Source organism: Candidatus Saccharibacteria bacterium (assembly GCA_016789455.1).
Lineage (GTDB): Bacteria > Patescibacteriota > Saccharimonadia > Saccharimonadales > Saccharimonadaceae > CAIJKY01.
Genome location: JAEUQU010000002.1, coordinates 1 through 109,535, shown reverse-complemented (window position 1 = coordinate 109,535; position 109,535 = coordinate 1). Strand labels below are relative to the sequence as shown.

The 109,535-nt window shown below is 59.0% G+C and carries 133 protein-coding genes, 5 tRNA genes and 1 pseudogene (1 of these 139 running past the window's edge); 57 read left to right on the top strand and 82 right to left on the bottom strand.

Annotated features, from left to right (window positions below):
* Together JNJ66_01530 and JNJ66_01525 are read right to left on the bottom strand one after the other, a co-directional pair.
* Positions 1-696 carry the 5' end (the start) of a putative DNA binding domain-containing protein gene (locus tag JNJ66_01530; protein ID MBL8159115.1) on the bottom strand. The gene continues 738 nt to the left of window position 1, outside the view, so the window shows 696 of its 1,434 coding nt (coding positions 1-696); the start codon lies at positions 694-696; its stop codon lies beyond the left edge, outside the window.
* Positions 697-1,219: 523 nt separating this feature from the next.
* On the bottom strand, positions 1,220-1,810 hold the full coding sequence (locus tag JNJ66_01525) for a hypothetical protein (protein ID MBL8159114.1): 591 nt from the start codon (positions 1,808-1,810) through the stop codon (positions 1,220-1,222).
* Between the two features lie 257 nt (positions 1,811-2,067).
* On the opposite strand from JNJ66_01525, the gene JNJ66_01520 reads away from it, so the two are divergent.
* Entirely contained in the window at positions 2,068-2,322 is a 255-nt protein-coding gene (locus JNJ66_01520) for a hypothetical protein (protein MBL8159113.1), read from the top strand.
* A gap of 507 nt (positions 2,323-2,829) precedes the next feature.
* Here the strand turns inward: JNJ66_01520 and JNJ66_01515 are convergent.
* Positions 2,830-2,904, bottom strand: a tRNA-Glu gene (locus tag JNJ66_01515).
* A gap of 302 nt (positions 2,905-3,206) precedes the next feature.
* Here JNJ66_01515 and JNJ66_01510 point away from each other — a divergent pair.
* From JNJ66_01510 to JNJ66_01500, 3 genes are all read left to right on the top strand, one after another.
* Positions 3,207-4,361, top strand: a complete 1,155-nt coding sequence (locus JNJ66_01510; GenBank protein MBL8159112.1) for a DegT/DnrJ/EryC1/StrS family aminotransferase — start codon at positions 3,207-3,209, stop codon at positions 4,359-4,361.
* A 455-nt stretch (positions 4,362-4,816) separates the two neighbouring features.
* Complete coding sequence (locus JNJ66_01505) at positions 4,817-6,016, top strand: hypothetical protein (GenBank protein MBL8159111.1); 1,200 nt, start codon at positions 4,817-4,819, stop codon at positions 6,014-6,016.
* Positions 6,017-6,315: 299 nt separating this feature from the next.
* A complete protein-coding gene (locus tag JNJ66_01500) occupies positions 6,316-7,971 on the top strand; it encodes a DUF11 domain-containing protein (protein ID MBL8159110.1) in 1,656 nt (551 codons plus the stop codon).
* Between the two features lie 59 nt (positions 7,972-8,030).
* Here the strand turns inward: JNJ66_01500 and JNJ66_01495 are convergent, their stop codons facing one another.
* Positions 8,031-8,882: a hypothetical protein gene (locus JNJ66_01495; GenBank protein ID MBL8159109.1), complete on the bottom strand. Its 852-nt coding sequence runs from the start codon at positions 8,880-8,882 to the stop codon at positions 8,031-8,033.
* Between the two features lie 50 nt (positions 8,883-8,932).
* Between JNJ66_01495 and JNJ66_01490 the strand changes: the two genes are divergently transcribed.
* Positions 8,933-9,148: a hypothetical protein gene (locus tag JNJ66_01490; protein MBL8159108.1), complete on the top strand. Its 216-nt coding sequence runs from the start codon at positions 8,933-8,935 to the stop codon at positions 9,146-9,148.
* On the opposite strand, the gene JNJ66_01485 is transcribed toward JNJ66_01490, so the two are convergent.
* From JNJ66_01485 to JNJ66_01475, 3 genes are all read right to left on the bottom strand, one after another.
* Positions 9,138-11,342, bottom strand: a complete 2,205-nt coding sequence (locus tag JNJ66_01485; protein ID MBL8159107.1) for a hypothetical protein — start codon at positions 11,340-11,342, stop codon at positions 9,138-9,140. The two genes, JNJ66_01490 and JNJ66_01485, sit on opposite strands and share 11 nt — an antisense overlap.
* Before the next feature lie 113 nt (positions 11,343-11,455).
* Positions 11,456-11,857 carry a hypothetical protein gene (locus tag JNJ66_01480; protein ID MBL8159106.1) on the bottom strand — a complete coding sequence of 134 codons (402 nt, stop codon included), beginning with the start codon at positions 11,855-11,857 and terminating at the stop codon, positions 11,456-11,458.
* Positions 11,858-11,952: 95 nt separating this feature from the next.
* Complete coding sequence (locus JNJ66_01475) at positions 11,953-12,750, bottom strand: hypothetical protein (protein ID MBL8159105.1); 798 nt, start codon at positions 12,748-12,750, stop codon at positions 11,953-11,955.
* Between the two features lie 113 nt (positions 12,751-12,863).
* Here JNJ66_01475 and JNJ66_01470 point away from each other — a divergent pair, with 113 nt between their 5' ends.
* Complete coding sequence (locus tag JNJ66_01470) at positions 12,864-13,241, top strand: response regulator (GenBank protein ID MBL8159104.1); 378 nt, start codon at positions 12,864-12,866, stop codon at positions 13,239-13,241.
* Between the two features lie 56 nt (positions 13,242-13,297).
* Here the strand turns inward: JNJ66_01470 and JNJ66_01465 are convergent, their stop codons facing one another.
* Together JNJ66_01465 and JNJ66_01460 are read right to left on the bottom strand one after the other, a co-directional pair.
* Entirely contained in the window at positions 13,298-14,122 is an 825-nt protein-coding gene (locus JNJ66_01465; GenBank protein MBL8159103.1) for a bifunctional 5,10-methylenetetrahydrofolate dehydrogenase/5,10-methenyltetrahydrofolate cyclohydrolase, read from the bottom strand.
* A 54-nt stretch (positions 14,123-14,176) separates the two neighbouring features.
* Entirely contained in the window at positions 14,177-14,845 is a 669-nt protein-coding gene (locus tag JNJ66_01460) for a Crp/Fnr family transcriptional regulator (protein ID MBL8159102.1), read from the bottom strand.
* A 197-nt stretch (positions 14,846-15,042) separates the two neighbouring features.
* On the opposite strand from JNJ66_01460, the gene JNJ66_01455 reads away from it, so the two are divergent.
* The 5 genes from JNJ66_01455 (at position 15,043) to JNJ66_01435 (ending at position 19,093) form a co-directional block, all read left to right on the top strand.
* Positions 15,043-15,216 carry a hypothetical protein gene (locus tag JNJ66_01455; protein ID MBL8159101.1) on the top strand — a complete coding sequence of 58 codons (174 nt, stop codon included), beginning with the start codon at positions 15,043-15,045 and terminating at the stop codon, positions 15,214-15,216.
* Positions 15,217-15,293: 77 nt separating this feature from the next.
* Positions 15,294-16,670: a ricin-type beta-trefoil lectin domain protein gene (locus JNJ66_01450; protein MBL8159100.1), complete on the top strand. Its 1,377-nt coding sequence runs from the start codon at positions 15,294-15,296 to the stop codon at positions 16,668-16,670.
* An 83-nt stretch (positions 16,671-16,753) separates the two neighbouring features.
* Positions 16,754-17,944, top strand: a complete 1,191-nt coding sequence (locus tag JNJ66_01445) for a PAS domain S-box protein (GenBank protein MBL8159099.1) — start codon at positions 16,754-16,756, stop codon at positions 17,942-17,944.
* A complete protein-coding gene (locus tag JNJ66_01440; protein ID MBL8159098.1) occupies positions 17,941-18,309 on the top strand; it encodes a response regulator transcription factor in 369 nt (122 codons plus the stop codon). The genes JNJ66_01445 and JNJ66_01440 overlap by 4 nt, the downstream gene beginning before the upstream one ends.
* Positions 18,310-18,442: 133 nt before the next feature.
* Positions 18,443-19,093, top strand: coding sequence for a hypothetical protein (locus JNJ66_01435; protein MBL8159097.1), 651 nt, complete (start codon positions 18,443-18,445; stop codon positions 19,091-19,093).
* A 6-nt stretch (positions 19,094-19,099) separates the two neighbouring features.
* On the opposite strand, the gene JNJ66_01430 is transcribed toward JNJ66_01435, so the two are convergent.
* On the bottom strand, positions 19,100-19,825 hold the full coding sequence (locus JNJ66_01430) for a hypothetical protein (protein MBL8159096.1): 726 nt from the start codon (positions 19,823-19,825) through the stop codon (positions 19,100-19,102).
* Positions 19,826-19,885: 60 nt separating this feature from the next.
* A complete protein-coding gene (locus JNJ66_01425; protein MBL8159095.1) occupies positions 19,886-20,461 on the bottom strand; it encodes a hypothetical protein in 576 nt (191 codons plus the stop codon).
* Between the two features lie 178 nt (positions 20,462-20,639).
* Between JNJ66_01425 and JNJ66_01420 the strand changes: the two genes are divergently transcribed.
* The 4 genes from JNJ66_01420 to JNJ66_01405 all read left to right on the top strand — a co-directional run bounded on the left by JNJ66_01420 (position 20,640) and on the right by JNJ66_01405 (position 23,335).
* Positions 20,640-20,861: a stress-induced protein gene (locus tag JNJ66_01420; GenBank protein MBL8159094.1), complete on the top strand. Its 222-nt coding sequence runs from the start codon at positions 20,640-20,642 to the stop codon at positions 20,859-20,861.
* Between the two features lie 178 nt (positions 20,862-21,039).
* A complete protein-coding gene (locus JNJ66_01415) occupies positions 21,040-22,068 on the top strand; it encodes a hypothetical protein (protein ID MBL8159093.1) in 1,029 nt (342 codons plus the stop codon).
* 16 nt (positions 22,069-22,084) lie between these two features.
* Positions 22,085-23,143, top strand: a complete 1,059-nt coding sequence (locus JNJ66_01410) for an SDR family NAD(P)-dependent oxidoreductase (protein MBL8159092.1) — start codon at positions 22,085-22,087, stop codon at positions 23,141-23,143.
* Positions 23,144-23,164: 21 nt separating this feature from the next.
* On the top strand, positions 23,165-23,335 hold the full coding sequence (locus JNJ66_01405; GenBank protein MBL8159091.1) for a hypothetical protein: 171 nt from the start codon (positions 23,165-23,167) through the stop codon (positions 23,333-23,335).
* Between the two features lie 306 nt (positions 23,336-23,641).
* Here JNJ66_01405 and JNJ66_01400 read toward each other — a convergent pair whose 3' ends face one another.
* The 4 genes from JNJ66_01400 to JNJ66_01385 form a co-directional block, all read right to left on the bottom strand.
* Positions 23,642-24,673 (bottom strand): hypothetical protein, encoded by a 1,032-nt coding sequence (locus JNJ66_01400; protein MBL8159090.1) that lies wholly within the window; start codon positions 24,671-24,673, stop codon positions 23,642-23,644.
* A 38-nt stretch (positions 24,674-24,711) separates the two neighbouring features.
* Positions 24,712-25,047: a hypothetical protein gene (locus tag JNJ66_01395; GenBank protein ID MBL8159089.1), complete on the bottom strand. Its 336-nt coding sequence runs from the start codon at positions 25,045-25,047 to the stop codon at positions 24,712-24,714.
* Between the two features lie 66 nt (positions 25,048-25,113).
* Entirely contained in the window at positions 25,114-26,088 is a 975-nt protein-coding gene (locus JNJ66_01390; GenBank protein ID MBL8159088.1) for a cation diffusion facilitator family transporter, read from the bottom strand.
* A complete protein-coding gene (locus JNJ66_01385; protein ID MBL8159087.1) occupies positions 26,040-26,978 on the bottom strand; it encodes a carbohydrate binding domain-containing protein in 939 nt (312 codons plus the stop codon). The genes JNJ66_01390 and JNJ66_01385 overlap by 49 nt, the downstream gene beginning before the upstream one ends.
* A gap of 103 nt (positions 26,979-27,081) precedes the next feature.
* Between JNJ66_01385 and JNJ66_01380 the strand changes: the two genes are divergently transcribed.
* Positions 27,082-27,225: a hypothetical protein gene (locus JNJ66_01380; protein ID MBL8159086.1), complete on the top strand. Its 144-nt coding sequence runs from the start codon at positions 27,082-27,084 to the stop codon at positions 27,223-27,225.
* 35 nt (positions 27,226-27,260) lie between these two features.
* On the opposite strand, the gene JNJ66_01375 is transcribed toward JNJ66_01380, so the two are convergent.
* Positions 27,261-27,818 (bottom strand): hypothetical protein, encoded by a 558-nt coding sequence (locus tag JNJ66_01375; protein MBL8159085.1) that lies wholly within the window; start codon positions 27,816-27,818, stop codon positions 27,261-27,263.
* A gap of 87 nt (positions 27,819-27,905) precedes the next feature.
* Between JNJ66_01375 and JNJ66_01370 the strand changes: the two genes are divergently transcribed.
* Both JNJ66_01370 and JNJ66_01365 read left to right on the top strand, forming a co-directional pair.
* The gene (locus JNJ66_01370; protein MBL8159084.1) at positions 27,906-28,511 is read left to right on the top strand and encodes a DedA family protein; all 606 of its coding nucleotides are present in this window, start codon (positions 27,906-27,908) and stop codon (positions 28,509-28,511) included.
* Positions 28,512-28,574: 63 nt separating this feature from the next.
* Positions 28,575-29,408, top strand: a complete 834-nt coding sequence (locus JNJ66_01365; GenBank protein MBL8159083.1) for a neutral zinc metallopeptidase — start codon at positions 28,575-28,577, stop codon at positions 29,406-29,408.
* Positions 29,409-29,466: 58 nt separating this feature from the next.
* On the opposite strand, the gene JNJ66_01360 is transcribed toward JNJ66_01365, so the two are convergent.
* Together JNJ66_01360 and JNJ66_01355 are read right to left on the bottom strand one after the other, a co-directional pair.
* Positions 29,467-30,591, bottom strand: coding sequence for a hypothetical protein (locus JNJ66_01360; protein MBL8159082.1), 1,125 nt, complete (start codon positions 30,589-30,591; stop codon positions 29,467-29,469).
* 81 nt (positions 30,592-30,672) lie between these two features.
* Positions 30,673-31,152 carry a prolyl-tRNA synthetase associated domain-containing protein gene (locus JNJ66_01355; protein ID MBL8159081.1) on the bottom strand — a complete coding sequence of 160 codons (480 nt, stop codon included), beginning with the start codon at positions 31,150-31,152 and terminating at the stop codon, positions 30,673-30,675.
* An 85-nt stretch (positions 31,153-31,237) separates the two neighbouring features.
* Between JNJ66_01355 and JNJ66_01350 the strand changes: the two genes are divergently transcribed.
* Positions 31,238-32,893, top strand: a complete 1,656-nt coding sequence (locus JNJ66_01350) for a 2,3-bisphosphoglycerate-dependent phosphoglycerate mutase (protein ID MBL8159080.1) — start codon at positions 31,238-31,240, stop codon at positions 32,891-32,893.
* A 2-nt stretch (positions 32,894-32,895) separates the two neighbouring features.
* On the opposite strand, the gene JNJ66_01345 is transcribed toward JNJ66_01350, so the two are convergent.
* Complete coding sequence (locus tag JNJ66_01345) at positions 32,896-33,615, bottom strand: hypothetical protein (GenBank protein MBL8159079.1); 720 nt, start codon at positions 33,613-33,615, stop codon at positions 32,896-32,898.
* A 79-nt stretch (positions 33,616-33,694) separates the two neighbouring features.
* On the opposite strand from JNJ66_01345, the gene JNJ66_01340 reads away from it, so the two are divergent.
* Complete coding sequence (locus tag JNJ66_01340) at positions 33,695-34,432, top strand: hypothetical protein (protein MBL8159078.1); 738 nt, start codon at positions 33,695-33,697, stop codon at positions 34,430-34,432.
* Between the two features lie 78 nt (positions 34,433-34,510).
* Here the strand turns inward: JNJ66_01340 and JNJ66_01335 are convergent, their stop codons facing one another.
* Positions 34,511-35,749: a hypothetical protein gene (locus JNJ66_01335; GenBank protein MBL8159077.1), complete on the bottom strand. Its 1,239-nt coding sequence runs from the start codon at positions 35,747-35,749 to the stop codon at positions 34,511-34,513.
* A 162-nt stretch (positions 35,750-35,911) separates the two neighbouring features.
* On the opposite strand from JNJ66_01335, the gene nhaA reads away from it, so the two are divergent.
* The gene (gene nhaA / locus JNJ66_01330) at positions 35,912-37,111 is read left to right on the top strand and encodes a Na+/H+ antiporter NhaA (protein ID MBL8159076.1); all 1,200 of its coding nucleotides are present in this window, start codon (positions 35,912-35,914) and stop codon (positions 37,109-37,111) included.
* A 39-nt stretch (positions 37,112-37,150) separates the two neighbouring features.
* Positions 37,151-37,753 (top strand): dihydrofolate reductase, encoded by a 603-nt coding sequence (locus tag JNJ66_01325; GenBank protein MBL8159075.1) that lies wholly within the window; start codon positions 37,151-37,153, stop codon positions 37,751-37,753.
* Here the strand turns inward: JNJ66_01325 and JNJ66_01320 are convergent.
* Together JNJ66_01320 and JNJ66_01315 are read right to left on the bottom strand one after the other, a co-directional pair.
* Positions 37,746-38,351: a class I SAM-dependent methyltransferase gene (locus tag JNJ66_01320; protein ID MBL8159074.1), complete on the bottom strand. Its 606-nt coding sequence runs from the start codon at positions 38,349-38,351 to the stop codon at positions 37,746-37,748. The genes JNJ66_01325 and JNJ66_01320 overlap by 8 nt on opposite strands.
* A gap of 21 nt (positions 38,352-38,372) precedes the next feature.
* Complete coding sequence (locus JNJ66_01315; protein MBL8159073.1) at positions 38,373-39,218, bottom strand: hypothetical protein; 846 nt, start codon at positions 39,216-39,218, stop codon at positions 38,373-38,375.
* Positions 39,219-39,306: 88 nt separating this feature from the next.
* Here JNJ66_01315 and JNJ66_01310 point away from each other — a divergent pair, with 88 nt between their 5' ends.
* Together JNJ66_01310 and JNJ66_01305 are read left to right on the top strand one after the other, a co-directional pair.
* Positions 39,307-39,633: a hypothetical protein gene (locus JNJ66_01310; GenBank protein MBL8159072.1), complete on the top strand. Its 327-nt coding sequence runs from the start codon at positions 39,307-39,309 to the stop codon at positions 39,631-39,633.
* A gap of 128 nt (positions 39,634-39,761) precedes the next feature.
* A complete protein-coding gene (locus tag JNJ66_01305; GenBank protein MBL8159071.1) occupies positions 39,762-39,995 on the top strand; it encodes a hypothetical protein in 234 nt (77 codons plus the stop codon).
* Here JNJ66_01305 and JNJ66_01300 read toward each other — a convergent pair.
* From JNJ66_01300 to JNJ66_01240, 13 genes are all read right to left on the bottom strand, one after another.
* Positions 39,982-40,338, bottom strand: coding sequence for a hypothetical protein (locus tag JNJ66_01300; protein ID MBL8159070.1), 357 nt, complete (start codon positions 40,336-40,338; stop codon positions 39,982-39,984). The genes JNJ66_01305 and JNJ66_01300 overlap by 14 nt on opposite strands.
* 14 nt (positions 40,339-40,352) lie before the next feature.
* A complete protein-coding gene (locus JNJ66_01295; protein MBL8159069.1) occupies positions 40,353-41,603 on the bottom strand; it encodes a hypothetical protein in 1,251 nt (416 codons plus the stop codon).
* A 40-nt stretch (positions 41,604-41,643) separates the two neighbouring features.
* Positions 41,644-42,183, bottom strand: a complete 540-nt coding sequence (locus tag JNJ66_01290; protein MBL8159068.1) for an AAA family ATPase — start codon at positions 42,181-42,183, stop codon at positions 41,644-41,646.
* 7 nt (positions 42,184-42,190) lie between these two features.
* Positions 42,191-42,613, bottom strand: coding sequence for a hypothetical protein (locus JNJ66_01285; GenBank protein ID MBL8159067.1), 423 nt, complete (start codon positions 42,611-42,613; stop codon positions 42,191-42,193).
* Positions 42,606-43,250: a hypothetical protein gene (locus JNJ66_01280; GenBank protein MBL8159066.1), complete on the bottom strand. Its 645-nt coding sequence runs from the start codon at positions 43,248-43,250 to the stop codon at positions 42,606-42,608. The genes JNJ66_01285 and JNJ66_01280 overlap by 8 nt, the downstream gene beginning before the upstream one ends.
* Before the next feature lie 20 nt (positions 43,251-43,270).
* Positions 43,271-43,987: a flavodoxin family protein gene (locus JNJ66_01275; GenBank protein ID MBL8159065.1), complete on the bottom strand. Its 717-nt coding sequence runs from the start codon at positions 43,985-43,987 to the stop codon at positions 43,271-43,273.
* Positions 43,988-44,042: 55 nt separating this feature from the next.
* Positions 44,043-44,531 carry a hypothetical protein gene (locus tag JNJ66_01270; protein MBL8159064.1) on the bottom strand — a complete coding sequence of 163 codons (489 nt, stop codon included), beginning with the start codon at positions 44,529-44,531 and terminating at the stop codon, positions 44,043-44,045.
* Positions 44,528-45,085: an ATP-binding protein gene (locus tag JNJ66_01265; protein ID MBL8159063.1), complete on the bottom strand. Its 558-nt coding sequence runs from the start codon at positions 45,083-45,085 to the stop codon at positions 44,528-44,530. The genes JNJ66_01270 and JNJ66_01265 overlap by 4 nt, the downstream gene beginning before the upstream one ends.
* Positions 45,086-45,102: 17 nt before the next feature.
* The gene (locus JNJ66_01260) at positions 45,103-45,651 is read right to left on the bottom strand and encodes an alpha/beta hydrolase (GenBank protein MBL8159062.1); all 549 of its coding nucleotides are present in this window, start codon (positions 45,649-45,651) and stop codon (positions 45,103-45,105) included.
* Entirely contained in the window at positions 45,648-45,932 is a 285-nt protein-coding gene (locus JNJ66_01255; GenBank protein ID MBL8159061.1) for a DUF4287 domain-containing protein, read from the bottom strand. Before JNJ66_01255 ends, JNJ66_01260 begins: the two co-directional genes overlap by 4 nt.
* A gap of 96 nt (positions 45,933-46,028) precedes the next feature.
* Positions 46,029-46,105 (bottom strand) — tRNA-Lys (locus JNJ66_01250).
* 75 nt (positions 46,106-46,180) lie between these two features.
* Positions 46,181-46,495, bottom strand: a complete 315-nt coding sequence (locus tag JNJ66_01245) for a DUF2752 domain-containing protein (protein MBL8159060.1) — start codon at positions 46,493-46,495, stop codon at positions 46,181-46,183.
* Between the two features lie 63 nt (positions 46,496-46,558).
* Entirely contained in the window at positions 46,559-46,924 is a 366-nt protein-coding gene (locus JNJ66_01240; protein MBL8159059.1) for a TM2 domain-containing protein, read from the bottom strand.
* Positions 46,925-47,227: 303 nt separating this feature from the next.
* Here JNJ66_01240 and JNJ66_01235 point away from each other — a divergent pair, with 303 nt between their 5' ends.
* Positions 47,228-47,821 (top strand): hypothetical protein, encoded by a 594-nt coding sequence (locus JNJ66_01235; GenBank protein MBL8159058.1) that lies wholly within the window; start codon positions 47,228-47,230, stop codon positions 47,819-47,821.
* Between the two features lie 46 nt (positions 47,822-47,867).
* Here the strand turns inward: JNJ66_01235 and JNJ66_01230 are convergent, their stop codons facing one another.
* From JNJ66_01230 to JNJ66_01215, 4 genes are all read right to left on the bottom strand, one after another.
* Positions 47,868-48,767, bottom strand: a complete 900-nt coding sequence (locus JNJ66_01230) for a mechanosensitive ion channel family protein (protein ID MBL8159057.1) — start codon at positions 48,765-48,767, stop codon at positions 47,868-47,870.
* A gap of 12 nt (positions 48,768-48,779) precedes the next feature.
* Positions 48,780-48,855: transfer RNA gene (locus JNJ66_01225), tRNA-Arg, on the bottom strand.
* A 66-nt stretch (positions 48,856-48,921) separates the two neighbouring features.
* Positions 48,922-49,416 (bottom strand): GtrA family protein, encoded by a 495-nt coding sequence (locus tag JNJ66_01220; protein ID MBL8159056.1) that lies wholly within the window; start codon positions 49,414-49,416, stop codon positions 48,922-48,924.
* 3 nt (positions 49,417-49,419) lie between these two features.
* A complete protein-coding gene (locus JNJ66_01215; protein MBL8159055.1) occupies positions 49,420-50,271 on the bottom strand; it encodes a glycosyltransferase in 852 nt (283 codons plus the stop codon).
* Positions 50,272-50,453: 182 nt separating this feature from the next.
* Between JNJ66_01215 and JNJ66_01210 the strand changes: the two genes are divergently transcribed.
* A complete protein-coding gene (locus tag JNJ66_01210; protein MBL8159054.1) occupies positions 50,454-51,743 on the top strand; it encodes a hypothetical protein in 1,290 nt (429 codons plus the stop codon).
* A 64-nt stretch (positions 51,744-51,807) separates the two neighbouring features.
* Here the strand turns inward: JNJ66_01210 and JNJ66_01205 are convergent, their stop codons facing one another.
* From JNJ66_01205 to JNJ66_01190, 4 genes are all read right to left on the bottom strand, one after another.
* The gene (locus JNJ66_01205; protein ID MBL8159053.1) at positions 51,808-53,067 is read right to left on the bottom strand and encodes a glycoside hydrolase family 6 protein; all 1,260 of its coding nucleotides are present in this window, start codon (positions 53,065-53,067) and stop codon (positions 51,808-51,810) included.
* A gap of 257 nt (positions 53,068-53,324) precedes the next feature.
* Entirely contained in the window at positions 53,325-54,050 is a 726-nt protein-coding gene (locus tag JNJ66_01200) for a hypothetical protein (protein ID MBL8159052.1), read from the bottom strand.
* A 42-nt stretch (positions 54,051-54,092) separates the two neighbouring features.
* A complete protein-coding gene (locus JNJ66_01195) occupies positions 54,093-54,827 on the bottom strand; it encodes a glycosyltransferase family 2 protein (protein ID MBL8159051.1) in 735 nt (244 codons plus the stop codon).
* A gap of 6 nt (positions 54,828-54,833) precedes the next feature.
* A complete protein-coding gene (locus tag JNJ66_01190) occupies positions 54,834-55,307 on the bottom strand; it encodes a hypothetical protein (GenBank protein ID MBL8159050.1) in 474 nt (157 codons plus the stop codon).
* Between the two features lie 79 nt (positions 55,308-55,386).
* Here JNJ66_01190 and JNJ66_01185 point away from each other — a divergent pair, with 79 nt between their 5' ends.
* Positions 55,387-56,298, top strand: a complete 912-nt coding sequence (locus JNJ66_01185; protein ID MBL8159049.1) for a diacylglycerol kinase — start codon at positions 55,387-55,389, stop codon at positions 56,296-56,298.
* A 3-nt stretch (positions 56,299-56,301) separates the two neighbouring features.
* On the opposite strand, the gene JNJ66_01180 is transcribed toward JNJ66_01185, so the two are convergent.
* The 15 genes from JNJ66_01180 to JNJ66_01110 form a co-directional block, all read right to left on the bottom strand.
* Positions 56,302-56,898 (bottom strand): hypothetical protein, encoded by a 597-nt coding sequence (locus tag JNJ66_01180; GenBank protein MBL8159048.1) that lies wholly within the window; start codon positions 56,896-56,898, stop codon positions 56,302-56,304.
* A gap of 106 nt (positions 56,899-57,004) precedes the next feature.
* Positions 57,005-57,580 carry a hypothetical protein gene (locus JNJ66_01175; protein MBL8159047.1) on the bottom strand — a complete coding sequence of 192 codons (576 nt, stop codon included), beginning with the start codon at positions 57,578-57,580 and terminating at the stop codon, positions 57,005-57,007.
* A 76-nt stretch (positions 57,581-57,656) separates the two neighbouring features.
* Positions 57,657-58,472 carry an ABC transporter permease subunit gene (locus JNJ66_01170; GenBank protein MBL8159046.1) on the bottom strand — a complete coding sequence of 272 codons (816 nt, stop codon included), beginning with the start codon at positions 58,470-58,472 and terminating at the stop codon, positions 57,657-57,659.
* Positions 58,473-58,474: 2 nt separating this feature from the next.
* Positions 58,475-59,374, bottom strand: coding sequence for an ABC transporter ATP-binding protein (locus JNJ66_01165; protein MBL8159045.1), 900 nt, complete (start codon positions 59,372-59,374; stop codon positions 58,475-58,477).
* 17 nt (positions 59,375-59,391) lie between these two features.
* Positions 59,392-60,318 (bottom strand): prepilin-type N-terminal cleavage/methylation domain-containing protein, encoded by a 927-nt coding sequence (locus JNJ66_01160; GenBank protein MBL8159044.1) that lies wholly within the window; start codon positions 60,316-60,318, stop codon positions 59,392-59,394.
* A gap of 36 nt (positions 60,319-60,354) precedes the next feature.
* On the bottom strand, positions 60,355-60,984 hold the full coding sequence (locus JNJ66_01155) for an NAD(P)H-binding protein (GenBank protein MBL8159043.1): 630 nt from the start codon (positions 60,982-60,984) through the stop codon (positions 60,355-60,357).
* 2 nt (positions 60,985-60,986) lie between these two features.
* A complete protein-coding gene (locus JNJ66_01150; GenBank protein MBL8159042.1) occupies positions 60,987-61,928 on the bottom strand; it encodes a prepilin-type N-terminal cleavage/methylation domain-containing protein in 942 nt (313 codons plus the stop codon).
* Positions 61,929-61,937: 9 nt separating this feature from the next.
* On the bottom strand, positions 61,938-62,543 hold the full coding sequence (locus tag JNJ66_01145; GenBank protein MBL8159041.1) for a hypothetical protein: 606 nt from the start codon (positions 62,541-62,543) through the stop codon (positions 61,938-61,940).
* A gap of 1,001 nt (positions 62,544-63,544) precedes the next feature.
* Positions 63,545-63,907 carry a prepilin-type N-terminal cleavage/methylation domain-containing protein gene (locus tag JNJ66_01140; GenBank protein ID MBL8159040.1) on the bottom strand — a complete coding sequence of 121 codons (363 nt, stop codon included), beginning with the start codon at positions 63,905-63,907 and terminating at the stop codon, positions 63,545-63,547.
* Between the two features lie 36 nt (positions 63,908-63,943).
* Entirely contained in the window at positions 63,944-64,918 is a 975-nt protein-coding gene (galE, locus tag JNJ66_01135) for a UDP-glucose 4-epimerase GalE (protein MBL8159039.1), read from the bottom strand.
* A 1-nt stretch (position 64,919) separates the two neighbouring features.
* Positions 64,920-66,413, bottom strand: a complete 1,494-nt coding sequence (locus tag JNJ66_01130; protein ID MBL8159038.1) for a fused MFS/spermidine synthase — start codon at positions 66,411-66,413, stop codon at positions 64,920-64,922.
* Positions 66,403-66,930 carry a DUF1905 domain-containing protein gene (locus JNJ66_01125; protein MBL8159037.1) on the bottom strand — a complete coding sequence of 176 codons (528 nt, stop codon included), beginning with the start codon at positions 66,928-66,930 and terminating at the stop codon, positions 66,403-66,405. Before JNJ66_01125 ends, JNJ66_01130 begins: the two co-directional genes overlap by 11 nt.
* A 30-nt stretch (positions 66,931-66,960) precedes the next feature.
* Positions 66,961-67,641, bottom strand: coding sequence for a hypothetical protein (locus JNJ66_01120; GenBank protein ID MBL8159036.1), 681 nt, complete (start codon positions 67,639-67,641; stop codon positions 66,961-66,963).
* Between the two features lie 133 nt (positions 67,642-67,774).
* Positions 67,775-67,851 (bottom strand) — tRNA-Arg (locus JNJ66_01115).
* An 80-nt stretch (positions 67,852-67,931) separates the two neighbouring features.
* Positions 67,932-68,777: a hypothetical protein gene (locus tag JNJ66_01110; GenBank protein ID MBL8159035.1), complete on the bottom strand. Its 846-nt coding sequence runs from the start codon at positions 68,775-68,777 to the stop codon at positions 67,932-67,934.
* A gap of 85 nt (positions 68,778-68,862) precedes the next feature.
* On the opposite strand from JNJ66_01110, the gene murB reads away from it, so the two are divergent.
* Positions 68,863-69,918 carry a UDP-N-acetylmuramate dehydrogenase gene (gene murB, locus JNJ66_01105; GenBank protein ID MBL8159034.1) on the top strand — a complete coding sequence of 352 codons (1,056 nt, stop codon included), beginning with the start codon at positions 68,863-68,865 and terminating at the stop codon, positions 69,916-69,918.
* Between the two features lie 61 nt (positions 69,919-69,979).
* Here murB and JNJ66_01100 read toward each other — a convergent pair whose 3' ends face one another.
* The 9 genes from JNJ66_01100 to JNJ66_01060 form a co-directional block, all read right to left on the bottom strand.
* On the bottom strand, positions 69,980-70,387 hold the full coding sequence (locus tag JNJ66_01100; protein MBL8159033.1) for a hypothetical protein: 408 nt from the start codon (positions 70,385-70,387) through the stop codon (positions 69,980-69,982).
* 130 nt (positions 70,388-70,517) lie between these two features.
* A complete protein-coding gene (locus JNJ66_01095) occupies positions 70,518-71,093 on the bottom strand; it encodes a hypothetical protein (GenBank protein ID MBL8159032.1) in 576 nt (191 codons plus the stop codon).
* Between the two features lie 122 nt (positions 71,094-71,215).
* The gene (locus JNJ66_01090; GenBank protein ID MBL8159031.1) at positions 71,216-71,857 is read right to left on the bottom strand and encodes a hypothetical protein; all 642 of its coding nucleotides are present in this window, start codon (positions 71,855-71,857) and stop codon (positions 71,216-71,218) included.
* A 169-nt stretch (positions 71,858-72,026) separates the two neighbouring features.
* On the bottom strand, positions 72,027-72,680 hold the full coding sequence (locus JNJ66_01085; protein MBL8159030.1) for a hypothetical protein: 654 nt from the start codon (positions 72,678-72,680) through the stop codon (positions 72,027-72,029).
* A 113-nt stretch (positions 72,681-72,793) separates the two neighbouring features.
* The gene (locus tag JNJ66_01080) at positions 72,794-73,486 is read right to left on the bottom strand and encodes a hypothetical protein (GenBank protein MBL8159029.1); all 693 of its coding nucleotides are present in this window, start codon (positions 73,484-73,486) and stop codon (positions 72,794-72,796) included.
* Between the two features lie 140 nt (positions 73,487-73,626).
* A complete protein-coding gene (locus JNJ66_01075; GenBank protein ID MBL8159028.1) occupies positions 73,627-74,313 on the bottom strand; it encodes a hypothetical protein in 687 nt (228 codons plus the stop codon).
* Between the two features lie 66 nt (positions 74,314-74,379).
* Positions 74,380-75,663: a serine hydroxymethyltransferase gene (locus tag JNJ66_01070; GenBank protein MBL8159027.1), complete on the bottom strand. Its 1,284-nt coding sequence runs from the start codon at positions 75,661-75,663 to the stop codon at positions 74,380-74,382.
* Positions 75,664-75,670: 7 nt separating this feature from the next.
* On the bottom strand, positions 75,671-76,528 hold the full coding sequence (locus JNJ66_01065; GenBank protein MBL8159026.1) for a hypothetical protein: 858 nt from the start codon (positions 76,526-76,528) through the stop codon (positions 75,671-75,673).
* Positions 76,515-76,790: a helix-turn-helix transcriptional regulator gene (locus tag JNJ66_01060; GenBank protein MBL8159025.1), complete on the bottom strand. Its 276-nt coding sequence runs from the start codon at positions 76,788-76,790 to the stop codon at positions 76,515-76,517. Before JNJ66_01060 ends, JNJ66_01065 begins: the two co-directional genes overlap by 14 nt.
* Positions 76,791-77,014: 224 nt before the next feature.
* Between JNJ66_01060 and JNJ66_01055 the strand changes: the two genes are divergently transcribed.
* From JNJ66_01055 to JNJ66_01040, 4 genes are all read left to right on the top strand, one after another.
* Positions 77,015-78,544, top strand: a complete 1,530-nt coding sequence (locus JNJ66_01055) for a UDP-N-acetylglucosamine 1-carboxyvinyltransferase (protein MBL8159024.1) — start codon at positions 77,015-77,017, stop codon at positions 78,542-78,544.
* A 119-nt stretch (positions 78,545-78,663) separates the two neighbouring features.
* Positions 78,664-79,320: a hypothetical protein gene (locus tag JNJ66_01050; GenBank protein MBL8159023.1), complete on the top strand. Its 657-nt coding sequence runs from the start codon at positions 78,664-78,666 to the stop codon at positions 79,318-79,320.
* Positions 79,321-79,697: 377 nt separating this feature from the next.
* Entirely contained in the window at positions 79,698-80,270 is a 573-nt protein-coding gene (locus JNJ66_01045) for a hypothetical protein (protein MBL8159022.1), read from the top strand.
* A gap of 165 nt (positions 80,271-80,435) precedes the next feature.
* Positions 80,436-80,981 (top strand): hypothetical protein, encoded by a 546-nt coding sequence (locus tag JNJ66_01040; protein MBL8159021.1) that lies wholly within the window; start codon positions 80,436-80,438, stop codon positions 80,979-80,981.
* A gap of 107 nt (positions 80,982-81,088) precedes the next feature.
* Here JNJ66_01040 and JNJ66_01035 read toward each other — a convergent pair.
* A pseudogene (locus tag JNJ66_01035) lies at positions 81,089-82,276 on the bottom strand (glutathione-dependent formaldehyde dehydrogenase).
* Between the two features lie 278 nt (positions 82,277-82,554).
* Between JNJ66_01035 and JNJ66_01030 the strand changes: the two are divergent.
* A complete protein-coding gene (locus tag JNJ66_01030) occupies positions 82,555-83,109 on the top strand; it encodes a hypothetical protein (GenBank protein MBL8159020.1) in 555 nt (184 codons plus the stop codon).
* A 186-nt stretch (positions 83,110-83,295) separates the two neighbouring features.
* Complete coding sequence (locus JNJ66_01025) at positions 83,296-83,994, top strand: hypothetical protein (protein MBL8159019.1); 699 nt, start codon at positions 83,296-83,298, stop codon at positions 83,992-83,994.
* Positions 83,995-84,051: 57 nt separating this feature from the next.
* On the opposite strand, the gene JNJ66_01020 is transcribed toward JNJ66_01025, so the two are convergent.
* Positions 84,052-84,714 (bottom strand): class E sortase, encoded by a 663-nt coding sequence (locus tag JNJ66_01020; protein ID MBL8159018.1) that lies wholly within the window; start codon positions 84,712-84,714, stop codon positions 84,052-84,054.
* Positions 84,715-84,817: 103 nt separating this feature from the next.
* Between JNJ66_01020 and JNJ66_01015 the strand changes: the two genes are divergently transcribed.
* The 5 genes from JNJ66_01015 (at position 84,818) to JNJ66_00995 (ending at position 87,616) form a co-directional block, all read left to right on the top strand.
* On the top strand, positions 84,818-85,843 hold the full coding sequence (locus JNJ66_01015; protein MBL8159017.1) for a prepilin-type N-terminal cleavage/methylation domain-containing protein: 1,026 nt from the start codon (positions 84,818-84,820) through the stop codon (positions 85,841-85,843).
* A gap of 65 nt (positions 85,844-85,908) precedes the next feature.
* Positions 85,909-85,985 (top strand) — tRNA-His (locus tag JNJ66_01010).
* 86 nt (positions 85,986-86,071) lie between these two features.
* Entirely contained in the window at positions 86,072-86,539 is a 468-nt protein-coding gene (locus JNJ66_01005) for a hypothetical protein (protein ID MBL8159016.1), read from the top strand.
* Positions 86,539-86,907 (top strand): hypothetical protein, encoded by a 369-nt coding sequence (locus JNJ66_01000; protein ID MBL8159015.1) that lies wholly within the window; start codon positions 86,539-86,541, stop codon positions 86,905-86,907. The genes JNJ66_01005 and JNJ66_01000 overlap by 1 nt, the downstream gene beginning before the upstream one ends.
* 100 nt (positions 86,908-87,007) lie before the next feature.
* Entirely contained in the window at positions 87,008-87,616 is a 609-nt protein-coding gene (locus JNJ66_00995) for a hypothetical protein (protein ID MBL8159014.1), read from the top strand.
* A 72-nt stretch (positions 87,617-87,688) separates the two neighbouring features.
* Here JNJ66_00995 and JNJ66_00990 read toward each other — a convergent pair whose 3' ends face one another.
* Together JNJ66_00990 and JNJ66_00985 are read right to left on the bottom strand one after the other, a co-directional pair.
* Positions 87,689-88,597 (bottom strand): hypothetical protein, encoded by a 909-nt coding sequence (locus tag JNJ66_00990; protein MBL8159013.1) that lies wholly within the window; start codon positions 88,595-88,597, stop codon positions 87,689-87,691.
* On the bottom strand, positions 88,598-89,497 hold the full coding sequence (locus tag JNJ66_00985) for a hypothetical protein (GenBank protein MBL8159012.1): 900 nt from the start codon (positions 89,495-89,497) through the stop codon (positions 88,598-88,600). It abuts the gene before it with no gap.
* Between the two features lie 97 nt (positions 89,498-89,594).
* Between JNJ66_00985 and JNJ66_00980 the strand changes: the two genes are divergently transcribed.
* Positions 89,595-90,242 carry an AAA family ATPase gene (locus JNJ66_00980; GenBank protein ID MBL8159011.1) on the top strand — a complete coding sequence of 216 codons (648 nt, stop codon included), beginning with the start codon at positions 89,595-89,597 and terminating at the stop codon, positions 90,240-90,242.
* 1 nt (position 90,243) lies between these two features.
* On the opposite strand, the gene JNJ66_00975 is transcribed toward JNJ66_00980, so the two are convergent.
* Positions 90,244-91,182: an NADP-dependent oxidoreductase gene (locus JNJ66_00975; GenBank protein MBL8159010.1), complete on the bottom strand. Its 939-nt coding sequence runs from the start codon at positions 91,180-91,182 to the stop codon at positions 90,244-90,246.
* Positions 91,183-91,320: 138 nt separating this feature from the next.
* Here JNJ66_00975 and JNJ66_00970 point away from each other — a divergent pair, with 138 nt between their 5' ends.
* The 9 genes from JNJ66_00970 to JNJ66_00930 all read left to right on the top strand — a co-directional run bounded on the left by JNJ66_00970 (position 91,321) and on the right by JNJ66_00930 (position 95,900).
* A complete protein-coding gene (locus tag JNJ66_00970; GenBank protein ID MBL8159009.1) occupies positions 91,321-91,797 on the top strand; it encodes a DUF4396 domain-containing protein in 477 nt (158 codons plus the stop codon).
* Positions 91,794-92,075, top strand: coding sequence for a metal-sensitive transcriptional regulator (locus JNJ66_00965; GenBank protein ID MBL8159008.1), 282 nt, complete (start codon positions 91,794-91,796; stop codon positions 92,073-92,075). Before JNJ66_00970 ends, JNJ66_00965 begins: the two co-directional genes overlap by 4 nt.
* 30 nt (positions 92,076-92,105) lie before the next feature.
* Positions 92,106-92,546, top strand: coding sequence for a DUF305 domain-containing protein (locus JNJ66_00960; GenBank protein MBL8159007.1), 441 nt, complete (start codon positions 92,106-92,108; stop codon positions 92,544-92,546).
* A gap of 21 nt (positions 92,547-92,567) precedes the next feature.
* On the top strand, positions 92,568-92,978 hold the full coding sequence (locus JNJ66_00955; protein MBL8159006.1) for a hypothetical protein: 411 nt from the start codon (positions 92,568-92,570) through the stop codon (positions 92,976-92,978).
* 13 nt (positions 92,979-92,991) lie between these two features.
* The gene (locus JNJ66_00950; GenBank protein MBL8159005.1) at positions 92,992-93,564 is read left to right on the top strand and encodes an MFS transporter; all 573 of its coding nucleotides are present in this window, start codon (positions 92,992-92,994) and stop codon (positions 93,562-93,564) included.
* Positions 93,565-93,655: 91 nt separating this feature from the next.
* On the top strand, positions 93,656-94,054 hold the full coding sequence (locus JNJ66_00945) for a hypothetical protein (protein ID MBL8159004.1): 399 nt from the start codon (positions 93,656-93,658) through the stop codon (positions 94,052-94,054).
* A 29-nt stretch (positions 94,055-94,083) separates the two neighbouring features.
* Entirely contained in the window at positions 94,084-94,446 is a 363-nt protein-coding gene (locus JNJ66_00940) for a hypothetical protein (GenBank protein MBL8159003.1), read from the top strand.
* Positions 94,447-94,595: 149 nt separating this feature from the next.
* A complete protein-coding gene (locus JNJ66_00935; protein ID MBL8159002.1) occupies positions 94,596-95,243 on the top strand; it encodes a hypothetical protein in 648 nt (215 codons plus the stop codon).
* Between the two features lie 18 nt (positions 95,244-95,261).
* On the top strand, positions 95,262-95,900 hold the full coding sequence (locus JNJ66_00930) for a hypothetical protein (protein ID MBL8159001.1): 639 nt from the start codon (positions 95,262-95,264) through the stop codon (positions 95,898-95,900).
* Between the two features lie 154 nt (positions 95,901-96,054).
* Here JNJ66_00930 and JNJ66_00925 read toward each other — a convergent pair whose 3' ends face one another.
* Positions 96,055-96,450 (bottom strand): hypothetical protein, encoded by a 396-nt coding sequence (locus JNJ66_00925; protein ID MBL8159000.1) that lies wholly within the window; start codon positions 96,448-96,450, stop codon positions 96,055-96,057.
* Positions 96,451-96,920: 470 nt separating this feature from the next.
* Here JNJ66_00925 and JNJ66_00920 point away from each other — a divergent pair, with 470 nt between their 5' ends.
* Both JNJ66_00920 and JNJ66_00915 read left to right on the top strand, forming a co-directional pair.
* Positions 96,921-97,568: a hypothetical protein gene (locus tag JNJ66_00920; protein MBL8158999.1), complete on the top strand. Its 648-nt coding sequence runs from the start codon at positions 96,921-96,923 to the stop codon at positions 97,566-97,568.
* Positions 97,569-97,696: 128 nt separating this feature from the next.
* A complete protein-coding gene (locus JNJ66_00915; protein ID MBL8158998.1) occupies positions 97,697-98,197 on the top strand; it encodes a hypothetical protein in 501 nt (166 codons plus the stop codon).
* Between the two features lie 57 nt (positions 98,198-98,254).
* Here JNJ66_00915 and JNJ66_00910 read toward each other — a convergent pair whose 3' ends face one another.
* The 5 genes from JNJ66_00910 to JNJ66_00890 form a co-directional block, all read right to left on the bottom strand.
* Positions 98,255-99,052, bottom strand: coding sequence for a matrixin family metalloprotease (locus JNJ66_00910; GenBank protein ID MBL8158997.1), 798 nt, complete (start codon positions 99,050-99,052; stop codon positions 98,255-98,257).
* Between the two features lie 4 nt (positions 99,053-99,056).
* The gene (locus JNJ66_00905) at positions 99,057-99,863 is read right to left on the bottom strand and encodes a matrixin family metalloprotease (GenBank protein MBL8158996.1); all 807 of its coding nucleotides are present in this window, start codon (positions 99,861-99,863) and stop codon (positions 99,057-99,059) included.
* 16 nt (positions 99,864-99,879) lie between these two features.
* Positions 99,880-100,038 (bottom strand): hypothetical protein, encoded by a 159-nt coding sequence (locus tag JNJ66_00900; GenBank protein MBL8158995.1) that lies wholly within the window; start codon positions 100,036-100,038, stop codon positions 99,880-99,882.
* A 69-nt stretch (positions 100,039-100,107) separates the two neighbouring features.
* Positions 100,108-101,454 carry a HAMP domain-containing histidine kinase gene (locus JNJ66_00895; protein ID MBL8158994.1) on the bottom strand — a complete coding sequence of 449 codons (1,347 nt, stop codon included), beginning with the start codon at positions 101,452-101,454 and terminating at the stop codon, positions 100,108-100,110.
* A gap of 10 nt (positions 101,455-101,464) precedes the next feature.
* Positions 101,465-102,205: a response regulator transcription factor gene (locus JNJ66_00890; protein MBL8158993.1), complete on the bottom strand. Its 741-nt coding sequence runs from the start codon at positions 102,203-102,205 to the stop codon at positions 101,465-101,467.
* A 167-nt stretch (positions 102,206-102,372) separates the two neighbouring features.
* Between JNJ66_00890 and JNJ66_00885 the strand changes: the two genes are divergently transcribed.
* The 3 genes from JNJ66_00885 (at position 102,373) to JNJ66_00875 (ending at position 104,426) form a co-directional block, all read left to right on the top strand.
* The gene (locus tag JNJ66_00885; GenBank protein MBL8158992.1) at positions 102,373-102,966 is read left to right on the top strand and encodes a hypothetical protein; all 594 of its coding nucleotides are present in this window, start codon (positions 102,373-102,375) and stop codon (positions 102,964-102,966) included.
* Between the two features lie 613 nt (positions 102,967-103,579).
* The gene (locus JNJ66_00880; GenBank protein ID MBL8158991.1) at positions 103,580-103,939 is read left to right on the top strand and encodes a hypothetical protein; all 360 of its coding nucleotides are present in this window, start codon (positions 103,580-103,582) and stop codon (positions 103,937-103,939) included.
* A gap of 100 nt (positions 103,940-104,039) precedes the next feature.
* Positions 104,040-104,426 carry a hypothetical protein gene (locus tag JNJ66_00875; GenBank protein ID MBL8158990.1) on the top strand — a complete coding sequence of 129 codons (387 nt, stop codon included), beginning with the start codon at positions 104,040-104,042 and terminating at the stop codon, positions 104,424-104,426.
* 11 nt (positions 104,427-104,437) lie between these two features.
* Here JNJ66_00875 and JNJ66_00870 read toward each other — a convergent pair whose 3' ends face one another.
* The 4 genes from JNJ66_00870 to JNJ66_00855 all read right to left on the bottom strand — a co-directional run bounded on the left by JNJ66_00870 (position 104,438) and on the right by JNJ66_00855 (position 107,205).
* Positions 104,438-105,151 carry a hypothetical protein gene (locus JNJ66_00870; protein ID MBL8158989.1) on the bottom strand — a complete coding sequence of 238 codons (714 nt, stop codon included), beginning with the start codon at positions 105,149-105,151 and terminating at the stop codon, positions 104,438-104,440.
* A gap of 138 nt (positions 105,152-105,289) precedes the next feature.
* Entirely contained in the window at positions 105,290-105,829 is a 540-nt protein-coding gene (locus JNJ66_00865; protein ID MBL8158988.1) for a hypothetical protein, read from the bottom strand.
* A complete protein-coding gene (locus tag JNJ66_00860; GenBank protein ID MBL8158987.1) occupies positions 105,822-106,388 on the bottom strand; it encodes a hypothetical protein in 567 nt (188 codons plus the stop codon). Before JNJ66_00860 ends, JNJ66_00865 begins: the two co-directional genes overlap by 8 nt.
* Positions 106,389-106,503: 115 nt before the next feature.
* A complete protein-coding gene (locus JNJ66_00855; protein ID MBL8158986.1) occupies positions 106,504-107,205 on the bottom strand; it encodes a hypothetical protein in 702 nt (233 codons plus the stop codon).
* Positions 107,206-107,272: 67 nt separating this feature from the next.
* Here JNJ66_00855 and JNJ66_00850 point away from each other — a divergent pair, with 67 nt between their 5' ends.
* The 3 genes from JNJ66_00850 to JNJ66_00840 all read left to right on the top strand — a co-directional run.
* Positions 107,273-107,866, top strand: a complete 594-nt coding sequence (locus JNJ66_00850) for a hypothetical protein (GenBank protein MBL8158985.1) — start codon at positions 107,273-107,275, stop codon at positions 107,864-107,866.
* 388 nt (positions 107,867-108,254) lie between these two features.
* Positions 108,255-109,103 (top strand): hypothetical protein, encoded by an 849-nt coding sequence (locus JNJ66_00845; protein ID MBL8158984.1) that lies wholly within the window; start codon positions 108,255-108,257, stop codon positions 109,101-109,103.
* 245 nt (positions 109,104-109,348) lie between these two features.
* A partial coding sequence (locus tag JNJ66_00840; GenBank protein ID MBL8158983.1) for a hypothetical protein occupies positions 109,349-109,535 on the top strand: 187 nt, incomplete at its 3' end.

Sequence of the window (109,535 nt, the reverse complement as noted above, 5' to 3'; positions counted from 1 at the left end):
CACTCTTAGGGTCGCCTGTGGCAAAAACATATGAGGGTTTTTGCCCAATGTAAGCATGCCAGCGATTGTAGGTTTTACCTCACCTCCAACTTCCTTGGCAAGTCCGCGTGCTTTTAAGACAGTGGTTGCATGTTTTTCATCGGCTCCCACATTTTTGATGTAAAGTTTTATCAGTTCGCCGTCCAAATCATCTAGGGCGGCGTCTTTAATTGGCGTACCATCGTAGGTCGATTCGCCTTTGTCATACATAAGCTCAAGGGCTTCCCGCGGGTTCAGCTTGCGATTTTCATCCCCCACACGCAAAAAGGTTTCGCCACGCTGATTAGTGTGCACCCTCTCGCCTGCCTCTACTTCAATGATTGCGATTTCATCCTTTTCACCAGCCTCATTGATACATTCTATATATTCAAACTTATGTCGCACGGGAGGTATTGTAAAATCCAGGGATGCTTGTCGCCAATCGTTGCCCTTGCCAGCGCTTTTAATCCCCTCGATCTTGCCATCATGTATCCCAATTACGATAATTCCGCCTTCTGCATTTGCAAAGCCCACCATGGCATTAGCAATTTTTAGAGCCGATACCTTTGCACTCTTCCGGTCCAGCCACTGATCTTCTTTTTGATCGCGCAAGAAAGTAATGCGCCTCTTTTCAGAAAGTAGTTTCAGTTCTTGCACATCGATATCTCGGGTATTCATATGTGGAGCTTATCATTAGCTTGAAAATTTTTCAAGCTTTTTTTATAATAATTTACGACTGAACTATATGTCGGGTGACCCTCGTTGGAATAACCAAGAAAATAGCCCCAGCGCGAACACTGAGGCTATTTTCTTGGTGACCTATCGTATTCTAAATTGGAACCAGCTCAAATCCGAGCTGTTGCGCTGGGGCAAACTGTTTAACGACAAATCCTTATCATCCCCTGTTATATAGGCAGCTACTAACCACATTGCATCGAACCTCAACTGATTACTTGCCAGGCTTACATATATTCTATTATAAAACATATATTTGTATTTTAATATATTTTATGTTAAAATAATTATTGTGTCAAAGCCGAGGAGGTGATGAGAATGACACTCCTGCAAAGGATGCCGAGCTTATTCTGCTCATGTGGCTGTGATCGGTGCGCTAGATACGATCACTGCCACGGCCGTCGCTGCCTCCAGTAGCGATCGACACTCCCACCTCCCGTGCGAACATGCGCGGGAGGTGGGCCTTCTACTTCTTATAGTCTTCTTCCGCTTCTTTTATAAGCTCTGGGGCAAGTTGCCGCAGATAACCCCAAATCTTTTCAGCATACTCAACTTCACGTTCATAGTATGCCTCTGAGTTGACACCGCTTAAGAATGCATTTGCAACGCTCTTCTTATCTTCACGCCGCGCTGGAATTACGCCCGCATACGCAAGTGTTGAGGATACAGGGTAGCCATAGACAGCGCCCTGTTCAACAACAGTAAAAGGATTTTCTTTGTCCATGAACATATCGAGCATAGAAGCGTTGATTGCAAATTGTATCCAGGAAAAATATCGTCCTGGTCGCTCTATCCAGTCAAATTGATACGCTAGTCCCATATTATTCAAAAGTTGACAGGCAAGTTCTTGTTCCTGGGTTGCAGCGTTGGGCTTGCTAGAACTAATAACATGCGCTGCTTCACCAACCCATTTATAACCAGCCATGGCTTGCAGTATCTCTATCCTGGAGTCAATGTCGACACGTTTCTCAGTAGAAAGTTTCGCAATCCTTGCGGGGGTCAAATCGGGAACCGTTTCAGTAACTTTTGTGAATCTTAATTCGCTGGTTCTATACATTACTTCATCATAGCTACCTCATTAGCCTTTAACAAGGTGTCCTGTCAGAGCATGGAATAACGCCTCAATAACAGCCTTTTACGCTTATTCCTATGTGCCTACGGGACAGGCTATGTGATATTGGCCCACCAGTTACAGTGGCTGAAATCAGGCATTGAGAAACTACTGGCAGTGGCATCCAACACAAACAAGCATTTATATTTAAGCCCACCTTCTTAGTCTTGAAAAAAAGTAATTCTCAAAATTAAAATGAGGCCATGGACTATAACCTTTGCCGTTTTCCAGCTTGTAACCGGCCATGGACGATTGAAGCCGAAGCAGAAGATGGTTTTTGCGCTTTTGTCTGTGATGAACATTTTCAAATTTTGCCTGAAAACGACCCGATACATGGCCAGGCAGTACGGGTCAGCTCAATGACAGTAGACTTTCCGGATGTTAATAAAGCGGCGACAGCCAGTGGAAAAATTTCTACTACTAAGTCAAAGCACATCAGCAATTTGAAGAGCTACTGAAGAAAGTTGAGCCGGCCGGATGGGTGCCGGACGTTTTCAAACAAGTAGTTCTGCGCCGTTGGAATGAAGATTATCTCAATACTCAAGAAGAACGTAGGAGAATTGACCAAAAGCTGAAGGACGCAGAGGATATGAAAAATCGGCTTATGGACAAATTTTTAAAGGATCTTATCACCAATGAAACATATCAGGAACAAGAAGGTCGTCTGGCTATTCAGCGGGTAGAGCTAGAGTTGGCACGAAATGATTTGAAGGATACGGAATCAAGGAATGAACAAGTAATCGATCAGGCTGTTAACTTTTTAGTCAATTTGTCAGGCGCATGGCGTCATGCGGAGCTCAGTGACCAACAGCGGTTCCAAAATGCCATTTGCGAAGCCGGAATTGTCGTAAACCCAGATAAAACATTTGGAACCGTCAAACTCAGTCCAATTTTGAAACAAACAACAGATATGGAACGCCGAGACGAAGACAACAAAAAAGACCTTTCCGAAGAAAAGTCTCTTATGGTGACCCCAAGGAGAGTCGAACTCCTCTTGCCGGGATGAAAACCCGGTGTCCTAACCGATAGACGATGGGGCCATGAGCGAGGAATGTACGTGACATGCTTGCATGTCTAAGTATATTCCGAGCGATTGGTTCCATATTGTAAATATGGGGCCATGAGCGAGGAGAATGCGTGACGTGCTTGCACGTCTAAGCTTTTTCCGAGCGATTGGCTACAAATCATTGATTTGCAGTACCCTTTGGCTGCCACCCGGCACAAAGCCACGCAGCAACAGCGCCGATTATATCAGAAAACTCCCCATAATCAAATCCATTATCTGCTATACTATGCTTATGTTTACAATTCTCGTATTGACCCGCGAAAGCCAGGGCACCTCATGACCCGCTCTATCATCACCCCAATCCCTGCCGAGGCCGCCCAGCGTCGCCTGATGAATATCGAGGAAGAGATCATCGGGGCCCTGCGCGACACCATCCATTCCGGCCAGTATTTGCTTGGCGACCAGGTAGAAGCCCTCGAGCAGCACATAAGCGAACGCTGGTCGTCGCCGCTTGCCGTCGCCACCAGCTCGGGCACCACCGCGCTGCAGCTGGCCCTGGCGGCCGCCAAAGTGGGTGCCGGCGCCGAGGTCATCGTGCCTGCCCTGACCTTCCCTTCCACCTCCTTCGCCGTCAATGCGGTCGGTGCGACGCCGGTATTCGCCGATATCGATCCCGTCACGCTGACGCTCAGCCCGGCGGCCGTCGAAAAAGCCATCACCGACAAGACTGCTGCTATCATGCCCGTCCACCTCTACGGCCAGGTAGCCGATATGGACAGCCTGCTGCAGATTGCCAAGGCGCACAACCTGAAAGTAATAGAAGACTGCGCCCAGGCGCACGGCGCCAGGTTGGGAGACCGGTTCGCAGGAGCCATGGGTGATTTTGGCAGCTTCTCGTTCTGGGTCGGCAAGATTGCCGGCGGGCTGGAAGACGCCGGTTTCGTGCTGGCCCGCCAGCCCGAAAGCCGCTTCGTCCTGCAACAGCTCCGTGACATCGGCCGGCTGCCGGGCGACCGCTACACGCATATCTCCTGGGGCCTGCGTGGCCGCATGGGCGAATTTACCGCCCGTGTCATCCAGCTGGAGATGGACCGGCTTGATGAATGGCTGGAGCAGCGCCGCGCCATCGCCGCCCGCTACACCGAAAGCTTCGCGGACCTGCCGCTTCAGCTTCCCCGTCCGGCGCACCCCGAGAACCATGTGTATTATAAGTACACCGTCCTCACCAAGTCGCCAGAGCATCGCCAGGCCATAGAGCAGGTGATGTACGAGGCGAACATCCAGCCCGAGCGCATCTATCCCGAACTGGTCTGTTCCCAGCCGGCCTACACCCGCTCGGGCCTGCCTCACCGCCTGACAGACCTCACAGTGGCAGAGGATACCGTCCACCGGCTGCTGTGTCTGCCAATCTACCCTGAGTTGACCCCTCAGGAAGTCGACCGGGTACTCGGCGCAGTCCGGGCAGGCTGCGGCGCTGTCAAAACTGCGTAAATAGCCCGCCTACCCTGTCATTATGCTTAAGACTATTGACTTTTTTTCAAGTTTGTGCTATTATTAAAGTATCATCGTTTTGCGGCGATTCTCAACAACGTGTATCCTAATACCTTGTGATTAAAGCCGCCAAAACGCATGGTGAGGCACGTTAATAAACCGGTTTATGCAAGGAAGCATAGGCCTGCACCTTCAGTGTGGCCATGCGCCCGTCCCTCCTGCCTTCACGCCTGCCGCAAAACATAGCGTGAACGCGGGATGCGGGTGCCTGGCTGCACTGATGTGCAGTGTCATGTGTCACTATCAAGCAATCTCCGTTCTATCTCCCGAGGAGCAGCCCGCCAGCTGTGAAAACCACCTGTTTTCACGCTTGGCGCGCTGCCCCTCTCCCGGAGGGCAGCCGCGCCGGATCGTCCGGTGCGAACTGATCCCTTCGGGGAAAGGAGAAAAGGAACATGGCTGGACCTCGTCCCATCGGGGACTACACGAGCCCCTCATCGCGTACGCGGGGGTTCCCGGCACTGGGAGCCACCATCGGTGTGGTCGTCGTCGCGATCTTCGCGATCTTCGGCCTCATCATCAGCAGCGCCATGGGCCCCGGCGACCCCGCCAGCTACAGCGGTTCGTCTCCGGACGAGCCGCCGGCACCCAGCGACAACGTCCAACTGGCCTCGCTGCGGATCATCGGCGACTCCACCAAGCACGTGGAGCCCGTCGTCTCGACCGCCAAGACAGACCCCAGTGAATGGGCGACCACCTGGGCCGAGCAGGTCCGGAAGGTCAACGCCCTGCCTCGTGCGCAGCGTGATCACTACATCCGTGAAGTGATCAACGCCAACGCCAAGGATACGGGCTTCACCTGGGACGACGTCCTGGAATGGGCCAAACTGGGCAACGTCGACGCCCGCACGATTCAGGCGTTCAACACCCTGGAGGACGCCAGCTTCGACGAGATCCGCGACAAGCTCCGTGGCGTCATCGGCGACGACGTCGATGACCTCCCGGTGTGCTCGGACAAGGGCGACTTCAACAACACCATGGGCCTCAAGGAGGGAACCGCCAAGGTCTTCCTCGACACTGAGGCCCAGCTGCGCGTCTCGCTGTCCCCCCTCATCAAGGTGGACGGCGAGTGGAAGGTCACCTGCAAGGACCGCCGCAGCAGCAGGTCCGGCGTCTTCGTCGACTGCTGGAACCTGTGGTGGTACGGTGTGCCGCCGGTCAAGGAGACGACTCCGGTCACCACTCCGGCACCGACGACCACCCCCAGCACGGGCAAGTCCACGACCGCCACCAACCCGTCGGGCGTGGAGCGCCCGTCGTCCAGCACCACCACCAGTACGACCACGACCACCACGTCGCTGGAGTCCAAGAACACGGGCGTCACGAACCCTCCGGGGGTCGAGCGTCCGGCCGGCAACGGCAACACGGTCGTCACCACGGCCGAGACACGGCCGGGTGCCAAGGCCAACGCCCTGGTGCCCAACCCGGTCACGACCACCACGACGACGACTACGTCCGCCGTGGTGCGTTCCAACACCAGTGCCGGTACATCCGGCAGCGATGCCGGTCGGTCTGGTGCCGGCGCCCCCGAGGCGGTCGGCGCCCAGAACGGCAGCGTCAGCGGCTGTGTGCCCGCTCCGGGCAGCAGCTGCTGAGGCAGTACGCCCCGCCCGGCCCGCACGACGCGGCGCCGGGCGGGGCGGCCCATCCACAATAGATGACACATGACGAGAGGAGTCCATCCACGTCGAGCCAGCCGAGAGGCTGGAACCGAGGTTGAGGCTCCTCTCAATCTCCAGGTTCATATTTCTTTGCACAAACCGGTTTATTGTCAGTGCACCAGATGGCATGGTGGCTATAAGAAATCACATTGCCAGAACGTCACAAAAATTATATAGTTACACGATACAGTCATTTAAGATTTTTCCAAGAGAGTAAAGGAGAGGAACAGTATATGATTACCAATGTACGCAATATGCTGCAGTACGTCCCGAAACGGTTCATCCCGGTTCTGGCCGTCCTGCTGGCCGTCGCCGTCCCGTCAGCCCTGATGGCCTGGGGTCCGGAACGGACCACTTACACCATGGCGAACCCCGCCCCGCACGTCACGTTCAACTCCATCACCGACAACCCCAACTACGGTGATGAGCGTGAATTTGTGACCATCAAGGATCTGACCGCCGGCGGCGGCCTGACCAACAGCGCCAACCTGGTGCCTGGCCACGAATATCAGGTACAGATGTACATCCACAACGACGCGGCTGCCAACCTGAACGCCAGCGGCGCTGGTGTTGCAAAGGACGTCACCGTCCGCGCCCAGCTGCCTTCCAGCGTCAACGGCCAGGACACAGTTGACGGTTTCATCACTGCCAGCAATGCCAAGCCCCAGGAAGTCTTTGACACCGCAGCCCTGACCAGCACCGGCAACGTCGAACTCGAGTTCGTCAACGGCTCTGCCATGCTGCACACCCACGCCCAGCAGACCAAGCTGGCCGACAGCGTCATCACCACCGGTGCCCGTGTCGGCGACGCCGACCTGAGCGGCAACTGGCGCGGCTGTATCGAGTATGCCGGTGCCGTCAGCTTCAAAATCAAGGTAAAGGACAATGCCGCTCCTAGCTTCACCTTCGAAAAGCGCGTCAGCAAGCAAGGTGCCGACCAGTGGACCAAGAACTACACCGCCCAGCCCGGCGAAACCGTCGATTACCTGCTGGAGTACAAGAACACCGGTAACACCCTGCAGGATGACGTCACCCTGACTGACGACCTGCCGAGCGGCATGACCTACGTTGCCGGCAGCAGCGTCCTGGGCAACGCCACCAACCCGGGTGGCGTCAAGACCAACGACGGCGTCACCACCAGCGGCCTGAACGTCGGCGACTACCAGCCGGGCAGCAACGCCTGGATGATCATCAGCGCCAAGGTACCGGCTGCCAGCAGCCTGACCTGCGGCACCAATACCCTGACCAACAAAGCCAGCGTCGAGACCGGCGATGGCCAGAAGGACAGCAGCGCTACGGTCACCGTTGAGAAGAAGTGTGAGCAGCCGACCCCAACCCCGACTCCAACTCCTACCCCCACCCCGACACCGACCCCTGTTCCTACACCTACACCAACACCGACTCCAACTCCGGTTCCTACCCCCGTCCCGACCCCTACCCCCGCACCGGCCCCGGCCTACAGCTGTGACTACCTGCGCATCGTCGAGACGCCTTCCCGCGACAGCGTCGTCCTGGAAGCCCGCGGCCTGGCCAGCAATGGCGCCACCATCAAGGAGTATCGCTTTGACTTCGGCGACGGCAAGAGCATGATCGCCGGTGTCGGCAGCGAGCGCCAGCCGCACACCTACACCCAGCCGGGTACCTACACCGCCCGCGTCAACGTAACGGTTGCCGCCGAAGGCCGCACCGTTACCAACGTCACCAGCAACGCCTGCGCCGTGACCATCAAGGTCAACGAGCCGACCAAGGCGACACCTGTCACCACCCTGCCAAGCACCGGCCCTGCCGAAATGGCCATGAGCGGCCTGTTCGGCACTGGTGTCATCGGCTACGGCCTGCACGCGTACCGCCGCAGCCGCCAGCAGCTGGTGAGCGCTCTGCGCAAGTAAGCGCTGAATCGCAATTAAAAAACCGCTTCACTCACGAAGCGGTTTTTTAATTCCCAACCTTAGGCCCGTGCGATAGCAACCGCACGTTTCAGTACACGTTCTCCGCCCCGTATGGCCAGGGACACATGTGGCGCGTCCACCATCTCTACGGCTATGGTATTGATTGCCGCTTCTTCTAGAGACCGGCGAACCTCTGACTCTGGGAAGATCTTGTCCCTTTCACCAAGCAACAATGTAAGTTTCTTGCCTCGACGACCGATTGCCCCGGCAAGCTGACGGCACTCCGGCCTCAAGTCCCTGGAGACACCGTATGCATACTTCTGGCCCGACAGCCTCCAGTGCGAGTCGATGAGCAATGCATGTGCGGCAAGGAATGTCAGATGGAGTGTCCGTCGGTCCAGTGCAGGAGTCTGCAGGGCCTGGAGCGCCGAGAGGAAGGCGCGCCACTTTAACGTACGGAGCCGCCGCCTGGGCGTATCTCCCAAGGCATCGGCCGTGAACCCCAGCGGCATTGCCAATATGACATTACCGATCAGCTCCGGACTCTCCAATGCCGCGAACACCACGCCAGGTACGGCCTGCGACTCAGCCACGATGTTCAGTTCTTTAGACTTGTACGTACGGCGCACTGCTTGTAGTGCAGTCCGGGTGAAACTGGACGCAAAATCCTCCAAGTTACGAGCACTGCGATCCGCTTCCCTATGCGGCAGACCCTCGACGACAACTGTGCCTGCGGGCGCGCTTTCAGCAACCCATCGGACAACTTTTCCTCGCTGAGCTGAGCCAAGAAAGATGACCGTATCGATAGCCCTTACCATATCGGTAGTACACGACCAGAACTGGAAGGGCATATCTTTGGTGTCATAACGGAAACGGCCTTCATGCCGGGTAATGGTCGGTTGCATGTTCATACTATACTACTCTCAGCAAGTTACACCTCAATATGTGTTATAATAAGTTTATGAGCCAAAAGAAGAAGCGCACCAAAGCCTACACCGGCGCCGACGCCAAAGCCTCGGCCAAACCTACCGTCCACCGATATACCGCCGTCGACCGCGGCCGCGCCGGCCAGTGGATCCATGAGCGGCGCACCATGCTGCGACGCATTCTTCTCTATGGCGTCGGTGGCGCCGTAGCCGTCTGGCTACTGATTGATGCCATTATCTCTATTTTGTAGACGTATCAGGCTTGACTGGCAGCGGCAGGCTGAAGCCAAACGTGCTGCCCTTACCCTCGACTGACGAGAAGATGATACTGCCGCCATGCGCCGTCACCACTTTCTTGATCATATACAGGCCGATACCCGTACCGTCTGGCCGCGTCTTGCGGGCATTGCTGGCCCTAAAGAACTTTTCGAACAGGTCATGCTGCTCGGCGACAGGCACGCCGATACCCTTGTCCTTGACTTTGAACACCAGCTGCCCGGACCGCACATACAGTTCCACCGTCACCGTGGTACCCGGCCGCGAGTAATAAATGGCGTTGTCCGTCAGGTTCATGATGACCTGCCGCATCTTCGTCTCATCCAGCCGCAACCGCGGGATGTGCGCTGGCGGCTCGTACTGCAGCTTCAGCCCACGGCCCTGGGCCACGGTGCGCAGCTGCTGTATCTCCTGGGCGACCACGGCCGCCATATCGACTTCACCATATTCCAGCATGAACTTGCCGGTCTTGAGGCGCGAGACGTTCAGGAAGTCGGCAATCAGGTACACCATGCGCTGCGAGCTGTTGAAAGCCTCGGTCAGCATCTTGTGCTGCGTCTCGTTGATCGGGCCGGCATCCCCCTCCAGCACCAGGCTCAGATATCCCTTGACACTGGTCAACGGCGTCCGTAGCTGATGTGACGCCATACTGACGAACTCATCCTTGGCCTCATCCAGCTGCCGCAGCTTGGCGTTGGAGCGGCGGAGGCGGGCGGTGGCCTCGTCGACTTTTTGCTGCAGCGTCACGTTGAACTGTCTGATTTCCTCGAAGCGCATGGCGTTTTGGAAGCCGAGGGCCAATTCATCGGCAGCGGTCGAAAGTAACTGCATATCTTTCTGGGTGTAGATTGAGCCGTTCTGCTTGAGGCCGGAAAGAATATAGCCCTTCAGATCGTTCGTTGCCTTCAGCGCCACTACTACATCTATATCAAGTTTGCTCATGAGCCGGCGCAACTCGCTCGTTGCCGGCAGTTCCTCACGGCTCAGTGCCATGGAGCTGCGTTGCGCTCCTGATTTAGTGTGCCGCTCAAGCTGACTGACCAGTTTGGGCATGAATGGCAGCTGCATTCCCCCTTCCGCTGCCAACAGACGAGGCGTACTTTCGCCTGGCCTCATGATTAAAAAGCTCATCCGCTCAGGCCTGATGGCCTCCATCAGAATGACGCGCGCCCGTAACGCCAGCGTATCAATGGCCGTCTCATTGATCGCAACGTCACCGAGCCGGCTGATAATATCAGGCATATTGTAATCGTGACGGAAAAACAGCTTGTCGGTCACCTTGTCGAAGAACCGCTTAAGCGGGCCGTACGTCACCGCCAGTGCTATTGCCAGACCGATATAGACAGCATTCTGCAACAGCGAAACCCGTTCGTCTTTAAAGAAATACTGGATGATACCGAAAGTCGCCAAGCCGTAGAGCACGGCGAACGTCAACAGAACAAATACATAGGCGACCGAACGTGCTACTACCAGCCTAAGATCGAATAATTTATGCTTTAAGATGACATACGTGAACGCTGCTACCGAAATATAGCCCGCCAAAAAAGCATAGCCCGCCGGCTCGGAGTTGCCGATCAGGCTGGGTAATACCGAGCCGACCACCAGCCCGACCGCCAAGGTCAACAACAGCCCATAGAACATAATCAGCAACTGCTGACCAATCTGGCCCTTGATATGCCGGGCAGTATTCACCATCACCGACAGCGATAAGATGCCGACGGCTACCAGTATAGCCATATAGGCTATGTAGCCCGGTCCGCGCACGACGTCGTAACCGATGTTTCCAGCCAGCCCCTGTCGCAGCTGAATGTCAGCTACAACCCCGTTGCCGATAAGCGCGTACAGCATAACCCCCAAACAGATAAGCGCCAGTGTTCTGAGATAAAAGCGATGCTCCCGTGCATACAGTGTGCCGTGTATCATTTTCACCACCAACACATAGCAGCTGTACACTGCCGCCACAGGAAAGACAAATGCCAGCCGGCTCCATAATAACGACATCCCGAGCGCATCCATCTCCCCGAGTATGCCTGCCATGATCCACAGACTGATAGAAACCAGGAATGCCAGCAGTGCCCGCCGTGACGGCGCCGTCGGATTCCTAAGCAGCACCGCCAGACCCAATGCGATCAGGAAGATGATGGAAATGACTTGAAGGAAGAAAAGCATACGACGATTGTGCCTGCCTTAAGCATAATACGCCCCGTCCCTCAGGACAATCAGAAGATGGAAATCGGCCACCCTGCTGCATGGCAGGATGGCCGATACCACGGTCATGCCGGTCACCCGGCCCGTCTGCTCCTGATGTTGCTCCAGATGATGCCGGTCAGCACCACCGTCACCCAGCCAAGGATGACCGTAAGCACCCAGGACGGCATCGAGCGCCCTGCCGCCAGTAGCACGTACAGGTACGGCGCAGCGAATGACAGGAGCGCGGTCAGAAACCAGCCCGTCAGCCGGAACGGACGGCGCGGTCTTCGGAAAATCTCCTCGAACGTCCGCGGCACCGCCACGGCATACGGCACAGCCGTTACGACGTCGATAGCCAGGAACAGCCACGGGTTGACGCCGTCGAGCCAGAACACAGCCGCGGCGCGCACCAGCGTGACGATGATGACCGACGTGCCGAATGTCGCCTTGACGAGACGCCACCAGCCGCTCGTCTGCCACGTTCCGGACCCCATATCACTCGCAGTATCCATCAGAACAGCCCACCCTTCGATGATTGATCGTGGTCTGTCTATTTTATAAAACTAAAAGCTAAATCATGCAATAGGTGTCAGCGAAGCGCGCCGATATCCGTCAGCTCCGCCACTTCCTCATCACTCAAAAACGATGTGTCCATATCCTCCAAGAAGAACCTGACAAGATCGAGGTAGCCCTCGGCCGCCTCTTCGCCCTTCTCCTCAACAAGCCGGCGATAATTGTCGGCCATCGCGCCGGCACAACGGTCCGGGAACAGCAGCATGGGGTCGGAGACGCCGCCCTCATAGCGCTTACGCTCTCCAGCCCTGATGATACCTTCACCGAACATGGCTTGCAGGTTTTCGGTCAGGCCACGCTCCGAGCGCATGACGCAGACTTTGTGTCCGGCATAGCGCGAGAACTGCCATGATTCCCGATACAGGCTCAGCACTGCTGCGAAGTTCTGGCCGTTCTTTTTGGCTAGGCCTGAAATTTCAACGACTGCCCGAGGCTCCGCAACTTTGATTGCTTCAATCAAACTTTGGGCATCGGGCATAAGATCAAAATCCCGCTCGAGCGGAAATTGCCACTCGGCGGGCTCTGCCCCTTCGGGTATGTAAATCTGTCTGGTTGTCGCGACAATCTCGCCGGTCGCCTCATCAACGTGAAAAAAATAATGTGAGTTATCGCGGTCAGGATCGGCATCACGACTGATGCGGCCGTCGTCATCAATGTCATCGGGCCCTATGAAGCCTTTGCGCAGGTAGCGCTCGGCCACCAGTCGGCCACACTCTAAAACAATCTCTGGGGAATTCTCGGTAGTAACAGGCTGCAGGGGAGGCCGCGTCAGAACATCCTTACGGTGTTCGACGCGTTCTTGTAGTGCGCTCATAGGCGTGTATGATAATGTGTACCTTTCGTACCCTAAAACTATACACTACATAAGCTGTATTGTCAAGTATGCAGACGTTCTCCCGCTTTTCAAGTACATGCTACAATAAAACCATGCAAAAAATAGCCATCATCGAAGACGATTCCGTAATTGCCGAAATGTACCGCATGAAGTTTGAGCTGGAAGGCTTTGATGTCGAGGTTGCCAGCGACGGCCGCCTGGGCGTCCAGATGGTCGAAGAAATCAGTCCGGATCTGATACTGATGGATCTGCAGATGCCGGAGATGGGTGGGGCTGAGGCGCTGGGCATCATCCGCGCGCAGGAGTGGGGCCGGGATGTGCCGGTGCTCATCCTGACCAACACGGGCGAGGAAGAGGCGCCGGATTCGCTGCACGAGCTGCGGGTTGAGAGCTATATCGTCAAGGCAGAGCTGACACCGAGCAAGGTGGTGGAGCGGGCCAAAGAAGTCTTGGCAAAATATAAGAAGTAAGTATCGCAACGTCTGACAGGCCGGCGTCCGCCGGTCTTTTTATTGCATGACGGCTTTTATTGCCCGGCGGCGTCCGCGACGCGCCGGGCGGCCTGGATGACGTTATCGAACAGTGCGCAGACCGTCAATGGCCCGACGCCACCTTTTTCCGGCGTGATAATCAGGTCGTCACGCAGGCGCACATCAGAGGCGACATCACCTACCAGCCTGCCGGCCTCGCTGGCCACGCCGGCATCTACCACCACGGTGCCGGGTGAAAGCATCTGGCTGGTGATAAGCCCGGCCGTACCGGTAGCGGTCACGATGACCTCGGCGCCACGTACCTGTTGGAGAAAATCCGCTTCCGGCGTCTGGTCATCGACGACGACCGGCGACAACCCGGACTGCTGCCAGAGCCGCTCAAGCGGCCCGCCCACCAGTTTGCCGCGGCCGACGATCAGCAGCTGCTTACGTTCCAGTGCGATATTGTATCCGGCCAACAGCCAGTTGATAGCCATGGCCGTGGCGGGCGTGAACTCGGTCGCAGCACCCAGACCGTCAATATCCTTGTGCGGCGCCACCAGGTTGATGAAACGCTCTGTGTCAGCCGGATCAGTCAACGGCAGCTGGATGATGATGCCATGGACCGCATCATCATCGTTCAGGCGGCGGATGACGGCTTCGGCCTCGGACTGCGGCACCAGGTGATGCTCCAGCTCTACCAGGGTCTCTTCGGCATAGCGCCGCTTCAGGCGGATGTAGCTGTTGATGACCGGGTCGTCAAGCGTCTGCACGATGGCGAGGCGCGGAAAGATACGCGCTGCCTGGCGCAAGGCACGCACCTGCCGGGCCTGGCGCTCTTGGATATAGCCGGCCAACTCTTTGCCGTCGAGTAGTTTCATGGGCTACATTGTACCAGAGTAAGCCTGGCTGTAAACCGCGCGGGTCAGCCCTGGCTACTGATGCTTGTCGAGCAGCCTGCGGTTGACCTCCAGCAGCGCAGGGTGCGGACAGCGCACCATCTTGGTGTCACGCAGCTGATGCATGGCGATGGTGACGCTTTCACGCGTCAGGCCGGTAATATCCGCCAATAGCTGATGACTGACCGGAAATTTGATGCGCCGCCAGCTCGTCAAAGCGGAAGCGCTACGCCGGGCATGCCGCCGCGCCAGATACTGCAGGGCGGCCACCAGCTTGCGCGTGCTGCTGCTTTTGCCCAGGCTATCGAGTCGGGCCATCAGCTGCTGCAGCTCGCCGACGGACTGCCGCAGGATGAACCGGCACAGCGCCGCCCCTTCCGGCCGGTTCAGATAGGCCTGAAAATCAGCGTACGGGACGGCGTATGCCCTGATATCCGTCAGGGCGGTATAGAACCAGGCCACCAGCGGCTTGTTATGATCGAAATTAACCAGTGGAAAGACGGTCTGCGGCTTGCTGAGGATGGTGAGGACTTTCTGATTGCCCTGCTCGTCGTACTCATGCGCCTTGACGGCACCATCGTCCAGCACGAAGACATAATTGATATAATCTCCCGGATATAGCACCGTCTGGCCTTTGGCGTATGAGCGCAGATGTGCGTGCTCGAGCAGCGGTCCGAACGGCGCCTGGCCGCGCGAAAGATGCATTGTTCTGTTGTATTTCTTAATGGCGGTTTGGACACTGTGCATCATACATTTTCTATTATCACCTCTTGGATGCGGCGGAGATGTTAGCTGGCTCACATATCGGCTGTGATGAAATAGTCGTGACTATAAAAAACCTTACTGCGGGCCGCAGTACACAGCCGTATGATGAGCACATCATTATCAAGGGAGTTACTGCCATGCCAAAGATCGCATCGTTCAGCCTGTCCGCCACCTGCAGCACCAGCAAGAAGATGCTGCTATGGTCCCGCGCCAAAGCTGCCGCGGCTCCCGTGCGGCTGGCCAGCCAGCGCATCCGCCGTCCACGCCAGACGATACTGCTGGCACCAAAGTCAAAACCGGCCGCTTCATAAGGTTGACAGGCTTGCCAATTGCCACCTTGCGTGGTTAACTGAGGTAAAGCCCAAAGAAAACAAACACCGGAGCCCACATGCCCATCATTACCTACAATGGCGCACCCACCGTCGGCAAGAAAGCCCGGGCACGCGCCATGCGGCACCGCCGCAATCTGTTCCTGGCCGCCCTCGCCTGCATCGTGACTGCCGCCAGTCTTTCGTTCGTCGTGCTGACGTTTGCCTCTACTGCCAGCGGCCCTATCCGCAATGCCAACGGCAAATGCCTCGACAACAAAGGCGCGTCTACCACCGACAACAACGCCCTTCAGCTCTACACCTGCAACGGCACCCGCGCCCAACAGTGGTCATTGCCCGGTGATGGCACTATCCGCGTCCAGGACAAGTGCCTGATGCCTCGCGACGGTGAACGGACCTCTAACACACCGGCCGTCGTTGCCGAGTGCACCGCCGCCGCCTCCCAGCAGTGGATGACAAAGACGAACGGCACTATCGTCAACGTCGCCACCCGGCTATGCCTCGAGAACCGCAACGGACTGGCCACCAACGGCAACCCCGTCCACACCTCCACCTGCAACACTACCCAGAAACAGAAATGGGATCTTCCCGTCGCCGTGACCGAGACTGTCGCGCCGGGCGCTCAGCAGCAGGTCAAACAACCAGCGGCAGCTCCTGCGCCCGCGCCGGCTCCGAAGGTCAATAACCCTTCCGGCCAGGCCGTACCGAAGAGCGACCTGCCCGGATGGAAGCATGTCTTCTTTGACGACTTCAATAAAGACACCGACCCCGGCGACTGGGGCAGCCCGTGTGATTTCTACCGCGTCGCCTACACCGGCGCCGAGGGGCAGCAGTGGCGCTCCAGCCCGATGTGTGCCAACGATCTCTACGGCAAGCGTCCCTATCGGGCCGACCAGGTCCTGAGCGTTAAGAACGGCCTGCTGCGCTTCCATCTGCATACTGTCGACGGGCAGCCGGCAGGCGCCAACCCGTCGCCTATCATCAACCCGGCATTGATGGATCAACACCAGCTGTACGGTCGCTATTCCGTCCGGCTCAAGGTTGACAACCCGCACCTGCGTGAATATTACTTCGCCGGCGTCCTCTGGCCGCAATCCGAACGGTGGCCGGCCGATGGCGAAGCCGACTTTCCCGAAGGCTACCTTGACGGCACGGTCAGCGGCTTCCACCACTATGCCGGCGAGGGCTCGTGCTATGACTGTCAGGAACAGGTCCGCGAGGTCGGTGCCCGCTTCACGGAGTGGCACACCTACACCATCGAATGGACACCGGAGAAGATGACCTTCCTGCTCGACGATACCGTCGTCCTGGAAAGTACCAAGTGGGTACCGCAGACCCCGATGCGCTGGCAGCTGCAGGCCGACACCCGTGGCTTTGGCAACAACGATGGCAATCTGCTGGTCGACTGGGTTTCTATCTATCAGTACGCACCGTAAACGCCGCCGTATGGTGCAATTTGTCCTGCTGCCGTATCAATCGGCTGCCCCTTCTGCTTTAATAAGGGCAGCAAAGAAAGTGTATGGCAGTACCCGATAAATCAACCCCTCGACCCACCGTCAAAGCCGCCCTGGAAGCCGAACGCTACCGGCTGCTGGTTGAGAGTGTCCGTGATTACGCCATCTTCCTGCTTGACTCCACCGGCCATATCATCAGCTGGAATATCGGCGCCCAGAATCTCAAGGGATACACCAAGACGGATATTCTCGGACAGCATTTCTCTATTTTTTACCCCAAGAAAGACCTTGACGCCGGCAAGCCGGCCCGTGAACTTGTCGATGCCATCAAGCATGGCCGTATCGAGGACGAGGACTGGCGCGTCCGCAAGGATGGCAGCCGCTTCTGGGCCAACGTCGTCATCACCGCCCTGTTTGATGCCGATGGCAAGCACGTCGGTTTTGCCAAGGTGACCCGTGACGTCACCGACCGCAAGCAGCAGGCCGACCGCCTACTCCGCGCCAACCACAAATTGGAGGCACAGCGTGCCGAGCTGGAGCGTCTTAATACCATTAAAGATGAGTTCGTCTCGCTGGCGTCACACCAGCTGCGGACACCCGCGACCGGCGTCAAGCAGTTTTTAGGATTGCTCCTACAGGGCTACGCCGGCCCGCTGACCGAGCAGCAGTTCGACTACATTCAGAAAGCCTACGACAGCAACGACCGCCAGATCGACATGGTCAACAGCCTGCTGCACACCGCCCAGCTCGATGCGGGCAAAGTAGTGCTGCGCCATGAGACCAGTGATATTGATAGCCTGGTGGGCGACGTCATAGACGAGACCGTCGACACCTTCAAACGCCGCTGCCAGACCCTGACTTACGAGAAACATGCCGGCGTCATAGAAGCCGCCGTCGACCCGCTGCGGCTGCGGATGGTGCTGGAGAACCTGATAGACAACGCCAGTAAATACACGCCCGACGGCGGTAAGATCCATGTCACGCTGGCCAGACAGGATGACTTCGTGGTGATTACCATAGCTGATTCCGGGGTCGGCATCCATGCTGATGACATGCCCAAGCTCTACGAGAAGTTCTCGCGCATCCCCAATGCCCTGAGTGACAGTGTCGGCGGCAGCGGCCTGGGTCTGTACTGGGCGGCCGAGATCATCAAGCTGCATGGCGGTACTATCAGCGTTGAATCGGCACCACAAGCCGGCTCGACGTTCGAGGTACGCCTGCCGCTGCACCCGCAAAAGAAAGGCGCAGTCCGATGAGCCGCATCCTGCTGGTTGAAGATGAAGCCATGTTGCGCGAAGCTTTCACTATCGCGCTGATGGCCGAGAAGTTCAATGTCGATACGGCTGCCAACGGACAGGAGGCGCTCGATAAGGTACAGCGTTCCGCACCACCCTACGACCTCATATTGCTCGACCTGATGATGCCCGTGCTGGATGGTGTCGGCTTTCTAAAATCTGCCAACCTACCCAAGACCGCGCCCGGCACAAAGGTCTTTGTGCTGAGCAATCTGTCCAGCGGCGAGGAAATATCAGAAGTCATGGAGCTGGGCATCCACGGCTACAAACTCAAGGCATCACTGACTCCCAACGATGTCATCACGCTGGTGCGCGACAACCTCTGACCCTCAAACGGCTGCGTCACGTACGTCTTATGTTGTAAAATTTTTTACTGAAGTACCGCGCGCTTCCGCCTACACTAAGACGTACATCGGCCTGCCGCCCGGCAGTACCGCTAATACGACAGAAGGAGTAGGCATGGCAGACGAACGACAGCACGATCACGACAGGGATGCACACGATGGCGAACGGACCCACAAACGGCCGGCCCGCCCGAACCACCGCATCCGGACCCAGACAGTGGACGAGACGCAGCAACGAGCTCAGTTCGGCGGCTTTAACGGTGGCGCCGCCTTTTACGGCTGGCTGGTGGCCGTGGCTATTTCAGTACTGCTACTGGCACTGATCTCGGCTGGCGGCACGGTCATCGCGCTGACCACGAACACCGCCATCGAGGATCTGGGTCAGCAACCCGAAGCGGTTCAGACCATCGGGCTGGTAGGCGGCATCCTGCTCGCCCTGGCCTTGACGTTGGCGTACTTTGCCGGCGGTTATGTGGCTGGCCGCATGTCACGCTTTGACGGTGGGCGGCAAGGGGCCGGCGTCTGGGTCATCGGGCTGTTGGCTATCATAGCCTCCGCGCTGCTTGGCACCGTCCTGGGCGCCCAGTACAACCTGTTGCAGCAGATTAATCTCCCCAACATCCCGGTCAACGGCGTCACCTATTCCGACGGTGGCATCCTAGCCTTGATTGTCACGCTGCTGCTGACCTTGATGGCAGCCATCGCCGGCGGCCGCGTCGGTGAGGGCTATCATCACAAGGTTGACCGGGCTGGCCGCATTAGCTAAGCGATGTCATTTCCGCTCTCCATGCGCGGCGTCAACGGGCTGCTGTTCGGCCTTATCGGCGTAGTCGAACAGGCCTGGCAGCTGTTTGCGCTGAGACTGCGGCTGGTAGATATACGGATTGATGTCTTTCTTCGGGTCAAGCGCAGCATTGGCTGCCGCCTCCTCTTCTGATGCCGTTGCCGCGAAGGCCCGTCTGACCATCTGAATGATGATCCAGAGTCCAAGCAACAGGCCAGCCAGCCCAATTAGGCTGCCGAGGCCACGGACGGATGCGCCGATGGCCGTGTCGGCCGGCAGCATGTTCCACTGCTCCAGAATGAAATGCCAATCGTGCTTAGGGTCGGCGCCTGGGCCGACCAGCTGCAACTGCTGTGCCCGTGCGTCAGCGATATAGGTGCCGACAGAATGACAGGCCAGCATCAACCAGAGCATGCCGAAGATACCGGCAAAGCGGTTCTTGCTGTGAAAACCGGCAAAGGTCATCAGACCACCGACCATGATTTCCCCCATCGACCCCGCCAGCGCCACGATGATGGGCGGAAAGAAGCCGACCGCCAGGTGTGAGGTCTCGTGGATACCGAAATCGATAGTCTGCATCACATTGACGGCGATGTTGTCCGTTCCCTGTGGGCCGAAGGACAGGATGCTGATGAACATATATACGAAGAACCCCCAGAGCGGTATGTACCACCATAACGATGAAAGGTTCTTCTGATCCTGCTGGAATTCCATGCTGTGTTGTGTTTGTGTGTTAATACTTTCCCTTACGGTACCACACCGCCAGGAAGCCGGCTAGACCCGCTGGATACACTCTGGCGGCACGCTCCGGGTCAGCAACACCTCGACGCGCCCCAGTAGCCGCGGCAGACCGGGCAGAGCACCGGGCATGACCTGTAGCCCGCGATCAGCCAGTTCGTAATATTTGAGGATCTTGTCGAGCCGCAGGACGGTCTGCCAGTACCAGTGCGCCTGGGCTTCGAGCTCCGCCTCCGGGCGGCCGGCCTCGATGGCTTCGGCCAGACCGTCGTAGACATCAAGATCACCGACATAGGCAGCGGTCGGATCGATGTCGAGTCTTAGAACGGCCTTGCCCTCTTCCGGCCGCCAAGTGTCAGTGGGTACTGCCGCGCCGGTTTCCACATCGGACACGTGGCCGTCCAGCAACAGGTAGCAGTACAGATTATCGCGGCGGCTCAGGCCGGTGTCCTTAAACTCGACCGGCATGCGCTCATCAAGATAGGCATTGGTCTTCTCGGCGTGGTCTTCATGGCTGTGCTCGCCCTTACTGCCGTGCTGCAGCCCCTCTTTGAATATGGACGTCAGTGCGTCGGTAGAAACTTTATGATATACCTGGGCGTTCATGGACATATGTGTGATACCTCTTATCTGCCCCCAGCCTGACAGCTGGAAGCTGACCCGGCAATAATTTTTCTCACTACCAGGCTGCGGCTCGGCATTACACATAAGCGATTAGATATCTTATAGTGACAGCCCGGCAGAATGGCTACTATAGTCCATGCAAACTAACGATTAAGGAGGTCATGATATGGCTACATCAGACAGAGGTTTTGCATCCATGGACGAAAAACGGCAGAAAGAGATTGCAAGCATGGGCGGACACGCTCAAGGCAAGGAAAATAACCCGGCTAATTTTGCCAACGACCGCAAGAAGGCCGCTGCCGCCGGTGCCAAGGGCGGCAAGAACCAGCCGACCGCCGCCAAGGCCAAGGGTGGCAAGAATAGCCACCGCGGCAGCGATAACACTTAGCAGTTTATCTTACAACTTGTCGCTCTGACCCTACACCCTATAAAAAGGACCGCACCCCCTGGCGGTCCTTTTTCTTATACGCTGCCGGTGGTCCATCGGCGCCCTGCGTGAAAATTTTTACTGCCGGGCAACTGCTGCCCGCCTATATTGAGATGAGAGGCTTTAACGAGGAGTATCCATGGCACAGCAGGCCACTCACCACCTACCAGCACTGAAACGGACACTGGGAGCGGTAGCGATTACCGAACGCCTCAGCTTGGAGCGCCTGGCTATGTACCGGCGCTCTTTACGTCTGCCATTCCGTCGCACAGCCGTCGTGCCGGCCCTTGCGTTATTGCGCTGGACCATGCACAACCCCAGCCATCATCTGGCCCGGACGCTGCTTCCCGCCGTCCGCGAGGAGGCCACCGGACTTTTAGGCCGGGTCGAACGGCGTGGCGAACTGGGCTGGGATGATTTTTCTGAAAGCTGGGACCGCATGATGCGTCGCGTGGCATTCGGCCAGTCCGCCCGGGATAACCACGAGATCTCTGACACGCTATCGCGACTGCGCAGCCGCACCAGCCGCCTGATGGTGCTTTTACGCCGCAAGGACAGCCATCAGCAGCTGCAGCAACGCATCCAGCTCTACCTGCAACAGGCCGAACCAGGCAGCTTGGCACGGTTCATGGCCGTTCAGCGGTCAGGTAGTGCTTCTGCCACCCATGACCACTCACCAGAGTGGCTGGCCTCGTTCGACCCGGTCGGCGTCACCGTCTACCGCACCCTTGCCCTGTTGTCGACCCACCCGGCGCATGCGGCCGACGCCCGCCAGGAACTGGCCGCCGACCGTACGGGCCGCACCGCCCTCTCCTTCATCAAGGCCTGCGTCGTCGAGACCATGCGGCTTTGGCCGACCACGCCCCTGCCGCTCGATATACACACCGCCGCCTCAGCGGCGCGTGACGCCCGCTTCGCCCCTGAACGCTGGCTGCACCGCCGGCCTGCCAGCCGCTGGCAGCTGGCAACATTCACGGCAGAACCCGTTGACAGCCCCGATAAACAGCTGATTCTACTACTGGCCAGTGCCATGCTGGGCAATCTGCTCGAGACGCATCACTTCAATCTACAGCATGCTTACCGGCTAGCACCCGCCAGGCCGCTGCCACCGGCATTGGAGGTCCAGCGGCTGCGGTTCGACGTCGAGCCGGTCAGGATACGTAAATAATCAGAGGAGGTCGCATATGGCTCAGAAAGACACCATCACAGAACATGCCCAGGACACCGTGCCCCGGGAACGCCCGGACAGGGTAGCCCTCATCACCGGCGCCACCAGCGGCATCGGCCGGGCGACGGCGCTGGAATTTGCACGCCAGGGATACGACGTGGCGCTGCTGGCCCGGCGCCAGGCCGAGCTGCACGCCATTGCTAAAGAGTGCGAGGAGCAGGGCGTCCGTGCCGTCATCGCCGTCGCCGACGTCACCGACGAGACCGCCGTGCAGAAAGCGGCCGAAATGGCCATCCGGGCCTTTGGCCATATCGACATCTGGGTCAACAACGCCGCCGTCTCGCTTTTTGCCAAATTCGAGACCGCCCCGTCCGACGAGTACCGCCGGGTCATCGAGACCAATCTCTTTGGCTACATCCATGGCGCCCGTACCGCTATCAAACAGTTCAAGCACCAGGGGCATGGCACCCTGATCAACGTCAGCTCGGTCACCGCCCAGGCACCCCAGCCCTACACCAGCGCTTATGTGGCCAGTAAATACGCCATCCGCGGCCTCTCGGCCAGTTTGCGCATGGAACTGCAGCTGGACGGATTGGCTGATGCGATCCATGTCACCACCGTCATGCCGGCCTCGGTCGATACTAACCTATTCCAGAACGCCGCCAACCACACCGACCGCGAAGTCGTAGCATTGGAACCGGTCTACGATGCGGGGTATGTGGCCAAACACATCGTCAAGCTGGCCAAGCACCCCAGGCGCGAAGCCATCATCGGCCCTGCCGGCAAACTGATGGCATTGGAGTACGCCCTGATGCCTGGCCGTTACGAGCAGAAGATGGCCGCCTTTTACGACCGCGACCACCTTGGCGAACATGCCGAAGACAAGACCGCCGGCAACCTCTTTGCCCCGCTCATCGGCAACACGGGCGTTGCTGGCGGCTGGCGCGACCGGCGCATCCGGGCCGACCAGCTCAATAAGATGGTCGGCGTCGCGACGGCAGGCCTGGTAGCGTTGGCCGGTGCCGGGCTGATGCTTTGGCGGCAGCACCGTACACACCCCATGACCGGTAAGTAACCATTAAAAAGGAGTATGTTCATGACAGATGACGATACCGCATCCAACCCGCACGCCGATGGCCACCTGCCCGTCAGTGGTGAGTTTGATACCGATAACCCGCAGGCGGACGACAGCACGCCACTCAACACTGATCGCTACGAAGATGATGAGGACGGCACGGATGAATCAGGGATAGATTCTCCATCATAGACCTGAGGGTGCATATAGTGCGCTGAAAGATACGGAACAACCGTTGCATCCCACGCTGCCGCTTCCCGCCCCAGTTGGAAACTGACGCCCGGGACCTCTCCGCCCCGACATCAAACTTACGGTAGGATGCGGCACTGTGACCAGCTGTCTCGCGGGCCGCCATGACGGTGAACAGCGCGAAACTTGCCACGATCCGGCGCGCGTAATCAGTATCTGCCGGCAAGCCATGCCGCGGAATCAGCCGGTCATGCTCATTCGGCAACGAGAGCGCCTGCAGCAGCCGCCCTTCGACCCCGGCCCTCACCATCAGTACACCCCCAGCTGGCGCACCGCCCCTGACGGGCGCCGGCTTGCTTCAACGCCGCAGACTTCTTCCACGCGTTCCAAAAACTCCAGCGGCAGGCCATCCACTGTCTCAATCTGTGATTCCAGCTCCTCCAAGCTCATGGCCAGATCAGTCGCCTGTGCCACCATGACCGCCAATTCATCCCGGTGCCCCTCATCCTGTCCACTCGCCATGAAGCGCCAGATCGGCTCATAAAGACCAGCCGAGCTACCGTGACCGCCGGCCGTATTCAGTACATCGAGCGTCATTGCGCCGACAGCCCCCGCCCCGAAGCCCCGCCGCTCCTGGTACGGTGCCGCCAGGGACTCCCCCAGGTCTACCCGCCCGCCACCGACGCCAAGCCGCGCCCGCGTTACCGCCGCCACCTTGGCCGCCGAGGCATTTTCTATCCACTGGCCCACATACTCATCATCATACCGCCAGGCATAGCCGTTCCAGTTATATACCGCCGGCCGCTCGCCTGTGTAGTCGATGTGCGTGTACACATGCGTGCACAGCGCCGCACGGCCAAGCATGTTCGCCACCGTATCAACCACATCCGGCACTGGCGCCCGGTTGATATAGCCACCCCGCAGGCGGATAAACTGCAGTACGTGCTGGAATTGGGCGTATGCCTCCCAGTCACCCTCTTTCATATTAAGGTCATAAAAGCCCTGTGCCGCCGCCTCACGGTAATAGCCGTTACCACGCGCGTCAGATGCAGTGATGATGCGGCGCTCCGGATACGGCAGCCGGCCGGTAATGTCAGCCACCGTATCATTGACATCGCTTAGCTCGATGCCGCGTGCCGCCAGCCGCTCGGCTGTCTGCGGATGAATAGCAGCAAACAGCCCCTGTAGATGTTGCCGGTGCCCATTGACCCACGCCAGATAGTCAGGATGCTTTTCCTCATCCCCCGGCGGCAAAGTGTAGATGTCCCGCCCATCCTCGGGGTGGTCAATAAGAACCGTCGTCGGCCGCTCACGCTCACTCCATACCGGCAATCTGTTCATATGGCCTCCCTTTCAGGCGCCCACCGAACCCGCTTTACTTAGCTATACAATACGATACCGACGACGATTAATGAATAGCAGACGACACCACCGGAATACGTGACGATGATCGGTTTCTCGCGGTGGGCGATGCCATATATCAGCAGCAGTACCGCAAACACGACGTAATATGCCCACGAAAATAACGACACGCCGCTGGCATCCCGCCCGATCCAGATCTGCAGCACCTGCGGCAACGTCGCGACAGTATTAAGCAGGCCCAGCACGATAATGGCCTTATCAAGCAGCGCCAATCCCCGCCCGGACGCAGTCTTCTTGGCCCGCCGGGCAGTGCGCCGCCTGCGCAGTGCTTGATGGTGATGCGGATGACTCATTGGCATTATTGTAGCAGGCTCGGGTGTAAGCTAAACCCCTTGACAAAACATAAGAAGTATGCTATATCACTTATATAATTCACTGTCCGGCGTCTCTACTTCAACTTGGATATGATGCGCCTCGGGAATCTCATCCCGGACCTGGCGCTTGACATCGTCCATGATTTTTTCAATCTGATCCGTGCTCAGGCCATCATGGATGTGGACTTCCAGGATGATCAGCAGCTTGCCTGAGCCCAGATACATCGTCCGCAAGTCCAGCACCGAGTGCACGCCGCTGACCGACTCGACGGTGCCGATGATGCGTCCGGCCAGCATCGGGTCGACGGAACGGCCGACGATCAGGTCGCGGACATCACGGATGAGATAGAACGAGGCCACCATCATCACCAGGCCGATGGCGATACTGCCCAGCCCGTCCAACCGCGAATCGCCCGTGGCAAGGTAGCAGGTCATGGCCAACAGACCCAGTAGCGCGGCCACAGTGCCCAAGAAGTCGATGAGCAGCGTCGCCTTGGTTTCGACGATGCTGGAATGGCGCAGCTGCCACCACCAGCCGGAATGGGTGTTGGTCTGGTGTAAACGCCGGACACTCAGGCTGAAGGAATAGAAATTGGATACCAGGCCGAGGGTCAGCATGATGAAGGCCAGTGCTACGTTATAAATCGGTGCCGGATCGATAAACTGCCGCACCCCGAAGTACACCGAAAGCCCGCCGGTGCCCAAGAACATCAGCACGCCGGCCATCAGCACCCAAAAGAAGACTTCGCGGCCATAACCGAACTGATGCGCCCGGTCGGCCGCCCGCTTGGAGCGCTTGACACCGAGCAGCAACAGGCCGCCGGTCAGCAGATCGGAAAGCCCTTGGAGTGCCTGGGATATCAGCACCGTACTGCCGGTGGCCGCAGCCACCAACAGGTTAAGGACGACATCAGAGATACTGACGAGCAAAGAAGTGCCGACGACACGGGTATCGCTCAGGGTCTTGGCCATCAGAGTGAGGGCCCGCTCGAAGCCGAGCCGCCCGCCGTACCGCTCCATGTCCAGCCGGGCGAATCGCCGTCGGCATAGGTGTATAGTGTAGGGCCGGCGGTGAGCATGCAGTTGGAGACGTCGAAGGTCAGGCCGTCGCTGGTGCCTGCCAGGTTGTTGATGCGGCCGGAGACGGTGAACGATGTGTTGGCCGAGTTGACGGTAAAGGTATGCGAGAGGCGGGCGTATGAGTTGGGCACTAGCGTCGCGGCGGGCGAATCGTAGGTAGAGGAGCCCGCCTGCGTCCGAACCATGGCCGACGTGATAGCCTGATTGGACCGTACATAACACGACGCCGTATAGACTGCACCGTTGGTAAGAGCCGTGTTAGTCGTCACGCCGCTGGAGTGGCCGGCGGCGGTCGAAGCCGTCGTCCAGGTGCTGCGCATGGCATAGCCCCCGGTCGGCCCGATACCTGCCGTCCGGACCGTGGATCCCACGCCGCCAGTGCCATAGCCACCGGTCGTCCAGTTGGTCGAGTTGACGCTATAGCTCGGGTTGGCTACCAGATTGGTCAACGGCACGGCACAGTTCCCACTGACCGGGCTGCGGTTCTCGCTACTGACCCGGTAGACCGATGAACCGTTCAGGCCCGTCAGGCAATAGGTGTCACTGCCGGCGTTGTAGGTGTACTGGTACGTAGTGTTGGGGCTGGCGGGCAAGCCGCTGCCGGTGGCAGGATAATTACCGGTGTCGGCTTTAGCCTGCTCCAGCTGCTTGGCGGCGGATTTAAGGTCGGACTGGATGGTGGCGGTACGCGCCTGATCCTGGGCGCGGCTGAAGGCGCCGATGGCGATGACTGCCAGGATACCGATAATGACGATGACGATAAGCAGCTCCACAATGGTGAAGCCTGCCCCGTGCCGCCGTATACTGATGCCCTTTTCAGCGATATTCATATGCATGTTTGTGTCTGATAATCTTCCCCTATTCTATCACGTCAGCAGGCTATGGTAAGAAAATTCACTGGCACGGGCGCCGCAAACGTGTTTAATAGTGATTATGAAAAAGCATCAGACCAAAAAGACCATCTTCCGCTACCGCAGCAATGCCGAGCGCCGGGCCGAGGCCGAGATCGATGCCTTCCTGCGCCGGCACCAGACCGGCGGCGCCATCGACCTGCTGGCGGAACTGAAACAGCTCTAGGATATCCCAGAGCTGTTTTTTCATACTGCCGATAGCTATTCGACGACCGTCACCACGCCCTGCAGCGCGTGGTTATCCGCGGAGTGGTAGCGGAATGTCCCCGTCTCTTCAAAGGTGAAGCTGTACGTCTCGCCCTTGCCCAGTGCCGCGCCGGCAAGGATATAGGGCCGGACTTCACTGAGCACTGGCGCATCGTGGGCATGGCCATCGCCGCCGTGCTCCTGCATGACGTTATGGCCTGGCGTGCCGACGTTGGTCCAGGTGACGGTAGTACCCTGCTTGATGGTGATGTCCGGCAAGCTGTAGCCGTCATCCTTTATGTCCATCGAGACCTGACTCAACTGGGTCAGGTCGCCGTCTGCCGGCTTCTTGACGGATTGGCTGCCGTCATGCGTCTGGCCGTTGCCGACATCGATGATCGCTTCGCCGGCCGGTTCCGTCTGATCCTGCGCCTGACCGATGGCATATGCCATAGCCGCAGCCGACACGACCAGGATGGCAGCGATACCGACGAGCAGCTCCCGGGCGGGAAATGCTCCGCCGGCTGTCTTGTGTGGAGTCTTGCTTGCTGTTTTCTTTTTGTGGGAAATCATACCCACATGATAGCAGAAACCTTGCGGCGGGACGGCATAACTGCCACGCCGGCTTTCGCGCTATACTGGTAGGTGGAATACCCTTGCATGTACGAATACGCCGTCGAACTTATCATTTCACTCAAATACCTTGGCATCACCATTGTCATGGCCCTCTTCCCTTCCGAATCAATCATGCCGTTCGTCGGTTCGGCGGCCTCGTTCGGACATCTGTCGCTGCCGGCGGCGGTCGTGGCCGGCACCATCGGCACGTCCGCCGGATCAATCGCCGTCTATCTGTTGGCGCGCCAGGCCAGCCAGGAGACCGTCTACCGCTTCATCGACACCCGCGGCAAATGGCTTGGCCTGACCCGTAGCAACATCGAACGGGCCGGCCGCTGGTTCGACCGCCACGCCGGTATGACCGTCTTTTTCGGCCGTTTCATTCCGGGCATCAGGACGGCGGTGTCGGTGCCGGCCGGGTTCCGGCGTATGCCGCTCGGTGCGTTTGCCGGACTGACTATCCTCGGCAGCGCCATCGACGTGCTCCTGCTGGCGACCATCGGCTACCTGGCGGCCAACCGCTACGATGAAATCCAGAACCTGATCAACAACACCGCCAGTGCCATCACCGCCTGTATCGGCATCGCCATTGCCGGCAGTCTGCTGTGGCGGCTATGGACACACCGCCGGCGCGCTCATGACACTATATGAATTCTTACATACTGTATCGCAAGGCTGCAGGTACTATGAGGCCAGTAAACGTGGAGAAAAGACATGGCCTATTGGGATAAGATAACCAGTCGGGGCAACGTTGAGGATCGGCGCAGCCTGGGTCCCGGCCTTATTGGTGGCGGCCTGGGCGCACTGGGAATCATCATCTCGCTCGCCGTCAGCCTGCTGGGCGGCGACCCGGCGGTGGTACAGAATGCCCTGGAGCAGCTGCAGACCGTGCCAGGCCAAAGCCAGCAGGCTGAATCCGGCGAGTTTGCCGGTGAGGACAGTTATGAAACATTCGCCACCAAGGTGCTTGGATCAAACAATGAGTTGTGGAACGGTATATTCAGCCGTAATAACTTGTCGTACCAGGAGCCGCGCCTCGTGCTCTTCCGCGGCGCCACCTCATCCGGGTGCGGCGCCGCCACCTCGGCCGTCGGGCCGCATTACTGCCCTGCGGACCAGACCATATACCTTGACGAGACGTTCTTTGACGAATTAAAAAACCGCTTCGGCGCTAGCGGCGGTGATGTGGCCGAAGCGTATGTCATCGCCCATGAGGTTGGCCATCATGTGCAGCAGCAACTGGGCGTCATGCAGGAGGTGCAGGCCGCCGGTAACAGCAATGAGCAGTCAGTCCGCCTGGAGCTGCAAGCGGATTGTTTTGCCGGCATCTGGAGCCGTTCGGTCGCCAAGGCCGGCGTGCTTGAGCCGGGCGAAATCCGCGAAGCCATCGATGCCGCCGAAGCCGTCGGCGACGACCGCATCCAGCAAAAAACGCAAGGACAGGTCAGCCCGGAGACCTGGACGCATGGCTCATCAGAGCAGCGGGCCACCTGGTTCAACCGCGGCTACGACAGCGGCGCGCCGACCAGCTGCAATACGTTTGAATAAATAACGCCGGGAGGCGGACGGTGCGCACACCACCCGCCTCCCGGCTTTTGGCGCCGCACTACGCCATCTCCACCGTCGGCAGCTTGACCAGCGTATCCACGCCGAACACGCTGCCGCCCGACCGCATCTGCCGGAACATGAGCTCGGCGAAGGATGTCGGACTGGACGGGTTGACGCCGGAGCTATAGCCCAGGGCGATATACTCGGCCACCTGCCCGCCCGCTCCCGTCACCGTCGGCACGGTGCGGATGTCACGCGCTCCGCCGCCGCCCGGCTTCTCCCGGTCGAGTTGCAGCATCGCTGACGGCAGCACGGCGATGGCCGCCGCCTGGCCCAGCAGTTGCGACTCGCCCGGGCGCGGTGCGGCCTTGTGCAGGCAGTTGCCCTTCAGCGTACTCCAGGTGCAGGATTGGCTGATCGGCCGGGCCGTCCAGGTGCGGTACTGCGTGTCTTCGGCGACGTACGACCCCTCAACCCGCTCGTACCTCATCAGGCCCCGCGGCGTCCAAAAGTACTGGCCGGGCTGGGCGCCGTACTTGCTGCGGCACCCCTCTGCCTGCTCCGGCGAGACGTCGGCGGCCGTCGTCACCAGCACCGCCCGCAGTTCGTCGCCGCGCTCCAGGTAAAGCAGCGGGTGCTCGTACAGGTGTCCGCTGAGTGCGTCAGCGTCGAAGCGCCCCGCCACCAAATCGTCGGCGTTCGCCGCCGCCAGCATACTGAAGCTGCCCGGCATGATGTTGACACCGGGGATCAGCTCGCTGGTGGGCGCGGCTGCAAAACGGCCGGCGATATCCTCGATGGCCCGCTGTTCCAACGGCAGTTGCAGCCGGACCGCTGGCTGCGACCCGGTATCGACGATGATCGGCCGGCTTGGCGCCGTCTTGCCGATGAAACCGTCGAGAGTATGCTCCGGCGGGCCTTCCTGCCACCTTGTGGTCACCAGTGACACCAGGAGCTTCCGGTCGGCGATCGGCGTGCTGCCATTGAGGATGATGCTTTCATGACCCTCGTACCGCACATCCGTGCGCATTGCACCGGTACTGGTGCGGTTGTCCCTGTCGTCGAACGGTGATGTCCGGCTGGCCAGCACGAGGCCGGCCACCAGCATCAGCACTACCAGAAGTGCGGCGGCTACCGCGCCGCGTGACCGCCATGTCGGGCTGGCCGGTCCGAATAACACCACCGTGCCTCATTTCTGTCGTTAGGATGGGCTGCACAGTATCATAAAATGTTTCACGTGAAATAACAATGCCACGACGCCTGTCTACAAACTGATAAATCGGACCCTCTGTCGTAGCGCCTCGGCCACCCGCCGCAACTTGGCCGCCGGGAAAAAGATAGTAGCAGTGTTGTCACTGGGATGGAAGCCCACCTCACCCTCGTGCACTACCAGCCGTTCGTCGACCACCAGTTCCACCTCGCCGGCCCCCTCATGCAGCAAGCTGAACAACGAGACGGAACCCGGTGTCACGCCAAGCGACGCCAACAGCAGCTCCGGCTTGGCGAACTGCAGCTTCTTACTGTCTAGCTGTCCGCGCAGTGCCTTCAGGTCCAGCCGCCGCTCGCCGGCCATCACTACCAGTATCCGGCGCGGCCCGTTCTGCTCGCAGAGCAACAGGTTCTTGACAGGCAGGTGCTCGTCAAGGACGGCCTGTGATTCGGCCACGGTGAATACCGCGGGGTGGTCGACCCAGCGGTATGGTACGGCAAGTTCGTCAAGCAGGGACAGGACGCGAGATTTCATTGATATTCCTTACATATGACTCAATCATAACAGACGGGGCGCGGCCCTTGAGCCGGACGGCCTCCAGCCCGTATAATGCTTATGCATGGCTTATATCTCTATTTATGACGCGACGCCGCTGGACGAACATCAGCTGACCGCCTTATTGCAGCCCACCGACCATTACTGGACATACTGCCGGGATCAGATTGCCCTTGATAATCTGCACCCCGAGTCAGAAATCATCTCGGTATTCATCGGCAGCACCGTCACGCGGGAGATCATCGAGCGGCTGCCCCGCTTGCGGCTGATTGCCTGCCGTTCGACCGGCTACAACAACATCGATATGGCGGCAGCACGCGAGCATGGCATCACCGTCGTCAACGTCCCCAGCTACGGCGAGCGGACCGTGGCCGAATACACGTTCGCCTTACTGCTCAGCCTGACACGCAAACTGCAGGCGACGACCCAGGCCGTCCAGGCCGCCACATATGACCAGGCTGCCATCATGGGCACCGACCTGGCCGGTAAGACCATGGGCATCATCGGCATGGGACGGATCGGGCGGCATGTGGCCGGCATCGCCCGAGCTTTCGGCATGGAAGTGCTGGTCTACGACCCTTACCCCGATGAGACAGCTGCCCGGGAGTTGAGTGTCGAGCTGGTCAGCCTGGACGAATTGGCCGGGCGCAGCGACATCATCAGCCTGCACAGCCCGTACACCGGCGACAACCATCACCTCATTAATGACGCCTTCCTTTCCAAAGCCAAGTCTGGCGCGATACTTATCAACACCGCCCGCGACGAACTGGTAGACACCCGTGCCCTCATCGATGCCCTGCGCACCGGACGCCTTGCCGGTGCCGGCCTGGATGTGCTGGAAGGCGAACAGTTGCTGAAGCTGGACAAGGAGCTGCAGGTGCTTAACAAAGATACGCTCAGCGGCAAGACCTCCGCCCAAAGTTTGCAGCTGGATGTACTGAAGCGCTTTGCCAATGTCATCATTACGCCGCACAACGCCTTCAATACCATCGAGGCACTGGAACGCATCAACCGTACCACTGCCGATAACATGATCCGCTTCTGGTACGGCGAAACACCCAACGCTGTCAGCGCTCCGGATACTAGGCCCGGCAAGCTGGTCATCGCCCGCCACGGCGAATCGGAATGGAATGCCGAGGGCAGATGGTCGGGCACGCGGGATGTCCACCTCAGTGAGAAAGGCTTCCATGAAGCCGCTCTGCTCGGACAGGCCGTCAGCGATATCCAATTTGACATCGCCTTCACTTCACAGCAGATCCGTACTTTTGAGACGATGTCCGGCATGCTTGATTCCATCCAGCAGTTCGACGTGCCCTACCGGCGCGACACCGCCCTTAACGAACGCGACTACGGTGAATACACCGGCCTCAACAAGTGGCAGGTCAAGGAAAAACTTGGCGAGGATGTCTTTAGGCATCTGCGCCGCGACTGGGACTATCCCGTGCCGGGCGGCGAGAGCCTGCGGATGGTGTATGAACGGGCAGTGCCCTTTTACCGCCAGGTCATCCTGCCGGAGCTGCTGTCCGGCAAGAACGTACTAGTGGTATCGCACGGCAATGCCATCCGCGCCCTGGTGAAATACATCGAGGATATCTCTGATGAGGGCATCGGTGGCATAGAAATGCTGTTTGGCAGCATCCTTATATACGACGTCGACCACGACGGCCGCATGCAGCACAAGCGGGTGGCGCATATCCGCACGACACCGCCGAATGCCTGAAACTATAGTTTGATTGATTCGGCTACTTGCAGCAGTGCCTTGTACTCTTTTGAGTCAGGGTCTATGGTCACATCCGGGGCCTGCTGTCCTACCAGCGAGCCGATGCTGATGAGCGCATATTTGCCGCGGCCAAAACTGACGTACAGGTCGCACAGGTCATCCGAGCGGCACTCGACGACATTGACGCTACTGATTTTCTCGTCCGCCATGTAGGCGACCAGCTTCAGGCGTTTGCCCGCCACGATGATATCGCCCAGCAGCTGCTTGTTGTCATCAGGCGCGAACTGGTTATCTTTGGCGAAGCCGTCATAAAAGCCGCTGGAGAGGAGTTCGAAATCGAGCAGGAGATTGTGCTTATAGCGCCCGATATTCGTTTCGTCCTGCTTGGCCGTCTCAGCCGTGACCTGCCTGGAAACCTGAAAACGGTAGACCACCGCGCCGTTATCGACGGCCGGCTCGGCCACCTTCCAGTCCTTGGGATAAGTAAAAGCAATGCCTGTCTCTTTGTGCTTGTGCTTGACGGTCGGCTCGGGCTCGGCGACGGGGCCGGGCACCGTGCGCTCCTTGGCCTGGCTGCGCGGACCGGGCTCTGCCGCCTGGCCTGCCACTGGTTTGAACGCGCTGTTATTGTAGAAAGACCAGCCGATGACACCGACAGCCATGACCGAGGCAGCAATAAGCACCCCTTCAACTGCACTAAAGCCCCGCTGCCCCTTCTTCATACTGATAGTGTATATAAAATAGTGCCGCCTGCCTATAGCGCTTTTGGCTTGAGCAGCCTCACGTTATAATAGCGGTACCATGACTACGAAATCAGCACCGGTCAGGCTGAGCGATCTTCCTGTGCAGGAAAAGGTCCGCCAGACCCTGACCTTTCAGCGCGATACCGGCAGCATCACCATTCGTAACCTCACGGGCAGGCTGCTGAGCACTGATGAGCGGCTGGCTATCGAGGGCGCCTGCCATACCGTGGCCGCCTTTACGCGGGAGCGGATCGTGCAGCGGCTGGAGGGTATCGACCTGGTCGATATGGGCGAAGCCCTCCAATGGGGCGGCACATACAACCCGTATTCGCGCGTGGTGCGCGTCAATCTGGCCGGCCTGCGCAGGCTGAAAAAGCCCGACCTTGGGGACTACGCGCCCTACTTCACCGGGCGTCCAGGCGTCAGTCTGTTCGATCTTACCCTGGCGCACGAGATGGCGCATGCCATGGACATCGGCACGCTCGCAGAAGCGGTAAGCCTTGGTATTGATATAAAGCACCACGCCTGGTTCGCCATCAACGGCCGGACGAATAGTTTTTCGTATTTCCAACAAGGTCTTGGCTGGCGCCACCGCGTCATCGGAGACGGCAAGCTTGCGCACAATACATGGCGGCTGGAGGAGAAGGACAAGGCACTTGCCCCCACGCGCTTCGCCGCCGAGATGCCCCACGAGGACTTTGCCGAGACATTCGCCATCATGGCGCTTGGCGGCGACACATCGATGTTCACCAACCGCGCGCAGCTGCTGCGCAGCCTTATCCAGCCAGCCTCCTGATATTTGCTTCTCATGAAAAGCGGGTGGTTGCGCCGGGAACATCTCCCAGCGCAACCACCCGGGTTGCCAGTACGGCCGTCAGTCGCGCGGCCGCGTCACGTACGCCAGCTGTGCCAGCCGCTTGCCGCGCGAGGAGTGGCCGGACGAGGCATCGAGGTCGTAGACCGACAGCAGGACTTCTACCGCCTCTTCGTCACCGTCCAGATAGGCGGTGACCAGTTCGACTTCTTCTTCCGCCCATGCATCGGGCAGCACGACCGTGCCGTCCTGCTGGCGGACGGGCACGCCCAGGAGATTGACGATTTCCTGGTGGACCGTGCCATCGGCGGCATAGCCGCTTGTCACGCCGTCCTCCATCACGATGGCTTCCGGCCGGTAGGCAACGCCGTGGATGACAGCCTGGCCGCTTTCGGCCACCGCCTGGACGACCTGCCGCCGGAGCGCCATCCGATGCCCGAGCTGCTGATGGTGGAAGCGCTGCTCGTCCGTCAGCAGACACCCGGACGGCACCATGCCCCGCCCGGCACCACGGCCAAGGGCGAAGTACTGGTCGTCGAACCGCAGTGCAATGTCGCTCTCCGCCGTCAGGGCGGCGTGCCGCAGGAATAGCTGCTGCACCGGGTGGCCCTCAGCGATCTCCATGCTGCCGCTGCGGGCAGAGTAGAGTGCGGGAAGCCGCCCGTCGACCAACTGGAAGTTGCCCTCCTCCTCCATGCCGGTGGCCACCCGCACCATGGCCACGATCTGCTCGAAAGGTGTCAGTGCCCGCTCCAGTTGCAGGCCGAGCTGCTGCTCGAATTCATCAAGCAGCCGCATGGCCAGCTCGTAGAGGTTGAACGAGTACTGCCATCCCCTGCCCCGGCCCGGCTCGACAGAGATGCCGGCGGCACCGATGACCTGGTCGGTCACCACCTCTTCGACGGCGACGCAGTCATACAGGCCGCCGAGCGGCAGGTGCGCCGTCGTCTGGATGACGGTCACGGTCGGCACGTCCAGCAGGTCGCGGGCCTGTTGCAGGACGGTGCGGTACCGCCCGATGGCGGCCACGTACCGTTCGAGCACCCAGCGGGGATTGAGCCGCTCGGCCACCCGTTTCGGCACCCGCTTGGGGTTGATCCGGGTAATCTCGCCGGCCGCCATGAACCGTTCAATCAGGCCGGCGTCGCGGTATGCCTCGGCCACGTGGTTGTGGGCCGACACCCGCAGGAAGATCTGCCGCAGACCCAGCAACTGCAAGGCCAGGTCATCGCGGCGGACAGCCTCGGCGTAATCCGGGTACTGCTCCACGGCCTCGGCGCGGGACGGTATGCCCAGCATCGTTTTCTCCTTTGGTCGGTGCGCTGTGGTGCACGATTGTCAGATTGACACCTACTGTATGATGCAATGTTTTTGTGCATATGTAAATATTTATTTACAATGGAGGAAGGAGAGCTGGGAAGTCTGGTCGGCGCACTAGTTAAAGTTGATTGGATATTTATTGTGCAACATACAAAAGCGATACTGAAAAAATTACATCCGGCGCGGGTCCCGCAGCTTCTGACCACCCTGCTGAAGGACGAGGCAATCAGCGGCAAATTCATCATAGGCGCGACCGTCCTGGCACTGATCGCAGCCAACTCGCCCCTGGCAGGACTGTACCAATCGATACTGCACCTTGATGCCAGCGCCGGTATCGGCAACCTGGTCCTGCACAAGGACCTGCGGCACTGGATCAACGATGCCCTGATGGCCATCTTCTTTCTGGTAGTCGGGCTGGAAATCAAGCGCGAATGTCTCCGCGGCGAGCTGCGCAAACTCAAAACGGCCGCCCTGCCCTTCGCAGCAGCCATCGGCGGCATGGTCGTACCAGCCCTGATCTTCCTGTCGCTCAATACCGGCACCGAAGCGGCGGGCGGCTGGGCCATCCCCATGGCGACCGACATCGCCTTTGCCGTGGGCGTCCTGGCGCTGCTCGGGCGCCGGGTACCAGCATCGCTTCGCCTGTTCCTGCTCACCCTGGCTATTGTCGATGATATCGGCGCAGTACTTGTCATCGCCCTCTTCTATAGCTCGGGAATCAGCCTGCCGATGCTGGCAATCGCGGCCGTAGCCAGCCTTATCATCCTGCTGCTAGGTCAGCTTGGGCGGCTGAACATGTCCCTCTACATTGCGGGCTGCGTCCTTATATGGCTGGCAATCAACGCCTCCGGTGTCCACCCCAGCATCGCCGGCATTGTCATGGGCGTCATCGCGCCGCTGGCCGGGAGCGGCCCTTCCATCGCCGAGCGCACAGAACGTTTCCTGATTCCCATCTCGACCCTTTTTGTCATCCCACTCTTTGCGTTCGCCAATACCGGCATCATCCTTTCTGCCGGCAATCTGGAGCATATCGCAGCGCTGCCGCTTGCCCTTGGCATCATCGGCGGTCTTTTCATTGGCAAGGTCGCGGGCATCACCGCCGCCAGCTGGCTGATGGTGCGTTTTGGACTGGCCCACCTGCCCAACGGAGTCAATTGGCATCATATCGGCGGCGTGGGGCTGCTGGCGGGTATCGGCTTTACCGTTTCAATCTTCATCACCGGGCTGGCCTTCGAGAGCGATCAGTTGGTGGCGGTTGCCAAGCTTAGCATAGTTATAGCTTCAGTCCTCAGTGGACTGCTTGGGCTCTTGGTGCTGCGTCGTAGCTTCCGTGCTGTATGACAGACTATCATTCAGCCCCCAAACTGCTACTATAAGAGTATGCGCAAATTGATTATCCTTACATTCATATCACTCGACGGCGTCATGCAGGCCCCTGGCGGCAAGGGCGAGGATCCTTCTGGCGGCTTCAACCTGGAGGGCTGGACCGTGCCTTACTTCGACGACGTGGCCGGCCAGGTCATGGACAAGCAGATGACTCCGCCCTTTGACCTGCTCTTGGGCCGCAAGACCTACGACATCTTTGCCGGCTACTGGCCACAGCAGCAGAACGAGACGTCTGACGCTTTCAACAAAGCCACCAAGTACGTGGTCTCCAACGGCGACGTAGACACCAGCTGGGACAAGACCGTCCAGATCAGCGGTGACGTCGCCAGCGAAATCCAGGCCCTCAAGGACCAGGACGGCCCCGACCTGCAGGTACACGGCAGCAGCAACCTCATCCAGACCCTGCTGCGGGGCGACTTGGCCGACGAGCTATGGCTGAAGATCTTCCCCATTACCCTTGGCAAGGGCAAGCGGCTGTTCGGCGAAGGTACGGTGCCAGCCGCTTATACGCTGACTGATTCGCTCGTTACGCCGTCGGGCGTCATCGTCGCTTCGTACAAACGTGATGGCGAGGTGCGGACCGGGTCCTTCAACTAGACTTTATATAGAGTTGATTCACGTAGACGCTGTTGTGCGGCTGGTAATCCTCGGCATGCACCAGCTCAAAGCCGAGCGGCTCAATCATCTGGCGCAATTCTTCCTTGCCATACCGCTTGAAGTAGCGGGCGGCGCCGGGCATGGAAGAATGTTGCACCATACCTTCGCTTTCACCCTCGATGGCACCCATCACGAAACTGCCACCCGGCTTCAGCAGGCCGTGCAGCCGCCCGATGATAGTCTGCGCTTCAGCCTTAGGAATATGAATCAATGAGGTATATGCCCAGATGCCGTCAAATGAGGCTGCCGGAAAATCAATATAGGCAAAATCTGACAGCACCGACTCAAAACCAAGCCGGGTCGTCATATCGATCATCGTCTGCGAACCATCCAGACAGACCACCTCCAGGCCCTGCTCACGCAGCAGCACCGCGTCACGACCGCTGCCACTGCCGACATCCAGCACCCGCCGCCCCGGCGTGCGCTCCACGAAAGCCATGATGAACGTCCGCGGAAAATTATCCCAGAACGTCGTCACCCCTTCATCATAATTGTGCGCGTACTGGTTATAGGCTTCGATGGTGGGGTTGGTATGCATAGCCTCATTGTAACAAAGCGGCTATAACTGCAGATACGGCAACGCCAACAATGCCAGCCCCGCCACCACCACAACCCCGGCCGCCGCCTTCTGCCGGATGCGCTGCTCACCGAAGTAGCGCTTGCCGAACATCACTGACCAGAACAGCGCGAAGCTGCGCTTAAGCGCAATGATGACCGACGCCGGCGCATACACATACGCAAAGCTTTCCACCGTCGAACTTAGCCCGTTCGCCATTGATTGGCTGCCCGTCCACGGCTTGACCAGCATATGCAGCGGCAGTCCGGACTGACGGGTCGTCAGTACAAAGAACAGCAGCAACAGGCAGCCGTGCAGCACCACCTGTTCGCCCACCACCGAGTTGTAATGCGTGATATTCCACTTATACAGCGACGCCGTAATGACGCCCAGCACCGCACTCATCAGCACCAGCTTGGCACCGTTCTTACTGCGCGGATTGCCGCGGAAGCCCCAGGCCAGGCCGACGAACATCAGAAAGACACCGGCGATCTGCCAGCCGCTCATGGCGTAGCCCAGGAAGATATCCACGCCCAACAGCATCGGGATGGTCAGCGAGCGCAGAAAACCGACCGTGCTGCGGTCGGCCGTGATGACCGCCATGGCGCCTACCAGTGCCGTGCCGACGGCCAGACCAAGGCGCAGCAGGAACGTCGGCAACGATTCCACACTAAAGACAAACTCCGCCCCGAGCGCCATAGTGCCAATCAAAAAGACCGTACTCCAGAACTGGCCCAAAAACGCCAGCCCGTAGGCAGTCGTCAGGTGGCGGCGGACCGCCCCCTTGCCCAGCGAGTCGGACACTTCCTGCAAAAAGGTGGAAACGGCGATGATAGCCACGGCAAACATGTGTATCAGTATGCCACAACTTGCTTTTTAATACGATTTGTGATATAATAAAAGGTAGCCCATTCCTACTCTGTGCAAGGAGCACACGGTGACCGAATCACAGGAGCAAACGGGTACGTGGTACTTCATCAGGTCCGTCAAGCGGCGGGTGTGCATCACCCCGGTTCCCGACAACGAGTGGGAGTACGACGTCACCCGGAAGTCCGCCAAGCAGGCTGAACCCGGCGACATCGTGCTGTGGGACCAGACGTCCTTCGACAAGGTCCTGGCCGGCCTGCACCTGATCGTGCTGGACGTGGGACGGCGCTTTGTTACCAACGCCATCCTTCGCGCCACCTTCGTCGAGTGGGCGCTGCCTTCCATCACCAAGGACGGCACGGACCGGATGCGCCGCATCGATGCACCCAAGGCCTGACGGCCACCGGAGGGCCCAACCGCCCACCCAGAAGAGCCCGCAGCGCGACCCCTCGCCTGCCCTGGCCCTTCGGGGTGGGCTTTTCTGTGCCGCACGCCGCCTGTTTGCTGCTACAATAAAGCCAGCTTATGAGCACCACTCCGCGTATCATCACTGCCCTGCTTGCCGGCATCGCCAGTCTGGCGCTGACCGCTGCGGCACTTTTCTATTTTCTCCCCGGCGCATTGCTCGACATGAAGACAATCGCGTTTTTCCTGATCGAAGTGGTGTCGTTCGGTCTCGGATCGCTAGCCATCGACATCGCCCGGGGCGCCACCCCGCAGGAAGCGCTTGCCGAGCTGCGGCAGACTATCCGTTTCTGATCCGGCTGCCTGCCGGCATGACACTGCGCACGACCAGCGCCAACAGACCCGCCGCTAGACCGACGGCCGCCGCCACGCCGAGATTAGTCATGATGCCGCTCTGAGAAAAAGTAGTGTGAACCGGCTGCTCGCCACAGAAGCAACTTGCCTGCTTGGTGGTATAGATCGGCGCAAAAAGCCCGTAGGTATAGGTGGTGGTGACGATCTGGTCATCGGATGCGATAGAAGGGTCGTATCTTTCAACGGTCCTAAAGACGGTAGCCAACGAGAGCGCCGTCGTCAGCAGGAACGCCGCAGCCATTATAAGCATGATTTTCTTATGAGTGAGGGGTAGCAGTTTCATATAGCCATGTACCTCTAGCGAGTATAGGTTTGCGCCTCAGCCGTAAAGCCATGTACCTGCGCCGCCGTCTTGCCGACGAACTTCTCAACCTTCAGCCGCTCCCCTTTTTGGACCTCGAACATGATGGTGCCGAGTGTCTCCCCGGTAGCATTGGCCGTCATGCCTTTGACCGGCGCGCCGCCGTACCAAGGGCTGCCATCCGGCAGGACGTAGCTGATCCGCGCCAGCTCGACCTTGACGGGACCATTGGCTGGAGTAACCGTTTCTGGCTTGAAACCGCCCTTTGCCACGAGCTGGGCCGCCTTGCCCTCCCAGTTGCCAATCGATACGATGGTCGTCACGCCGTCGATGAAATCGGGCGCGATGGAGAGATGCGCATCCCAATACCGACCCTGGTTATTATTAGTGCCGGCATAGCCGCCGCTCCCCTCGCGGAACCAGTTGCCGATCAGCTTGCCGGGCTGGTCCCAGTCAATCTTGCCGCCAAGTGGTGCCCGGGCACGCAGGCTTTTGGCCTCGAGCTCCTGTTTCAACGCGCCCTCGTACATATCGAACGGACTGACGGTGTGGATTTTCCAGGACTCTCCCTTGTAGTTATCCGGTGTGATGAAGCCGCTGAGCTGCTTGGTCGTATCGACAGAGGTCCAGTCGTAGCCATGGCCGCCGACTTTTCCTAACTTGTCTCCGGCTTTCAGCTCCAGGCTCACCCGCTTGGACTGGTTGGGCTGCAGGCCTTTTACCGCATCGGCCAGCTTGGGTGCCAGTTTATGGATATGGATGAAGATCGAGTACAGCTCGCAGTTGTGCGCCACCACCAGACGGTGATCCTCGGGTGACGTCTGGATGTCGCGGTCACCGACATACTGCGACGGCATGGCGGCAATCTCCACTACCGTGCCATCGGCTGGCATGACGGCATCGTACACATCGCCGGCGTTCATGTCGGGCGGATGCACGTATACATGATCGGTCGGGGTGACGTGGCCGTCGCCTACTTTGCCAAGCGGCTCGATATAGGCCAGTTGGTCGGCTGGCATCGGGCCGCTGGTGAATGTGACGTCCCGGGGCTTGCAGGCGTCTTTATACTGGGCAGCGAAGCCGTTCTCAGGAGCGGGCCGCGCCTGTTGGCGGGGAGCGTCCTGCTCGTCGCGGGCGACATCATGGGTGCTGATGAGCCGGTAGCCAATCAGACCGGCGACGCCGACGACGGCGACCACCAAAAGGATGAGGGTGATATGAAAGCCAGCCTGATGTTGTTTTTGCATGATGTGTTTTTGTTTAGATACTGTGTGTCGTTAGTATACCTTACGACACTCCGAGCTGGAAGTGGTCAGCGATAAGCCTGGCTGATTCGGAAGCTGGGCGCATGGATGTATCAAGTTTTAGTATGTCGGGGTACGGCATGGAGACTTGATAACGTCCGTCTTCAAGCTGCACCCTCAGCACTTCAGCATCTTTCAGTTTGTGGAAGCGCTTTCGAGATTCACTGCCCACGCGCTCCAGCAGCGTCGCATCCGGCGCGGTCAGCTCGACGAGCCGCACGTCGCCTCCGTGTTCTTCTACAATCTTTACCACTTTCTCCATATACGCCTCATCCTCCAAATCACCAACATACACGCAAGTGAAGATAAGGTCTGTACCTAGTTCGCTGGCGTACTTAATAACTTCCAGCCGAAGCTTACTCACTAAGTTGAACCGGAGCTCATTGAAATCAGGATAGAGCTCACGGGCCAAATCCATCGTCAGATGATTATGAAATATTTTGTAACCGGTCAGTTTGGACAGCTCTTGGGCGACGGTCAGTTTACCGGAGGCTGGTGGGCCGTAGAGTACTATGAGGTTCATCATTCAATCATAACAGGTGTTGCTCGGCGTATCGGCGATGCGCTGCATGTATTTCACGCTCCATGTCGGACTGCAGGCTGCCTTCGGCATGATTGATGGCATTTGCAAGGTTCCCCGCTGCCGCGGCAAGCTGGACCACCAGTCGCATGACATCAGGCGACTCTTGGGTGTCACATTGAAAATCGATAACGATGTCATGCTGGACGCCATACGTTTTGGCGATGCCCAGCACGACCCTCAACACGTCCTGACATTCCTTGACGAGCTGCAGCTTAGCATCGGGCACCGTGGCATTGTCAGAGAAATTCATAAGCGCCTCGGCCAGCTCGCCCGTCTCTTCGCATAGCCGGGTGCCATAGGCAAAACCATGATTATGCTCAGGGAACTTACGCTCCAGGGCAGCAACGATCTGCAGCAATATGCTAGTCACGTCTGAACGCATACAGCGAGTACGAACCCCCGAACTCTTTCCACGCTCGATCAAGTTGCTCCCAGCTGACATGCTGCGACGGCCTGTTCCCATGCCCGCCATCAGGGTTATGAATGACGACCCCGTCCTCATCAAAGCCGATGACCAGGATGGAATGCCCGTCGTACCCCGGCTTGTCGTACAGGGCCATGGCGTTCACCTCTAGATGAACCAGCCAGCCGTCACGCAGGAAATGGCGGATGTCATCGGCGGTCGACTGGCGTTGCTCAAGCGGCAGGCCCTTGCCGATATATTCCTTCATCCTTGCCGCTTCCAGCTCGAGATTGCTATGACGTACTTGCCATTCGTAAGCTTCATCGTCAAGGATCGTCCGCAAGTACGCCTTTGGGTCGGCAATGAATTGCTCATGGTCAAAATCTTCGATCCAATGCGTCTGCAAACCGAGCCGTGCCATGTTCAGCATCGATAGCGCCTTCCACGTTCCCTGACCCTTTATATATCCGCAGAGCGACTCGAGTTCCTGCATTGAAAAATGGCGCTCCGGCATGAAGTAGGCGAGCACCATGCCCATGACTGCTGGGACACAGCGGTCATCAGGATTCTCGACGAATGGGACTGGCAAGAGGACGTTAGACATATCTGCCATCATTATACCGTTTAACGGTGCTCGGGATTCTCAAAATCAAACCGGCACCCCGCATCCCACTCGCTGCGCTGATTGCCGTGGGCCGGTACGCCGCCGGCATCTTTCAGCAGCCGGGCCATGTGCAGAAGGTTCCAGGTCATGAAAGTGGTGTTGCGGTTGGTGAAGTCGCTGTCGAGGCCGGCGCCATCGTCACCATAGCTGGGCCCCGGCCCGACTTCGCCGATCCAGCCGGCGTCGGCCTGGGGTGGGATGGTGAAGCCAAGGTGCTGCAGGCTATACAGCACGTTCATAGCACAGTGCTTGAGGCCGTCTTCGTTACCGGTGATCAGACAGCCGCCCACCTTGCCGTAGTAGGCATATTGCCCCTTGTCATTGAGGATGCTGGAACAGGCATACAGCCGCTCAATCAGCTTTTTCATCTGCGAGCTGTTGTCTCCCAGCCAGATAGGGCCGGCCAGCACCACGATATCCGCCGCCATGACTTTCTTATATAGTTCGGGCCAGGCATCAGTCTGCCAGCCGTGTTCACGCATGTCGGGCCAGACGCCGGTGGCGATGTCGTGGTCGACGGGGCGGATCAGCTCGGTTTTGACGCCTTGCTTTTCCATGATCTTCTGGCTGATGGCAATAAGTTTTTCGGTATGGCTGGGCGCGGGAGATTTGGTGAGGGTGGCGTTAAAGAACAATGCCGTCAGATCTTCGTAAATAGCGGTGCGTCCGTCTGCCATGATGCTATACCTCTTTTCTATCTCTATTGTATCAAAACGGCAACCCTCCGTTGTGTCAGGCGTCTTGCCGATGCGCCTGCGCGAGCATAAGCTGAAAATAGCGTCTCATATAGTCAGCCTCGCCCATGGCTTCGTACATAGCACTTATTGCTTCACTATCAAAGAGACAGAAGTCAAAGCCTCCGGCGGTAAATGCTTCCCCTTCATGCTTAGCCGAGACATCGGCCAGTACAATGGCGCTGGTTGAGCCGAAAAACCTGTCTTTCTGTTCATCTACGATGTTGTGATGATAGATAGTGAAGTATTCCAGGCCACGGATTCTGGCGAAGCCCTCAGTGTATGTCGTGGCCGCTATGGGGCCGATTCTCCCCAAGGCAAGTGGCTGCCACGGGTTGAAAGGATCTTCATCCTCGACCCTCATCGCTTGGACTGTATTGCCCTCAAGCTTTACATAGGCAATGGGATTATCACTGGCGGATCGGCATAGCCACCACTTATCATCTTGGCGCAAGAGAAAGCCAAGGCCATCGTAGTGCCGGGTCATGCTTCAATTGCCTTGTATATGCTTTCGTAGTTAATCTTGTCCAAATCCGTCGTGTCCAGCTCGATGGTCGTGCCATTGATATCGAGCGGCACATCCCTACCGTTGGCACGCACGAACCCTTCCCTGATCTGCTCAGGAGAAATAGCTTCAACGTGACCCTGGTGCCTCTCTGGAGTTCCGATGCGCGCCATGAATCGTTCAAACACTGTTTCGCCATCAGCCCAGCAGAGTATCTGCACGATGTCGCACCCGTACGCAGCCTGTGTCTTTGTGAAGCGTTCGCTGTCGATCGCTTGCTTGAAGTTGCTTTCAACGATGACGGAGTGCCCCGTCCGCAGTTCTTCTGCAACTACATAATCCATGATGCGGTGGCCGGCGGCGCTTACCTTCAAGGACCAGGCTTTGTCATCCCAACCGAGCGTGTCAAACATACGTTCCTTCAGCACATCTTTGGAGATGAGCGGGAAATGATATTTTTCTGAAAGCGTCCGGCCCAAGGTGGTTTTGCCGGTGCCTGGCATGCCGGTGATGATTATCAATAGAGTCTTATGCATAGTATCTGGTATAGCGACTACGCATCAAGATATGTCCGCTTCACGTAATCCAGTAGCTCCGGGAACGTTTCGCGCTCAATGAAGTGCTCGCCTCCTGCTACCTTGATGCGGGCCGCATCCAGCTGCTCTGCAATGAACTCAAACTGGCTTTGCGGGATATATGGGTCGTCGTCACCCCAGATGAGTGCGATCTTGTCCTGGTTGGCCTTGATGCGTTCCCACTGCCACGGCGCGTCGTAGTAACCGCTTTGCTTTTCCATTTCGTCGTCAAGGTCGGTGTAGCACGGGGACACCAGCACGGAGCCCAGAATCGTATTGCCCTCGGCATAGCGCATGGCCGCGACCGCTCCGGATGACCAGCCGATGAGGACATCATTCTCGCCGGCCTGCACGTGGTCTTTAAGGAATGGCAGCCAGTATTCGCTGCGGGCAATGATAGAATCCGGCATAGTCTCGAAGAATGTTTCCACACCAAGTTTCTCGAGTTCCTGCTTGAGCCATGGCGCCCAGGCGAACGACCAATGAGTGGTGCCTTTGCCGTGGATGAAGATGAATCGGGGTGTCATGAGCGTTTCTCCAAACCATCCAGCCGCAGCGTATTACTTTCGTCGGCGTGCACACCGCCGGACTTGACGTGTTTGTCGCTTATTACTGCGCCATGCTTGATGACATGCACGAGCGCCATCGCGTGGCCATGGCCGAGCGCATGCTCCTCTTTGAGCCAGGTGACGATTTCTCCCGATTTCGTATCCGGCCCGAAGCCTTTGACTTGCGCCAGGGCGATAAATTCAGCCGGGGTTTTACCAGTGTTCTTTTCGATGTTGTCTAGGTAGGCTTGGAATGACATAGGTTCTCCTTGTAGCTATTATAGCAAAGGAGTTGCGCTCAAGCCCTTCCTGTCTCCAGCCAAGAAAAACGCCCCACTTGCGTGAGGCATTTTTCTTGGAGGGCCAGGAGAGACTTGAACTCTCGACACCCTGCTTAAGAGGCAGGTGCTCTAACCAGCTGAGCTACTGGCCCGTATGCGTAACTTGAACGCGATGCGTTCTAACAGAGAGACTATAGCAGTTTTTGCCACGTTTGAAAAGGGCTATTTTACTTTTTGGCCGGGTATGGCCTGTGTCTGGCACGCCACTGCTGAAAGACGCGGCCAGCGTCGAAGGCCAGCATCGGCAGGCCGATGGCCAGCACCAGAAAAATTAACGGGTTGCGCTGCCAGGCTCCCGCAACGTCGCCGTGCAGCAACAAGTGATAGGCACGCGTCAGCCCGATGGAGGGCGACGGGATACCTAAGGCCTGCCAGATCGAAAGATGCGCCAACCACTCATACGGCGCCAGCAGTACTGCCACGCTCAACACCGTAAATACCATGAGACGGCCGCGCGGCGACTGCAGCCCCAAGGCCTCCATGAGGATGCGTTGGGATCGGGCAGTGCCGGTACGGCCGTCTGACATGACGCTTATTCAGCGAGATTAGTATGGCATGACTTCGTCAGAGTCGTAGTCGCTGCTCTCCAGCTGGCTGTTCATTTCCTGCTGCATGGCGTTGTTGAGCTGGCTGGTGAGGGTGGCTGAGGAGACGATACCACCGATGGTCTGCAGGACGAACCAGGCACCAATGATAATCAACACCGTCTTGAAATGCTTTTCACGGTTAGCCAGTGGCCGGCCGGCGGCATCTTTGAGAGAGCCGGTGAGAATCAAAATGAGGTCAATCAAAGCCCAGATACCGCAACCACCAAGAGTCAGAAGCTTCAATACGCCAAGGCCGGTGTAGCCCAGGTAAAAACGGTCAACACCGAATACACCCACGAAGGCAGACAGCAGCGAAGCCGCCATAAAATCTTTGCCTTCGCCAGGAGCGGCAGGTGCGCCCGGAGCAGCCGGCGCCGGTGCAGGAGCTGGTGCGTTTACTGGTTGGTAATTGTTGTTGGGTTGCTGACTTTCCATATTTATCCTTACGTTATTGTCTTCAATATAATGCTTTTTAGTAAAAGTGTAAATTTAAACACAGGCTTTTTAAAAAATGCTTGGATAAGACTCCCCTATGTTGAGTCGCGCAGTATTTTTTGCCCCGACGGAATAATGATTATATAATTACCCGGTGCATCACCCCAACCCCGAGAGGATGTGAACCGAACCGTGCTAGCACGCTTACTGCCCGGCCTGGCCCTGGTTCTCGCCCTGGCCCTCGCGGCCTGTGGCGGCGGCTCCGAGGCCTCCGGCACGGCCAGCGCGACGCCCGGACCCCCTGCGGTGACAGCCACTATGGTTGACGCCAGCAAGGAGCTGACGGTCGTCGCCAAGGCGGTCGTCGACACCCGCGGCACCAGCGGCTGCGACGAGCAGGCCCGCCCCGGCGACTGCTACCTGCCGGCCTACCCGCGGCCGGCCTTCACCGGCACGCCGCTCAACCTGAGCAACTCCCCAGGCTCGACTTGTGCCAAGCCCAGCCATGCCGGTGCGGGCGACGCCAGCCAGCAGGGATGCTGGCCGCAGCCGGACGAGGTGGTGGAGCTGGTCTGCAGCACCACCACGATCACCACCGAGGGCACCGACACCTGGCACGGCTTCGTCGTGCCGGACCAGCCGGACAAGCTGCTCAGTCCGCAGGCCACCCCCTCCTACAGCGTGGCGGGCCAGCCTGGCGCGCAGGTGGGATTCAACAAGTCACTCTTCCTGAGGGTGATCGAGGGGAACGCCAACGCGCTCCCGGAGTGCCCGGCGGCGGCATGAGCACACGGGGTGGGCGGAGGCTGCAAGCCCTCGCCCACCCCGATTTTCATTTGACGCCGATTGCCCGCCGGAAGCTCTTTTCGGCTGCCGAGTCGGCGTACCGCGCGATAGGCTTGCGGATAAGCACCTTGCCGTCAAACAGCTTGGCATCGAGCGTCTTGAGCGAATCGATGAAGTAATCTTCCATCAGCCATTCGCGGCCAGGCAAGGTCTTGGCGCGGACGGTAATCAGCCAGATGTCATCAGCCCACTTCTCCTTGCGCAGGATGCGCGGGGCGCGGGCCACGGTCATAGAGCCGACGGGAATCGAAGCGATGACCTTACCAATCAGCGCCTCGCCCGTCTCGTCGCTGTCCACAAAGACGTCCACCTCAATGGCCCGCAAGCCGCCCGGCGTCACTTTGACGCTTTGCATGTACTGGTTGTGCATCCAGTTGACCTCGCCGTTGAGGCTGCGGATCTTGGTGGATCGCAAGGTGATGCGTTCGACGACACCGCTGGCATCCAGGAAGGGCTCCACGCGGATGTAATCACCCACATCGAACCAGCGCTCCATGATCATGACCGCTCCGGCGGTGATGTCGCGCAGCACGATGCCGATGGTCGCACCGGCGATGACGATGAAGAAGGCGCTGGCTCCGATGGCCGCTGACGAGACACTGGCTGCCGGACTCAGCTCCTGCCAGACATAGAAGGCGACGATACCGACGATTGACGCCCGTACCACCGCGATGGCCACGCTCAGATGCGTTTCCAGGCGGCGCAGATGGAGCCGTTTGGCCTCGTCGGTCTGAGCATCGGATTTCTTAGCCGTAAAACGGGCCACCCTTACAATTAATTGCGCCACGAAGTGACTCAGCAGATAGGCGGCACCAATCGATCCCAGCAGGAGGAGCAGCGACTTGAAGGCATGCGGCTGGTAGATGAATTCGATGATAGATTCCATAAAAAATAAACCTGGTACACCCGGCAAGATTCGAACTTGCGACACCTGGTTCCGAAGACCAGTGCTCTATCCACTGAGCTACGGGTGCATAGTAGCCGGCTGCGGGTTGCGCCGGTGATTCGCTGGCAATTATAGCATAGATGGCAGGTCAGCCCTACCGCTTGGGAGGAGCTTCGGGCTTCCTGCCAGTAAACACCGCCTTCTTGTACAACACGAAATTCCAGCTTGCCGAGAAGACGGTGGCAATCAGTTTTGCCGTGTTCAGCACCGCCGCATCATGCGAGATGCCATTGATGCCGAGCGCCAGCAACAGGCCGTGCGCCACGTCGCCAGGCAACGTGAAGGCGTGGGTGAACACCCAGATGACCAGCGTCTGGATGACATACAGGCCAGTAGCTGTGATGGCGATAAAACGGATGACCGTCTCTGTGCGGCTGCGGTCGCTGGTGGCGCCGGCAAAGACAAAATTCTTATTAAGCAGAAAACTGACCGCCTGGGCGACCGTGGTCGAGACAAGATTGGCCGGAATCGGCGGCAGATGCAATACGAACCGGCAAAAGTTAAGTACGGCAAAATCAAGTACCGTGTTGAGTATACCGACCAGTCCGAATGATCCCAGCTGTTTGGCCAGCCGCTGTCGTGATGCCATACGTTATTGCTCCTTGTCCGCCTGACTGCGCCCCCGCCCGCTCATCGGGCCGTAGGCATTCGTCATGAAATAATACCGCACCCGCAGCAAATCGTAAAAGGTTTTGGCCGAGGCATGCAGCGCCTGGACGGGCCCGCGGTCCAGGCCGCCACCGCCCTTTACCTCGCGCCAGTCGGCTATATGCATCTGCCCCATAGAGCAGCCCAGCCGCTTGGCGAGGGCCAAGATTTCCATATCGAAGCCCCACGAGAGTATCCGCTGCTTTGTAAATATCTGCTCCGCCGCCCCGCGACGAAAGCCTTTGAAACCGCACTGCGAATCTTTGACGCCAGGCAGCAGGATCGCCCGTACCAGCACATTGCCGAACAGCGAAATGAACTTGCGATGACCGGAGTGGATGGTGCTGATAGTACGTTCGCCGCTGACTACGTCGTATGTATCCAGCAGGCGGTTCATCTCTGCCAGGTGATGCAGGGGTGTCGCCAGGTCGGCATCCATGTAGACGCGCTTTTCTCCGCGGGCAGCCAGCATGGCCAGCCTGACATTGCGGCCTTTGTCGGCCGGGCGGCCGTTGTCCAGCACTGTGAAGTAATCAAAGAGATGGGCTTTAGCCCGGGACAGGCCGATGGTATCGTCCGAACTCTTGCCAACCGACACGATGACCTCCGTATGCCTCAGGCCGGCCCGCCGCAGATACGCCGCCAACTCCTCCAGTGAATTGCCGATGGTGCGCGCCTCATTGTAGGCAGGGATGATAATGGTCAAAGGAATACTGCCCTGTTTTGGGCGATTGACATCACGCCGAGTGGTCTGCCGCTGCTGCCGTGTCACGCTGAAACTGTCCTTCCGTCGCATTACTGGTCGCTGTTACTTACTTTCGTGCCCGTGTTTATGTTCTGAGCATACTCCCGCTTACACTAATGATACCTCATCAGCGCCCCCTCGCCATACCACCGCCAGCCGTTACTCCCGACCGACCGCGAGCATTACCGGTTTGACAGGTGTCCACCTCTGTAATAAGCTGGAAGGAATTCACCATGGGCAAGTCTAAGCATAAACGCAAGCAACACCACCAGGCGGCAGGACAGACACAGCCGGAGCCTACCTCTCCCTCCCGGCCGACTGCCGACACAAGTTTCTACGCCAAGGCCATCGGCCTCACCTGCCTGTTGGTGGCGCTGCTGACCATCGGCATCATCTCCTATACCCAGGGCCTGCGGGATGATACACCCCTGAATTTTGCCGACGAGCCGGTATTGGCCTCTATGTGGAATACCCACAAAGAAAAATACTGGGAAAAGGACACCGGCCGGACGCTCGACAACCAGCAGAACAACCTTACCACTTCCGAAGGCCAAAGCTACACCATGCTCCGTGCCGTCTGGATGGATGACCGGCCGACGTTTGACAAAGCCTGGGCCTGGACCAAGCAGCAGCTGCAACATCAGGACGACAAGCTGTTCGCCTGGCGCTGGGGCCAGAAACCCGACGGCAGCTACGGCATCCTTACCGAACAAGGCGGCCAGAATGCCGCCGCTGACGCCGATATCGACATCGCTCTGGCACTGTTGATGGCTGAGAATAAGTGGCAATCTTCAGGCTACCGGCAGGAGGCGCTCCCGATCATCGAGGGCATCTGGAACGAAGAAGTCATGGAGATTGCCGGACGGCTCTACCTGCTGGGCAATGACCTTGAGAAGACCGCGGACAAGCCGACCGTCATCGTCAATCCATCGTACTATGCCCCGTACGCGTTCCGTGCCTTCGCTCTCGTCGATTCCGAGCACGATTGGTCGCGCCTGGTCGGCGACGGCTACGCCCTGTTGACCGCCGCCTCCAGCCAGCCGCTCGGCCCGGGCCGCAGTGCGAACCTGCCGCCGGACTGGGTATTGGTGAACAAAACCACCGGCAAACTTTCCGCCCCTACCCAGCCAGGCCTGACCACCAACTTCAGCTACGATGCCATGCGGACTGTCTGGCGCGTCGCCCTCGATTACGAATGGCACCGTGACCGCCGTGCCAAAACGCTCATCAGCCGGTTCTCACACCTGGCCAGCGTCTATCAGCGCGATGACGCAATCTACTCCACTTACTCCCACGACGGCAGCGTCAAGATCCGCGACGAAGTACCGGCGATGTACGGCGCCACGCTGGGCTACTTTGCCATCAAGCATCCGGAGCTGGCCGAGTCTATCTACACCGTTAAGCTCAGGCGGCCCTACACCGAAGGAGAACGCACCGTCAGCTACTACAGCGACAGCTGGGCCTGGTTCGGCATGGCGCTAGTCAACAATCTGCTGCCCAATCTGACAGGTACTGGAAAGTAATCATTGCCACGAAAAAAGACCCGGCAGGTCACGTGACTGCCGGGTCTTTTTTAAGGCCATACTTTTAGCTATTGCGGATCAGGCTCTGCGCATAGTCAGGCCACCACTGTCCGGCGCTTGGGCCGCCGTTACAAGTACCGTCGGATTCGCCGGGCACCTTGATCCATAGGTAGGCATCGACATACTGCTGGCCGGTGCTGGTGGTCGGACGGGTGCCCAGTGCACGGCCGGCCGGGTTGCACCATTCACCGTCCGGAGCGGCACCGTTGCCGTTGCGGCTGGTATCAATCACGTAGCGCTTGCCAATCTGCTTGGCCAACTGGTCGCCATACTGCTGCGAGACAGAGTTGCTGATGAAGTTGGAAACGTTCAGCGCGAAGCCGTCGGCCATCGCCACGTTGGCCGAGCGCAGGCGGGAAGCCATGGTCGAAGCGCCAATCCAGGTGGCATTGCCGGCATCGATATACACCGAAGCCTTGGTCTGGGTCTTGAGCTTGTTGACGGCATCGGCGATCAGCTCCAGGCGTGCGCGCTGGCCAGCTGCGTCCAGGCATGAGATGCCAGCGAGTGCATCCGGTTCCAGAATGACATAGGCTTTGCGCTGGCCGATGCCGTTGACGAAGCTTTGCATCCAGCTTTTGTAAGCATCGGCTTCGGCCGCACCGCCTGCGGAATAGCTGCCGCAGTCGCGGATGGGGATGTTGTAGGCCACCAGTACCGGGGCGGCCCCGGCAGCGGTTGCTTTTGTAACGGCATCGTTGACGGCGTTGGTAACATTACCGCTCCATTCACCGAACCAGGTCGAAAGCGGCTGGCTGGCGATTTCCGGGAAATATCCTTTTGCTGCGATTGCCGGGTCGACGAACAGCGCCGGACGGCCGATTGACGGCTGCGTCGGCACCATCTGCCGTGGCACCACGATCGGCTCCTTGGTAGTGTTGGTACTGGACGGCACGGATGTCGGCTGCGTGACGTTCTGAGTCGTCATCGGCTGCGGTACCGGCTCCGGCTTTGGCTCGGCAGCCGTCTGCTCCGGCGCCGGCGCACTCTTGCTCTCTGTCGCCACCGGCTGGGCAGCCATCTGTTGTGTCCTGACCGGACGGACCGTCGCCGGTGCATCGGCCGAGATCGGACTCTCTACGATTCTCAACGTCTCCTGTCCGTCGACCGTACTGTAGACGATCGCACCGATACGCGCCTCATTGCGCTCCGGCGTCTGGCTGGCCAGGGTCCCCCACAGACCGGCCACGGCGAAGACTGCCGTGGCACTGGCGGCTAACTGCCATTTGAAACGGACGTAAAATTTTTGCTTTGGTATACGCATATACTTGCCCTAACTCCTCAACTATAGCATAAGTGTATTTCGGCCCACCCCTAAAAGCCTTGCTTTCGATAAACAAGCACACTTATTTAATAATGGTTTTAAAGTTTTTACAGTGTTTGATGTACAACTGTTCCAATCAATGATGCAAGCTGTATCCTCGCACAATGGCTCCCTCAGCCATCAGGGCTTCAGCATGATGCCGACCCTAACACAGTTCCCCTGCATGCTATCTATCATATCACGCACTAAAACGAATTTTAATCAATTCTGTAAAAATGACTTTCCATAAGCTTTTTATAAGGATTCCAAATCTCCTTGGCCTTTTTGTGAGATAAGGTTGAGAACTTGATGAGAATGACCATGAGCATGCTCAGTCCGGTCAGCAGCAAGGCTGCCAATAACTGATAGCCCAGGCCGTGCCCGGCATCCATGACCGCCACAAAGAAGGCGGTAATCGAGAATAGCACAAGCATAATGACCCACTCATTGCTGTACACCCGGTTGGCCCGCTGCATTGTAAAATTTGTCCTGTTGATCTGATTGGCCACCAGCTTTTCCAGCAGCTTGTCAATGTCATCCTTATGGCTGCCCTTGTACTCGATGCAGAACGAAATCAGCCGCTCATACAGCTTTTCGCTGGCTTCCGGACTGCGGTGCTTCACCAGTGAGTCCACATAATCAATGAACATGCCCTGGATACTGTTGCGGAGCGTCTTTGGCAGCGGCTTAACCAGCAGCACCATAGCAAAGATGGCGTTTGCCTCCAGCCGCACGATCCTATGCAGCTCCTCGATACGCGCTTTCTGCGTACTCAGGATGGGTGCGATGTAAAAACCGTACAGGAACGAGTTGACCGAGAACAAGGTCAGCGCGCCGGGGTCGAACTTGGTATTCGGCAGCAGCACCTCGATGACGACCGCCAGGCTGAAGATGATGATAAAGTACTGCGACAGGCGCACGTCGTGCAGCAGGAATTGTTTCATGTTGCTCATGATTATAGCGGTGTGCGCAGTTGCACACAACCGTCAACCGCGAGGGCGGCGGGACCGACGCTCCATATACAGCCGCCACGGCGCCTGCTGCGGCCAATGCAGGAAAATCGAACGGAACCCACGCCGGTAGCGCCGCATCATCTGCCGCATTGACCGCAGAGGCCTGATGGAAATGAAGTTGGCCATGCCATGGTCATGGACGATAGCCCCGAGCGGCAACAGGTGGTATGAAAGGTCGATATCGTCATGGATCTCCGGCACGTCCAGATGCACCGTCTCTCTGACCGCCCGCCAGGCCTCCGCCCGCAGCGCAAAGTTGGAGCCAAAGATCGGCGGTGTCATCAGTGCCGCCCCCACCAGTTTGAAATACGCCGACATATACCAGAAGTCTGCCAGGCGGTTATGCAGCCTGCCGCCATCATAAAAACGGCCCGGACCGCTGAAGGCGACCGCATCCGGCCGCTTGCGCGCCAACTGCTCAATCTTCGCCAGCCAGTCCGGCGGGAACCGGGCATCAGCATCCGTCCCTATCAGCAGCTCACCGCGTGCCGCAGCAAAGCCCGCCGCCCGGGCCGGCCAGATGCCCTGCACGGGCTGCGTCACGATATGTGCGCCAAACCGGCGCGCCCGGTCGGCCGTATCGTCACTGCAGTTGTTGTCGACGACGATAATCTCATCCGCAGGCCGCGTCTGCGCCCGTAGCGACGCCAGGCAGTCCTCGATCTGCCCGGCCTCATTGTAGACCGGGATGACGACGCTCAGCCGCATACGCTGCTAGTTGGCATGGTTGGAAATAAGCTCACCGATATACGTATCGATAGGGTCATCAATCGGCATATCTAGCTTGCAGAGCGTGTAAGTCTTACCCGGATATCGCTGCGGAAATGCCACGCTCAGATCCAACCCGTCGGCATATGACTGACAGTACGCCTGTTTGCGCTCCTTGTACGTCGGGATCTTCGTCTCGGCCACCAGGCGCTTCAGCTTGCTGACTTCATCGGGGCTGAGCCGGCTCATGCCGATGAAGGTTCCGTCCTCATAGATGGCGTGCTCGGAGTGGCAGGTCTGCCCGCCTGCGCACATCCCACCGGTATACGAGATCACCATCAGCGGCGTCTCGCCCCGCTTGGCCAGCCGTGGCGCCTCGCGGGCGTAAAGCACAGCCAGCGCGCAGCCGACAGCCAGCACGGCCAACGCCAGCCCCATGATCACCAGCCGCCGCCGATTGCCCATTGTTGTCTTTTTCATATGCGCATAGTAGCACTTAACGGTATAGTATGGTAGCGCTTAACCGTACGGTAAGTGTAGACTTGTATAAAGGATTACCATGAGACACCCCTATTCGACAATTGCCATCATCTACAACCCCAAAAGCACCGGCGACAGTAAGCAGATGGCCTACGGCCTGCGCAAGATACTGCGGCGGGACGAGGGCATCACCATGCCCGTCGACTGCATCCCCACCAAATACGCCGGTCATGCCGAGGTGCTGGCCGAAAAGCTGGCCAGCAAGCACGAGCGTCCGCTCATCATATCGTCCAGTGGCGACGGCGGCTACAACGAAGTGGTCAACGGCATCATGAACGCCATCAATAAGAAACAGGCCCGCCACCCTATCGCCGCCGTACTGCCCGCGGGCAATGCCAATGACCACAGCCGCACCTTGCAGGACGACCCGCTCCACAAAGCCATCCTGTCAGGCCGCGTCACTAAGATCGACCTGCTGCGGGTCGACATCACCAGCGAGGATACCGCCGCCCAGGCCGGCCTCACCCGCTACGCCCACTCCTACGCCGGCGTCGGCATCACGCCGGTGGTAGCCGCCGAGCTCAACCGCCATACGCTCAACGCCTTCAACCAGCTCGGCTTCGTCATCAAGACCTTCTGGAAGTACCGGCCGTTCAAAATTCTCCGCCGCGGCCGCACCGTCCGCCTTGACAGCCTATTATTCATGAATATCAACCAGATGGCCAAGATCTTTAAGCTGGCACCGGACCTGACGCCGGATGACGGCCAGTTCGATGTGGTGCATCTCCCCCACAAGCACAAGTTCCAACTCCTCAAGATGATCATCACTGCTGCCACCATCGGCCTTAGCACCACCACCCAGCAGACCGAATACGAATTTACCGCCCTCAAAAAGATGCCGATGCAGCTGGACGGCGAGCTCGTCATCATCAAGGGCGGCAGCCATGTCAGAATCACGTCTGCCCACAAGGCGCTGACAACAATAATTTAAAGCCTACCGGCCCTGCAGCGCATCCAGCAGCACACACTGCGCCACAAGCGTCTGCCAGCCCACCTGGCTGATGAGGCCATCGTCAAAAGTATCGAGCCGGTAGTGGTCGCGCAGCAGCGTCGTCTTGGTGTACCTGGCCTGGATGGTGGCCGCCCCTGGCGCATAAAAGACAAAGTGATACTTGAAGAAGAATGGCAGGTCCCCAACAATTGGCACCATATCCCAGACACGGCGCAGCACGGCCAGGCCGGCATTTTCCTCGGTGACGGTACTGATGACGTTGTCCTGTACATCAAGCATCTCCCAGGTGCTGCGGAACAGCGATGCCTTGAAGGCCTTGCGCACCCGCCCGAGCTCATTATCCTGGGCATCACGCACGATGAACTTGCCGTGAAAATCAATCACCTTCTCTGCCTTGACCTTGAAGGCGAGGGTGGTCTTTGCCTCGTCGGCATAAAAGAGGATCTCTTCCTTGAACGCCAGCCGCTTCTGCTGTGCAAGACAGATCAGCCCGCCCTTCTGCCCGTCCGGTCCGACGGCGTAGATGCTGTATTTGTTGACGAATGCGGTGAGCTTCTGCTCGACGATGAAAGATGTCATATCCCTATCCTACCACCAAATCGGGGCACACATGAAGAAGGGCCCTTCCGCACGCGGACGTACCGCGTACAGAAGGGCCCCATGGCCGGTGACCGGATGCGACGGCTCAGCGATCCACCACCTCCTGCTTCCTGTCGGCATCGTGGAGCAGATGATGCGTCACCAGCAGCTGGGCCGTGGCGCGTGCCTGCATCCCCAGCAGCGTCTCCGCCTCGGCGACGCAGATGCGGCTTGGCCTCCCGCAGTAGATGTGCGCCAGTTCGGCCGTCATCTCCAGGTACTGGCCGATGATCGCCCGGCAGTCATCGTCGTCCCCGTACTGAGCAAGCGGCGGCGCACCGCACTCCCTCAGCAGCTGGAACCGGACGTCACTGACGCGGATCGCCCGCATGGTGTTGTCGGGCCGTAGCCACAGGTAGACGACGGACACGTAGAACACCACGATACCCATCACCAACCCGACAAGCGAGCCGGCAGCCGCCCGGTCCAGGAACAGACCGCCCAGCACCGCACCGGCCCCGACCATGCTGCCGCACAGGAGACCCATGCGGACCAGGCAGGCCGTATTGCTGTCGGCCAGGTAGCCGTCCTGCAGGTGGCGGATGTTCCGCCGGGTGCGGGCGTTACACTCGCCCGGCACCCAGAAATCATCGCCGCCCGTCCGGGCGCTGCGAACATACATAGAAAAGCCTCACACAGTGTCGTTGGAGTGTGACCCTTCTATTATACCACATATTTACAAAAAATGCAATAAAAAATCAGATATAAATGTCTTTCCGGCGGAATAGCAGCCAGCCCAGCAGCACGAATAACAGCGTGAAGCCAACAAGATACAGTGCGCGCTCGCCGTTAAGGACATACTCATCGCGCAATGTCGCCACGTCGAGGTAGTGGAACAGCGAGACCGACTGCAGCCACTGCGGCAGCTCGGCAATGGCGCCCAGCGCATTGATAAAGTAGCTGGCAACCGCGATGGCCGCCCCGACCGCGAGTGACCGCCCGCCGTTCATCAGTGTTCCCACCAGTTGTCCCAGTGTGGCGAAGGTAATGAACAAGAGCGTCGTACCGGTGAAGGTCCAGAAGAAATAACCCTCGGAAATAATATCCTGGCCCGTGAGCAGGGTATCAAAGATAAGCCAGGCGATGCCGCCGACCAGTGCGCCCGCCATCGCCAGGAACAGGCAGTTCACCAGCCACTGCACGATGTAGATGTCGCCGCGCGGCAGCGGGCGGGTCAGGAAATTGGCGATGGTGCCGTTCTCTATGCGCTTACCGATGGCGCCGACGCCGAGCGCGAACGCAAAGATGGTGCCTGCCAGCATATAGACGAACAGGAACTGGCCGGAGAGGAAGTTTTCGATGCTGGTCAGATAGGCGGACGGGTTGATGTTCAGCGCGCCGTACAACTCCTTGGGGAGCGATTCAAAGACCTTGGCCGTCTCCTCGGCGTCATCACTGAGTGAATTGAAGACGCTGGAGAACAGGAGCAACAGCAAAGACCAGACGATGGTCCAGATGGCCAGCGATCCAAGTTTCAAACGGAACTGTTGGGCGAGCAAGGTAAGGCTGTACATGATTACCGGTAATTCTCCTTGAACGTCTCTTCCAGCGTCGGGCGTTCGATGTAAAAGTTGTAGAACTTGTGGCGGGTCAGCAGTTCGATCATCTCCTTGTAGTGCGCAGTATGGATGACGGCCTCGCTGCCGGCCTCTTCGGTGACACGGATCTTCAGCTTACGGATGGCCGCCAGCAGCTCCTTTGGCGGGGCAAGCAGGCGGAAGGCGCGCTCGGCTTTATCCAGGATATGGTCGGTAGTATCAGACAGGATGACCCGTCCGGCTTTGATCATGACGATACGGTCGCAGATGGCCTGCACTTCGCCCAGGTCGTGTGACGAGAGCAGGACGGCGCCGCCGTTATCGGCCATCTGCTTCACCATGGCCATGAAGCGGCTGCGGATCAGCGGATCCAGGCCGGATGTCGGTTCGTCCATGATGAGCAGGTCGGGTTCGTGCATCAGGGCGTTGATGATGCCCACCTTCTTCTTATTCCCCAGACTCAGTTTCTTGACCTTCTTATCAACGTCCAGTTCCAGCTCCTGGCTCATGCGGCGCCAGTTCTGACTGCAATCCAGGCCCAGCAGCTCCTGGCTGCGGCGGAAAACCTGGGCAGCCGTCAGGTCCGGCTCGATGGTCGGTTCGGAAAGCAGGATGCCGATGCGGGACATCAGGTGATGGATGGAGCCGGTGTCGGCCATTTCACCCAGGACGGCGAAGTGGCCGCGGTCGGGGTTGATGAAGCCGGTCAGAATGTTGATGGTCGTGCTCTTGCCGGCGCCGTTCGGCCCGACGAAACCGACGATCTCACCCTTATGGACCGTCAGGTTGACATCAAATATGCCGCGGCCGTTGCCAAAGTCCTTGGTGATATCGTTGGCGTCGAGGCGGGTGAGGATGCCGTGTTCGTGGGCAGTCATTGGGTGGTCCTTTTTCATTATTGTGCCATACCGCTTGAGGTTGATGCGTGGGCGGTGCCGCCCCAGGTCCAGCCGGCGGTGCTGCCATCGGCATAGTTATAGGTGTTGGTGCCTTCGGTAATGATGACGCCGTCAACATCCACATAGTCACTGGTGGTGCCGGGGCCGTTCGTGTAGACCGTCACGCGCATCCAGTTCGCGCCGGCGGGTGCGGTGGCGGTGCCGCTGATGCGCGTCCAGTTGGAGGTCATCGGGACGCTCGCCTGCACCGGGCTGACACTGATGATGCTGAATGAGCCGCTCATCCATTCGATGCTGACATCACGTGGTGACGTGACGTTGGAGCGTGCATGGAGCGTCAGCCGGTATGTCCGGCCGGGCTGCACAAAGGCGGCGTCCCACCAAGGACCGCCCTGCCCGGTGGTATTGGTCCGGGTAGCTCTGACAAAACTGGTGCCAGCATAGGCGCCGCCCGACGGAAAGCCATAGGTGGCGTTGTAGGCATTGACACCGCCAGCCACTTCAAAGCTGGGCCGGGTAGCCAGATTGGTGATGACCGTCGGGCCGCCTGCGTTATGCCCGAAGCAGCCGCCCTGCTTGGGAGCGCGCTCGCTGCTGGAGATGGTGAACATCTGATTGCCGTTTTCACCGGTCAGGCAGTACGTGTTGGCGGCGCTGTCATATGCGTACTGATAGGTCGTATTGGGGCTGGCTGGCAACCCGGCCGCAGTGGCAGGATACGCCCCTGTCTCGGTATTGGTCTTTTCCAGCTGCTTGGCGGAGGCCTTGAGGTCGGACTGTACACTGGCCGCCCTGGCCTGGTCCTGCGCCCGCGAGAATGCCCCGATCGCCAGCACCGCAAGGATGCCGATGACCACGATGACGATCAGTAGCTCAACGATAGTAAAGCCAGAACGATGATGAGGGTGCGATAGTGCCGACATGATTATGCTTAATTATGCGCGCAAAGAATGGTGGGGTCAATTCCTCGCAATGAAGGGCGCCGCCCGCAGCTCCGCCTGGCTCTGGACCAGCTCAACCATGCTGGTGGCCACCGATTGGCGGTGAATAGTCTGCCAGGGCATCGGCCGCCGTCGTGACAGTACGAACCGGCCGGCATCACCCTGTTCGTTCATGACCGGCGACCGGACGACCGTCCAGGCAAGGCCGCTCGCCTGCAGCAGCCGGATGTGTTGCTCGCCATCAGCCAGCACCTTACCCGCCACCAGGCCAAGCAGCGGATGGCTGAGGCGATGCACTATTCCAAGCGTGTCGCCCGGCGCCCGGGCATCGGCACCGGTCAGTGAGACTATCCGCGAGAGACCATGTTCCTGCATGGCGGGAATGATAGCCTGCATGCCCGCACCGAGGACGTCCTTGCGCGGTGTCCCCCAGCTGCCAAGTGCGCTGATGACCGCGTCCGCCTGGCGGATGGCAGCCGCCACTTCATCGGGCCGGTATATATCGCCCTGCACGACCGTCAACTTGCTGTTTTGCGCCAAGGATGATGCGGAGTGCACGAAAGCAACCACCCCCAGGCCCTGCTCCAGCGCCCGGCGCACCACCAGCCGCCCCACCCGCCCGTTCGCACCAAAGATGACGACCCGCATTCCTACTGCGCCGGTCCGGTTGCGGTTGAGAGATTGGTCGTGCCGTTCCAGATCCAGCCGGAAGTATTGCCGTCGGCGTATGCCGAGAGGCTGGTGCCCTCGTGGACCATCAGTCCATCGACTTCCACCCAGTCGCCCGGCGCCCAGGAAGTAGAGGTGGAGTAGATGACAAAGGTGAACGATTCCATAGTGGCGATGACCGGCACCGAGAGCGTGAGCCGCGTCCAGGTGTTAGCCGCCAGCGCGACATTGCTGCTGTTGAGCGTACCGATGTTCGTGCCGCCGCTGTTGCGGCGCTCGGCACCGATGTAATATGACATCGGCTTGCTGACCCGGATCCAGACGCTGGCCATGTAGTTGGTCTGGGCGGGGTCGGTATCGATCTGGACATACGGGCCGACATTACTCAGTGTGGCCGTTCCCGTAAAGTCGCGGCGGTAGACCCGGCTGCCAAATGCTGTGGTCGTGCTGGGTGTCGAGTAGGTCGAGGCGACGGCACCGTTGTTGCCAAAACCGGCCGACGTATTGGCCTCAAGGCTGGGATTGGTGACCAGGTTGGTAATCGGCGGCACGCCGCCTACCCCATGCCCCGGGCACGCACCGCTGACGGGGGTGCGGTTATCGCTGGTAACGCGGTAGGTCGAGCTGCCATTGGCCCCTGTCAGACAGAAGGTATCGGCGGTCGCATTATAGGCGTATTGGTAGCTGGTATTCGGGCTGGCAGGCAGGCCGGCGGATGTGGCCGGATAAGTGCCAGAGTCCGCCTTGGCCTGCTCCAGCTGCTTGGCGGAAGCCTTGAGGTCGGACTGTACCGTGGCGGTACGCGCCTGATCCTGGGCACGGCTGAAAGCGCCGATGGCAATCACCGCCAGGATGCCGATGATGACGATGACGATAAGCAGCTCAACGATAGTAAAACCAGTCTGTCGTGCGCCAAGGCGCATACGTATCTCCTATTGCAGTAGTGTGGCCGATTGGAGCGCCGTCATCAGCTGCGACGAGAGCTCCTGTTGTTTACGCTTGCTGACATCCGGGTTGCCGCAGGCCGCTTGCGGTTTTGTGTAGGTAAGGTAGTGGTCGCCGAGCTGCTTGATAGAATCCCCTACCTGTTGTTTATGGGCAATGACATGCTCTTTGCTTTCGTCGGCCCGGCCGGAGCTTTTCTTGAGGACGCCAAGTGCGCCACCCTCTGCCGCACATTGGTCATCCAACTTCAGCATAGTCTCACTTGAGAGGTAGGCATACACTGTCTCGGTGCCGTGCTCATCTGTCTGCCGGTCGATAGAATACGTCAGGTCTTTGAGACCGCCTGGCACTGACAGCTTGACGTTAAGCTCAGGAATTCTGACGGTACCCTTCGAACCTGCCACTATTTTGGTGTTCTCATCATCAATCTCAGCACTCAGCGTTGCCTCAGCCTCGGCTTGACTGTCATTAGCCCGCCAGACATACCAGCCGGTATAGCTGGCAAAAATCAGTACAAGCGCAATCAGGATCAGCTCAAAATCACCGATGCGCCGCTTGGACGAGGCGTGCTTCTTGGTGTTTTTCTTTTTCATAGGAGCTCCTATTAGTTCTAGGATAAGCATAGACTTTTTCACATCCTCCTGCAAGTGATATCCACAGGCAGCGCAACAGCCTGTTCGCCGCTTGGGTGATTGACATATTTGACAATACTATTAAAATATTAACTCATGTTCGAACCTCTCCCGCAGCAAGAGGCAGCCTCGCTGCGCCGCCGACAGCTTGATGCCGCCGGCTCACACCGCCAGCGCTACCTTGACACCCCCGCCGACACCGAGCCCAGTGCGGGGATGCTCATGTGGTATGAAGATGCTATCAGTACCTGTGACCGCGGCTCTTTCCATCTGACCGCCGGTTCATGCGCCATCGAGGCGGCACTGCATCCCGACCCGGAGCTGACCCTGGAGGATCGTCACGCCCTGCTCGACAGTGCCCGTGCGCGCCTGGGCAGAGCCTTCAAACTGGAGGCCACCACCAATAACGACATCGCCGAGCGGGCGCGCTGGGAAATCTCACAGCTCCCCACATATGAAGCAATCATCGGCAGCCTACACGGCGAAGCGCCGGCACCGGATTTTCTCGAGCGGCAGGAAAAGATGTTCCATGCCTACTTCAACCATCTGTTGAGCCGCTGGCCGCACGAGACACTGGATGGAGTAGCGCTCGAAAGCCTTTGTTCGTATTTCCTGCACCGCAGCAACGCCCTTTTTCCCGATCAGCAGCCATTATACTCGGTACAGGCCGCGTACCGCGAAGATCATCATGCCGACGAGGGGCGGCGTGTCGATGTCACCGTCTTCGACCCGGTCGATGGCTTACGGTATGGCATCCAGGTCAAGGGCGGCAAAGGCAGCAATCCTTACGCCGACAGCCCCATCAAACACCGCATCTTCATGAAACACGCCCGCAAACTGCTTTGCCTGCCCTATACCAACAATGCCCTGCGCAGGACGCTGATTGCCATCGTCAATAATAAGACTGAGTTCCGAAAAGACCTTGATACTATCGCCGCCGACCACCGCGCCAGGATTATGGGCTATATGATGCTGCCGGTGTTGAGCTTTGCCGACGAGTTGGTGACGTTTCTGGTGACATTGCCGTTGGTGGCCTGCAGGCAAAAACCGGGCGTTCCGGCATTAGTGCTTTCCAGAATGTAACTGGTGCCTGGACTGATGGGTAAAGAGCTGGGATCGGTCGGATATACGCCATTCTCGGCATACGCCGCCGCCAGCTTGGACCGGGCGTTGCGGAGGTCGCTCTCTACCGAGGCGGTGCGGGCACGGTCCTGAGCGCCGCTAAAAGAGGTGATAGCCACCACTGCCAGAATGCCCAGCACGACGATGACTATCAAAAGTTCAACAATGGTAAAACCGCTGCGTAATGTTAGTTTTTGACGCATAGTACCGCTTATTATGCGGCACAAGCATGATGGGGGTCAATGCCGGCCGTCGACCTGCTGCTGTGTATAAAATTTCCAGGCATCGCCGATTATCTCTTCCAGGCCCGCCTTTTCCGGCTGCCAACCCAGGACGTCCCGCGCCTTCTGGCTGGAGGCAATCAGCACGGCCGGATCGCCGGCGCGCCGCGGTGCGACAGCCACTGGCAGCTGCCGGCCGGTCACTTTTTCGACCGCCGCCACCACCTGCCGGTTTGAAAAACCGTTACCATTGCCGAGGTTGAAGATATCGTGCTTCCCTGGAGTCAGGGCGCCAAGCGCCAGGATGTGCGCCTTGGCCAGGTCGGACACGTGGATGTAATCACGCACGCAGGTGCCATCTTCGGTCGGATAGTCGTCGCCAAACAGCATGAAGCCGTCACGCTTGCCGGTAATGGCCTCGAACGCAAGCGGTATGATATGCGTTTCGGGGTCGTGGCGCTCGCCGCACAGGCCATATGCCCCGGCGACATTGAAAAATCGCAGGCTGATGGCAGCCAATCCGTGGGCGATGCATTCGCTGGTGATAGCCATATCGGTCGCCAGCTTGGTCATGCCGTAGGTGTTCGTCGGGTTCTTTTCGGACTCTTCGGTAATCGGCGTTTCTTTTGGATTGCCATATACCGCCGCCGTCGATGAGAAGATAAGCTTACGGATACCAAGCTCACGCATCGCGTCCAGCAGCCGCAGCGTCCCGACCGTGTTATTGTGCCAGTATTTTTCCGGCACCTGCATTGATTCGCCGGCGGACAGGTGGGCGGCCAGGTGCAGGACCGCCTCGATACCATCGTCCTTGGTGATATAGTGCTGTAGCTGCGCGATGTCGCCTTCAATCAGGCGTACCTGTGCCGGAAGAAAGATGCGGGCAGAGTTGGCGACAAGGTCAAGGACTACCACTTCATGGCCCGCTTCAACAAGTTGGGTGGCGACGGTACTGCCGATATAGCCGGCGCCGCCAGTGACTAAAATTTTCATATCACTGACTATACCGCTCAACCGGCGCAAAGTCATCATGCATCACCAGACGATCAGATGCCCTGAACGGCAGCTTCGTCATGCGCATATGGTCAAGCTCCACGTGCGCGCGCAGCCGCTCGGCCAACCGGGACTCCGTCCGCGGATCATCCGAGGCTACGATCATCATGTTCTGCGTACTGCTCTGACCGTCCATCGGCGCCACCTGATAGACGCCGACATGCTTGAATGTCGCTGCAAAGGTACTGTAGGCCGCCTGGACCAGCTGCTTACCGTGACCTTCAGGCGAGCCAAGGACGTTGGCCGCCACCACCCCATCCGTCTCCAGCGAGCGGTGCATCTCCTGTACGGCCTGGCGCGTCATCAGCTGGAACGGTGGCACTATCGCATTGAAGGCGTCCAAAAATATGGTCGAGTAGGCAGTCTGGTTCTTGTTGAGGAACTGCCGGCCGTCTGCCGGGATGACGCTGAGATTGCCCGTCGGCTCGAAGTTGAAATGACGCCGGCTGATATCGGCCAGCTTGCCATCGATCTCCACCACGTCGACGTGCGACTTGGGATACTTCCGGGCCAGATGCTCAGGAAAGGTAAATGCACCGCCACCGATGATCAGGTGCCGCCTGGCATCCGGCTTCACCTCGGATATATACGAAAAATTCTGCACATACGGCATAACCAGTTCTTTGCTGCCGTCCGTCCTGACACCGGATTGCACCCCCTGGCTATCAGATTGCAGCACCCGCACGTCATGCTGGTAGAACGGCACGTCCCTGATGATGATGCGGGCATATGCCGTATCCTCCTCGTGTTTGAAGCCGCTCACCTTGGGCGTCGTCGGGAAGAAGCCGGGTAGCACCACTATCGTCAAAACGGCCAGCCGCACCCATAGCAACCGGCGGCGCACCAACAGGAAAGAAGCGAGCACCAGGGTGATACTCAGCAAGGTCAGCATGCGCGGTGTGCCGATGAGTTCAAACAGCACGTAGCCCGTCAGGAAGGTGCCGGCAATCGAGCCGATGGTGCTGGCGGCATCGATGCGCGACACTTTCTGGCCGCTGGAGCCAAGATCGGTAATGTTGAGCTTGGTAAGGTATGGCATGATGGCACCCATGCAGACCGTCGGCACCACAAATAGCAGCATGCTCGCCCAGAACGCCTGCGTCTGCAACGACGAGAACCAGGCAGTGACGGAGCTAAGCATCGTATCCTTGGATAGATTGACGATGGCGATGCAGGCCGCCGCCCCGAGCAATAGCCAGACAATATGCTCAATACGTTTATAGCGGTCCGCCAGCACGCCGCCAATGGCGTAGCCCGCCGCCAATGCACCCATGATGACGCCGATGATACTGGTCCAGGTGTAGATTGAGGCGCCGAGATACGGCGCCACGATACGTGAAGCCGTCAGCTCGAAGGCCAGGATGGTCATGCCCACCAGGAAGGCGACCACCTCCAGACGCCAATCGCGGACGAATCCCAAGCTTTTACTGAGCAAGAAGTACCCCGTTGCTTGATACCTCCGGCACACAGCACATACTTTGATTGAAACAGCACGGCCGGCGCTCGCCTGCCCGCAGCTTGGACGCTGCCACTTGGATGCGGCGCGCCCGGGTCTGCGCCTGTTTAGTGGAGCCGATCCAGCGCAGCCATTCCCAGCGGGCCTTGGGGGTTAATGATTGCCAGAGCGCTTGGAGGTCGGCATTGTTTGCCAGCAAAGAAGAAAAGTCTCCCGGCACAGCAGGTTCCGGCCACTCCTTGGTGGCCTCAAGTGTCAGCGTGGCCGTGTCTCCGGCCGCTACGCCCGCAGCCGCCTGCAACTCGGCTTCAACTTTGAACCAATGCCCGCCGTCGCCATCCGGCTCAAGCGGAGACTGGAACACGGCGCCGTTCATAGTGCCATTAACCATGACCTGACCACGGGACGGCAGCTGGTCGCTGATATCCTGCGGCAGCCTGATGATGGTCCAGTCACCGATGGTGGTAAGTGCGGCGGCAAAGTTGAGTGCAGTCATAATAATCCAATAATACCAGAGCCGTGCAGCTTAGCGCGGAACCAGAACAAGCGCGGCCAGGAACAACCCCGCGCCAAGGCCAAGGAACAGCAGCTCAGCAGCAGCCAGTGACCGCTTCATCAACTTGGTGATGCCGAAGTTCGCCAGGCTGTGCAGCGTCGCCGTTGCCAACACCAGGTACGGGCTGACCACTAACAGGAGTGCAAAACTGATATGCAGCGCATTTGCGCCCAGCCGCTCAACAATCCCCCAGTAGACGGCACTGGGCTGCATGGCCCGCTCCATGCCCATGGCCTTGAGCAGCTTTTTGGCTTCCAGGGCTTTTGCATCGCGCTTTTGGGCAAGGACGGCCATACCAAAGCCCTGCACGAGACTGTAGAGTATCTCTATTGCCGCCCAGCCCAGACCGACCGAGTAGGCATTCTGCGTCGTCAAGCCCAAAATCAGCAGCAGGATAAGCCGGATGATTTCTTCGGCCGAACCCGAGGCAAGCACGACCAGCCTGGATGCCTTTTGCTGCGGCAACCGCCTGGCTAGCAGCATCACCGGCGCGCGCAGCAGCAGGGCAATCCACCAGCCGAGGGCACCAAGAGCGACGAGCTTTGGATCGAGACTGATGGTGAGCCAGTTGGCGATTGCGATGAAGGGTGCGATGGTGATGAGGACGAACGGAGTGGCGAGGAGGATGTGTTTTAGGTGGTGGAGAGCCATGAGTTTATTGTAGCAAGAAGTGGGTTTTGTCAGTGTTGGGTCTGGCAGGATAATCGCTTCGCTGCGCGAAGCTCATGATAACCCCGTCAGACGAGCCAACTAAAAACACCCTCCTCCGGAGAGTGATTTTATTTGGTACACCCGGCAGGATTCGAACCTACGACCTTTGGTACCGGAAACCAACGCTCTATCCAGCTGAGCTACGGGTGCGTATTGCACTATAGTATATGGTTTTGGTCAATCACGCCAGGGGTGGTACGCGTCATGTGGGCGCAACCAGCCAGTACCGACTAGAACAGGTCGAGCTTATATTCCTTATCAACGTCATCACCACCGATGACATTGACCTTCATATGGTAAAACAGCGATAACTTGGCGCCCTTGGGCACCTCGTACAGCACCACGCCGGTCACCGGCTCACCCGCCTTGGGGTTGGTGGATGGCAGCGGTGTGTAGCCGGCCTTCTTGAGGTCATCCTTCAGCACCAGGTACGACTGGCTATAGGCCTTGCCATTCGCCATCATCTGCAAATCTGAGGCGAAGGGGCTGCCGCCTGATACTTCGCTACTGACATTCTCGATAGTGTACTCCGCCATTACCAGTTCCAGGCCGTCTTTGGCCAACGATTCACGCTCGTATTCCGAGGTAACCGGGTAGTTCCGTATCAGACGCGTCACTGAAGTCTTGTAGCCAAGCTCATCCGTAAAATTCTTGTCAGCCAGTTTGACTTCACTGGACTTGACAGGTTCTTTGGCGGGTTCCGTTTTGCTGCCGGCAGGCTCTTTGGTGTCGGTATCGAGCGCTGCCCGGGCAGACTGGTCGGTCTTGGCCTGCTTTGCCCGCTGCTGCACGCCCGAGAACGTCAACAGGGCGACGGGCAGCCCGACAAGCAATAGCAATCCGGCAACACCACCGATGATGGCGATCTTCATGCCCTTGTTGGCCTTGGCAGGTGACGGAGTAAATGCCGGATTCACCGGCGGTATGCCCGCGAAGGGATCGGCCGGTTGCTGCACTGGTGTTCCATATGGCTGCTGCGGCACCTGGTCCTGCGCCGGATATTGCACCGGCTCCTGCCCAGGATACTGCGGTTGCTGCGGAGGTTGCTCTGGCGATGGTTGCTGCTGAGGATTCATGTTCCATCCTTTTTTGTTTTTCACTATTTTTCTTAATGTACCACGCCGGCACCCCGCCAGCAACGCAGTCGTATATAATGGGCTCATGGTCAAACCGATTGAAAACGTACCGCTGAGCGGCTACTCCACCATGCGGCTGGGCGGCCCCGCCCGCTACTTTACCGACGTCGCCCTGCCCGGCCAGCTTTCCGAAGCCATTGAATGGGCCCGCAGCAACCGCTTGCCCTGGCGCGTCATCGGCGGCGGCAGCAACATAGTTTTTGAGGATGCCGGCTTTCAGGGGCTGATCATCCGCAACCGCATCCGCGGCGTCTCCTTTGCCACTGATGGCCAGGATGTCATCCTGCAGGCTGGCGCCGGCGAGCACTGGGACGACATCGTCCGGCTCAGCTGCGAGCGCGGCCTGTACGGCATCGCCGAACTCTCGATGATTCCCGGCACCGTCGGCGCCACCCCCGTCCAGAACATCGGTGCCTATGGCCGCGAGATCAGCGAGGTCCTCTCCAGCGTCACCGTCTACGACAGCCACGACAGCAGTTGGAAAACACTGCTGCCCGAAGACTGCCGCTTTGCCTACCGCTCCAGCATCTTCAACTCCACCGAAAAAGGCCGTTACGCCATCGCCTCCGTCACCTACCGCCTTAGCCTGACGCCGCACGGCGCGCCGCTGTACGCCTCTCTGGCCAGCTACCTGAGCGGGTTCGAAATTGCCGATCACGACCCCTTCACCATCAGAAGCGGCGTCATCGCCATCCGCATGACCAAGCTGCCGGACCCCGGCAAGGTCGCCAACCTCGGCTCTTTCTTCAAGAACCCCATCATCAGCGCCGTCCAGGCGGAAAAAATCATGAAAAAACATCCGGAGATGCCCGTCTACCCTACCGCCGACGGCCGCATCAAGCTGGCGGCCGGTTGGCTCATCGAGAAAGCTCATCTGAAAGGCTACGAGAACCACGGATTCTGCACGTATAAGGAAAATGCCCTGGTCGTCGTGAATAAGAGCTCCCGCAGCAGCAGCGACCTGCATGCCTTCCGTCAGGAAATCATCACGCGCATCAAGGCCCAGTTCGGCGTGACGCTCGAGCAAGAACCTGAGATTATCGGCGGCGAAGCCTCCGCCCAACCCGACCCTAACGCATAACCAGTGCGATATAAAAAGGAAAGCACCCGCGCCGGACATCAGTCCGGCCGGGTGCTGACCCCTACTTCAGCAGCTCCGCCTGGAGCAGCTCGGTGGAGAAGGCCTCGACGGCCGCATGGATCTGCGCCGAGTGGTCTTCACCGCTCGGCGACAGGTTGCGCGTCCGCAGGGCGGTCGACAGCCGCAGGGCGATCTGGGTGAGCCTCATGTTGAGCGCCTGCTCGTCCGGGCCGGCGATGGGGTGAGCACCCCGCGCCCGGCGCTCCTGGTCAATGCTGGCTGCCAGCTTGGCCGTCAGCGTCAGGTAGGCGTCGATCAGCGCCTTGGCGATCGGCATGCCGCCGAACTGTTCCAGACGATAGCGCGAGACATGATGCAACAGCTGCGCCAGCCGGACGTCTTCCAACAGCACGGTGGCGCCACCGTCTTCGCACAGCCAGGCCGGCTTGTCGACACTCTGAACGATCATGGTCACATCCTTCGTCGGTGAAGCGGGTCATTGAGTATTAGAACAATATTTTTAGCTTTAGTCAATACATACATAAGCAGTCCAGAAAAGGAAAGCACCCGCGCCAGACCAGGTCCGGGCGGGTGCACTCCTACTTCACGAGTCCTTGGCGCTGCAGGCGGCGCCTCAGGTCCGTCACGGCTGCGGTGACATGTTCATCACTGGCGCGGACATCCTGACTGCCGCGGGCGTTGAGCCGGCCAGCCAGGATCTCCGCCGCGTCAGTGATGTGCCCCAGCAGCTGCCGTATGCGCTCATCTGGCTGCGCGGTTTCCCGCTGCGTCCGAACAGCATCCAGGTGCCACGTCCGTGCCTCGATCAGCTCATTGACGAATCCGCCCGTAGAAAGCAGATAGCAGTCGATCAGCGCCCGGGCAACCGGCGTCCCAGCACCGTACTGGCGCAGCTGGTCGAGCGGCACGAATGTCAGCAGCTGCTGCATCCGCTCGTCCTCCAGCAGCACCACCCAGCCTTCCATCGACTGGTTCGGTCTCGGGCTCAGATGCCGGAGCCACGAGCGCAGGCGGGTCAATCCGGTGACCCGGCGCAGCAACGAGAACAACGCGTTGCGGCGGCGGACATGCGGCAGGACGTACACCGGCGGCATGACCAATCCCTGGTCACCGAGCAGCCAGCCAGTCTGGCCTTCCGAACTAACAATGATCATCTGGTCCACCCTTCCAACGGTGAAGTAGGTTCAACTTAGTATTATAGCAAATTATTGTGTTATTGTCAATGTCATAAAAGGAAGAGCGCCCACCCGGAACATCGTCCAGATGGGCGCACGCCCTACTTCATCAGCGACGCGCCGCGCAGCTCGTCTTCGAACGCGCGCACGTAGTCGGCGGCCGGCTCACCGGTCATCTTGTCGTCCGGCAGCGCCCGGTCGCCCTGCAGCCAGGCGGCCGCGATGCGGGCGGTCCGGTTGATCTGCAGAGTGACGGCCTGGACATCAGCACAAGCACGTCCAGCGGCACGGCGCTCGTAGATGGCGGCCGCGCCCGATGCCCGCTGCGTGATCTGCAGGTAGGCATCGACCAGCGCCTTATTGACCGGCCGTTCATAGTACCGGCCAAGCTCCTGCTCCGACACAAAGCGGATCAACTGCTGCAGGCGCAGGTCGGTCATGGGCACGAACCGCTCGAAGGCGCCGTAGCGCCGCCGCAGCCACCGCGCCACCAGCCAGCCCACAAGCAGGCCGACCATGATCGGCAGGCCCAGCAGGTAGAAGAGCCGGATGAACTGGGCGATGCTCCACGGATTGGTCTTGAGGAACGGAAACAGCAGCGTCTCGTACACCGGGCGCCGGGTCAGTACCAGATAGGTCAGCCCGCCTGCGACGAGTCCGGATAGGATCGCCCACGTCCGGCTCTGTCCAGGCAGGTTGTTGGTGGCGATGACATTGCAGTCATCCTGACTCGGCCGTCCCATAAACCAGCCGCCCTGGCCGTTCTTGCACCGCAAGTACACGGATATACCTCTTTCGCTCGTGAGAGTAGGTCGTACTATATTATAATGATTTTATATTGAATTGTCAATCAAGTCTGCGCAAAAAAAGAAAGGGCACCCTCCCAGACGACGTCCAGGCGGGTGCCATTCCCTAGTTCACCAGCGACCGCTTACGCAGCTCTTCCACGAAGGCGGCGGCCACGCCATCAGCACCGGCTCCAGGGTCCAGCGCCGCGCACACAATGTCGCGGTCAAGCAACCAGCTGACGAGGATCTGGACAATCTCATCCAGCTGGCTGACATAAAACTTCTCTTCAGAAGCCCGCAGGCCCTCAGGGTCCACACCGGCATTCTGCCCGCCGCTGCGCCGATCCTCAATGACCTGCGCCAGCCCCCGCGCCGCCAGCAGATACCGGTCGATGAGCCGCTTGGAAACAGGGTGTCCGGCATGCGTCCCCAGCGTCAGCTTCGGCACGGATCGCAGCATCCGCTCCATCCGTACGTCATCAAACGGTACCATCCGTTCCAGGATGTTATACCGCCGGCGGATGCGCCTCAGTGCCAGCCAACCGACAGCCACGGCCGCCACGACCGGCAGGCCGAACCGGTACGGCCCTTGCAGTAACGCCGCCACCGGCCACTGCACCAGCACCAGGTAACACAGTGCCGCCGCTGCCACAGCCAGACTGGCTGCCCCGGCGCGGTCACGCCATGCCGTCCTGCCCGTCATGATGGCCACCCGTTCGGCACGGGTCGGCACACCGATGCACCAGTACTTTCCGCCATCCACGTCGTGAAAGATCATTTTCCACCTCGCCTCTCGTGACATCGCAATGAACCGGGATAGCTGGAGTGTAGCAAGATTCGTATAAAAAGGAAAAGCACCCGCCCCGGCCGCAGCCGGAGGGGTGCTTGTCCCTACTTCAGAAGACGGGCCGCGCGCAGGTCGGCCCGGTAGCGCTCCTCGGCCTCGTCGGGCGTCACCAGCTCTTCTTCCACCGCCGACTTGCGGTCGAGGTGGATGGGCAGCAGATCGCACAGCAGACGGACGTACTGGTCGAGTTCGTCCACGAGCAGGCTCAGGCTCGGGCCCTGGCCCCGCTGCTCATCGTCCGCCGGCTGCTCCGCCTGCGCGATCTGGATCGCCAGATGGGCGGTCAGCCGCAGGTATGTGTCGATCAGCCGCTTGGCCACCGGCTCCTTGCCGAGTCCTGCCAGCATGTTCAGAAGTCCCGCACGGCCGAGCCGTCGCATGCGAACGTCCAGTTCACTGACCAGCGGTGCCAGTCGCCGCCGTTCACGACGGACCAGCCACCGCATCAGGAAGTAGGCGAGCATGCCCACCAGCAGCGACGGCAGCACCAGGTAGACGAGGATGAGCGTCAGCAGGATGGGCCGCGAAGCGTCGGGCAGCAGCGGCACCAGCAGCGTCGTGCCCACCGCGTCCAGTTGCAGGACGAGGCAGGTGGCAATTGCCGCCAGGGCGGCGACCAGCCACGGCCGCACCCTGTACCTCCGGCGCATCTCGCCGGCCAGGGCCAGCTTCAGCTCCGACGTGTGGGGCTGGCCGAGCCACCAGTTGTAGCGGCCTTTTCTGTCCATGATGATCATGTGCGCACCTCTTTAGGGGGTCGATGAAGTAGGTCAATTGCATATTATAGCAAATTTTAAATATTTTGTCAATTTTAGCAGTATCACAAAATGGAAAGGCACCCACCCCGGACGAGTTGTCCGGAGGGGTGCCCGCCCCACTACACCAGCCGTCGCGCCATCAGCATCGACGTGAAGGACTCCATGATCTGCTGCGGCGTCAGATGCGGCTGCAGCTCGCTGCGGCTCTTGCAGTCACGCTCCAGCGGCAGCCATTCCTTCAGCTCCAGCACGATGGCGTCGAGCCGGGCGATGAGCTGCTCTTCACTGCCGACGGCACGTTCCATGCCGCTCCGCTCCGTGCGCAGCCGGACCAGGTCGTCCAGGATGCCACGGGTCAGCACCATGTAGCGGTCGATGAGCAGCTTACTGACCGGTTCCCCGCTCAGCCGCTCCAGTGACAGGACCGACACCTCGCGGATCAGCCGCACCAGGCGCACGTCCCAGTCGTCGACGAACGGTTCACACAGGCGCTGTTCCTTGGCGATGCGCTGCCGCGTCAGCCGGCGGAGGACGATGCTCGTCAGCACCGCCGGCACCGTGAAGTACAGCACCCAGAAGATGAGCTGCAGCCACTGGTTGTCGGGCGGCAGCCGCAGTAGCGGTCCGAGCGGCACCGACAGCATCAGCATCAGGAACGCACCGATTACCGCACCGAGCACGGCAGACATCCACACCCGCACCCTGTCGAAAGTGGGCGTCGGTTCGGACTTCACCAGCCGCCTGGCCAGCTTGTCGGGCTCGCCGATGTACCAGCCGTAGCGGCCGCGGTAGCCTTCGATGAACATACAGGTACACCTCACTTGTCGGAGTAGTAGGTCAACTATATATTATAGCAAATTATGCAGCATTTGTCAATGATTTGCGTCACTCGGCAATGGGAATCCCAGCGCAAACTCGCGCACTTCGGCCTGTAGTGCCGCCAGCTTGGCCGCATCATCATGGGCGGCCAGCGCCAGACTCATCCACTCGGCCAGCTGCGCCATGTGCTCTTCTTTAAGCCCGCGGGTAGTGACAGCCGGCGTCCCCAAACGGATACCGCTGGGCTTGAAGGGCGGCAGCGGATCATCAGCGATAGCGTTCTTGTTGAGGGTAAGGTTGACTTTGTCCAGGGCTTCCTCTGCCTGCTTGCCGTCGATACCGAGGCTGGCGTGGACGTCTGCCAGGATCAGGTGGTTATCAGTGCCGCCGGTGACCAGCTGGAAGTCGCGGTTCTTCAGCTCGTCGGCCAGCACCTTGGCGTTTTTGACGATTTGCGAAGCGTAGGCCTTGAACTCCGGCTGCAACGCCTCACCAAACGCCACCGCCTTGGCCGCAATGACATGCATCAGCGGCCCGCCCTGCATCCCCGGGAAAACAGTGCGGTCGATGAGGGTAGGGATATTTTCAATCGTCTTCTCCGGCGCTTTGAGTGGGTTGCCGACGGTGCCACGGCTCAGGATCAGCCCACCGCGCGGCCCGCGCAGCGTCTTGTGCGTCGTGGTAGTAATAACGTGGAACCCATAGTCAAACGGGTTCTTGGCAGCTCCGCCCACGATCAGCCCGGCAATATGCGCCATATCCGCCACCAAGAGCGCCCCGACCTCCTGGCCGATAGCCGCGAACTTGGCATAATCCAGCTCACGCGGGTAGGCCGAGAAGCCCGCCAGGATGATCTTGGGCTTGTGCTCCAGGGCCAGGCGGCGCAGCTCATCATAATCAATTTCACCGGTCGTGACGTCCTTCATGCGGTAGCGCACAAAATTATACTGACGGGCCAGCACCGTCACCGGATGGCCGTGCGTCAGGTGGCCGCCGTGCGAGAGATCCATGGCCAGCACCGTGTCGCCCGGCTCCAGCCAGGCGTGGTAGACCGCCTCATTGGCCTGGGCACCGGAGTGCGGCTGCACATTGGCGTGGTCGGCGCCAAAGAGCTGCTTGGCGCGCTCGATGGCCAGTGTCTCAACCTGATCAGTAAATTCCTGGCCGCCGTAGTAGCGCCGGCCAGGGTAGCCTTCGGCGTATTTGTTGGTGAAGACGCTGCCCATGGCGGCAAGCACATCGGCGGAGACGTAGTTTTCCGAAGGGATCAGCTCGAGGCCTTCGCGTTGGCGGCGGAGTTCGCCTTGGATTAGTTCGGCTATGGTGGTGTCTATCATATATATTCTATTGTATCGCAGCTCTGGCATTCACGCGCCTACGGATTGCCAGATATATAAAGGGCGCACCCAGCAACGGTGCCAGCGGTATAAGCATCTCCACCCGGTAGCCCATGTCTGCCGAATGGACAGTTTGAAAAATCGCCACCGCCACAGTGCCAGCAAGGGCGAGGAGCTGCAGGACAATAAAGCGCGGTGTCACAATAAACGCCCGGCCCAGCAGCCGGATATATGCCACTGCCAATGTCGTCCAGCAGGAGTAAACCGCCACTGCGTCAACAGCCGAAGTCCACTCCATACCCTGCGGGTACGTCAGATACAGCTGCGGAATGACGATCATGGCCGTCAGAACCAGCGGCACTGCACTCAGGCCTCCGACTATCAAGGCAGCGCGCGCAAGGCGTCCTTCAATCATGCGTCCTTTTGGAGACCCAAAGAGCTCGTTGACGCCGTGCGTTTTAATATGCGCCTCCCGCCGCTTGGCGAGAAAAAGTGTAACGTATGTGTGAAGACCATACAGTGCCACAAGGAGAGCTGTCAGGCCAAAGAACAGGTAACGTTCAGTGGTCACCGGCGACATAATTGCTATCACTGTGGAGTACACTGCCAACATCACGATAAAAATCGTGTCGTATGCTCGCTCAAGCCAGAAGACGTGACGCATCACATCACCTTTCAGTCGCTTGGCTAGCCAGCCCTGCAAGATGCGCCGGGAGACCGCCCAAAATATCATGCCCAGTAGCAAACTGTAGAAAGCGAGCGCGCACCCCGCCACCAGCAGTGCCGTTTCTACTGCTAATAATTTTGGCTGGGCTTTCAGTCCGCGGAGCACTTGCCGCAGCCGTACTATGTTACTTCGTTTCATCTACTATCTCCTCCATGAGCTCTACCACGTTGCTATTCATGTGCACCGGCTGGACGTAACCGCTGATATACGCAGCCAGCACTCGCATTCCGCGGTGCGTCAGTCCAAAGTTTTTCTTGTCAGGACCCTTCGGATTTTTTTCGGTGGTGCTTCGGACCAGCTCGATGTCTTCTAGTCTGCGTAACGCCCTGTACATGCTTTTGTCATCAGCGGTTACCATACCGGACGACAAGGCCTCCATTCGCTCTTTGACGCCTTGCATAGACATGACCCTCCGATAGAGACTTAGCAATATCCAGAATGTCAATTGTGATCGCATGGTAATTTCCAGCCATCCAGACAAAATCTGCCGATCATAATCGTCAAGATATGAAGGTGATATGTTCATGTAACCTAAGGTATACTACCAAAGGATACTTGTACAGATCATTGTGTAAAATTATTGAATACTGTTGCATATATATCATTTTTGATATACTAACCACCATGGAACAACTCGACTACAAAGAAAAAGTCGGCAAACTCATCAGCAACCTCCGCCGCGACCGCGGCATGACCCAGGCTGAGCTTGCCTCTCGTTTGAATACCTCACAGAGCGCCGTCAACCGCATCGAAGCCGGCAACCAGAACGTCAGCATCGAAATGCTGGGCCGGATCAGCGATGTGCTGGACCGCGAAATCGTCAGCCTCAACAAAAGCGGCACCATCAACTTCCGCGTCGAAGGCGGCCATAAGCTTTCCGGTGCCATCTCCGTTAAAACCAGCAAGAACGCCGCCGTCGGCCTGCTTTGTGCCTCGCTGCTCAACAAGGGAACGACAACTCTGCGCCGCATGCCGCGCATCGAGGAGGTCAACCGCCTTATCGAGGTCATGCTGAGCATCGGCGTCCAGGTGCGCTGGCTCAACGACGACAATGACCTCGAGATCAAGCCGCCCCGCCGCCTCAATCTGGAGGCCATCGATGCCGAGGCGGCCCGCAAGACCCGTAGCGTCATCATGTACATGGGTCCGCTGATGCATCTCATGAAAGAGTTTAAGCTTCCGTACGCCGGCGGCTGCAAACTGGGTGAGCGCACCGTCCTGCCGCACCTTTATGCCTTGGAAGCCATGGGCCTGAAGGTCGAGACCACCACCGGCTGGTACCACTGCACCAGCCACCCCAAGGCGCCCGGCAAAGTGGTCATGTATGAGACCAGCGAAACCGCCGCCGAAAACGCCCTGATGGCCGCCGCCCGTATTCCCGGCCCGACTGTCATCAAGGGGCTGAGTTCTAACTACATGGTGCAGGACGTCGCCTTCTTCCTGGAGAAACTGGGCGTCCGCATTACCGGCTTTGGCAGCACCTCGGTCACGGTCGAAGGGGTCAAGGATATCAATGTCGACGTCGAATACTACCCCAGCGAAGACCCCATTGAAGCCATGACCTTCCTGAGCATCGCTGCCACCACCAACTCGCCCATCACCGTCGAGCGTGCGCCTATCGACTTCCTGGAACGTGAAGTCCTGACCTTGGAGCGTATGGGCGCCACCCTCAAAATCAGCCCCGAATACCGCGCCCGCAACGGCCGCACCGCCCTGGTCGACATCACCTACGTGCCAACCGACAGCCTGCATGCTCCCGGCGAAAAGATCCACGCCCTGCCCCACCCCGGCATCAACATGGACAACCTGCCGTACTTCGTGCCAGTCGCCGCCACCGCCCACGGCCGCACGCTCATCCACGACTGGTCGTACGAGAACCGTGCCATCTACTACACCGAGCTGACCAAGCTGAACGCCCAGGTCGAACTGGTCGACATCCACCGCGCCAACATCATCGGCCCTACCCGCTGGAAACCGGCCGAGGTCATCTGCCCGCCCGCCCTGCGCCCGGCCGTACTGATACTCATCGGCATGCTGGCCGCCGACGGCGTCTCGGTGCTGCGCAACGTCTATTCCATCAACCGCGGCTATGAGGATCTGGCCGAGCGGTTGAATGCCATCGGTGCGCATATCCAAGTGCTGCGTGAGATGTAATCATCACTATTTGATTATTGAAGCAAAAATTGTATAATACGCCAAACCCCGCCGCTTACCGACGGCAGGGTTCGAGGCAAGCAGACAAGAGCAGACCCCTTCTCCCCAAGGAGTGCATCATGCCGATTTACGAGGTCTTCCCCACGCCGCTCGGCCAGGGAAACCTGGTACGCCGGACGGGGCCGGCCATCATCATCAACCAGGAGGATGTCCCAGTGACGGACGGCTCAACGGCTGGCGAGCCGGCCGCCACAGCGGTCATGGACGACACCCCCGCGCCAACACCCCCGGCACCTGATGCCGACGAGCAGTGGTTGGTCGTCCTCCCGCGCGAAATCAGCTCCGGCGGCGTCGCCCTGGCAGTCGCCGGGTTGGAACTGTTGGATCCGGTACCTGGCGCCCCGTTGCAGTCGTACGCGCGGCTGCCGCCGGGCTGGCAGAAGATCGAGGACGAGGGCCGCTGTAGTGGCAGACTGGTAGATGAACAGGGCCGCACCCGCGCCCGCTTCGTCTACCGGGACGACAACCCCTACGCCTGTGAAGTGGTCAGTATGGAGGCCGTGGCGCGCTACGGCTACCGGCTGGTCGAGGAGGACTGCGGCGTCTGTGTCGAGGTCCTCTGTGAAGGCGAGGTGGTGCACACCACCGCCACGCTGACCATCCGGGGCAAACGCAGGAAGGACGCCGAAGCCCGCCAGGCGGTCATCCTTAAGGCGCGGGCCTGGCTGTATGAACATTTCCCAAAGTGGCGCGATCCCAGCGCCTACTGGGACTGACCCTGGCGGTCATAGGCCCATCGGCCCGGCGTCGGCGGCGGGCACACCTCCCGCTCCATGTCTGCTTGCCGCACGACGCCTCCTTCTCATTGCAGAGGGGCGCCCGTACGGCAGCCACTCAGGCTGTGATATATTTCATAGCGATCCACCAAAGCATCGATGATACTGTAAAGGTTCATTCGAGCAAGGTTCAACCGAGCACATTCACAGCACGCCCAGTACGAGACGGGTGGCCAGGCTGGCACCCTTTTTTGATGTTTTCTTTTTGGTGGCAACCCCGCTCCCCGTCTCGTGCGTGCGCCATGGAGTGCGTACCGACCCGGCAGCCGCCGGGTGTGTCAACGTCGATATGGACGGGGAGATTGGCTGGAAATGCCATGTCCGTAGAAACGCAGCACCCCGCGCCGGTCTGGACCCAGGTCCACCCGGAGCAGCACATGGTCATCCCGGCGGCAATCCGCGACAGGGATGGCGATGCCGGCTCCGCCGAGCGCGGGCGGTTGGCCCTGGTGAGGTTCGGTATCCTCCTCGGTGATCCCGTGACGGACCAGCCGGACATGATGAACGCCACCTTCCCCCTGGGCTGGCGTAGTATCCGTCAGAACGAGAGCACCACGGCGCACATCCTGGACAACCAGGGTCGCGCCCGCCTGCGCCTGGTGACCATCCGCACTGCGGGCTACCCGCCCACCACGACGGTGCTGCACCGCTTCCGGGTGTACCGGGATTACCGCGCCCAGCGGCAGATCGTCGTCCGCATCGCCGATGCCAGCGCCCGCCGCAGTGGCGGCCTGGGATACGGCGCGGAGATCTACGCCACCGAGCCGGTCGGTTACGGCACCGACAGCCGGCGCGCCGACACCCTGCAACAGGCCGCCTTCGACGAGGCCTGGGCCTGGCTGCTGACGCGCTACCCGGACGCGAGGAGCCTGACCGCTCACTGGGACTGACCTCCCATCCGCCGCCGCCTTGGCCACTCACCAGTGGCCGGGGCGGCGGTGTTTCAATAAGGCCACTTTTGACCTCTGCAGCAAATGCATATAAGGTAAAGGCAACCCAGGCCCCGCCTGGCGCACACGACAAGCAAGCCCCATCCACGACCAGGAGTCCCGACAATGACCCATATCGCCCGCGATGATGCCGAAGCTGCGCCCGACCTGATCGTCCTGCCCGGCCACGAACTCGCACGTGACGACCAATGCATCCTGCCCGCCGACATGAACGGCCAGGAAGGCGTACTGACAGATGCCGGCGTCACGCTGCTGGCGCCCGTTGCCGACCATCCCAAGTTCCGCCTGGCCGCCCTGCCGCCGGGCTGGCACCTGACTCCTGGCCCCGACCAGCACGAAATGGCATTGCGCGACGACAGATCACGCATACGTGCCCTGCTCTACTGCCGCGAGGCAAACGGCCAGTGGCGCGCCCACCTGCACGTCACGACCCGCTACACCGTCAGCCACCGGCGCGGCAGCGCCAACCGCGTCATCGTCGTCGTGCGCGACGGCAACCGGACGCTGCATACCATCGGGCCGGTACTGCTGACCGGGCTCGATGAGCAGCAGCGGGCACGGCGTCGTCGCGAGACCTTCAGCGCCGCCCGTGCCTGGCTCGCCGAGCGCCACCCCAGCTGGCTTGACCCCCGGAGGTACTGGGACGACTAGGAGCCGTCGCCCGTGGGTACGGCGAGTCAGGCTCGCTGCGACACGGGGCCTGCTTGCCGTATCCACATCGCTTCACCACATCACCAGGACACTCGTTGCGTGCCCGCTTATGGCTTCAGTACGATCTTCACCGCCCCATCCTGCTTCTGCTGAAATATCTCATAGGCATGCGGTGCATCGTCCAGAGGCAGCCGGTGGGTGGCGAAGTCTTCAACGCCGAAGATGTCATCCGCAACCAGTAGGTCACGTATCTCATCACTCCAATGGCGCACATTGGCCTGGCCCATGCGCAACTGAATCTATTTATCAAATAATGTATCGAGTGGTATCGGATCGGCTTGGCCGGCGTATACACCCACAAGAGACAACGTGCCGCCACGTCGTACGATATCAATCGCCGAATACAGCGCGTTCAGCCGGTCGACGCCAGCCGTCATAAAGATTTTCTCTGCCGCCTTGTCTGGCAGCAGGTTGGCCAGCGTCTGCGCCATCTTGGCATTGGGCGAACCATGCGCCTCCATACCGACGGCATCGATGACCGCATCAGCACCTCGCCCGTCCGTCAGGTCGCGCACGGCCGCTACCAGGTCTTCGTCCTTCATGTCGGTAATATCGATGATGTCCGCGCCATTGGCGCGTGCCCGCTCCAGCCGCTCCGGCACCAGGTCGAGCGCGATTATCCGGCCGATGCCCATATGTTTGGCAATCCGCACCGCCATGTCGCCGATCGGCCCCTGCCCGATGACCGCCAGACTGCCGCCCTTCGGCACACCAGCATATTGCACCGCCTGCCAGGCGGTCGGCAGTACATCGGAGAGGTATAAGAAACGCTCGTCCGAAGGTCCTTCCGGCACTTTGATGGCACCGTAGTCAGCATGCGGCACCCGCAGATACTCAGCCTGACCACCCGGCACCCGACCATACAGTTTACTGTAGCCAAAGAAGGCGGCACCACGGTCGTGCTCACGCACCTGCGTCGTCTCGCACTGCGACTGCAGGCCCTGCTGGCACATGAAACAATCTCCGCAGGCAATATTGAACGGAATCACCACCCGGTCACCCGGCCGCAGCCCGGTCACGCCGCTGCCGACTTCCTGTACGATACCCATCGGCTCATGCCCCAATATGTCGCCTTCATGCATGAACGGTGCCATCACCTCATACAGGTGCAGGTCCGAACCGCAGATGGCCGTGGACGTTATCTTGATGATGGCGTCGGTCGGCTCCTGGATGACCGGATCCGGCACCTCTTCCACACTGACTTTACGCTTACCCTGCCATGTGACTGCTTTCATGGAATTCTCCTTCTGCTTTGACGGGAACGTTGTTGCGGCGGCGCAGGGCCTTTCCGTCAGATTAGCAGGACTGCCAGCCTAAGAAAGTAATATTATTTACAGCGTCGGCGCCACCTCTGTTCATCTGTCTCATTTCATTGACTTTTAATTAAATTTATGCTATAATTGTAGATGGACCTACCACAGAGTACGCTACGTGCCCCATGCACATGACGTCCCCTTTGGCAGGACACCTCCACAAGCAGGCAATACCCCTTCGAACGAGGAGCACTACGCTCATGACCGAGCCTAACGCCGGCGCCATCGTCCTGCCGGCCGCTCTCAGCCTCCACCACAGGACGACGCTCATCCAGATGGGTTTCGTCTTCGGCGAGGGCGTCCTGACGGCAGCAAAGCGCGAGCTCATGCTCAAGCCCACGGCCGCCGAGCGGGCCCAGCCGATGGTCGAGGCCTGGCTTCCGGCCGGCTGGCGGCGCGAGATGGTTCCCGGCAGCCCCATCGGGGTCACCTGGCACTTCTTCGATGCCCGGAACAACCACCGCGTCACCCTGATCATCGTGCCCAGCCTGGGCACGGACCTGGGTACGACCGGCAGCCACTACCTGGCCCTGCACACGCGCTACACGTACGCCCAGGACATGAACGTCACGGGCGCCGTGTCCATGCAGGTCATGGACCGTGGCACCGTCATCCACACGGTGACCATCCCGCTCAAGGGCGACTCGGGCAGTGATTACACGGCGACCATCGCCCGGGCAGGCCAGGAAGCCTGCGCCTGGCTCGACAGCCGCTACCCCGGCTGGAACGACATCTTCGGCTACTGGGACGCCTGATCCCAACACCCGCACAGGCAGGCAGTGGCGACCCCGCTGCCCGCCTGTGCGGACACCCCGAGTAAATAATCCCTATCCGCCAGCAGGCGGCTTTTTGTTTACTTATTCATAGCTACGTTTCATAATAATTAACAAGGTCGGCAACCCATGTGCCGACTGCTCCCCTTCGATACAAAGCAGGCAAGCATGACCCCTACGTTTCTGGATCCGGCCGACGACCCGCTCGGCCTCCACGATACCGCCCGCATCGGCGAACAGGTGTACATCCTGACGCCCGGGGCGGAACGGGCCTACCTGGCCAAGCTGCGGCTGCTCGGATACATCCTGCGGGATGTGACCGATGTCACGCCGCCCATCGCCACCGACAATCCGGTGGCCAGCGAGATCGCCCACCGCCAGGGCTACCTCCAGGCCGTCCGGCCGGAGGGTGGCACCATCCGGCTGCGACCGGGTACGGATTTCATTCCTCCGGGCATCCTGGACGTCATCAACGCCTGGAGCTGGGCACCCCTCAGCTTCCACCCCGGCTTGTACCGCGAGGTACTGCTGAGTGGCGGGCTGGGCACCCACCGGCACGATTACGTGCCGGGGCGCTTCACCATCGACGACCAGAGCCTGATCCGTATAGAGGTCTTCCTGGCTCGGTTGACGACACTGCCCGACGAACCGTTCCACTACCTGCGCAGCTTGATCGGCGCGCCGGACCAAGGCATCGTCGAGCGCGTCAGGCGTTACTGCGCCCTGGCGCAGCAGGGTGCCTTCGACACCGCCGGTGCCACCGGTCTGTTGAGCCGCTCCCTGCAGAGGCACATCGGCAGCCGGAATTCCCAGGACCACCGGCGCATCGGCCAGTTCTACCTGCGCCAATGGAACCGCCGCCAGTAACGGCGAAGGGGAGGCCGGGGCGCCACTGCGCGCTCCGGCCCTTCTTTCTTTTTTGAGTTATTGCAAGCGTCCTGGTTCGGTGGCCTGCACTTTATCCACCTTGCCCAGCGGCTCAGCCTCAATGACATCGCGGCCGTCAGCAGCGCCTTCCAGCGTACATGAATACAGCGTCAATTTTGCCTTCTCAGACTTCGCCTCGATCTCGACCGCCGTCGGCTTCACCTCATATTTTCTAGTAATCTTATACGCATAGCGCGACCCTTTATAATCCACGAATAACTGATCGCCCACCTTCAACCGCCCGATGTTATAAAACGGCGATTTCGCCCGCGTCTCCTGCGGCGTCCAGCCCATCAGGAAACGATGGGCGCTCAGCACGAAATTGCCGCCCTTTTCGGGGTTGCCGTTCTGGGGCTGGCGATGCCAGGCGCCTCTATCGAGCACCGACTCGTCATTACCCTCCACGATAGCCACGTCAACGTTGATCTGCGGTATATACAGCCGGTTGCCAAAGATGCCCGGCTTGCTGTTAAGCCGCTCCTCCACCCTGGCCTGCTCGTCAGAGAACGGCACGACGATGAAAGACGGGCTGAAGGCAGTAATTAAAATATAGATACCGATACCCGCCGTCAGGCAGGGTACGATGATCCAGAGGGCATTTTTGAGGCGGGAGCCGCTTTTGCTCTTTCCGGACGCCCCTTTTTGGTAGTGGTATTTCATAAAGAATTGCAGTTCATAGTATATATGGCTCACGCCTATATCAAAACCCGCCCCACCATCCTGCTTGTGGTTTACCGACGGATTTACTATAGTAAAAACAACTATGGAACGCACCATCGCACGCACCCATGGCGGCTCACGGCTGCATAGTACAGGCTTCACTATCGTTGAGCTGCTCATCGTCATTGTCATCATCGGCATCCTGGCAGTACTGGCCATCGGTGCCTACAGCCGCTCGCAGGACCAGGCGCGGAGCGCCACGGCCCAGTCCGACCTCAAGTCGTCAGCCAAGCAGCTGGAACAGACCAAGGCCGACACCGGCACCTACCCCAGCGTCATGCCGAGCCTGCCCACTAGTCCCAATACCAGTTATCAATATGCCTACAACGCCGCCACCGACACCTACTGCCTGACCGCCAACAACGGCACCCCGACCTTCAAGGTCACCAGCCAGAACCGCTCACCCGTCAGCGGCCCCTGCCCCGGCCATGGCACTGGCGGTACCGCCTCCACCACCATCAGCGACGACTTTGCTCGCACCGTCAGCTCCGGCTGGGGCACAGCCTCCGGCGGTGGCACCTGGTCGACCGCCAACGGTTCCGTAGCCGACTATTCGGTGTCATCCACCACTGGCCGTATCGCCATGCCGACCGCCAACAACTCGCGCTACACCAGGCTCAGCCAGACATTTGCTACCTACGACGTCCGTACGCGGCTCACCCTCAGCACCATGCCGGCCGGCGCCGCCAATTCTGCCGCCTTGGTCGGCAGCCTGACCGACAGCAACAACCACTACCGCTTCCGCCTGACATTCGGCACCACCGGCGCCGTAACGGCAGCCATCACCATCAACGAGGCCGGCACTGAGACCAACCTGGGCAGCAACATCACCGTAGGCTCAAGTTTTGCCCCTGGCCAGCGCTGGTGGATCCGCGGCACCTACGACGGCACCACTCTCAGCATGTATGCATGGCAGGACGGCACCGCCGAACCCAGCAGCCCGACACTCTCCCTCACCAACACCGTCTTCCAGAGCGGCGGCCGGGTCGGCATCCGGGCCTTCAGCAGCACCGGCGCCACCAACGCCCCGGAGCTGCAGGTAGACAGCTTCTCGGGCATCGGCGGCTAGGCACCAGGCCAAGCCTTTCACTTCGCCCATAACTGTGGTAGAATTGCACTCGACGTACACATATGGCGGATGTAGCTCAGTAGGTTAGAGCGCTGGATTGTGGCTCCGGAGGCCGTGGGTTCGAGCCCCATCATTCGCCCCAGGTTTTGTATGCAAAGGGCTTATAATAGCCCTTTTTATAAATTGCGTTTGATAAGTTATGGATATTATGTTATAATCGTAAACATAATGGCATCAGGGATTGATTTAAAAGCAATCGCCCGCTCTCGGGTTGTGATTGCTAAGAAACTAATTGACATGAAAGACTGGGAGATGGCGGTCTATGTGATGGCCATGGCACTTGAGCTGGCTTTGAAAGCCGCAGCCTGTAAAGCACTGCGTTTCGAGACTTATCCTGAAGCAAATCATGACGATGATAAATATTTTAAGTCGCACAAATTTGACCGTCTGCTAAAAATCAGTGGAATGACGGATGTATTTAGCGTGCGCAAGCCGATGATAAACGCTAATGCTTTCCAAAACTGGTCTATTTTTACCGCTCCGCTCATTTTTGGAAATAAGGATTACACAGCAATGCGTTACGATCCACGAATGCAGGCAAACTTTCAAGAGGCTAACGCAAAAGCGCTGTACGATGCTCTGTATGCAGATGATGATAGTATACTAAAAACAATGACGAGGCTAAAAAGATGGTAATGTCAGAGAGCTACGCTAGAGTTCTTGCGAAGTTCATAGAGATAAATGAAGACCGACCTGTCATTCTTTTTGCAGTACTCAAGATGGATGAGTTGGTAGACAAATGGTCTATCCTTATTAGTGCCGATTGGATTACTGGGGAAAACAACAAGGAAGTATTCCGTAGTTTGATTAAAATTCTTCAAGATGAACTAGAACCTTCCGAAAGGGATGATATAGCTCGAGTTGTTATATACGATAAGAACCAGCATTTCATCAAATTAATGCTGCGTCAATTCAAAGCGGGCCAACATATACTTGAGGATGCAAAAGTAAACGGCAATATTATTCATGAGGGCTACATTATTGCGCTTAACCATCCTGAATAACTACTAGTATCTAGGTCTACAACATCAACACTTTATTTGACATGAGCAATTATACGTTGTATAGTTATGCGCGACCATTGTTCCCGAACAAGGAGTACCCGTGGACATCTTCCTCAACACCCACAACGGCCACGTCATGTCGGGCCCCCAGCTCATCACCTGCGGCCAGCGCCACCCCCTCGACAGTGAACACGACTTCATCATCGAGCTACTGGGTACCGGCCAGTCCCGCAAGCTGCACGTCAAGATCATGCAGGGCAGCAAGCGCGTCAAGCGGGCCATGGTGCCCCTCCTGAGCGGCTACGCCGGGCGCAAGACCAACGGCAACTCCCGCCACCGGAAGATCCAGCTCCGGCTCGACCCGGCGCGCCCGATCTTCCCCATCAAGGATGTCGTCGACGCGCTGCTGGCGGCGGGCATCGAGTGGTACCAGATCAGTCCCATGCACGCCGACAGCGCGCTGGACGACTGCACGGCACGGCGCAACGATCCCCGTGTGGCCACCGATGGAGACACGTGCATCAGCGAGCTGGAGCCGGAGGGCGACCTGTTCGCCCGCCGCCGGTTCGAGGTGACCGGGGCGACCTGGGCCATCGTGTACCACGGCACCACCATCGAGCATGTCTACCTCTGGGACGGTGCCGAGGATCACCTTCAGGACATCCTGGAGGCGGTCACCACCATCCGCAGCGGAACGGTCAGCGTCTGAACGGCGCCGCCTCCCTTCCACGGGCAAACAGCCTCCGTGGAGGGGAGGCTGTTTGTTTTTATGAGCGTCTGCCTACTGGCTTAGCTGCCGACCGTAAATCACTGCGATGTTATAAAAATCAGTATTGTCCGGAAGTTGCGGCGTGCCGCCGGCCTTGGCATTGGCCGAAAGCATCAGGCCGGCCGTCAGCCGGTGCTTCAGGCCCAGGGTATGCCCCATCTCGTGCACCACGGTCGAGAGCGCCTCGGTGGCCGGATAGCCCGCGTGGGCGGCAGGGTCCAGCTGCAGCGAGGCTTTGATGGTGTACCCTTCATTATCCTTGGTGTATGGCGCCTGGCCAAGCGTCGGGACGTTACCGTTCGGGGCCAGCTTGGCCTCACTCACCGGAATGCAGGCATAGATATCGGCAGTACAGGCCGTGGTGATGACCGAAGCGTCGATGCAGTAGCTGCGCGACCACTCGGCGGCAGCCCGCTTGACATGGTTGCCCCATTCCGCACTCATGCCGGCGATGCTGAAGGTGGGCGTAAAGACGGCACCGTTCATGCGCCACGGGCGCTCTCCTGGTTCGGAATCAAGCACGACGCCTTCGGGCGGCATGGTACAAGGCTTCGGCTCGGGGGTCGGGGTGGGATCCGGGTCTGGCTTGGGATCTGGTTCCGGGTCGGGTTCTACTGGATCAGGGTCGGGGGTTGGATCAGGATCCGGGTCGGGTTCGTTCGTGCCGTCATCAGTTGCCGGCAGCAGACCAAAGCGCAGCGCCTTGCTATTGGATGCGCCGGTGTCTTCTACCACATGCAGGCCGTTGGTGCCCGGTGCGCCGTCAAACGCATCCTCCGGTTCATAGGCCACCACCGGTCCGGCCGCAAAGACGCCGCCCAGCAGCACGATACCCGTCACGCCGACGATAGTCGCCACGATGGCGCCCGGCACCACAGTGTTCTTGCGCTTATTGAAATGATAGCCAGGTAGTTGTGCCATCTAGTTACTGCTCCCTCCAGCCATGCCGCTTACCTGCGAGCCATACAGCACTTTTAAGTTTTCGAAATCAACTGAATCCGGGGCGGTACTACCTCCGACGAGCGGCCGCACTGAAGACATCAGTATCTCCGGCGTCGTGCGCAATCCCAGGCCAAGCGCGCGGCCGATGGCATGGCCGGCTGTAATCTTCCGCTCCCCGTCGGCGTCTGCCGCTGCCGCATGCGCGGTCTCGTTAAGCGCAATCTGCGCCCGTTTAAAGACCCTGCCCTCAGTGTCACGGTCAACACCGCCGATGCCTGGATTGGCATTATCGATGACGACTGGCAGGCACGGCTGCGTATCGCCGCAGGCTTCGGCGATAACCTTTATCTTGACGCACGGCCCGGCCGACCACACTTCGGCATACTTCTTGATATGCCCGGCCCATGGCTCCGGCAGATCCTTGATACTCAGGACCATATCCAGCCGGTCGCCGGTGATTTCCCAGTAGTACGTGTCGCCCTCCGTGTCCTGCATGGCTGCGCCGGCCGGAGCGGCACACTCAGCAGTAGTGCCGTCGTCGCCCGGGTCGGTAATGACACCGCCGTCGTCACCCGGATCGGTCGGGTCGGTCGGGTCGTCACCGCCGCCAGCATCATCCCCGCCATCATCAGTCACTGGGGCAAGGCCGAAACGGAGAGCTTTACTGTTTGAGGCAGCCGCATCCTGCAGGGCATGCGCACCGGCCGTACCGGTCGCTACACCCTCAGCATCCTCTGCCTCAAACGCCACCACCCGCCCGGCGGCAAAGACACCGCCCAGCAGCACGATACCCGTCAGCCCGATGACCGCCGCCACCAAGGCGCCAGGCACCGCCGTGCGTTTGGTGGAGTGGAAGTGGTAGCCAGGGAGCGATGACATATGCCAGTGACCTTTTTTGTTGTTTGACTATATACCATAAGCGTAACATTTCAGGCAGCGACAGCACAACAGCGTCTTTGATATACTCGAAGCACCTATGACCATCGATGAAGCTTATCACCTCGTTCAACAAAAGCGCCCGCAACTCATTCATATTTCCGGCAAGACCTGCACCGGCAAATCTACATTTGCCAGCAAATTGGCAGAAGCATCTGGTTACGAGATCATTGAACTTGATCAGGTCGTAAATGAGCATGTCATTAAACCAATGGGAATACGGGACCATAAGACGGCATTCGTCGAGATTTACAAAGACGACACGAACCGGAAACTTATTGACGCTTTCTTAACAGCAACCCGGAAGCTGATCGAGGCCAAGCATACTACCGGGCAGCCCCTTATCATTGATGGGGCTGTCGCAAATACCACCACCCTGCAAGCACTCTTTGCCGGATATACCGACTTCCTTTTTCTTTACTTCCATCCTGTCCACCTCGATGCGTATGAACGCAATATTACAAGCCGGTTTATACAGACTACCGAAGACTACCATGCCGGTCTGCCAAAGCGCCTCTGGGAACTTGTCGACAAAGCGGAATTTATCAGCTTTTGTAGCTCACGCGAATTGAGTCCGGCATTAGAGAGTTCGATACGCCAATATGCCACCTCGTCTGCCGCCGAGTCGAAAAAGCGACTGACCAGCTTTGAAGCGGCATTTAGCGACATCGTAGTTGCCGAGCTTTAGGTTACGCCGTAATCTGCAACACCACCTTCCCCTTCACCGCCCCACCCTCACGCGCGGCAAAGGCTTCGGCCACCTGCGCCAGCGGAAAGGTCTTGTCCACCTGCGGCTTGACCACGCCGTCTTCCACCAGGGCGGTCAGCTTGTCCAGCCGGTCGGTGGTAACGCCGGTGGATTGCATCAGGGCGGTGACGCCGAGTTCGGCAGCCTTGGCCTCGTCAGGCTGGGCGATCATCGAGACGGCGGTGCCGCCGCGCCGCAGCACGTCCAGGGTACGGGCAAAATCGTCGCCGCCGACCGTATCAAAGACAGCGTCGTAATCGGCAAGTACTTCAGTGAAATCCTGCGTCTTATAGTCGATGACCTCGTCGGCGCCAAGGCTGCGGACAAACTCCACGCGGTCACCCGTCGCCGTCGTGGCCACGTGCGCGCCGATGTGCTTGGCAATCTGGATAGCCATCGAGCCGATGCCTCCGCCGCCACCGTGGATAAAGATTTTCTGGCCTTCCTGCAGGTCAAGATGCTCCGTCAGAGCCTGCACGGCACTGACGCCAGCCAGCGGCAATGAGGCGGCCTCCAGAATGCTGATGCCCGCCGGTGCCCGGCCGATCTGGTCTGCCTTGGTGGCCGCGAACTCGGCAAAGGCGCCACTGTTGCCGGCTACCACGTTGGCCTGGCCGTAGACCGTGTCGCCCACTTCAAAGTCTTCGACGCCCTGACCCACCTCCACTATCTCGCCGGCGATGTCGCCGCCCAGTGTCACTGGGAACTCAAGCGGAATCATCTCCTGCATATAGCCCTGCCGGATGGTGGTGTCAAAAGGGTTGATGCTGGCAGCGTGCACCGCCACTACTACCTGGCCCTCGCCCGCCACCGGCTTGGCAATCTCGTTGATGGTGATGACCGATGCGTCCCCGTATTCACTGATCTGTGCTGCTTTCATGCTGGCCCCTTCCTGGAATAGATAGTGTTATTCACCTCACCATAGGCCAGGCTGCGGCGCTTTGGCAAGGAGATATCTTACTGGCAGCTTGACGGTCGGGGGTATGCGGTATACCCTATGGGGGTATAGGAGGTCACTATGAAACACTCAAATATAAACGCCCTGGCCGCCAGCGCTACCCTGCACTGCCTGACGGGGTGTGCCATCGGCGAAATACTGGGGCTTATCATCGGCACAGCTCTGGGGCTAAGCACTATCGCCACCATTGTCATCGCCGTCGGCCTGGCCTTTGTCTTTGGCTATGCCCTTTCGCTGCTGCCACTGGTGCGCAGCGGCATGACGCTTGCCGCCGCCCTGCCGCTGGTGCTGGCAGCCGACACGCTCTCCATCGCCACCATGGAAATCGTCGATAACGCCGTCATGGCAGCCATCCCCGGCGCCATGGATGCCGGGCTGGTTAACCCAGTCTTTTGGCTTGGCATGAGTCTTGCGCTGGTGGCCGCCTTTGCCGCGGCGTATCCGGTCAACAGGTACCTATTGCAGCGCGGCAAGGGGCATGCGCTGGTACATGCGCAGCATGACCACAATCACCATACTCATAGGGGACACGCATGAGCCACACCTACGGCTACGCCGCCAAAAAAGACGTGGTAGAGCGGCGCCTCAACCGCGTAGAGGGCCAGATCCGCGGCATCAACCGTATGGTCCAGGACGACAAATACTGCATCGACATCCTGACGCAGATATCCGCGGCCCGCTCGGCCCTGGACCAGGTGGCCCTGGAGCTGCTGGGCGAGCACACTCGCCACTGCCTGAGCGACCCGGACATCGGGCCGGCCGGGCGTGACGCCAAGACAGAGGAACTGATTAAGGCGATCGGCCGGATTTTGTAGCGCATACTATAAGGAGGGAGGAATACGATCATGGATACGAAGGTTTTATTGACGGGTATCATCAGCTTCATCGCCGGTGGGTTACTGGTGGCAACGGCCGCCAGCTTTGAGAAGCAAGGCACAGAGAGTGCGTCATCGACACATAGCTCCAGCAGTTTTAGCAGCACTACCGTGACTACCGACATGCACACCAGCATGGACAGTATGACCAGCAGTCTGGGCGGCGAAACCGGCGACGATTTTGACCGCGAGTTCATAAAGCAGATGATCATCCATCACGAGGGCGCGGTGGCCATGGCCAAGCTGGCAGAAACACAGGCCAAGCACGATGAAATCAAGCAGTTATCCGGCGCTATCATGACTGCTCAGACGCAGGAGATTGGACAGATGCGGGCGTGGCAGCAAGCATGGGGATACACAAGTAGTGACGATGGTGATTCGGTGCCTGGTTTTCATGGGCATGGCCGGTAGTGCTTGTGCTATAGTCTAGGCATGAGCCGCCCCTTGTCACAAAAGAAGCTTGAAGCACCCATTCTTACTGTCATTGCAATCGTCGGGCTCGCCCTTCTTGCACTACTGTTTGCTCCAATGTATTCTTACTACTTTCAACAAGCACATCCTGAAGGTAGCGTGCGCTTTACTGGCACCATCACCGGCTTTGAAGGAGGTCGCTGCACTCCTCTGGCGGACAGTCAGTATTACATAATGGTGGACGGCAAGAAGATTGCCGCGAGGCCGGGCATGGGCGATGGAAACATACCGTTTGGTACGCTCGGCATACCGCACGAAGACCAGTGCCTGAAAGCACTGATAGGCAAACGAGTAGAAGTGTACGGCAAACCTGTAAGCAACGGTTTCACCCTAGCAGGCAGCAACTCGTACTATTTAAAACTAATCGAATAAAATCACATTTTACATGAAACGCTACCTCAACCGCCCCCTCCGCATCATCCTCTTCGTTGATTTTCTGGTGCTGAGTTCGGCGGCCATGTTCGCGCCGCTCCAGGCTATCTTTGTGCAGAAGGTCGGCGGTGACGTGCTGGACGCCGGCCTGGCCAGCACCGCCTTTGCTCTGGTGGCCGCCTGTGTAGTAGTGGCTGCCGGCAAGCGGGCCGATAAGAGCCGGCACAAGCAAAAATTAGTGGCGCTGGGCTATCTGTTCTGCGCCATCGGCTTCGCCGCCTACCTGGCGGTCGATTCCGTGCTCAGCCTCTTCATCGTCCAGGCCTGGATCGGCATGTCGCAGGCCTTCATCGCCCCGGCGTATGATGCGCTCTACACCGACCAGATCGGCCCCAAGCGCCTGGAAGGCACCCGCTGGAGCATCTGGGAAGCCAGCAATTACCTGGCCATCGCCACCGGTGGTGTGGTCGGCGGCCTGATTGGCAAGTACTTCGGATTCCCGGTGTTGTTCGTGCTGATGTCGGCGCTCTGCCTGTTCAGTGCGCTCTATCTGTTCAGCCGGCCCAACCGTTATTTCCGCAACTGACGCACCGGCAGCGTTGACACAGTCATGGGCCTATATTTTAATAACACTGGCTCACCCCGCCTCACTTGAGGCTCGATCATAAGGAGCGCAGTTGACCACTCCAACGGCCGTCCGCCTCAGCAGCGGCGCGGCACGCGGCAGTATGGCGACGGTCGTCATCGAGGCAACCGGGCCGGACTACCCCTGGCCTGCCGACGGCCTCACCGAACCCCGTCCGCTGTACCTCATGATGATGCAACCCGACTGGCTGACCTGGCACGAACACTTCACTGCCCTGCTCAGCGCCTGCGGCGCTCACGCACCTCAGCACGCACTGAGCGGCCCGTTTGTCTTCGGGTTCAGCGCCACCGGCAACCGCCTGGTGGCCGTCATCAGGGATGTCACCCTGAGTGGTGAAGCACCCGACAAGGCCAAACAGCAGGAGTACGTCGCCCTGACCACCGAGCTACTGGAAAGCACCGGCCACTACCAGGTCGAACCGGCATCCTAGCCACCCCCTCACTACGAAATCGGAGCACCATGACCACCCAGCTCGACACCAGCGCCATCACCTGCCTGCGCGAGGCCGGCACCACCTTCAGCAACCTGGCCCTGGTCTGCTCGCTGCTCGGCCCCGTAGCCGCCCACCTGACGGCCACCGGCTTCGAGCGGAAACCCAACCAGGCGCTGCCGCAAGGCTACCACCACCGCATCGACACCAGGCGGTACGCCCAGCGAGGCTACGCTGCCCTGATCGTCGCCACCCCCTCAGCAGACCACGCCCGGCTGCTGCAGGCGCTGCTGGGCGAGACGCCCGACATCAGCGACCACGGCCTGCACGAGGCCATCCTGCTGGTGCCGCAGCGCCCCGTCACCCTGCCCAACCCCAATCCTGAGGGGTGAGCCACTCCCGGTCCCGGTACGCCCGGGGCCGGGACACACCCATGAATTATTGACTCAAACTTATAATCATTCTACAGTATGCACGTTATGGCACCGCCATCGCACCCCGTATCGACCATGCCGGCACACCCGGCAGGAAGCGAGCAGCCGTGATCATCACGCAGCACAACGTCGCCATACCATCCAGCCGTCAGTACGACCCGCTGGACGGCACCGTCATCCGCATCATCTCGGCGCTGGCCGAGCGTGACTGCCAGGTGCCGGGCGTCCGCGTGGAGTTCTGCCCCGTTCCCATCCCCACCAACCGTGGTTTGCTGTACCGCATCCGCGCCATCTCCACCGCCGACTGCCGGCTCTGGCTGGGCCGCGAGGGCGCCACGCCCCAGCGCAACCTGGGCTACAGCCCGTCCCAGGCCGTCATCCCGGGCTTCCATCTCACCCTCTGTACGGATGAGACGGGACCCACCCTGGCCGTCTACACCGGCGGCAACTGGAGGGCGGACCGCGAGCGCTTCATGTACGACAAGCCGCCGGCCCTGGCCAACGGCCACGACCGCTGGTACCTGGCCTACCAGGGCGGACACCAGCGGGCCGGCGACTACCTGCACCACCGGCACCGGCGCAGTCCGCGCCTGTTCCACACCACTGCCGGCGGCCTGCAGTACGGGCGCACCAGTGAAGACCCGCCGTCCTACGAGACGGCCGCCCTGCTGGAGCGCTTTGCCGCCTGGTACCGGGACAACCTGCTGCCGCAGATCCTGGCCATCCCGCCGGTCGGCATCGTCCGCCCGGCCTGACCACTCAGGAGGAGGGCGTTGTACTGGCGCCAACCGTTGCTCATCCCCGAGGCCGCACAGTTCCAGCCGGTCGACAACGTCGTCACCGGCCTGCTGCACAGCCTGGCCGGGCGCCTGCCAGCCGGCAGCACCGCCCGGCCGCTCCAGCTGGACGACCTGCGCATCGAGTTCGACTGCACCCCGTCCGGCGCCCGCTTTGTGCGCTGGATCCGCGGCCGCAACTGCCAGCTGTACTTCGCCCGGGGCGCGCTGAGCCCGTCCAGCCACCGCGGGCCGGCAGTACAGGCCGTCATGATCCCGCGGATGATCCTGCAACTGTTCGGCAACGAAGCCGGGCCAGTGCTGGAGCTGTATGTGGGCAAGGACTACCGGGCCGACCAACCCCGCTTCTTCAGCTGGGACCGTCCGGAAGACCTGGCGGCCGGCCCGCGCTGGCTTGTCCGCTACACCGGCGGCTGGGACCATCCCCGCCAGTGCCGCCCCGGCGTCCGCCCCACCCGGCTGCTCTACGACGACATGGGCGGCCGCCTGCACCCGCAGGAACCGGACGATCCGGACAGCCTGGCACTGGCAGATGCCATGCAGCAGGTTGGCTCGTGGCTGGAGCGGCATCTGTTGCCGCAGGTGACCGCCCTGCCCGTGATACCCGCCGACTGAGCTGGCCGATACACCCGCCCCGCCCTCCTTGATGGAGTGGCGGGGCGTTTCAATGCGGCGCCGGATACCGCCACGCCGCAACAGGGGCGGAATTGACTTTTATATAAAACTGTGCTATAATAGAACAGTACGCTACGGCTTTCGCCCGCACGTTTCATCCGCATCGAGAGGGAGCATCATGCAACCCGTCATCGTCCCCCGCACCACCCAGTACGGCCCGGTCGACGAGGTGGTCACCGCCATCGTGGCCGCCATCGCCGAGCGCGACGCCATGCTCACCGTGCCCATCGACATCGTGGCAGACGCCACGGAGGAAGGAATGGTCATCCGGGAACTGAGCGGCCGGCACTTCCGGTTGCTCTTCGACCGGGAACCCACCGCTACCCATCCGCACGGCGGCCTGGCCGTCGAGGACATCTTCATCCCCCGCCGCCGGCTCGAGCTGTTCGGTGATGAATCCGGTCCGACCTACGAGGTCTACACGGGCGACGACTGGGAGGCCGACCAGGCCCGCTTCTTCCTGTGGGAACGGCCCACCCACCCCCCGCAAGGAGGAGCGCTGGTTCATCCGCTACAACGGCGGCTTCACCGCACCCCTTCAGCACCAGCCCGGCGTCCGTACGCCCAAGCTGTTCCTGGACGACGAGCAGGGCTTCCTGCACGAGCTGCGTCCGGAGGACCCGCCCGTCCTGGACACCGACGACGTCCTGGCGCAGGTGGCCGACTGGCTGCGGGCCAACGTGCTGGAGCCGCTGCAGGTGTCGCCGCGCAAGCCAGACCCTGAAGACGACGACGCCGACACCGGCCCCGACGCCTGACCCGCCCGATGCGGCCGCCCCGCACCTCCACCGCCAGCCGGCGGGGAGGTGCGGGGCTTTCGCTTTTGAGCGCGGGGTGCCCCTTCGTTCATTGACTAAAATACATAATTATTATACCGTACTACAGACGTGGGCACCGGCCCATTTTTGCTATGCGCCGGCCCCTCGCACCTCTCATGCACCCCGACCCGAAGGAACCCCTGTGACCACCCCCGGCCCACCGCCCGGCGTCACCGTCCTCCTCCCCACCCGCGAACAGTTCGCAGTGGACGAGCCGGTGCGCGCCATCGTGGAAGCCCTGCGCAACCTCGGCTGGCAGGCGCCCGGCATCCGCATCCGCTTTACCGAGCCCACCGGCCCGTACTGCTGGCTGGAAACCATCGAGGGGCCGGAGTGGCAGCTGCTGTTCGCCCAGCCCATCGCCCGGCCCCGGCCCGGCGACATCCTGGGCGTGGAGACCATCAACATCCCGCGCATGCAGCTGACCGTCTACGCCGACGAGTCCGGCCCGGTACTCACCCTCTACACCGGTCCGTCCGACCGCTGGCCGCAGGACCGCGAACGCTTCCGCGGCCGCCGCCTGGCCCACTACCTGCAACCCGAGGAGCCGTGGTTCCAGACCTACGCCGGCGGCGCGCTCAGCACGTCCGACGGCGCCGAAGCCTGGACGCCCGGCCAGCGCCAGCCCCTGATGGCCCACACCACCATGGGCGGCCTGTCCTTCCCGCTGTTGCCCGAACAACCGCCCGAGGTCAAGACCCAGGACGTACTGGAAGACTTCGAACACTGGCTGACCACGCACATCCTGGAACCACTGCTCGCCCGAGACACCAAGGAGACCGGCTCATGACCAACCCGCGCACCCTCGTCCGCCCCGACCGCACCTACCTGCCGTTAGAGGGGGCGGTAGAGACCCTGCTGCTGACCGCGCAGGTCGGCAACTACGACCTGCCGGGCGCCCGCTGCGACTTCACCACCGTGGAGGCAGAGGACCGCCTGAGCCTGCTGGCCACGGACCAGTTCCTGATCGCGCTGGGCTGGCTGCCGCAGATCGTCAGCGGCACCACGCCCGACCTGACGGCCAACGTCTGGATGCTGACCCACCTCATCGTGGGCGGCGACCACCTGCAGTTCCACGGCGCCGGCACCCCGCCCACCCTGTTGCGCTACACCGGCGGCGACTGGAACGGCGGCGGCCGCGAGCAGTTCATGACCACGGAGCCGTACGTGGTGGACCCTGGCCTGCCCGGCTGGTTCATCCGCTACGACGGCGGCCACGGCGGTCCGGCAGATGGCCGCGGCGGCGTGGACGTGCCGTACTTCTGGCACAACCCCGACCCCACGCTGGGCTACGAGCGCGACGGCGCGCTCTACCTGCCCCGGCTCCACGCCCGCACGGTCTATGAACGGCTGAGCAGCCAGCTGTTCCAGCAGGTGGCGCCACTCATCGTGGCCCAGCGCGGCTGCAACCCCGCATGAGAGACACTCCCCGGCCGCGCCACCAGCGCGGTACCGGGGAGTTTTTCATTCTAAATACTACTGATTCCCGTAAATAACCAGGATATTATGCAAATCCGTCTCATCCGGCTTGGGGTCCGTATCACCATTCCCCGTGGCCGACATCATCAGGCCCGGTGTCTCCCGGTGGCTGAGCCCCAGGTTATGTCCCATCTCGTGGACCACCGTGGCCAGGGCCTCGTTCTCGCCAAAGCCCTCGTGGGCGGCGGTGCACAGCTCCAGGCGGCCGCCGCTGATGAACTGGTTACTGACGCTCCAATCGGCCGTCCCCAGCGTATCGCCGCTGCATTCCTGGCTGGCAAAGACGCGCACGCAGCCCCGCTCGTCGTTGCACGGTGCGGTAGTAGCGGTGGTGTTGAGGCAGGGGCTGACGTTCCAGATGCCCACCGCCTGCTGCACCCGCTTGGCCCAGGCAGCGTCCAGCCCGGCCGTACTAAAGGGGATGTCCGCCTTGCCGCTGCTGCCGCGCTGCCAGCCGATGCCCTCGCCCGGCAGGCTGTCTAAAATAGTGTTGTTGATGGGTGCCACGCAGCCACCGGCGGAATTGCCCGCACCGGGGCCATCGCTGCCGCCTGGTCCGGCGGCCACCCCAAAGACAATCGCCCGCCCGCCGGAGGCGGAAGCGTCATCGATGGCCAGAGCATTACCGCCCCTCCCCGCCTCCGCCTCCACCCGCACCACCGGCCCGGCCGCCAGGCTCGCCTGCAGCAGCACAATACCCACCGCCGCCACCACGATGCTGACCGCCGCGCCCGGCACCAACGAGCGCCGGCGCACATGCGGCAAAGGCGTATGAGAAGAATGCTGCGGCGCCATATGCTCACTGTCCCCCGGTCTGCTGCGTACCATACAGCGCCAACAAGTTTTGAAAATCAACAGCATCCGGCTGGGTGGTGGTAGACCCGCTCTCGGCCGGCGTGGCCGACATCAGGATGTTCTGGGTACCGCGATGCGCCAGGCCCAGGGCATGACCCATCTCGTGGGCGATGGTAGAGAGTTTCTCACTCTCTGGGTAACCCTCGTGGGCGTCCATAAAGATGGTCATATCAGAGCCGGTCAGGTAGCCATCCATGGTCTCCCAGTTGGTAATGCCAAAGTCGCCGCCCTGGTTGCCGCCCTCCAGCCCCACCGGCACACAGGGCTGTGCGCCGCAAGGATCAGCAGAGGCCGTGGCATTGATGCACGGGCTGGCCGACCAGATGGCCGCCGCCTCGCCCACATACCCCGCCCAGGGTTCGGTGATGCCATAGGTGCTAAAGACAATGTTCAGCTCGTCGCCCGTCATCTGCCAGGGCGTATCGTCCTGCTCCACCGAATCCTGCACCGCCAGGTTGCTGCTGGTGCGGCACTGGCCGCTGTCATTGCCGCCGCTGGTGACCGGGCCAAAGCCGAGGGCTTTGCTGCCAGAGGCGGCGTTATCCCTGACTACGCGGGCACCGTTGCCACTGGCCGGAACCGCCCGCTCTACCTCCAGCGTGACGGCTGGCAAGGCAACCAGGGCACCCTGCAACAGCACCGTGCCAACCACCGCAATCACTACCGTCACCATGGCACTGGGCAGCAGCATGCGGAAGCGGATGCGCCGCGGGGGCTGGGGCTGGAGGATGCCGGGGTGGTAGACGGGCATGGTGGTGGTAGTCTTTCTACGAGTCGTTGCCGCCCATGCCGGTAACGCAAAACAGTCCGGCACTGGCACGCTGGTACGCGCTGGCACGTGGACTTGATTGCACCGCGGCTACCAGGTGGCCTGGATGGATCCAGGGCTGATGGGCGGTGGCCCGGTGGGGGTTGGGGTGACTCACTGTTTGTCTCTATTAGGTGTCTAGAGTAAGCATAGCACCATGCCGCCGGTTGGGGCAATTTGTAATGTATTACAGGGGAATCTCAATCGAAAACCTTACGCCACCTTTAGGTAAGTTATTAACGAAAATCTTACCTTTAAAATTTGTCTCCACGATATCTTTAACAATCGATAGCCCCAGTCCCATGCCCTGACGGTTATGTTTGGTCGTATAAAAGGCTTCAAATATGTGAGAAATGTGCCGTGCAGGTATGCCGCCTGCATAGTCTTCTACGGCAATTGTTACTTTATGTTTATCTACAATGATTCCGATATTAATTATTCTAAGCTTCGCTCGTGCATCGCCATAAGCATCGAGGGCATTACCGACCAAATTCGATACTATCTTGGTGAATAATGCACTATCGCCTTTCATCATCACTCGTTCAGTGTACGGAAAATCAAGTGAGACGCTTAGGTTTCTTGCCCTCGACTCAAACACATGCAGACATAGCTTAATTTCTTCAATAACATCAAATTCTTCCGTACCGCTTCGGCTTTCAAGCTGCCTCCTGGCGCCTTCGATGTATCTTTCAATTTGATAGATGCTACGTTTGACTTGATTTATCATGTTTAATCGTCTATCTTGCTCCATGCTATCAAGATCAAGAGATGCAGCCATTAAAGGACTCGCGAGATCATGCAAAAGTGATGCGCCCATACGTCCAAACTCCGCAAATCGTTGAAGTTCGCTGATTTTTTCTGCCTGAAGCCTCTCAATTTCTTTTGTTCGCCGAGCAACGGAGGCTTCTAAGTTATCCCGCTCTGCCATAAGCAATGCTTCCGAGGTCAGGGCACGCCATAATGAATGCTCGATATCTCTATTAGATAACCACGCTACGAGTGAAAGAATCATGAAAGAGAGTATGTAGATTACCACGTCAGCATAAGTCCCCTCGTCATTCGTCCAGGTCAAGTCAGGACTGAGTTGACCTGTTCCTTCAAGATAGACCATGCTCGCAAGAGAAATACCACAAAGCATCGAGGCCATAAAGGAAGCTCTTGAGCCTAGCAGTACGCCAATAATTACTACCAACATTCCATAGGCAAGTACTCCTTGAGGCACTAGGACTCCCCATTTAACAAGGGTGTATGTGGCTAGGCCGTAAGCCAAAAATGCAACCACAACAGATGCGAGTTTGACATGTCCTTTGCTGTTTAATATATAGCAGCCGAACAGCACCATCGTTAGCGCCACGCAAGCTGCAACGGCCAGCCCGGAGTATTCTTCGGCAAGCGCGAGACTTTCGACAACCACAAACAGTGTAGCAATTATGCCTAGTGTAATTGCCCCTATCAAAATAAACTTTAGAACTTGGGTACGTCTTCGGAACTCATCCGAGTCATGTATTTGGCGTGGAGAAAGTTTGCGAAACATGTCTTTAACTTTAATTTAATATATGTGACACTTCGGCCTCTTTTGCTTCTGATGTCTCGATTTTATACCCCACGCCATGCACGGTTCGAATAAGCCTCTTCCCAAACGGCTTATCCACCCTATCCCTCAAATGCTTAATGTGCACATCCACCGCATTCGTCCACAGATTCTCATTCATATCCCACACATGCTCGATGATCATCGGCCGGGTCACCGTCCGCCCGGCGTTGAGCATCAGGTATTCCAGCAGGTCAAACTCTTTGCGGCGCAGCTGGATGGCCTGGCCCTGGCGGGTGACGGTGCGGGCGGCCGTATCCAGCTCCAGGTCTTCTACCACCAGCAGCGTATTGAACAATCGCTGGGAGCTGCGGCGCAGCACGGCGCGCAGGCGGGCGCGGATCTCCTCGAGCGAGCAGGGCTTGGTCAAAAAGTCGTCCGCGCCCATGTCCAGCAAGGTCACCTTCTTTACCACCTCCGTGGCGGCAGTAATGATGACGATGGGCATGGTCCGGCGCTCCGCCCGCAGCGTGCGGCAGATGTCCTCGCCGCTCATGTCCGGCAGGGTCAGGTCCAGCAGAATCACGTCGTAGCTGGTGGCCATGGCTTGCAGCAGGCCGTCCTGGCCGTTGTAGGCCACGTCGATAGCATAGGCCGAGCGCAGCCCGCGCTGCAGGGCCATGACTACCTGTTTGTTGTCTTCGATGATTAAAAGTCGCATACTGCCGTGGCCGACATAGGGGTTTCCTGTCAATATCCTTACTCTGTTTGTACCGCACACCAGCGCTGTTGGCTAGTCTGGTTGTATGTTGTACCTGATGAAAGTTAAATAAAAATGAAATATAAGTCCAACTTTGAGCAAAGGGCTGTAGAATCGTGAAAAGCTGTACTTTTGCCAGATGCGCTACTATCCTAAAATAAATGCTACCCATCACTCCACAGCCTGTACCATTGGCAGATGCCGATAAGATTTTGCCAAAGATAACGAAGCTTAAAATTAGAATTCTAGAAAACTCAACAGTACTGACAATCGGAGAAAAGGTTGAGCTGCTACTACTGCTGCTTCACAAAAAGTGGATTGCAGAAGTTGATATCGGATTGTCGCGCCGTGATGCCAGTTTGGCTGAAATACGAAAACTAGAGCTGCCATACCGCACGGAATCACGAAACGGCGATTTTCAAGAGTCATGGATTCAAGTTGGCGCCAACCAAGCCGTCCTGAACTATGTCAAAGCAAGGCACGATCAGCTTAGCGAATTAGAAGCCGGTATTCTGTATGGGTTCCCGGTTACTCATGTGCTTGGATACATCGGGGTAATACAGGAAAAAGTAACCCCTCCTCGTGACGAGGCAATGTATATGCTGGCTGGCGTGTACTCTAAAGCGCACTATAACGAGGAGCTTGCCCAATTTCATAAAATATGGGATGAAGTTGAACGGGTGAGTCCTGTTATTGCTATGGAGTCGAGAGATAAATTTATTGAAATGCGAGATAAATATACGAAAAAATTGTAAAACCACCAGGCTTGCAGGCTCCACGAAAGAACCTGCAAGCCTGGGTTGAGCCGGCCTACCAGTTGATGTTGCAGCCGGTCTCGTAGCGGTGGCAGTGGGCGTTGCCCGTGCAGCACCTGGGGCAGCGGCACGTGCACGTCCCCATCTGGGGGGGGCGTGACGATGTGCGCCAGCTCGACGGGCAAGGCCTGCGGCATCACGGACAGATCGCCGTCCGGCTCCGTCAAAAGAGCTGCGGTCACTTGCGAGACTCCTCTCCGCATGCCAAAGGCATGCCTCGGGTGAATGCTCGTTTTGAGCAAGAGCACTGCCAGGCGCAGGCTCCATGCGTTATAGTAACATAATTCTTTAATTTTGAAATGTTTATAAACTAACATTGTATTATGGCAACAAGAATGGATACTTCCAATTCGGCTGCACTAAAATAGTTATAGGCGGCCGCCACACTTAGTCGTCTCTTAGAAGATATTAATTCTTTATTAAATGTTAATTACATTTTGTTGACTAAATATCAATTATAATTTTCAATACTATGAGTCTGGGATGCATTCTGCCACAAGCATATGAGTGCATACGGACTTCCGGAAGTCCACCGCACGGAGGAGCTATCCCTATGTGTCAACGCTGTCCAACCCGACCGCAGAGGCCACGCGTCCGCGGCCGGTCTGCAGGCGAGGCATGGGAGCGTTACAACGAACAGCTGTCAGACTGGCAGGAGGTGTACAACCGCCTTCACGGCGGAAGCTCAACAATCTACGACCGCCAGGAACGGAGCGAGCAGGAGCCAACTGGCGCAACGGGCGAGATAGATCCGCGAACCGGCCAGGGCCACGCCACTCAGTTCTACCGTGACAACACTCGTGTCTCGTGGGACACGGATGGTCGGGGTGGCGAGAGCAACATCCACTGGACCAACCAGGGCGTCGGCAAGAAGAACCGGCGGCGGCATCGGCCGCCGCCCCACGCACGGTGATTCGCCAGCACCTGCCCTGAAGTGGCGCCGTTCGGATTCGATGTCCGGACGGCGCCACGATTCACTTTCTCTTGCGTATTATTTATCCTAGAATACTTGTATGATTTCAGCCCAGACAGCACAAGACGGCCCCCTTGAAGATGAGCGGCTTATAGCCGTAAGGAATGCCAAGAGTGCAGCCCACAGAGCTATTACCCATAATCCTACCGCCCCCGGCACTCGGCATTTATTAATTTGGTATGTCACTACCATAGTCTCCGAACTCAGGGCCGAACCAATGAACAGGCTGACCGACCCCGATACCGTCCTGTGGCATCCGGCGGGTACGATTGCTACCTTGGCTTGGGCTCATCCGGAACTTTTTGACGCACAGAAAGAACCCGTACTGCATGCGATTGCTGATGTGTGCGAGGACATTGATGACGGTACTCCGACAGAGGAAGATTGGAATAAGCTCTTTGAACTGGCCAGTAAACTCGAGCAATAATCAGTACGGTCCTACTTCAATACCAAGCTTTGCAAAACCCTAAATGCTTCATTGTCGCTCGCAACGGAATTGCTATTGGTGCTGTACATGTATGTCTTGCCCCTGAAGCTTATGAGATATGAAGCCAAAGTCTGATAATCTTCCTGATACGACCTTCTTATCGTACTGACATAACGGACACCTTGGTGACCATCAATTGTAAATGAATCTTTTTCTTTGACGTCACGCCATATCCTTTTGGGGCTTGCGACGACTTTTCCATCATCACCGGTATCGCCGTCTTCAATATCAAGCGCAACTTCAACCAGGCTTTTATCGATAACATTAAGGGTACAGCAATCGCTCTGCTTCCCGGATTGGTCGTAAAAAAGAAAGCTATGTTCTGTCGGGTCGCCTCCAGACGAGTCCCTAGAAGGCTCTCTGAACTGGACCGTCAACTTAGGAGAATGCACAAAGCTCAAGCCGTACTCGCCATTCTCATATTTTTTCCAGCCGCTTGGCACATCTTTGACTGTGTCTATATTCTTGATCTTGTCCTCAAACCTAATGCCCTCGCTTGGGCTGTTTGCAATTTTTTGGATATCTCCACTTAACTCGCCTTGATGTGCTTCTTTGTTAGTAGAACCATTACTGTTAACGTTCTCTTTTGCCACATAAGTAAACGCCAAAACTGCACCGGCAAGTGTCAGCAATACCAAGATGGTTATATATATATTTTTATTCAAGTTTATTTACTTTCCGTACGCTCAATATAACACAAGCATCATTTCGAAAGTTAAACGCGCACAAACGAAACATTTTTAATAATTGAAACAGGGGCGAGGTACGCACACGCGCACCCCGCCCCTTGCAGAGCCGCCCGGCTACAGCCGGACACTCACCTGCCGCTGCACCGCCTCGACCGCCTTGAAGGCGTAGTGGCTGGGCGTCCAGCCCACCATGCCCAGGCTCACCACCTCGCCGAGGCTGTAGAACTGCTCGGCCGCCTCCTCGGGCGTCAGCAGCTCGATGAGTGCCTCCGTCCCGGTGTAACGCAGGGCCAGCGAGCCGGGCGGCAGTGTCACCTGGTTCCCGCCCCGCACGGCAATGGCGGGTTCAGACAGCAGGTAGCCCTGGGGCACCCGCACGTCCACCCAGACCACATGCGGCATGCCAGGGATGGTCACCGGGTGGTAGCGCCTGTGCCACACCTCCGCCGGCAGCGGACTGGCCGCCCTGCCCTGCGGGTCGGCTGGCAGGTACGAGACCGTGTCCAGCCGGCGGCGGTGCCACGGGCCTTCGTCCACCGGCACCAGAATCTCCTGGCCGGGCCGCTCGGTGGTCACCTGGATGGCAAAGACCGGCCGGGGCCGGCGGTACTGGCGGGAGGCCAGCGTCATGTCGAACATGAATTCATCAGGCATTGCTGCCCTCCTCTTGCGGCTGGAGTTGCGTGGGGTCGGCCAGCGCCAGCATGCGCTGCACCTCGGTGACACACCAGTGGGCGTAGTGCGGCTGGGTCCAGGCGGTCATGCCGGCGCAGCGCACCTTCTGCGGACTCAGGTAGTCCACAGCCGCCTGCTGGGGCAGCACGTAGGACAGCACGCCGTTGTGGCTCAGCACCAGCGTGGCCGCCGGCAGCTGCGTGGGACTGCCGTTCTCACGCACGGCGAGCGGCTCGTCCAGCAGGTAGCCCCGGGGCAGCCGGGTGTCCACCCAGACGATGTCCGGCCAGCCGGGCACCGGCACGCGCTGGTAGTTGGCGATCCATTCCATCCAGGGAACGGAGGTGCCGACGTGGCCCTCCTGGTTGAGCAGGACGGCGGTGATGCCCTGGGCGGTGTGGCGGTCGTTACGCTGGCTGGTGCCGACCTCGTAGACAGTGCCGGAAGACAGCGCCTTCAGACGGACGGCGTAGACCGGTTGGGGCTTCTTGAATTGCGGGGTGGCGCGGAGGTCGTCGAACGGAAATGAGATGGGCAACGTGCCCTTCCTTTCTTGGTAGCCTGGCGGACTCCTCGGCAGTATTGTACACCATAAAAAACAACAGGGGCAGGGGTACGTCCAGACTCCGGAACGTACCCCTGCCCCGTGGCGGCTACTGGCCGCCGGCGCCGGGTCCGCCCGGCAGCTTGACGCCGAGCTGGTCCACCAGCCGTCGCAGCATGTCGCGCTGCAGGGCGTCGATGGCCCACCGCAGGTAGTCGTCCACCGACCAGCTGCTGGCGCCCAGCTGCGCCACCTGCTCCGGCGTCAGGAAGCGGGTGGTGGCGACATCCGGCGCGTGGGTCGTGAAGGACCCGTCCGCCCGCCGGATGACCAGCGTGCCCGCCGGTACGATCTGCGGCGGGTTGGTACCCGGCCAGCTCACCGGCGCGTCCAGGTAGTAGCCCATGAACAGCTGGTTGCGGATCCAGCCGATGCCCGGCTGCGTGTGCAGCGGCACGAAGGCGTGCTCACGCAGGAACTCCTGCTCGTCGTAGACCTCGGCGGCACGGCCATCCTGATCCAGCACCACGTAGTTGGGGCCGAAGACGGACCGCGGCAGGTGTTCACCGCGGATGCCGGGCAGCAGGATCTTGGAGCCCTGCTGACCGAAGTCGATCAGCGCGGCGTGGATCAGCTCGGGCACCGGGAACTGCCGGGACTCGCGGGCGGTGTCGTAGGCGAAGGTCGGGGCCTCGTCGGCCTGCATGTCGGCCATTGGTGGCTCGCTTTCGTCGGGGTTCTGGGGCTGTTTGGCCTTGGAACCGGGGGTGCCGGGCGGGGTGCGCGGCTTAAACTTACTATTATAGCACAAATTTAATTAATTATCAATAGGGTTAGATTACATGATAGATTTATGCATAGCTTATACTGAAGTAGTTATGCATAATGCGTCGTCTAAGATAGTGCTGTTTTGGCTTATCACAACTTGTACCGCTTTGCTTATTGCGACATCAGTTTGGTGGTATTTCAGCTTTATTGTGCCCACGCCACAACAAGCTGCATCGCCGCCGCCCACCGCGAATAACAGCGAGAAAAAAGTACCTGGAAAAAAGAACCCTACAATCATTGCTGATAACGATAAGCTTGACGAAGTAACAAGCATGCCCGCACCAGAGGGATGGGTGCCTTATGCGGACTCTGTCCTCGCAATCTATATTCCAGCCGACTGGAAAGCCGAGGGTGGCCCAACAAGCTCCTCACTTCGAGACCCAGGAGAATCTTTTTATACGTATAGCGCGACATTTGGCACATCTGACAATAATCGCGAGCGACCGTGCAGCTTTGCCGTGCAAAGCCTTGCCTTCCTTCCCTCTATTGAGGCGAAGGAAGGACTAGATACCGGCGACGACGGCAAATTAACCGACCCGCCCGGCCGTATCTGGACAACATCATCGAGCGCGACAATTTCACTTACGAAGGGCGCAAAGCCGTCCGTTATTACGGTGCCAACCGGCTATCTACCAGAGATGTAAAACAGTTCACCATCACTTACCTGATAGATGGTGGCGAAAAGACATACATGTTTGGCTGCAGGCTTGATGATGACGCCACTGCAGAATTGGCAGATCAAATGTTTACGCAAATAATAATTAAGTAAATTGTTTTTATAGTACCGCCAGGTCAAACCTAGCTCTGCTCAATAATCGAGAGTATGTTCCCCGCCGGATCATTAAACCAAGCGATCCTCGGCCCGTTACCGCTTTAGATGTGGCGCTTGTCGTAAATGGTCTGTGTGATTATGTTTGCAGCTATTTTATACTGCGGCGTTTTGGTATGCTAAGGCTATTAACATAATCACAACGGAAACAAAAAGTGAAATACTCCCTGCGTACTCTGTCGTCAGTAATAATGGGAGCAGTCATGTTCTCAACGCTTCTAGCGTTTACGGGAGGGGCGCAAGCAGGAGCCTCAGCCACGCATATACCTGCCACCTTAACGGGAGACCATTCTTATACGCCCAACAACTTGGCGGCGCATCGGGATGGCAGCGCTACGGCCACATACTGTAGTCATAATTATCCTCAGGGATACGCCAAGACGTATGCGCCTGACGGCTCAACAGTAACAACGCTTTCACGCACGACCAACAGCGCATGGCATGCATTTGATTGTAGCAAGCGTAGCATGACAACTGGCCATGACGGCACGGTGTACTTGTACGAAATCAAGAATTCCTCTGTCGGCCAAGAAAATCGGCTGGCGGCATATAAGGACGGTGCACTTGTTTGGGCCAAATCTTTTACAGCATGCTCAGACACTACCCTTTCAACCGAACAGCGCCAGGCACGGATGGCCTACCCCACTCTCGGCAACGACAATGTGTTATATGCTGTAGGCCTTGCTTCTGGTTATTGTTCATCTAACTACTACGACAATAAGCTGTACGCGCTCGATATCAATAATGGGGAAACGCTAGATGACACTCCAGTAAAAGTTGCTGACATTAATGGCCACACGCCAATAGGCGGCCTGATTGTGCCATTAGAGAGTGGTGTAGCTTTTCTGGATCATGAAATTACGTATTCGAACGGCGTAGCAGCCACGGATCGCAAGTACGTTCGGTACTACGATTTTACAAATGATAGCCTAGCAGAAGCTACAAGTAAAATTATGATCTGTCCAATACGACGTACAGTAATCGCCGAACCGTTCAGCAATTCGTCGGCGACCAAACCGGAAGAGTGTATGCCCTGCTATCCTCTGATTTAAGCCCAACCAATACTTGTACCGGCATTAGCGAGGTCATACAGCTTGACCAGGCCAGCACCGGTCCGGCCGCAGACGATGTCCCCATTAACGACTGCAGTTTTGAGGTAAACAGCATGGCCATCTCGCCTGACGGCATAGTATTACTAGGCGGCAGTGGTACAGGTCCTGGCCAAAGCGGACACGACGATACACTTTTAAAGTATTCCCTGAGTCGCTCACTTACCTATAGCGTGGACTTAAACAGCATGACGTCCACCGGACTCAATTCTCCCTATGCAAACTACTCGCCAACGGTAGATGATAACGGCACCGTCGTCATCATCTCTACCGCCGATGACCCCGCCAGCTGGCCTACTGACAGGTACTTGGTTGTAAGAAAGTTTGACAGCACTACCGGCAGTGCCACCGTCCTGTATAAATCTTCTGACGATA

Excerpts from the sequence above, each read along its gene's own strand:
- JNJ66_01525 (MBL8159114.1), bottom strand. The coding sequence starts at position 1,810 with ATGTATAGAACCAGCGAATTAAGATTCACAAAAGTTACTGAAACGGTT.
- JNJ66_01520 (MBL8159113.1), top strand. The coding sequence starts at position 2,068 with ATGGACTATAACCTTTGCCGTTTTCCAGCTTGTAACCGGCCATGGACG.
- JNJ66_01510 (MBL8159112.1), top strand. The coding sequence starts at position 3,207 with ATGACCCGCTCTATCATCACCCCAATCCCTGCCGAGGCCGCCCAGCGT.
- JNJ66_01505 (MBL8159111.1), top strand. The coding sequence starts at position 4,817 with ATGGCTGGACCTCGTCCCATCGGGGACTACACGAGCCCCTCATCGCGT.
- JNJ66_01500 (MBL8159110.1), top strand. The coding sequence starts at position 6,316 with ATGATTACCAATGTACGCAATATGCTGCAGTACGTCCCGAAACGGTTC.
- JNJ66_01495 (MBL8159109.1), bottom strand. The coding sequence starts at position 8,882 with ATGAACATGCAACCGACCATTACCCGGCATGAAGGCCGTTTCCGTTAT.
- JNJ66_01490 (MBL8159108.1), top strand. The coding sequence starts at position 8,933 with ATGAGCCAAAAGAAGAAGCGCACCAAAGCCTACACCGGCGCCGACGCC.
- JNJ66_01485 (MBL8159107.1), bottom strand. The coding sequence starts at position 11,342 with ATGCTTTTCTTCCTTCAAGTCATTTCCATCATCTTCCTGATCGCATTG.
- JNJ66_01480 (MBL8159106.1), bottom strand. The coding sequence starts at position 11,857 with ATGGGGTCCGGAACGTGGCAGACGAGCGGCTGGTGGCGTCTCGTCAAG.
- JNJ66_01475 (MBL8159105.1), bottom strand. The coding sequence starts at position 12,750 with ATGAGCGCACTACAAGAACGCGTCGAACACCGTAAGGATGTTCTGACG.
- JNJ66_01470 (MBL8159104.1), top strand. The coding sequence starts at position 12,864 with ATGCAAAAAATAGCCATCATCGAAGACGATTCCGTAATTGCCGAAATG.
- JNJ66_01465 (MBL8159103.1), bottom strand. The coding sequence starts at position 14,122 with ATGAAACTACTCGACGGCAAAGAGTTGGCCGGCTATATCCAAGAGCGC.
- JNJ66_01460 (MBL8159102.1), bottom strand. The coding sequence starts at position 14,845 with ATGCATCTTTCGCGCGGCCAGGCGCCGTTCGGACCGCTGCTCGAGCAC.
- JNJ66_01455 (MBL8159101.1), top strand. The coding sequence starts at position 15,043 with ATGCCAAAGATCGCATCGTTCAGCCTGTCCGCCACCTGCAGCACCAGC.
- JNJ66_01450 (MBL8159100.1), top strand. The coding sequence starts at position 15,294 with ATGCCCATCATTACCTACAATGGCGCACCCACCGTCGGCAAGAAAGCC.
- JNJ66_01445 (MBL8159099.1), top strand. The coding sequence starts at position 16,754 with ATGGCAGTACCCGATAAATCAACCCCTCGACCCACCGTCAAAGCCGCC.
- JNJ66_01440 (MBL8159098.1), top strand. The coding sequence starts at position 17,941 with ATGAGCCGCATCCTGCTGGTTGAAGATGAAGCCATGTTGCGCGAAGCT.
- JNJ66_01435 (MBL8159097.1), top strand. The coding sequence starts at position 18,443 with ATGGCAGACGAACGACAGCACGATCACGACAGGGATGCACACGATGGC.
- JNJ66_01430 (MBL8159096.1), bottom strand. The coding sequence starts at position 19,825 with ATGGAATTCCAGCAGGATCAGAAGAACCTTTCATCGTTATGGTGGTAC.
- JNJ66_01425 (MBL8159095.1), bottom strand. The coding sequence starts at position 20,461 with ATGTCCATGAACGCCCAGGTATATCATAAAGTTTCTACCGACGCACTG.
- JNJ66_01420 (MBL8159094.1), top strand. The coding sequence starts at position 20,640 with ATGGCTACATCAGACAGAGGTTTTGCATCCATGGACGAAAAACGGCAG.
- JNJ66_01415 (MBL8159093.1), top strand. The coding sequence starts at position 21,040 with ATGGCACAGCAGGCCACTCACCACCTACCAGCACTGAAACGGACACTG.
- JNJ66_01410 (MBL8159092.1), top strand. The coding sequence starts at position 22,085 with ATGGCTCAGAAAGACACCATCACAGAACATGCCCAGGACACCGTGCCC.
- JNJ66_01405 (MBL8159091.1), top strand. The coding sequence starts at position 23,165 with ATGACAGATGACGATACCGCATCCAACCCGCACGCCGATGGCCACCTG.
- JNJ66_01400 (MBL8159090.1), bottom strand. The coding sequence starts at position 24,673 with ATGAACAGATTGCCGGTATGGAGTGAGCGTGAGCGGCCGACGACGGTT.
- JNJ66_01395 (MBL8159089.1), bottom strand. The coding sequence starts at position 25,047 with ATGAGTCATCCGCATCACCATCAAGCACTGCGCAGGCGGCGCACTGCC.
- JNJ66_01390 (MBL8159088.1), bottom strand. The coding sequence starts at position 26,088 with ATGGAGCGGTACGGCGGGCGGCTCGGCTTCGAGCGGGCCCTCACTCTG.
- JNJ66_01385 (MBL8159087.1), bottom strand. The coding sequence starts at position 26,978 with ATGAATATCGCTGAAAAGGGCATCAGTATACGGCGGCACGGGGCAGGC.
- JNJ66_01380 (MBL8159086.1), top strand. The coding sequence starts at position 27,082 with ATGAAAAAGCATCAGACCAAAAAGACCATCTTCCGCTACCGCAGCAAT.
- JNJ66_01375 (MBL8159085.1), bottom strand. The coding sequence starts at position 27,818 with ATGATTTCCCACAAAAAGAAAACAGCAAGCAAGACTCCACACAAGACA.
- JNJ66_01370 (MBL8159084.1), top strand. The coding sequence starts at position 27,906 with ATGTACGAATACGCCGTCGAACTTATCATTTCACTCAAATACCTTGGC.
- JNJ66_01365 (MBL8159083.1), top strand. The coding sequence starts at position 28,575 with ATGGCCTATTGGGATAAGATAACCAGTCGGGGCAACGTTGAGGATCGG.
- JNJ66_01355 (MBL8159081.1), bottom strand. The coding sequence starts at position 31,152 with ATGAAATCTCGCGTCCTGTCCCTGCTTGACGAACTTGCCGTACCATAC.
- JNJ66_01350 (MBL8159080.1), top strand. The coding sequence starts at position 31,238 with ATGGCTTATATCTCTATTTATGACGCGACGCCGCTGGACGAACATCAG.
- JNJ66_01345 (MBL8159079.1), bottom strand. The coding sequence starts at position 33,615 with ATGAAGAAGGGGCAGCGGGGCTTTAGTGCAGTTGAAGGGGTGCTTATT.
- JNJ66_01340 (MBL8159078.1), top strand. The coding sequence starts at position 33,695 with ATGACTACGAAATCAGCACCGGTCAGGCTGAGCGATCTTCCTGTGCAG.
- JNJ66_01335 (MBL8159077.1), bottom strand. The coding sequence starts at position 35,749 with ATGCTGGGCATACCGTCCCGCGCCGAGGCCGTGGAGCAGTACCCGGAT.
- JNJ66_01325 (MBL8159075.1), top strand. The coding sequence starts at position 37,151 with ATGCGCAAATTGATTATCCTTACATTCATATCACTCGACGGCGTCATG.
- JNJ66_01320 (MBL8159074.1), bottom strand. The coding sequence starts at position 38,351 with ATGCATACCAACCCCACCATCGAAGCCTATAACCAGTACGCGCACAAT.
- JNJ66_01315 (MBL8159073.1), bottom strand. The coding sequence starts at position 39,218 with ATGTTTGCCGTGGCTATCATCGCCGTTTCCACCTTTTTGCAGGAAGTG.
- JNJ66_01305 (MBL8159071.1), top strand. The coding sequence starts at position 39,762 with ATGAGCACCACTCCGCGTATCATCACTGCCCTGCTTGCCGGCATCGCC.
- JNJ66_01300 (MBL8159070.1), bottom strand. The coding sequence starts at position 40,338 with ATGAAACTGCTACCCCTCACTCATAAGAAAATCATGCTTATAATGGCT.
- JNJ66_01295 (MBL8159069.1), bottom strand. The coding sequence starts at position 41,603 with ATGCAAAAACAACATCAGGCTGGCTTTCATATCACCCTCATCCTTTTG.
- JNJ66_01290 (MBL8159068.1), bottom strand. The coding sequence starts at position 42,183 with ATGAACCTCATAGTACTCTACGGCCCACCAGCCTCCGGTAAACTGACC.
- JNJ66_01280 (MBL8159066.1), bottom strand. The coding sequence starts at position 43,250 with ATGTCTAACGTCCTCTTGCCAGTCCCATTCGTCGAGAATCCTGATGAC.
- JNJ66_01275 (MBL8159065.1), bottom strand. The coding sequence starts at position 43,987 with ATGGCAGACGGACGCACCGCTATTTACGAAGATCTGACGGCATTGTTC.
- JNJ66_01270 (MBL8159064.1), bottom strand. The coding sequence starts at position 44,531 with ATGACCCGGCACTACGATGGCCTTGGCTTTCTCTTGCGCCAAGATGAT.
- JNJ66_01265 (MBL8159063.1), bottom strand. The coding sequence starts at position 45,085 with ATGCATAAGACTCTATTGATAATCATCACCGGCATGCCAGGCACCGGC.
- JNJ66_01260 (MBL8159062.1), bottom strand. The coding sequence starts at position 45,651 with ATGACACCCCGATTCATCTTCATCCACGGCAAAGGCACCACTCATTGG.
- JNJ66_01255 (MBL8159061.1), bottom strand. The coding sequence starts at position 45,932 with ATGTCATTCCAAGCCTACCTAGACAACATCGAAAAGAACACTGGTAAA.
- JNJ66_01245 (MBL8159060.1), bottom strand. The coding sequence starts at position 46,495 with ATGGAGGCCTTGGGGCTGCAGTCGCCGCGCGGCCGTCTCATGGTATTT.
- JNJ66_01240 (MBL8159059.1), bottom strand. The coding sequence starts at position 46,924 with ATGGCGGCTTCGCTGCTGTCTGCCTTCGTGGGTGTATTCGGTGTTGAC.
- JNJ66_01230 (MBL8159057.1), bottom strand. The coding sequence starts at position 48,767 with ATGGAATCTATCATCGAATTCATCTACCAGCCGCATGCCTTCAAGTCG.
- JNJ66_01220 (MBL8159056.1), bottom strand. The coding sequence starts at position 49,416 with ATGGCATCACGACAGCGGCTGGCCAAACAGCTGGGATCATTCGGACTG.
- JNJ66_01215 (MBL8159055.1), bottom strand. The coding sequence starts at position 50,271 with ATGCGACGGAAGGACAGTTTCAGCGTGACACGGCAGCAGCGGCAGACC.
- JNJ66_01210 (MBL8159054.1), top strand. The coding sequence starts at position 50,454 with ATGGGCAAGTCTAAGCATAAACGCAAGCAACACCACCAGGCGGCAGGA.
- JNJ66_01205 (MBL8159053.1), bottom strand. The coding sequence starts at position 53,067 with ATGCGTATACCAAAGCAAAAATTTTACGTCCGTTTCAAATGGCAGTTA.
- JNJ66_01200 (MBL8159052.1), bottom strand. The coding sequence starts at position 54,050 with ATGAAACAATTCCTGCTGCACGACGTGCGCCTGTCGCAGTACTTTATC.
- JNJ66_01195 (MBL8159051.1), bottom strand. The coding sequence starts at position 54,827 with ATGCGGCTGAGCGTCGTCATCCCGGTCTACAATGAGGCCGGGCAGATC.
- JNJ66_01190 (MBL8159050.1), bottom strand. The coding sequence starts at position 55,307 with ATGAAAAAGACAACAATGGGCAATCGGCGGCGGCTGGTGATCATGGGG.
- JNJ66_01185 (MBL8159049.1), top strand. The coding sequence starts at position 55,387 with ATGAGACACCCCTATTCGACAATTGCCATCATCTACAACCCCAAAAGC.
- JNJ66_01180 (MBL8159048.1), bottom strand. The coding sequence starts at position 56,898 with ATGACATCTTTCATCGTCGAGCAGAAGCTCACCGCATTCGTCAACAAA.
- JNJ66_01175 (MBL8159047.1), bottom strand. The coding sequence starts at position 57,580 with ATGTATGTTCGCAGCGCCCGGACGGGCGGCGATGATTTCTGGGTGCCG.
- JNJ66_01170 (MBL8159046.1), bottom strand. The coding sequence starts at position 58,472 with ATGTACAGCCTTACCTTGCTCGCCCAACAGTTCCGTTTGAAACTTGGA.
- JNJ66_01165 (MBL8159045.1), bottom strand. The coding sequence starts at position 59,374 with ATGACTGCCCACGAACACGGCATCCTCACCCGCCTCGACGCCAACGAT.
- JNJ66_01160 (MBL8159044.1), bottom strand. The coding sequence starts at position 60,318 with ATGTCGGCACTATCGCACCCTCATCATCGTTCTGGCTTTACTATCGTT.
- JNJ66_01155 (MBL8159043.1), bottom strand. The coding sequence starts at position 60,984 with ATGCGGGTCGTCATCTTTGGTGCGAACGGGCGGGTGGGGCGGCTGGTG.
- JNJ66_01150 (MBL8159042.1), bottom strand. The coding sequence starts at position 61,928 with ATGCGCCTTGGCGCACGACAGACTGGTTTTACTATCGTTGAGCTGCTT.
- JNJ66_01145 (MBL8159041.1), bottom strand. The coding sequence starts at position 62,543 with ATGAAAAAGAAAAACACCAAGAAGCACGCCTCGTCCAAGCGGCGCATC.
- JNJ66_01140 (MBL8159040.1), bottom strand. The coding sequence starts at position 63,907 with ATGCGTCAAAAACTAACATTACGCAGCGGTTTTACCATTGTTGAACTT.
- galE (MBL8159039.1), bottom strand. The coding sequence starts at position 64,918 with ATGAAAATTTTAGTCACTGGCGGCGCCGGCTATATCGGCAGTACCGTC.
- JNJ66_01125 (MBL8159037.1), bottom strand. The coding sequence starts at position 66,930 with ATGACTGCACTCAACTTTGCCGCCGCACTTACCACCATCGGTGACTGG.
- JNJ66_01120 (MBL8159036.1), bottom strand. The coding sequence starts at position 67,641 with ATGGCTCTCCACCACCTAAAACACATCCTCCTCGCCACTCCGTTCGTC.
- JNJ66_01110 (MBL8159035.1), bottom strand. The coding sequence starts at position 68,777 with ATGAATCCTCAGCAGCAACCATCGCCAGAGCAACCTCCGCAGCAACCG.
- murB (MBL8159034.1), top strand. The coding sequence starts at position 68,863 with ATGGTCAAACCGATTGAAAACGTACCGCTGAGCGGCTACTCCACCATG.
- JNJ66_01100 (MBL8159033.1), bottom strand. The coding sequence starts at position 70,387 with ATGATCGTTCAGAGTGTCGACAAGCCGGCCTGGCTGTGCGAAGACGGT.
- JNJ66_01095 (MBL8159032.1), bottom strand. The coding sequence starts at position 71,093 with ATGATCATTGTTAGTTCGGAAGGCCAGACTGGCTGGCTGCTCGGTGAC.
- JNJ66_01090 (MBL8159031.1), bottom strand. The coding sequence starts at position 71,857 with ATGGGACGGCCGAGTCAGGATGACTGCAATGTCATCGCCACCAACAAC.
- JNJ66_01085 (MBL8159030.1), bottom strand. The coding sequence starts at position 72,680 with ATGATCTTTCACGACGTGGATGGCGGAAAGTACTGGTGCATCGGTGTG.
- JNJ66_01080 (MBL8159029.1), bottom strand. The coding sequence starts at position 73,486 with ATGATCATCATGGACAGAAAAGGCCGCTACAACTGGTGGCTCGGCCAG.
- JNJ66_01075 (MBL8159028.1), bottom strand. The coding sequence starts at position 74,313 with ATGTTCATCGAAGGCTACCGCGGCCGCTACGGCTGGTACATCGGCGAG.
- JNJ66_01070 (MBL8159027.1), bottom strand. The coding sequence starts at position 75,663 with ATGATAGACACCACCATAGCCGAACTAATCCAAGGCGAACTCCGCCGC.
- JNJ66_01065 (MBL8159026.1), bottom strand. The coding sequence starts at position 76,528 with ATGAAACGAAGTAACATAGTACGGCTGCGGCAAGTGCTCCGCGGACTG.
- JNJ66_01060 (MBL8159025.1), bottom strand. The coding sequence starts at position 76,790 with ATGCAAGGCGTCAAAGAGCGAATGGAGGCCTTGTCGTCCGGTATGGTA.
- JNJ66_01055 (MBL8159024.1), top strand. The coding sequence starts at position 77,015 with ATGGAACAACTCGACTACAAAGAAAAAGTCGGCAAACTCATCAGCAAC.
- JNJ66_01050 (MBL8159023.1), top strand. The coding sequence starts at position 78,664 with ATGCCGATTTACGAGGTCTTCCCCACGCCGCTCGGCCAGGGAAACCTG.
- JNJ66_01045 (MBL8159022.1), top strand. The coding sequence starts at position 79,698 with ATGTCCGTAGAAACGCAGCACCCCGCGCCGGTCTGGACCCAGGTCCAC.
- JNJ66_01040 (MBL8159021.1), top strand. The coding sequence starts at position 80,436 with ATGACCCATATCGCCCGCGATGATGCCGAAGCTGCGCCCGACCTGATC.
- JNJ66_01030 (MBL8159020.1), top strand. The coding sequence starts at position 82,555 with ATGACCGAGCCTAACGCCGGCGCCATCGTCCTGCCGGCCGCTCTCAGC.
- JNJ66_01025 (MBL8159019.1), top strand. The coding sequence starts at position 83,296 with ATGACCCCTACGTTTCTGGATCCGGCCGACGACCCGCTCGGCCTCCAC.
- JNJ66_01020 (MBL8159018.1), bottom strand. The coding sequence starts at position 84,714 with ATGAAATACCACTACCAAAAAGGGGCGTCCGGAAAGAGCAAAAGCGGC.
- JNJ66_01015 (MBL8159017.1), top strand. The coding sequence starts at position 84,818 with ATGGAACGCACCATCGCACGCACCCATGGCGGCTCACGGCTGCATAGT.
- JNJ66_01005 (MBL8159016.1), top strand. The coding sequence starts at position 86,072 with ATGGCATCAGGGATTGATTTAAAAGCAATCGCCCGCTCTCGGGTTGTG.
- JNJ66_01000 (MBL8159015.1), top strand. The coding sequence starts at position 86,539 with ATGTCAGAGAGCTACGCTAGAGTTCTTGCGAAGTTCATAGAGATAAAT.
- JNJ66_00990 (MBL8159013.1), bottom strand. The coding sequence starts at position 88,597 with ATGGCACAACTACCTGGCTATCATTTCAATAAGCGCAAGAACACTGTG.
- JNJ66_00985 (MBL8159012.1), bottom strand. The coding sequence starts at position 89,497 with ATGTCATCGCTCCCTGGCTACCACTTCCACTCCACCAAACGCACGGCG.
- JNJ66_00980 (MBL8159011.1), top strand. The coding sequence starts at position 89,595 with ATGACCATCGATGAAGCTTATCACCTCGTTCAACAAAAGCGCCCGCAA.
- JNJ66_00975 (MBL8159010.1), bottom strand. The coding sequence starts at position 91,182 with ATGAAAGCAGCACAGATCAGTGAATACGGGGACGCATCGGTCATCACC.
- JNJ66_00970 (MBL8159009.1), top strand. The coding sequence starts at position 91,321 with ATGAAACACTCAAATATAAACGCCCTGGCCGCCAGCGCTACCCTGCAC.
- JNJ66_00965 (MBL8159008.1), top strand. The coding sequence starts at position 91,794 with ATGAGCCACACCTACGGCTACGCCGCCAAAAAAGACGTGGTAGAGCGG.
- JNJ66_00960 (MBL8159007.1), top strand. The coding sequence starts at position 92,106 with ATGGATACGAAGGTTTTATTGACGGGTATCATCAGCTTCATCGCCGGT.
- JNJ66_00955 (MBL8159006.1), top strand. The coding sequence starts at position 92,568 with ATGAGCCGCCCCTTGTCACAAAAGAAGCTTGAAGCACCCATTCTTACT.
- JNJ66_00950 (MBL8159005.1), top strand. The coding sequence starts at position 92,992 with ATGAAACGCTACCTCAACCGCCCCCTCCGCATCATCCTCTTCGTTGAT.
- JNJ66_00940 (MBL8159003.1), top strand. The coding sequence starts at position 94,084 with ATGACCACCCAGCTCGACACCAGCGCCATCACCTGCCTGCGCGAGGCC.
- JNJ66_00910 (MBL8158997.1), bottom strand. The coding sequence starts at position 99,052 with ATGGCGCCGCAGCATTCTTCTCATACGCCTTTGCCGCATGTGCGCCGG.
- JNJ66_00905 (MBL8158996.1), bottom strand. The coding sequence starts at position 99,863 with ATGCCCGTCTACCACCCCGGCATCCTCCAGCCCCAGCCCCCGCGGCGC.
- JNJ66_00895 (MBL8158994.1), bottom strand. The coding sequence starts at position 101,454 with ATGTTTCGCAAACTTTCTCCACGCCAAATACATGACTCGGATGAGTTC.
- JNJ66_00885 (MBL8158992.1), top strand. The coding sequence starts at position 102,373 with ATGCTACCCATCACTCCACAGCCTGTACCATTGGCAGATGCCGATAAG.
- JNJ66_00880 (MBL8158991.1), top strand. The coding sequence starts at position 103,580 with ATGTGTCAACGCTGTCCAACCCGACCGCAGAGGCCACGCGTCCGCGGC.
- JNJ66_00875 (MBL8158990.1), top strand. The coding sequence starts at position 104,040 with ATGATTTCAGCCCAGACAGCACAAGACGGCCCCCTTGAAGATGAGCGG.
- JNJ66_00865 (MBL8158988.1), bottom strand. The coding sequence starts at position 105,829 with ATGCCTGATGAATTCATGTTCGACATGACGCTGGCCTCCCGCCAGTAC.
- JNJ66_00850 (MBL8158985.1), top strand. The coding sequence starts at position 107,273 with ATGCATAATGCGTCGTCTAAGATAGTGCTGTTTTGGCTTATCACAACT.
- JNJ66_00845 (MBL8158984.1), top strand. The coding sequence starts at position 108,255 with ATGTTCTCAACGCTTCTAGCGTTTACGGGAGGGGCGCAAGCAGGAGCC.